The sequence below is a fragment of the Streptomyces sp. SD15 genome, assembly GCF_054462255.1.
This window is the reverse complement of sequence record NZ_JBTLMO010000028.1, coordinates 1-113,002: the sequence shown is the minus strand read 5'-3', so window position 1 is coordinate 113,002 and position 113,002 is coordinate 1. Positions and strand designations below refer to the sequence as shown.

The 113,002-nt window shown below is 70.1% G+C and carries 93 protein-coding genes, 5 tRNA genes and 6 pseudogenes; 68 read left to right on the top strand and 36 right to left on the bottom strand.

Annotation, left to right across the window (positions count from 1 at the left end; translation table 11 throughout):
- The 4 genes and pseudogenes from ACX28W_RS26215 to ACX28W_RS26200 form a co-directional block, all read left to right on the top strand.
- Nucleotides 1-204 (top strand): hypothetical protein (locus ACX28W_RS26215; RefSeq protein WP_459001872.1); only part of this gene is annotated, 204 nt, incomplete at its 5' end.
- A gap of 394 nt (nt 205-598) precedes the next feature.
- Nucleotides 599-1,927 (top strand): annotated as a pseudogene (locus ACX28W_RS26210) (M1 family metallopeptidase).
- Between the two features lie 57 nt (nt 1,928-1,984).
- On the top strand, nt 1,985-2,650 hold the full coding sequence (locus ACX28W_RS26205; protein WP_459001871.1) for a trimeric intracellular cation channel family protein: 666 nt from the start codon (nt 1,985-1,987) through the stop codon (nt 2,648-2,650).
- A gap of 71 nt (nt 2,651-2,721) precedes the next feature.
- Nucleotides 2,722-3,606: a thioesterase family protein gene (locus ACX28W_RS26200; RefSeq protein WP_459001869.1), complete on the top strand. Its 885-nt coding sequence runs from the start codon at nt 2,722-2,724 to the stop codon at nt 3,604-3,606.
- 242 nt (nt 3,607-3,848) lie between these two features.
- Here ACX28W_RS26200 and ACX28W_RS26195 read toward each other — a convergent pair whose 3' ends face one another.
- Nucleotides 3,849-4,475, bottom strand: a complete 627-nt coding sequence (locus ACX28W_RS26195) for a TetR family transcriptional regulator (RefSeq protein ID WP_459001868.1) — start codon at nt 4,473-4,475, stop codon at nt 3,849-3,851.
- A gap of 145 nt (nt 4,476-4,620) precedes the next feature.
- On the opposite strand from ACX28W_RS26195, the gene ACX28W_RS26190 reads away from it, so the two are divergent.
- Genes ACX28W_RS26190 through ACX28W_RS26180 form a run of 3 tightly spaced genes read left to right on the top strand, consistent with a single transcriptional unit; the run spans nt 4,621 to nt 6,300 of the window.
- Nucleotides 4,621-4,788: a hypothetical protein gene (locus tag ACX28W_RS26190; RefSeq protein ID WP_362081242.1), complete on the top strand. Its 168-nt coding sequence runs from the start codon at nt 4,621-4,623 to the stop codon at nt 4,786-4,788.
- 21 nt (nt 4,789-4,809) lie between these two features.
- Nucleotides 4,810-5,076: a DUF4190 domain-containing protein gene (locus ACX28W_RS26185; RefSeq protein WP_362081239.1), complete on the top strand. Its 267-nt coding sequence runs from the start codon at nt 4,810-4,812 to the stop codon at nt 5,074-5,076.
- Nucleotides 5,077-5,130: 54 nt separating this feature from the next.
- Nucleotides 5,131-6,300, top strand: a complete 1,170-nt coding sequence (locus ACX28W_RS26180) for a cysteine desulfurase family protein (RefSeq protein WP_459001866.1) — start codon at nt 5,131-5,133, stop codon at nt 6,298-6,300.
- A gap of 65 nt (nt 6,301-6,365) precedes the next feature.
- On the opposite strand, the gene ACX28W_RS26175 is transcribed toward ACX28W_RS26180, so the two are convergent.
- Nucleotides 6,366-7,070, bottom strand: coding sequence for an N-acetylmuramoyl-L-alanine amidase (locus ACX28W_RS26175; protein ID WP_459001864.1), 705 nt, complete (start codon nt 7,068-7,070; stop codon nt 6,366-6,368).
- Between the two features lie 134 nt (nt 7,071-7,204).
- Here ACX28W_RS26175 and mnmA point away from each other — a divergent pair, with 134 nt between their 5' ends.
- A complete protein-coding gene (mnmA, locus tag ACX28W_RS26170) occupies nt 7,205-8,332 on the top strand; it encodes a tRNA 2-thiouridine(34) synthase MnmA (protein WP_459001863.1) in 1,128 nt (375 codons plus the stop codon).
- 80 nt (nt 8,333-8,412) lie between these two features.
- On the opposite strand, the gene ACX28W_RS26165 is transcribed toward mnmA, so the two are convergent.
- Nucleotides 8,413-8,736, bottom strand: coding sequence for a DUF427 domain-containing protein (locus ACX28W_RS26165; RefSeq protein WP_362081224.1), 324 nt, complete (start codon nt 8,734-8,736; stop codon nt 8,413-8,415).
- Between the two features lie 50 nt (nt 8,737-8,786).
- On the opposite strand from ACX28W_RS26165, the gene ACX28W_RS26160 reads away from it, so the two are divergent.
- The 14 genes from ACX28W_RS26160 (at nt 8,787) to ACX28W_RS26095 (ending at nt 24,998) form a co-directional block, all read left to right on the top strand.
- Nucleotides 8,787-9,326 carry an LOG family protein gene (locus ACX28W_RS26160; protein WP_459001861.1) on the top strand — a complete coding sequence of 180 codons (540 nt, stop codon included), beginning with the start codon at nt 8,787-8,789 and terminating at the stop codon, nt 9,324-9,326.
- Between the two features lie 7 nt (nt 9,327-9,333).
- Nucleotides 9,334-10,032, top strand: a complete 699-nt coding sequence (locus ACX28W_RS26155; protein WP_459001859.1) for an SDR family oxidoreductase — start codon at nt 9,334-9,336, stop codon at nt 10,030-10,032.
- Nucleotides 10,033-10,203: 171 nt separating this feature from the next.
- Complete coding sequence (locus ACX28W_RS26150; RefSeq protein ID WP_459001858.1) at nt 10,204-11,211, top strand: methionine synthase; 1,008 nt, start codon at nt 10,204-10,206, stop codon at nt 11,209-11,211.
- A gap of 15 nt (nt 11,212-11,226) precedes the next feature.
- On the top strand, nt 11,227-13,422 hold the full coding sequence (gene ligA, locus ACX28W_RS26145) for an NAD-dependent DNA ligase LigA (RefSeq protein ID WP_459001856.1): 2,196 nt from the start codon (nt 11,227-11,229) through the stop codon (nt 13,420-13,422).
- Nucleotides 13,423-13,682: 260 nt separating this feature from the next.
- On the top strand, nt 13,683-15,920 hold the full coding sequence (locus ACX28W_RS26140) for a putative bifunctional diguanylate cyclase/phosphodiesterase (RefSeq protein ID WP_459001855.1): 2,238 nt from the start codon (nt 13,683-13,685) through the stop codon (nt 15,918-15,920).
- A 336-nt stretch (nt 15,921-16,256) separates the two neighbouring features.
- The gene (gene gatC, locus ACX28W_RS26135; RefSeq protein WP_459001853.1) at nt 16,257-16,553 is read left to right on the top strand and encodes an Asp-tRNA(Asn)/Glu-tRNA(Gln) amidotransferase subunit GatC; all 297 of its coding nucleotides are present in this window, start codon (nt 16,257-16,259) and stop codon (nt 16,551-16,553) included.
- 5 nt (nt 16,554-16,558) lie between these two features.
- A complete protein-coding gene (gene gatA / locus ACX28W_RS26130; RefSeq protein WP_459001852.1) occupies nt 16,559-18,064 on the top strand; it encodes an Asp-tRNA(Asn)/Glu-tRNA(Gln) amidotransferase subunit GatA in 1,506 nt (501 codons plus the stop codon).
- Nucleotides 18,061-18,300, top strand: a complete 240-nt coding sequence (locus ACX28W_RS26125) for a hypothetical protein (RefSeq protein ID WP_362087118.1) — start codon at nt 18,061-18,063, stop codon at nt 18,298-18,300. Before gatA ends, ACX28W_RS26125 begins: the two co-directional genes overlap by 4 nt.
- Before the next feature lie 16 nt (nt 18,301-18,316).
- The gene (gatB, locus tag ACX28W_RS26120; protein WP_459001850.1) at nt 18,317-19,834 is read left to right on the top strand and encodes an Asp-tRNA(Asn)/Glu-tRNA(Gln) amidotransferase subunit GatB; all 1,518 of its coding nucleotides are present in this window, start codon (nt 18,317-18,319) and stop codon (nt 19,832-19,834) included.
- A gap of 97 nt (nt 19,835-19,931) precedes the next feature.
- Nucleotides 19,932-20,507 carry a GNAT family N-acetyltransferase gene (locus ACX28W_RS26115; RefSeq protein ID WP_459001849.1) on the top strand — a complete coding sequence of 192 codons (576 nt, stop codon included), beginning with the start codon at nt 19,932-19,934 and terminating at the stop codon, nt 20,505-20,507.
- 35 nt (nt 20,508-20,542) lie between these two features.
- The gene (locus ACX28W_RS26110; RefSeq protein WP_459001847.1) at nt 20,543-21,139 is read left to right on the top strand and encodes a hypothetical protein; all 597 of its coding nucleotides are present in this window, start codon (nt 20,543-20,545) and stop codon (nt 21,137-21,139) included.
- 174 nt (nt 21,140-21,313) lie between these two features.
- Complete coding sequence (locus tag ACX28W_RS26105; protein WP_459001845.1) at nt 21,314-21,511, top strand: hypothetical protein; 198 nt, start codon at nt 21,314-21,316, stop codon at nt 21,509-21,511.
- Nucleotides 21,512-21,685: 174 nt separating this feature from the next.
- On the top strand, nt 21,686-24,739 hold the full coding sequence (locus ACX28W_RS26100) for a helix-turn-helix transcriptional regulator (protein ID WP_459001843.1): 3,054 nt from the start codon (nt 21,686-21,688) through the stop codon (nt 24,737-24,739).
- Nucleotides 24,740-24,788: 49 nt separating this feature from the next.
- Nucleotides 24,789-24,998 (top strand): DUF6191 domain-containing protein, encoded by a 210-nt coding sequence (locus tag ACX28W_RS26095; protein WP_459001874.1) that lies wholly within the window; start codon nt 24,789-24,791, stop codon nt 24,996-24,998.
- 8 nt (nt 24,999-25,006) lie between these two features.
- Here ACX28W_RS26095 and ACX28W_RS26090 read toward each other — a convergent pair whose 3' ends face one another.
- Both ACX28W_RS26090 and ACX28W_RS26085 read right to left on the bottom strand, forming a co-directional pair.
- Nucleotides 25,007-26,176, bottom strand: a complete 1,170-nt coding sequence (locus ACX28W_RS26090; RefSeq protein WP_459001841.1) for a PQQ-dependent sugar dehydrogenase — start codon at nt 26,174-26,176, stop codon at nt 25,007-25,009.
- Between the two features lie 107 nt (nt 26,177-26,283).
- Nucleotides 26,284-27,300 carry an aldo/keto reductase gene (locus ACX28W_RS26085; protein WP_459001839.1) on the bottom strand — a complete coding sequence of 339 codons (1,017 nt, stop codon included), beginning with the start codon at nt 27,298-27,300 and terminating at the stop codon, nt 26,284-26,286.
- A gap of 76 nt (nt 27,301-27,376) precedes the next feature.
- On the opposite strand from ACX28W_RS26085, the gene ACX28W_RS26080 reads away from it, so the two are divergent.
- The 6 genes from ACX28W_RS26080 to serA all read left to right on the top strand — a co-directional run bounded on the left by ACX28W_RS26080 (nt 27,377) and on the right by serA (nt 37,322).
- Entirely contained in the window at nt 27,377-28,318 is a 942-nt protein-coding gene (locus tag ACX28W_RS26080) for a 2-hydroxyacid dehydrogenase (protein WP_459001837.1), read from the top strand.
- Between the two features lie 449 nt (nt 28,319-28,767).
- Nucleotides 28,768-31,659, top strand: a complete 2,892-nt coding sequence (locus ACX28W_RS26075) for a putative bifunctional diguanylate cyclase/phosphodiesterase (protein ID WP_459001873.1) — start codon at nt 28,768-28,770, stop codon at nt 31,657-31,659.
- A 226-nt stretch (nt 31,660-31,885) separates the two neighbouring features.
- Entirely contained in the window at nt 31,886-33,742 is a 1,857-nt protein-coding gene (locus ACX28W_RS26070) for an acetolactate synthase large subunit (protein ID WP_459001836.1), read from the top strand.
- 20 nt (nt 33,743-33,762) lie between these two features.
- A complete protein-coding gene (gene ilvN, locus ACX28W_RS26065) occupies nt 33,763-34,293 on the top strand; it encodes an acetolactate synthase small subunit (protein WP_362087090.1) in 531 nt (176 codons plus the stop codon).
- Nucleotides 34,294-34,463: 170 nt separating this feature from the next.
- Nucleotides 34,464-35,465, top strand: a complete 1,002-nt coding sequence (ilvC, locus tag ACX28W_RS26060) for a ketol-acid reductoisomerase (protein WP_459001834.1) — start codon at nt 34,464-34,466, stop codon at nt 35,463-35,465.
- A gap of 267 nt (nt 35,466-35,732) precedes the next feature.
- Nucleotides 35,733-37,322: a phosphoglycerate dehydrogenase gene (serA, locus tag ACX28W_RS26055; protein WP_459001833.1), complete on the top strand. Its 1,590-nt coding sequence runs from the start codon at nt 35,733-35,735 to the stop codon at nt 37,320-37,322.
- A 57-nt stretch (nt 37,323-37,379) separates the two neighbouring features.
- Here the strand turns inward: serA and ACX28W_RS26050 are convergent.
- Both ACX28W_RS26050 and ACX28W_RS26045 read right to left on the bottom strand, forming a co-directional pair.
- A pseudogene (locus ACX28W_RS26050) lies at nt 37,380-40,376 on the bottom strand (ATP-binding protein); the annotation flags it as partial.
- A gap of 78 nt (nt 40,377-40,454) precedes the next feature.
- A complete protein-coding gene (locus ACX28W_RS26045) occupies nt 40,455-41,990 on the bottom strand; it encodes an MFS transporter (RefSeq protein ID WP_459001831.1) in 1,536 nt (511 codons plus the stop codon).
- Between the two features lie 110 nt (nt 41,991-42,100).
- Between ACX28W_RS26045 and ACX28W_RS26040 the strand changes: the two genes are divergently transcribed.
- The 3 genes from ACX28W_RS26040 (at nt 42,101) to helR (ending at nt 46,805) form a co-directional block, all read left to right on the top strand.
- On the top strand, nt 42,101-42,748 hold the full coding sequence (locus tag ACX28W_RS26040; protein WP_459001829.1) for a TetR/AcrR family transcriptional regulator: 648 nt from the start codon (nt 42,101-42,103) through the stop codon (nt 42,746-42,748).
- A 522-nt stretch (nt 42,749-43,270) separates the two neighbouring features.
- Complete coding sequence (locus tag ACX28W_RS26035; RefSeq protein ID WP_459001827.1) at nt 43,271-44,512, top strand: glycosyltransferase; 1,242 nt, start codon at nt 43,271-43,273, stop codon at nt 44,510-44,512.
- A gap of 112 nt (nt 44,513-44,624) precedes the next feature.
- On the top strand, nt 44,625-46,805 hold the full coding sequence (gene helR, locus ACX28W_RS26030; protein ID WP_459001826.1) for an RNA polymerase recycling motor ATPase HelR: 2,181 nt from the start codon (nt 44,625-44,627) through the stop codon (nt 46,803-46,805).
- A 117-nt stretch (nt 46,806-46,922) separates the two neighbouring features.
- Here helR and ACX28W_RS26025 read toward each other — a convergent pair whose 3' ends face one another.
- A complete protein-coding gene (locus tag ACX28W_RS26025; protein WP_459001824.1) occupies nt 46,923-48,182 on the bottom strand; it encodes a PucR family transcriptional regulator in 1,260 nt (419 codons plus the stop codon).
- A gap of 164 nt (nt 48,183-48,346) precedes the next feature.
- Here ACX28W_RS26025 and ACX28W_RS26020 point away from each other — a divergent pair, with 164 nt between their 5' ends.
- The 5 genes and pseudogenes from ACX28W_RS26020 to ACX28W_RS26000 form a co-directional block, all read left to right on the top strand.
- Complete coding sequence (locus tag ACX28W_RS26020; protein WP_459001822.1) at nt 48,347-49,273, top strand: proline dehydrogenase family protein; 927 nt, start codon at nt 48,347-48,349, stop codon at nt 49,271-49,273.
- Between the two features lie 36 nt (nt 49,274-49,309).
- Nucleotides 49,310-50,941, top strand: coding sequence for an L-glutamate gamma-semialdehyde dehydrogenase (pruA, locus tag ACX28W_RS26015; RefSeq protein WP_459001820.1), 1,632 nt, complete (start codon nt 49,310-49,312; stop codon nt 50,939-50,941).
- A 94-nt stretch (nt 50,942-51,035) separates the two neighbouring features.
- A complete protein-coding gene (locus ACX28W_RS26010; protein ID WP_459001819.1) occupies nt 51,036-51,911 on the top strand; it encodes an alpha/beta fold hydrolase in 876 nt (291 codons plus the stop codon).
- 4 nt (nt 51,912-51,915) lie between these two features.
- Nucleotides 51,916-52,413 (top strand): annotated as a pseudogene (locus ACX28W_RS26005) (GNAT family N-acetyltransferase); the annotation flags it as partial.
- Nucleotides 52,406-52,540, top strand: a pseudogene (locus ACX28W_RS26000) (LysR family transcriptional regulator); the annotation flags it as partial. The pseudogenes ACX28W_RS26005 and ACX28W_RS26000, both read left to right, overlap by 8 nt.
- 42 nt (nt 52,541-52,582) lie before the next feature.
- Here ACX28W_RS26000 and ACX28W_RS25995 read toward each other — a convergent pair.
- Together ACX28W_RS25995 and ACX28W_RS25990 are read right to left on the bottom strand one after the other, a co-directional pair.
- Nucleotides 52,583-52,882, bottom strand: coding sequence for a hypothetical protein (locus tag ACX28W_RS25995; RefSeq protein WP_459001818.1), 300 nt, complete (start codon nt 52,880-52,882; stop codon nt 52,583-52,585).
- Nucleotides 52,883-52,985: 103 nt separating this feature from the next.
- A complete protein-coding gene (locus ACX28W_RS25990; protein ID WP_459001816.1) occupies nt 52,986-53,477 on the bottom strand; it encodes an alpha/beta fold hydrolase in 492 nt (163 codons plus the stop codon).
- A 409-nt stretch (nt 53,478-53,886) separates the two neighbouring features.
- Here ACX28W_RS25990 and ACX28W_RS25985 point away from each other — a divergent pair, with 409 nt between their 5' ends.
- Nucleotides 53,887-54,015: a hypothetical protein gene (locus ACX28W_RS25985; RefSeq protein WP_362082034.1), complete on the top strand. Its 129-nt coding sequence runs from the start codon at nt 53,887-53,889 to the stop codon at nt 54,013-54,015.
- 68 nt (nt 54,016-54,083) lie between these two features.
- Here ACX28W_RS25985 and ACX28W_RS25980 read toward each other — a convergent pair whose 3' ends face one another.
- On the bottom strand, nt 54,084-55,673 hold the full coding sequence (locus ACX28W_RS25980; protein WP_459001814.1) for a purple acid phosphatase family protein: 1,590 nt from the start codon (nt 55,671-55,673) through the stop codon (nt 54,084-54,086).
- 142 nt (nt 55,674-55,815) lie between these two features.
- Between ACX28W_RS25980 and ACX28W_RS25975 the strand changes: the two genes are divergently transcribed.
- The 6 genes from ACX28W_RS25975 to cimA all read left to right on the top strand — a co-directional run bounded on the left by ACX28W_RS25975 (nt 55,816) and on the right by cimA (nt 62,657).
- Complete coding sequence (locus ACX28W_RS25975) at nt 55,816-56,859, top strand: 3-isopropylmalate dehydrogenase (RefSeq protein ID WP_459001812.1); 1,044 nt, start codon at nt 55,816-55,818, stop codon at nt 56,857-56,859.
- A 264-nt stretch (nt 56,860-57,123) separates the two neighbouring features.
- A complete protein-coding gene (locus tag ACX28W_RS25970) occupies nt 57,124-58,230 on the top strand; it encodes a branched-chain amino acid aminotransferase (protein WP_459001810.1) in 1,107 nt (368 codons plus the stop codon).
- Nucleotides 58,231-58,397: 167 nt separating this feature from the next.
- Nucleotides 58,398-58,649: a hypothetical protein gene (locus tag ACX28W_RS25965; RefSeq protein WP_459001808.1), complete on the top strand. Its 252-nt coding sequence runs from the start codon at nt 58,398-58,400 to the stop codon at nt 58,647-58,649.
- 260 nt (nt 58,650-58,909) lie between these two features.
- Nucleotides 58,910-59,377 (top strand): hypothetical protein, encoded by a 468-nt coding sequence (locus ACX28W_RS25960; RefSeq protein ID WP_459001807.1) that lies wholly within the window; start codon nt 58,910-58,912, stop codon nt 59,375-59,377.
- A 63-nt stretch (nt 59,378-59,440) separates the two neighbouring features.
- Nucleotides 59,441-60,769: an MFS transporter gene (locus tag ACX28W_RS25955; protein ID WP_459001806.1), complete on the top strand. Its 1,329-nt coding sequence runs from the start codon at nt 59,441-59,443 to the stop codon at nt 60,767-60,769.
- A gap of 283 nt (nt 60,770-61,052) precedes the next feature.
- On the top strand, nt 61,053-62,657 hold the full coding sequence (gene cimA / locus ACX28W_RS25950) for a citramalate synthase (protein WP_459001805.1): 1,605 nt from the start codon (nt 61,053-61,055) through the stop codon (nt 62,655-62,657).
- A gap of 111 nt (nt 62,658-62,768) precedes the next feature.
- Here the strand turns inward: cimA and ACX28W_RS25945 are convergent, their stop codons facing one another.
- Entirely contained in the window at nt 62,769-64,664 is a 1,896-nt protein-coding gene (locus ACX28W_RS25945; protein WP_459001803.1) for a ricin-type beta-trefoil lectin domain protein, read from the bottom strand.
- A gap of 309 nt (nt 64,665-64,973) precedes the next feature.
- Between ACX28W_RS25945 and ACX28W_RS25940 the strand changes: the two genes are divergently transcribed.
- Nucleotides 64,974-67,994: a glycoside hydrolase family 3 protein gene (locus ACX28W_RS25940; protein ID WP_459001801.1), complete on the top strand. Its 3,021-nt coding sequence runs from the start codon at nt 64,974-64,976 to the stop codon at nt 67,992-67,994.
- Nucleotides 67,995-68,103: 109 nt separating this feature from the next.
- Nucleotides 68,104-69,498, top strand: a complete 1,395-nt coding sequence (locus ACX28W_RS25935; RefSeq protein WP_459001800.1) for a hypothetical protein — start codon at nt 68,104-68,106, stop codon at nt 69,496-69,498.
- Between the two features lie 23 nt (nt 69,499-69,521).
- Here the strand turns inward: ACX28W_RS25935 and ACX28W_RS25930 are convergent, their stop codons facing one another.
- The 5 genes and pseudogenes from ACX28W_RS25930 to ACX28W_RS25910 all read right to left on the bottom strand — a co-directional run bounded on the left by ACX28W_RS25930 (nt 69,522) and on the right by ACX28W_RS25910 (nt 72,033).
- Nucleotides 69,522-69,728, bottom strand: a complete 207-nt coding sequence (locus tag ACX28W_RS25930; RefSeq protein WP_459001799.1) for a hypothetical protein — start codon at nt 69,726-69,728, stop codon at nt 69,522-69,524.
- Nucleotides 69,725-69,850 carry a hypothetical protein gene (locus ACX28W_RS25925; RefSeq protein ID WP_459001797.1) on the bottom strand — a complete coding sequence of 42 codons (126 nt, stop codon included), beginning with the start codon at nt 69,848-69,850 and terminating at the stop codon, nt 69,725-69,727. Before ACX28W_RS25925 ends, ACX28W_RS25930 begins: the two co-directional genes overlap by 4 nt.
- A gap of 216 nt (nt 69,851-70,066) precedes the next feature.
- Nucleotides 70,067-70,849, bottom strand: a complete 783-nt coding sequence (locus ACX28W_RS25920) for a S1 family peptidase (protein WP_459001796.1) — start codon at nt 70,847-70,849, stop codon at nt 70,067-70,069.
- Nucleotides 70,850-71,032: 183 nt separating this feature from the next.
- Nucleotides 71,033-71,155: pseudogene (locus tag ACX28W_RS25915) on the bottom strand (LuxR C-terminal-related transcriptional regulator); the annotation flags it as partial.
- Nucleotides 71,156-71,529: 374 nt separating this feature from the next.
- Entirely contained in the window at nt 71,530-72,033 is a 504-nt protein-coding gene (locus ACX28W_RS25910; protein WP_459001794.1) for an N-acetyltransferase, read from the bottom strand.
- Nucleotides 72,034-72,649: 616 nt separating this feature from the next.
- Between ACX28W_RS25910 and ACX28W_RS25905 the strand changes: the two genes are divergently transcribed.
- The gene (locus tag ACX28W_RS25905; protein WP_459001793.1) at nt 72,650-72,874 is read left to right on the top strand and encodes a hypothetical protein; all 225 of its coding nucleotides are present in this window, start codon (nt 72,650-72,652) and stop codon (nt 72,872-72,874) included.
- Nucleotides 72,875-72,925: 51 nt separating this feature from the next.
- On the top strand, nt 72,926-73,507 hold the full coding sequence (locus ACX28W_RS25900) for a YdeI/OmpD-associated family protein (RefSeq protein WP_459001792.1): 582 nt from the start codon (nt 72,926-72,928) through the stop codon (nt 73,505-73,507).
- A 274-nt stretch (nt 73,508-73,781) separates the two neighbouring features.
- Here the strand turns inward: ACX28W_RS25900 and ACX28W_RS25895 are convergent, their stop codons facing one another.
- Nucleotides 73,782-74,393: a YceI family protein gene (locus ACX28W_RS25895; protein WP_459001791.1), complete on the bottom strand. Its 612-nt coding sequence runs from the start codon at nt 74,391-74,393 to the stop codon at nt 73,782-73,784.
- Between the two features lie 445 nt (nt 74,394-74,838).
- On the opposite strand from ACX28W_RS25895, the gene ACX28W_RS25890 reads away from it, so the two are divergent.
- Nucleotides 74,839-76,428 (top strand): acyl-CoA carboxylase subunit beta, encoded by a 1,590-nt coding sequence (locus tag ACX28W_RS25890; RefSeq protein WP_459001790.1) that lies wholly within the window; start codon nt 74,839-74,841, stop codon nt 76,426-76,428.
- Nucleotides 76,429-76,485: 57 nt separating this feature from the next.
- Nucleotides 76,486-76,680: an acyl-CoA carboxylase subunit epsilon gene (locus ACX28W_RS25885; RefSeq protein ID WP_067370986.1), complete on the top strand. Its 195-nt coding sequence runs from the start codon at nt 76,486-76,488 to the stop codon at nt 76,678-76,680.
- Between the two features lie 167 nt (nt 76,681-76,847).
- Here ACX28W_RS25885 and ACX28W_RS25880 read toward each other — a convergent pair whose 3' ends face one another.
- From ACX28W_RS25880 to ACX28W_RS25845, 8 genes are all read right to left on the bottom strand, one after another.
- A complete protein-coding gene (locus ACX28W_RS25880) occupies nt 76,848-77,429 on the bottom strand; it encodes a GTP-binding protein (protein WP_030793786.1) in 582 nt (193 codons plus the stop codon).
- Nucleotides 77,410-78,006 (bottom strand): DUF742 domain-containing protein, encoded by a 597-nt coding sequence (locus tag ACX28W_RS25875; RefSeq protein WP_459001788.1) that lies wholly within the window; start codon nt 78,004-78,006, stop codon nt 77,410-77,412. The genes ACX28W_RS25880 and ACX28W_RS25875 overlap by 20 nt, the downstream gene beginning before the upstream one ends.
- A 94-nt stretch (nt 78,007-78,100) precedes the next feature.
- On the bottom strand, nt 78,101-78,514 hold the full coding sequence (locus ACX28W_RS25870) for a roadblock/LC7 domain-containing protein (RefSeq protein WP_005479603.1): 414 nt from the start codon (nt 78,512-78,514) through the stop codon (nt 78,101-78,103).
- Between the two features lie 10 nt (nt 78,515-78,524).
- Nucleotides 78,525-81,725, bottom strand: a complete 3,201-nt coding sequence (locus tag ACX28W_RS25865; protein ID WP_459001787.1) for a sensor histidine kinase — start codon at nt 81,723-81,725, stop codon at nt 78,525-78,527.
- Between the two features lie 350 nt (nt 81,726-82,075).
- Complete coding sequence (locus ACX28W_RS25860) at nt 82,076-82,651, bottom strand: GTP-binding protein (protein ID WP_054235412.1); 576 nt, start codon at nt 82,649-82,651, stop codon at nt 82,076-82,078.
- Nucleotides 82,632-83,030: a DUF742 domain-containing protein gene (locus ACX28W_RS25855; protein WP_059131717.1), complete on the bottom strand. Its 399-nt coding sequence runs from the start codon at nt 83,028-83,030 to the stop codon at nt 82,632-82,634. The genes ACX28W_RS25860 and ACX28W_RS25855 overlap by 20 nt, the downstream gene beginning before the upstream one ends.
- Nucleotides 83,031-83,144: 114 nt before the next feature.
- Nucleotides 83,145-83,558, bottom strand: coding sequence for a roadblock/LC7 domain-containing protein (locus tag ACX28W_RS25850; RefSeq protein WP_010984127.1), 414 nt, complete (start codon nt 83,556-83,558; stop codon nt 83,145-83,147).
- Between the two features lie 9 nt (nt 83,559-83,567).
- A complete protein-coding gene (locus tag ACX28W_RS25845) occupies nt 83,568-87,392 on the bottom strand; it encodes a sensor histidine kinase (RefSeq protein WP_459001785.1) in 3,825 nt (1,274 codons plus the stop codon).
- A gap of 599 nt (nt 87,393-87,991) precedes the next feature.
- Here ACX28W_RS25845 and ACX28W_RS25840 point away from each other — a divergent pair.
- The 9 genes from ACX28W_RS25840 to ACX28W_RS25800 all read left to right on the top strand — a co-directional run bounded on the left by ACX28W_RS25840 (nt 87,992) and on the right by ACX28W_RS25800 (nt 92,011).
- Nucleotides 87,992-88,180, top strand: coding sequence for a hypothetical protein (locus ACX28W_RS25840; protein ID WP_459001783.1), 189 nt, complete (start codon nt 87,992-87,994; stop codon nt 88,178-88,180).
- A gap of 142 nt (nt 88,181-88,322) precedes the next feature.
- Nucleotides 88,323-89,111: a fumarylacetoacetate hydrolase family protein gene (locus ACX28W_RS25835; protein ID WP_459001781.1), complete on the top strand. Its 789-nt coding sequence runs from the start codon at nt 88,323-88,325 to the stop codon at nt 89,109-89,111.
- Nucleotides 89,104-90,612 (top strand): glutamate--tRNA ligase, encoded by a 1,509-nt coding sequence (gene gltX / locus ACX28W_RS25830; RefSeq protein ID WP_459001780.1) that lies wholly within the window; start codon nt 89,104-89,106, stop codon nt 90,610-90,612. The genes ACX28W_RS25835 and gltX overlap by 8 nt, the downstream gene beginning before the upstream one ends.
- Nucleotides 90,613-90,680: 68 nt before the next feature.
- Nucleotides 90,681-91,412, top strand: coding sequence for an HAD family hydrolase (locus ACX28W_RS25825; RefSeq protein WP_459001778.1), 732 nt, complete (start codon nt 90,681-90,683; stop codon nt 91,410-91,412).
- Between the two features lie 91 nt (nt 91,413-91,503).
- Nucleotides 91,504-91,575, top strand: a tRNA-Gln gene (locus tag ACX28W_RS25820).
- Nucleotides 91,576-91,617: 42 nt separating this feature from the next.
- Nucleotides 91,618-91,690, top strand: a tRNA-Glu gene (locus ACX28W_RS25815).
- 62 nt (nt 91,691-91,752) lie between these two features.
- Nucleotides 91,753-91,825 (top strand) — tRNA-Glu (locus ACX28W_RS25810).
- Between the two features lie 21 nt (nt 91,826-91,846).
- Nucleotides 91,847-91,918 (top strand) — tRNA-Gln (locus tag ACX28W_RS25805).
- A 20-nt stretch (nt 91,919-91,938) separates the two neighbouring features.
- Nucleotides 91,939-92,011 (top strand) — tRNA-Glu (locus tag ACX28W_RS25800).
- A gap of 49 nt (nt 92,012-92,060) precedes the next feature.
- Here ACX28W_RS25800 and ACX28W_RS25795 read toward each other — a convergent pair.
- Nucleotides 92,061-92,705, bottom strand: a complete 645-nt coding sequence (locus ACX28W_RS25795; protein WP_459001776.1) for a MerR family transcriptional regulator — start codon at nt 92,703-92,705, stop codon at nt 92,061-92,063.
- A gap of 107 nt (nt 92,706-92,812) precedes the next feature.
- Between ACX28W_RS25795 and ACX28W_RS25790 the strand changes: the two genes are divergently transcribed.
- Nucleotides 92,813-93,346 (top strand): DUF4188 domain-containing protein, encoded by a 534-nt coding sequence (locus ACX28W_RS25790; protein WP_459001774.1) that lies wholly within the window; start codon nt 92,813-92,815, stop codon nt 93,344-93,346.
- A 104-nt stretch (nt 93,347-93,450) separates the two neighbouring features.
- On the opposite strand, the gene ndgR is transcribed toward ACX28W_RS25790, so the two are convergent.
- Nucleotides 93,451-94,167 (bottom strand): IclR family transcriptional regulator NdgR, encoded by a 717-nt coding sequence (ndgR, locus tag ACX28W_RS25785; protein WP_028806673.1) that lies wholly within the window; start codon nt 94,165-94,167, stop codon nt 93,451-93,453.
- 190 nt (nt 94,168-94,357) lie between these two features.
- On the opposite strand from ndgR, the gene leuC reads away from it, so the two are divergent.
- From leuC to ACX28W_RS25765, 4 genes are all read left to right on the top strand, one after another.
- Complete coding sequence (gene leuC / locus ACX28W_RS25780; RefSeq protein ID WP_362070659.1) at nt 94,358-95,791, top strand: 3-isopropylmalate dehydratase large subunit; 1,434 nt, start codon at nt 94,358-94,360, stop codon at nt 95,789-95,791.
- Between the two features lie 6 nt (nt 95,792-95,797).
- Nucleotides 95,798-96,391 (top strand): 3-isopropylmalate dehydratase small subunit, encoded by a 594-nt coding sequence (gene leuD, locus ACX28W_RS25775; RefSeq protein ID WP_459001772.1) that lies wholly within the window; start codon nt 95,798-95,800, stop codon nt 96,389-96,391.
- Between the two features lie 254 nt (nt 96,392-96,645).
- The gene (locus ACX28W_RS25770) at nt 96,646-96,876 is read left to right on the top strand and encodes an SCO5555 family protein (protein WP_459001770.1); all 231 of its coding nucleotides are present in this window, start codon (nt 96,646-96,648) and stop codon (nt 96,874-96,876) included.
- 138 nt (nt 96,877-97,014) lie between these two features.
- Nucleotides 97,015-97,647: an HU family DNA-binding protein gene (locus ACX28W_RS25765; protein WP_459001769.1), complete on the top strand. Its 633-nt coding sequence runs from the start codon at nt 97,015-97,017 to the stop codon at nt 97,645-97,647.
- A 151-nt stretch (nt 97,648-97,798) separates the two neighbouring features.
- Here the strand turns inward: ACX28W_RS25765 and ACX28W_RS25760 are convergent, their stop codons facing one another.
- Together ACX28W_RS25760 and cofC are read right to left on the bottom strand one after the other, a co-directional pair.
- A complete protein-coding gene (locus tag ACX28W_RS25760; protein ID WP_362070667.1) occupies nt 97,799-98,002 on the bottom strand; it encodes a hypothetical protein in 204 nt (67 codons plus the stop codon).
- Nucleotides 98,003-98,151: 149 nt separating this feature from the next.
- Nucleotides 98,152-98,799, bottom strand: coding sequence for a 2-phospho-L-lactate guanylyltransferase (cofC, locus tag ACX28W_RS25755; protein WP_459001767.1), 648 nt, complete (start codon nt 98,797-98,799; stop codon nt 98,152-98,154).
- Nucleotides 98,800-98,944: 145 nt separating this feature from the next.
- On the opposite strand from cofC, the gene ACX28W_RS25750 reads away from it, so the two are divergent.
- From ACX28W_RS25750 to ACX28W_RS25740, 3 genes are all read left to right on the top strand, one after another.
- Nucleotides 98,945-99,781, top strand: a complete 837-nt coding sequence (locus ACX28W_RS25750) for a lysophospholipid acyltransferase family protein (protein WP_459001766.1) — start codon at nt 98,945-98,947, stop codon at nt 99,779-99,781.
- Entirely contained in the window at nt 99,778-100,788 is a 1,011-nt protein-coding gene (locus tag ACX28W_RS25745; RefSeq protein ID WP_459001765.1) for an NAD(P)H-dependent glycerol-3-phosphate dehydrogenase, read from the top strand. Before ACX28W_RS25750 ends, ACX28W_RS25745 begins: the two co-directional genes overlap by 4 nt.
- 122 nt (nt 100,789-100,910) lie before the next feature.
- Complete coding sequence (locus ACX28W_RS25740) at nt 100,911-102,068, top strand: D-alanine--D-alanine ligase family protein (RefSeq protein WP_459001763.1); 1,158 nt, start codon at nt 100,911-100,913, stop codon at nt 102,066-102,068.
- A 46-nt stretch (nt 102,069-102,114) separates the two neighbouring features.
- Here ACX28W_RS25740 and ACX28W_RS25735 read toward each other — a convergent pair whose 3' ends face one another.
- Both ACX28W_RS25735 and ACX28W_RS25730 read right to left on the bottom strand, forming a co-directional pair.
- The gene (locus ACX28W_RS25735; protein ID WP_459001762.1) at nt 102,115-102,609 is read right to left on the bottom strand and encodes a DUF3515 domain-containing protein; all 495 of its coding nucleotides are present in this window, start codon (nt 102,607-102,609) and stop codon (nt 102,115-102,117) included.
- A 20-nt stretch (nt 102,610-102,629) separates the two neighbouring features.
- On the bottom strand, nt 102,630-102,863 hold the full coding sequence (locus ACX28W_RS25730; RefSeq protein ID WP_028802415.1) for an Lrp/AsnC family transcriptional regulator: 234 nt from the start codon (nt 102,861-102,863) through the stop codon (nt 102,630-102,632).
- 230 nt (nt 102,864-103,093) lie between these two features.
- Here ACX28W_RS25730 and ACX28W_RS25725 point away from each other — a divergent pair, with 230 nt between their 5' ends.
- Nucleotides 103,094-104,059 (top strand): thiamine-phosphate kinase, encoded by a 966-nt coding sequence (locus ACX28W_RS25725; RefSeq protein WP_459001761.1) that lies wholly within the window; start codon nt 103,094-103,096, stop codon nt 104,057-104,059.
- 20 nt (nt 104,060-104,079) lie between these two features.
- On the opposite strand, the gene ACX28W_RS25720 is transcribed toward ACX28W_RS25725, so the two are convergent.
- The 3 genes from ACX28W_RS25720 to rpmB all read right to left on the bottom strand — a co-directional run bounded on the left by ACX28W_RS25720 (nt 104,080) and on the right by rpmB (nt 108,823).
- Entirely contained in the window at nt 104,080-105,288 is a 1,209-nt protein-coding gene (locus ACX28W_RS25720) for an FAD-dependent monooxygenase (RefSeq protein ID WP_459001760.1), read from the bottom strand.
- Nucleotides 105,289-105,330: 42 nt separating this feature from the next.
- A complete protein-coding gene (locus tag ACX28W_RS25715) occupies nt 105,331-108,486 on the bottom strand; it encodes a BTAD domain-containing putative transcriptional regulator (RefSeq protein WP_459001758.1) in 3,156 nt (1,051 codons plus the stop codon).
- Nucleotides 108,487-108,637: 151 nt separating this feature from the next.
- Nucleotides 108,638-108,823 carry a 50S ribosomal protein L28 gene (gene rpmB / locus ACX28W_RS25710; RefSeq protein WP_003993230.1) on the bottom strand — a complete coding sequence of 62 codons (186 nt, stop codon included), beginning with the start codon at nt 108,821-108,823 and terminating at the stop codon, nt 108,638-108,640.
- Nucleotides 108,824-109,084: 261 nt separating this feature from the next.
- Here rpmB and ACX28W_RS25705 point away from each other — a divergent pair, with 261 nt between their 5' ends.
- Nucleotides 109,085-110,839: a DAK2 domain-containing protein gene (locus ACX28W_RS25705; protein ID WP_459001754.1), complete on the top strand. Its 1,755-nt coding sequence runs from the start codon at nt 109,085-109,087 to the stop codon at nt 110,837-110,839.
- Nucleotides 110,840-111,076: 237 nt separating this feature from the next.
- Here ACX28W_RS25705 and ACX28W_RS25700 read toward each other — a convergent pair.
- Nucleotides 111,077-113,002: pseudogene (locus ACX28W_RS25700) on the bottom strand (tetratricopeptide repeat protein); the annotation flags it as partial.

Sequence of the window (113,002 nt, the reverse complement as noted above, 5' to 3'; positions counted from 1 at the left end):
GCCGAAGCCGAAGCCGAAGCCGAAGCCGAAGCCGAAGCCGAAGCCGAAGCCGAAGCCGAAGCCGAAGCCGAAGCCGACGCGCCCGCCGAAGACGCAGGGTCCGCCGAGGCGGACGAGTCCGCGCCCGTCGAGGCGTCCGCCCCCGTCACGCCCGCCGCCAAGGCGCCCGCGGAAGCCGATGGTCAGGAGTCAACTGACAAGTAGGCCATGACGATTGGGCAAGTCATGAACATGCCCGAACGGGAGAGTGCAGAGTCTCGCGTGTCCAGCTGATCAGGACCGATCAGAACACGTTCGAAAGGGACGCTCATGGCACTCTCCCGTTCGGCACGTTTAGGGCCTGTCCGGCGGATCAGGTCGGAGGGAAGTGGCGGTGCCTTGTCGGCGCAGGTGAGCGGGGTGTGGTGCGTCGAGCTGCAAGGCGGAGGAGGGCGTCGACGCGATGGGGGTCCCCCCTGTTCGAGCGAAGCCGAGAACTTGGGGGAGTCGGCAACCGACGACAACGCCGCAGATCGGCGTGCCGGACCCCGCGTCTCCGGCATGATCCGCCGGACAGGCCCTAGGGGCCCTCGCGACCGCGGCGGCCTCCTTCCTCGTCATCGCCGCCTCCTCCGCCCCGACCCCGGGCGCCGACGGCATCGGCGACTCCTACTTCCCCCAGCTCGGCAACGGCGGCTTCGACGCCCGCCACTATGACCTGGACGTGGCGTACCACCCGGACACCGACCGCCTCGACGGCCGTACGACGATCACGGCCCGCGTCACCCAGTCCCTCTCCTCCTTCGATCTCGACCTCCAGCAGCTGGAGGTCACCCGGGTCGAAGTGAACGGCAGACGCGCCGGCTTCACGCGCGAGGGCGACGAGATCCGCGTCACCCCGCACGGCACGCTGCCGAAGGGGCGGACCTTCACGGTGACCGTCACGTACGGCGGCGTCCCCGAACCCCTCGGCGGCCTCATCGTCTTCGGCTCGAACTACGGCTGGATGAAGACCCCCGACGGCGTCTTCGTCGCCTGCGAGCCGAACGCCGCCTCCACCTGGTTCCCGTCCAGCGACCACCCCGACGACAAGGCGACGTACGACATCCGGATCAAGGCACCGAAGGGCCTGACCGGTGTCTCCAACGGTCGCCTCGTCTCGACGTACGACAAGGGCGGCCAGACCGTCACTCACTGGCGCGAGAGCAAGCCCATGGCGACCTATCTCGCGACCGCGACCATCGGATAGTTCGACGTGCGGACAGGGACGACCCCGGCCGGGACACCCGTCTACGTCGCCATCGACCCCGTACTCGCGGACGACAACACCGTCGACGTGTACGCCGTCACGGCCGAGGCCACCGACTACTGGTCGCAGGTCTTCGGGCCGTACCCCTTCGAGCAGACCGGCGCGATCGTCGACGACATGCCGGCGGCCGGGTTCTCGCTGGAGGTGCAGTCGAAGCCCGTGTACTCGGCCGTACGCTCCGAGTCGACGATCGTGCACGAGCTGGCCCACCAGTGGTTCGGGGACTCCGTCACGGTGGAGCGCTGGAAGGACATCTGGCTCAACGAGGGCTTCGCGACCTACGCCCAGTGGCTGTGGTCCGAGCACAAGGGCATCCGCTCGGCGCACGACTCCTTCCTGGCCGGCTACAACGCGCGGCCCGCGGACGCGCCCTTCTGGCAGACGGTCGTCGGCGACCCGCAGCGCGACACCATGTTCGCCTCGGCGGTCTACCAGCGCGGCGCGATGACGCTCCAGATGCTGCGCGAGCGCATCGGCGACACCGCGTTCTTCAAGCTGCTGCCCACCTGGACGAAGCTGCACCGCTACGGCAACGCCGACACCGCCGACTTCGTCCAGCTCGCCGAGAAGGTGTCCGGCCGGCAGCTCGACGACCTCTTCGAGACCTGGCTGTTCACCACAGGGAAACCCGCCCTGTAGGCGTTTCCAGGCCTTTCTTTGTAAGGCGCACGCCCGCTCACGGGTGAGAATGTCCAGGTGCTTCAGGAACTGTTCAGTCCCTCCGTCCAGCATCAGCTCGACCTCGTGGGGATCTTCGTCTTCGCGATCTCCGGCGCGCTGCTGGCCGTCCGCAAGAACTTCGACGTCTTCGGCATCGCCGTCCTCGCCGAGGTCACCGCCCTGGGTGGAGGGATCTTCCGGGACCTGATCATCGGGGCCGTACCGCCGGCCGCGTTCACCGACCTCGGCTACTTCAGCACCCCACTGCTCGCCGCCCTCCTCGTCTTCTTCCTGCACCCCCAGGTGGAGCGCATCCAGGGCGCGGTGAACGTCTTCGATGCGGCCGGACTCGGCCTGTTCTGCGTCGCCGGCACCATAAAGGCGTACGAGTACGGGCTCGGCCTGACCTCGTCGGCCGCCCTCGGACTGGCCACCGCGGTGGGTGGCGGAGTGCTGCGCGACGTGCTCGCCAACGAGGTGCCCTCGCTGCTGCGCTGGGACCGCGATCTGTACGCGGTTCCGGCGATGGTCGGTGCCATCATGGTCGCGCTGTGCATCCGCTACGACGCGCTGACGACCTTCACCAGCGGCCTCGCCGCCGTCACCGCCTTCGTACTGAGACTGCTCGCGATGCGGTTCCACTGGCGAGCACCGCGCGCGTGGAACCGCCGTTCGACGGCGACGGAGGTCGAGACTCCGTAGGCGCGGAAGGCTTCACATGGCCGAAACAGCAAAAGCTACTGCTTAGTAATTTCCTGTTGTACCGTTCAGGTATGCCAGAAGCAGCTTCGATACAGGCCGCACGGACGGCCACAGGGACCGCCGTACAGGCCACCATCGGCGACAGTGAGTTCGACCGCGACACCGCGGTCACCCGGCGCGAACCCGGCGTCTACGACATCGATCTGTCGGCCGGATGGACCATCATCAGCGCCGTCAACGGCGGCTATCTGCTGGCCGTCCTCGGCCGCGCCCTCGCGGACGCTCTGCCGCACGCCGACCCGTTCACCATCTCCGCGCACTACCTGACCGCGTCCCAGCCGGGACCGGCGGTCGTCCGCACGGACGTGGTCCGCACCGGGCGGACCTTGTCGACGGGGCAGGCCTCGCTCTTCCAGTACGACGACGAAGGCCGCGAGGTCGAACGGATCCGCGTGCTCGCCTCGTACGGCGATCTCGACACCCTGCCCGACGACGTCCGCACGTCGGCCACGCCGCCCGAGTTCCCGCCCATGGAGCACTGCTTCGGGCCCGAGGGCGGACCGACCCCGGTCGACGGCAGCTCCGCCATCACCGACCGGCTGATGCTCAAGCTCGACCCGTCGACCCTGGGCTGGGCCCTCGGCGCGCCGTCCGGGAAGGGCGAGATGCGCTCCTGGTTCGGGCTCGCCGACGGTCGCGACCACGACCCTCTCTCGCTGCTCCTCGCAGTCGACGCGCTGCCGCCGACCGCCTTCGAACTCGGACTGTCCGGCTGGGTGCCGACGGTCGAGCTGACGGTGCACGTGCGGTGCCGTCCGGCGCCGGGTCCGCTGCGGGTGTCGATCAAGACGCGCAACCTCGCCGGTGGCTTCCTGGAGGAGGACGCCGAAGTCTGGGACAGCGCGGACCGGCTCGTCGCGCAGTCCCGACAGCTCGCCCGGGTGCGGCTCGGCTGAGCGATCCTCGGCCCGGCCAGGCCGCCGACCAACCGTGAACGCCGGCTCCTTCGGGGTCGGCGTTCGCCATCACGGGGTCGTACGGGGCCGGTTGAGTCGTGGGCTGGGCGAGTGATCCACAGGGAACCACGTCGTCCCCGAACAGCGGCAACTGCGGTGGGCGGCCGGGGCAGGGGCAGCAGGCCGCTCAGGGCTGATCCGGACCGCATTCCCCAGGGGTGGCGTAGTCGGTAACGGGTGCGTCACCTCAGCCAGTTGCGGCGGCCGATGCTGATCAGCCGCATCTGCCGGCTCGCCACGTGGGCCACCCGGTCCCGCTCCTCCTTGGACGCTTCCAGTGCCTCCAGGTAGAGCGAGGCCGTCATGAGCATCTGGTCGACGTACAGGCCTGCGAGCATCAGCAGATCGCCGTCGCTCCACCCCTCCGACTCGGGGTGCTTGGCCAACTCGACCTTCACCTCCGCGGTGAACCGGGCCAGTTGCTCACTGATCGCCGCCCGCACCGGCTGCACGCCGCCGTGCCGCTCGCGCGCGATGAAGCGGACGTGCGCGGGGTGCGTCTCGACGTGGTGGGCGATCAGCTGGACCGCGCGCTCGATGCGCTCGGCGCTGTCGCCGGCCGCGGACACCGTCTCGCCGATCATCGGGTGCAGGCTGCCCAGCGCCTCCTCGACCAGCGCCACGCCGAGATCCGCCGTCGAGCGGAAGTGCCGGTAGAAGGCGGTCGGGGCGACTCCGACAGCGCGGGTGACCTCGCGCAGGCCCAGGCTGCTCAGGCTCTGCTCCTCCAGCAGTTCCAACGCCGCGTCCAGGAGTGCCTGCCGGGTCTTCTGCTTCTGGGCCTGCCGGACGCCGAGAGTGTGACTCATGCCATGCAGTTAACAACTGTTCTCTGTGATTGAAAAGTCGAGGGGAGCGCTAGACTCGGGAGTCAGTGAACAAGTGTTACTACAACCGTTCACTGAGTCGTCAAGTCCCCGAAACATACGGGGAGTCACCGTCGAGAGGCATCTCATGCTGTTCCTCGTCGCCGCCCTCCTGCTGCTGGGTGTCGTCATGGGCACCGTGGCTCACGCCCCGCTGCCCGTCACCCTCGTCGCCGCCACCGTCATCGGCATCTGGCTCGCCGTCTTCGCCGTACGCGAGCGCAACGCCCGCCGGCGCGGCACTTCCACCAACTGACCGCCGGGAGCTGACCCCCTCATGGAACTCACCGCCACCCCCGCCCGTCGGACCGCCGCCCGGGACGCCGACGGTATGGCCGTCGCCTCCTTCATCCTCGGCCTCCTCGGCTTGCTGGTCCTGAACCTCTTCCTGGGCCCGATCGCCATCGTCCTCGCCTCCGTCGCCCTCCGGCGCGGCACGACCCGCCGTGGCCGCGCCTTCCTCGGTCTGGGGCTGGGCATCGCCGACCTGCTCGTACTGCTGGCGTTCATGCATTTCGACAGCACGGTGTCCTGGAACTTCTAGGCTGAGGGCCGAGGCCGAGGCCGTGGAGTGAGGGCCCGTAGAATCGGGGCCACCATGGCTTATCTCGACCACGCCGCGACCACGCCGATGCTCCCCGAGGCGGTAGAGGCACTGACCGCCCAGCTGAGCATCACGGGCAACGCCTCCTCCCTCCACGCCGCCGGCCGCAGAGCCCGGCGCACGGTCGAGGAAGCCCGCGAAACCCTCGCGGACGCCCTCGCCGCCCGCCCCAGCGAGGTCGTCTTCACCGCCGGCGGCACCGAGGCCGACAACCTCGCCGTGAAGGGCCTGTACTGGTCCCGCCGCGACGCCGACCCGGCCCGTACCCGCGTCCTCGCCAGCCCCGTGGAGCACCACGCCGTGCTCGACTCCGTCCACTGGCTCGGCGAACACGAGGGCGCCACGATCGAGTACCTCCCGGTGGACGCGTACGGCCGCGTCCACCCGGACGCCTTGCGCGAGGCCATCGCCCGCAACCCCGACGACGTCGCCCTCGCCACGGTCATGTGGGCCAACAACGAGATCGGCACGGTGCTGCCGGTCCGTGAACTGGCCGACGTCGCCGCCGAGTTCGGCATCCCGCTGCACGCCGACGCCGTCCAGGCCTTCGGCCAGGTCCCGGTCGACTTCGGTTCCTCCGGTCTCGCGGCGATGACCGTCTCGGGCCACAAGATCGGCGGGCCGTACGGCATCGGCGCGCTGCTCCTCGGCCGTGAGTACAGCCCCGTACCGGTCCTGCACGGGGGCGGGCAGGAGCGCCATGTCCGCTCCGGCACCCTCGATGTGCCCGCCATCGCGTCGTTCGCCGTCGCCGGGCGGCTCGCCGCAGAGCAGTGCGCGTGGTTCGCCCGGGAGATCGGCGCCCTGCGCGACGACCTGGTGGACGCCGTGCACGCGGCCGTGCCCGACGCGATCCTCGGCGGCGACCCCGACCGCGCGGGCCGCCTGCCCGCCAACGCGCACTTCATGTTCCCGGGCTGCGAGGGCGACTCCTTGCTGCTCCTGCTGGATGCGCAGGGCATCGAGTGCTCCACCGGCTCCGCGTGCACGGCCGGCGTCGCCCAGCCCAGCCACGTCCTGCTGGCCACCGGCACCGACCCCGACCTGGCCCGCGGCACCCTCCGCTTCTCTCTCGGCCACACCTCCACGGAGGCGGACGTCGAGGCGGTGGCGAAGGCGATCGGACCGGCGGTGGAGCGGGCGCGAACGGCGGGCCTGAGCTGACGCCGCCGCGCCCACCCGGGTCACGGGCGTGGCTCACAGCATCACGATTGGGTCACTCGAGTCGGCTACGCCCCGGCCGCGTCCGCCCGCTCCGCCGCGGTACGTGCCTGTCGTACGAGCGGTATGTACCGGTCCCAGTCCCAGTACTGCCCGGGATCCGTGTGGTCCGTGCCCGGCACCTCCACGTGGCCGATGATGTGCTCGCGGTCGACAGGGATGTCGTACCGCGCGCATATCCGGGCCGTCAGCCGCGCCGACGCCTCGTACATCGCGTCCGTGAACGACGAGGCCTCCTCGACGAAGCCTTCGTGCTCGATGCCGACGCTCCGTTCGTTGTACTCCCGGTTCCCCGCGTGGAACGCCACGTCCAGTTCGCGGATCATCTGGGCGATGTGCCCGTCCTTGCGGACGATGTAGTGCGCGGCCGCGCCGTGCCCCGGATCCTGGAAGACCTTGACGGCACTTCGGTACCCGCCCTGGGTGACATGGATGATCACCCGGTCCACCCGGTAGTCGTCGGGCCGGTCCGCGCGCCGCCAGTTCGCAGCCGACGCCGCCACCCACTGGGCGCCGCGGAAGTCGACCTCGCCCTCCTTGCGCGGTTTCTCGACACTCGGCAGCCGCCACCACAGGTGCCCGAGCTCGTCCCGCGCGAGTACGGCGGTACCCACGGCAGCCGCCGCCCCGCCGATGAGCAGAGCCCGCCGCCCGATCCGGCGGTCGCCGTCCTTGCGCCTGTGCCCCTTCGTCTCCTCCGCGGCCTCAGTCATTCATCGCTTCCGTCATTCATCGCTTCCGTCCCCCCGTCGATGTCATCCCGGATTGCTCCCCGTTGCTCCCCGTTGCGATCTTCAACGGATACTGGCGGGCTTCGGTTCCCGCGGCCCCGTACTCTGGAGGGGCTATGACTGAGATCTCGCAGCGTTCCCGCCCCCTTCGCGTCCTCGCCGCCATGTCCGGCGGTGTGGACTCCGCCGTCGCCGCCGCCCGCGCCGCGGAAGCCGGGCACGACGTGACCGGTGTACACCTCGCCCTGTCGGCGAACCCGCAATCGTTCCGGACCGGCGCGCGTGGCTGTTGCACCATCGAGGACTCACGCGACGCCCGCCGCGCCGCGGACGTCATCGGCATCCCGTTCTACGTGTGGGACCTCGCCGAGCGCTTCCGCGAGGACGTGGTCGAGGACTTCGTCGCCGAGTACGAGGCGGGGCGCACCCCGAATCCCTGTCTGCGCTGCAACGAGAAGATCAAGTTCGCGGCGCTCCTGGACAAGGCCCTGGCCCTCGGCTTCGACGCGGTCTGCACGGGCCACTACGCGAAGGTGATCGTGAACGAGGACGGTACGCGCGAGCTGCACCGCGCCTCCGACATGGCCAAGGACCAGTCGTATGTCCTCGGTGTCCTCGACGACCGTCAGCTCGCGCACGCGCTGTTCCCGCTCGGCGACACGCTCACCACGAAGGACGAGATCCGCGCCGAGGCCGAGCACCGCGGCCTCGCCGTCGCCAAGAAGCCGGACTCGCACGACATCTGCTTCATCGCCGACGGCGACACCCAGGGCTTCCTGACCAACCGCCTGGGCAAGGCGGAGGGCGACATCGTCGACGAGTCCGGGGCGGTCATCGGCACCCACGAGGGCGCGTACGGCTACACCATCGGCCAGCGCAAGGGTCTGCGCATCGGCACCCCGGCCGCCGACGGCAAGCCGCGCTACGTCCTGGACATCTCCCCGGTCGACAACACGGTGACGGTGGGCCCCGCGGCGTCCCTGGACGTGCATGGGCTGACGGCGATCAAGCCCCGCTGGTGCGGTGCCGCGCCCACCGGTGCCGGCACCTACACCGCCCAACTCCGCGCCCACGGCGGCGAGACGGAGGTGGCGGCCGAGCTGGTCGACGGCTCCCTCGAGGTCACCTTCAGGGAGCCGGTGCGCGGGGTCGCCCCCGGCCAGGCGATCGTGTTGTACGACGGCACGCGCGTGGTCGGCTCGGCGACGATCGCGACGACCACGCGCGCGACGGCGTCCGTCTGATTGGTCCTCCCTGTCCTACTGGTCGGTCCTATCTGTCCTTCTGGTTGGTCCTTCCGGTCCTACCGGTCCTACTGGTTCGTTTACGACACCTCCACCTCGTAGAAGCAGAGGTGGTCCTTGATCCGGGCCACGTCCGGCTTGGGCTCGGGGTACGCCCAGACCAGGTCGGGAGCGTCGGGAAGTGACCAGTAGGACGCGTCGCCCTTGAACGGGCAGTGCGTGTGGGTGTCGGAAGGCGTCAGCAGGTCCAGGCGGACGTCCTCCGGAGGCAGGTAGTAGCGCACCGGAAGGCCGGTCTCGCGCAGGAGCAGCGGACGGTCGCTCTCCGCCAAGACCTGGTCGCCGTGCACGACGCGTACGCGCTGGGTGCCTTGCTCGATGGTGATCGTGTGTCCTTCAGCCATATCTGGACAGCACGCGGGGGCCCCGGGTTCTTCCCTCGTACCGTAGGCGCATGAATATCTGCGTCTTCCTCTCCGCCGCCGACCTCGACGACCGCTACACGCGGCCCGCACGGGAGTTCGCCGAACTCCTCGGCAAAGGCGGCCACACGCTGGTGTGGGGCGGCTCCGACGTCGGTCTCATGAAGGTGGTCGCCGACGGTGTGCAGGAGGCGGGCGGGCGGCTGCTGGGCGTCTCCGTGGACTTCCTGGCGGCCAAGGCGCGGGTGGGCGCCGACGAGATGGTGATCGCCGGGGACCTCGCCGAGCGGAAGGCTCTGCTCCTGGAGAAGGCCGACGCCGTCGTGATCATGGTGGGTGGCACCGGAACGCTCGACGAGGCGACCGAGATCCTGGAGCTGAAGAAGCACGGGAAGACCGAGAAGCCGGTGGTGCTGCTCAACACGGCGGGCTTCTACGACGGCCTGAAGGAGCAGTTCCGCCGTATGGAGGCCGAAGGCTTCCTGCCGCGCCCGCTCACCGACCTGGTGTTCTTCGCCGAGGAGCCGGTGGGCGCGTTGGCCTACCTGGAGGAGTCGTTCGGGACCCGGTGATGCAAGCATGGCGTCCATGGCTACACATGTGATCACCGGGGCGGGCTCCGGCATCGGCGCCGCCGTCGCCCGCCGCCTGCACGCGCGCGGGGACGAACTCGTGCTGCACGCGCGCGACGCGGGCCGCGCGAAGGAGCTCGCGGGAGAGTACCCGGGGGCGAAGACCCTCGTCGGCGACCTCGCGGACCCCGACAAGCTCTCCTGGGCGTTCTCGCACCAGAGTCTGCCCGACCGGATCGACTCGCTCCTGCACATCGCGGGCGTGGTCGACCTCGGCCCGGTCGGAGAGCTGACCCCCAAGGCCTGGCGCCATCAGCTCAACGTCAACCTGATCGCCCCCGCCGAGCTGACCCGCCACTTTCTGCCGCAACTCCGTGTCACCCAGGGGCACGTGGTGTTCGTGAACTCCGGCGCCGGCCTCGACGCGCACGCCGACTGGTCCGCGTACGCCGCCTCCAAGCACGGCCTGAAGGCCCTCGCGGACTCCCTCCGCGAGGAGGAGCACCCGAACGGCGTCCGCGTCACCTCCGTCTACCCCGGCCGCACCGCCAGCCCCATGCAGGCCAAGGTCCACCAACAGGAGGGCAAGCCGTACGACGCCTCGAAGTGGATCGACCCGGAGTCGGTCGCGGCGACGATCCTGATGGCCCTGGACCTGCCGCGCGACGCGGAGATCAACGACGTGACGGTACGACCGGGACGCTAACGATGTTTTTCAGGCGCCGGTCGGCTGTGCGCAGCCCGTCCGGCGTTTGCGGACGAGGCCCTTCAGGCCGACGCGGGGGTCGGGGGGCGGCAGCCCCCAGGAACGGCGCCCACACCGACGCCGCCCACCGGACGACCCCACCCCCCCCGGAGGGTTACGTAGGCTTCCGGGGTGAGCGAAAACAGCGAGTTCAGGTTCGGTCCCGCGACCGGGGTCGGGTCCATGCCGGGCGGGGACGCCAGGGAGGCCGCGAAGACGGTCACCGGGTCCTTCGACGACTTCCCGTATCTGCCGGAACTGCCCGGACGCGGCCCCGGCGCCGACATGATCGGGCGGACCGCCGGGATGCTCGTCGAGCTGTTCGCGCGCGTGGAACCCAGCGGGTGGCGGCTCGGGGACCGGCCGGGGCGGGACACGAAGCGGGCCAGGTCGTGGCTGGGCGAAGACCTCGACGCCCTGGAGGAGTTCACGCAGGGGTACGAGGGGCCGCTGAAGGTGCAGGCCGTGGGGCCCTGGACGCTGGCCGCCGCGCTGGAACTGAGGAACGGCGAGGTGGCGCTCTCCGACCCCGGGGCCTGCCGGGACCTCGCCGGTTCGCTCACCGAGGGGCTGCGCACGCATCTCGAGGAGGTACGGCGCCGGGTGCCGGGCGCCCAGGTGGTGCTGCAACTCGACGAGCCGTCGCTCATCGCGGTCCTGCGCGGACAGGTCAAGTCCGCCAGCGGATACCGGACCCATCGGGCCGTCGACCGGCAACTGGTGGAGTCGACGCTGCGGGACGTCACGGGCGTGCACGCCGACGGCCCGGTCGTGGTGCACTCGTGCGCGCCCGACGTCCCGTTCGCCCTGCTGCGTCGGGCGGGCGCCGCCGCGATCTCGTTCGACTTCTCGCTGCTCACCGAACGTGACGACGAGGCGATCGGCGAGGCGGTGGAGGGCGGCACCCGGCTCTTCGCCGGTGTGGTGCCGGGCACGGACGGCCCATTGTCAGACCCTGCCGGTAGCGTCATGGGTGTCAGGACGCTGTGGCGCAGGCTGGGGCTGCATCCGGGACTTCTCGCGGAGGCGGTCACGGTCACTCCGTCGTGCGGACTCGCGGGCGCTTCCCCGGAGTACGCACGCCGGGCGCTCGCCCACTGCGCCCGGGCGGCGAAATCCCTCGCGGACAACCCAGAGTAACGGGAGGACAACACGGTGGCCGGCGACAAGGACGCACAGCCCAATTCCCTGCCCGTCGAGGCACGGGAGCAGCACGCGCAGCTCGCTGAGCAGATCGAGGAGCACCGCTTCCGGTACTACGTGAAGGACCAGCCGGTCATCAGCGACGCGGACTTCGACAAGCTCCTGCGTTCCCTGGAGGCGTTGGAGGAGCAGTACCCCGAGCTGCGCACCCCCGACTCCCCGACCCAGAAGGTGGCGGGCGCGTACGCGACCGAGTTCACCTCCGTCCAGCACCGCTCGCGCATGCTCTCGCTCGACAACGCCTTCTCCGACCTGGAGCTCGCGGCCTGGGCCGAGCGCATCGCCAAGGACGTGGGCACCTCCGACCACCACTTCCTGTGCGAGCTGAAGGTCGACGGCCTCGCGGTCAACCTCACCTACGAGCGCGGCCGCCTCACGCGCGCGGCGACCCGAGGCGACGGCCGCACGGGCGAGGACATCACTCCCAACGTCCGTACGATCACGGAGATCCCCGACCGCCTCGAGGGCGACCGCGTCCCCGACCTCGTGGAGATCCGCGGCGAGGTCTACTTCCCGATGGAGAAGTTCGAGGAGCTCAACGCCCGCCTGGTGGAGGCCGGTGACAAGCCCTTCGCCAACCCGCGCAACGCGGCGGCGGGTTCGCTGCGCCAGAAGGACCCGCGCATCACCGCGACCCGTCCGCTGCACATGGTCGTCCACGGCATCGGCGCGCTGGAGGGCTTCGAAGGCCTCGCCCGCCTGTCCCAGGCGTACGAGCTGCTGCACTCCTGGGGCCTGCCGACCACGCGGTACGCCAAGGTGGTCGACGACCTAGACGGCGTAAGGGAGTTCATCGAGTACTACGGCGAGTACCGGCACTCCGTGGAGCACGAGATCGACGGGGTCGTCGTGAAGCTCGACGAGATCCCGCTCCAGGGCCGCCTCGGCTCCACCTCGCGAGCCCCGCGCTGGGCCATCGCCTGGAAGTACGCGCCCGAGGAGGTCAACACCAAGCTCATCAACATCCGTGTGGGAGTGGGCCGCACAGGCCGCGTCACGCCGTACGCGCAGGTCGAACCGGTCACCGTCGCGGGCTCCGAGGTCGAGTTCGCCACCCTGCACAACCAGGACGTGGTGAAGGCCAAGGGCGTCCTGATCGGCGACACGGTGGTGCTGCGCAAGGCCGGTGACGTCATTCCGGAGATCCTCGGCCCGGTCGTCGACCTGCGGGACGGCACCGAGCGGGAGTTCGTGATGCCGGCCGAGTGCCCCGAGTGCGGGACGCCGCTGCGCGCCATGAAGGAGGGCGACATCGACCTGCGTTGCCCGAACGCGCGCTCGTGCCCGGCTCAGTTGCGCGAGCGGCTCTTCTACCTCGGGGGCCGCAAGGCGCTCGACATCGAGAACTTCGGATACGTGGCGGCGGCGGCCCTCACCAAGCCGCTGGAGCCCGCGGACCCGCCGCTGGCCGACGAGGGCGACCTCTTCGACCTGACCATCGAGCAGTTGCTGCCCATCAAGGCGTACGTCCTCGACCAGGACAGCGGTCTGCCCAAGCGCGACCCGAAGACGGGCGAGGAGAAGATCGCCACGGTCTTCGCCAACCAGCAGGGCGAGCCCAAGAAGAACGCCGTCGCGATGCTGGACAACATCGCCGCGGCCAAGGACCGCCCGCTCGCCCGGATCCTGACCGGTCTGTCGATCCGTCATGTCGGGCCGGTGGCGGCCGAGGCGCTGGCGCGCGAGTTCCGCTCCGTCGACCGGATCGACCAGGCCACCGAAGTGGAGCTCGCCACCACCGAGGGAGTCGGCCCGATCATCGCCGCCTCGCTCAAGGAGTGGTTCGCCGAGGACTGGCACCGGGAGATCCTGCGCAAGTGGCGGGCGGCCGGGGTCCGTATGGAGGACGAGGGGTCCGGCGAGGACGAGGGGCCGCGTCCGCTCGAAGGGCTCACCGTCGTCGTCACCGGCACGCTCGAACACCACACACGGGACGGCGCGAAGGAAGCCCTGCAGAGCCGGGGAGCGAAAGTGACCGGTTCTGTTTCGAAGAAGACATCTTTTGTGGTGGTAGGCGACAATCCTGGTTCCAAGTTCGACAAGGCGATGCAGCTGAAGGTTCCGGTGCTGAACGAGGAGGGCTTCGCGGTGCTTCTCGAACAAGGGCCGGAAGCTGCCGCGGAAGTCGCGCTTCCGACCGAGGAGTAGCGGGTGAAGGCCACCCGTTCGGCGCATATCAGATGCATACGGGTGGCCCGGTCGCATTCGGGCAACCGTCCCCGACCGCTGCCCGTAGAAGCCTTCTGCGGCCTACTGTTGAGGTATGCGCCTGCCGTGCCCAACTGCGGTTGGGGCATCCCCTGCTCTTCGAGAGTCTGGGGAAGGGTTTTCAGACGCGGTGCCGTTGGCGATTGTCGTCGGCATCGGGCTGCGTGGCGTGGGCACCGCCGGCTGTGAGAGGGACGGGAATGGAACCGACCGAGAGCGCCGCCCCGGACTCACGGCTGCGCCTGCTCCGCATGACCGGCGCGTGGATGGCCGGCCTCCGGACAGGGCGGACTTCGGAGCCTCCCGGTACCGGCGGGCCGGGCTCCGCACCACTCACCGCCCCCGCTCCGGGCGTCGGCCGACACACCGCGGAGCGCGGCCCCGGGCTGCCGGGCCACGATCCCGAACGGCACATCTCGTGGCCTGCGCTGCCCGCGGCGGTCGTCGCGGTGGCCGCACTCGTCCTCGGCACCGGTTTCTACCGGGCGTTCAGCGGCGACCACGCTCTCTTCCCGTCCGGCGCGGTCGGCTGGTCGCTGGCCCTGCTGACCGGCATCATCGTCGGCCATCTGGTCGCCCTCGGCCACGCCCGCTGGTGGGGCGGCACGGGCTCCGGCGCCGCCCTCACCCTCGCGGTCCTGCTGCTCTACGGCTGGGTGCCCGCCGGCATGGTCAGCCTCACCGTCGTCGTCCTGGTCGGCATCGCGCGCCGCAACCGCTGGCGCCAGGGGGTGTTGCACGGCGCGGTCGACATCCTCGGCATCGGCGCCGGAGCGCTGGTCCTGGCCGTGTTCGGGCGGGTGCCGTCCGTCGAGACGCCGTGGAACCCGGAGACCTGGACCTTCTACGCCGCACCCGAGGTGGTGCTGATCGCGGCCGCGTATCTCGCGGTCACCCGCGTCCTGCTCTGGTACCTGCACGCGCCGCGCGCCGGAGGCCTGCCGACCGTCGCGCGTACAGCGCTGGTCAGACAGGGGCTCGTAGCCGTCGCCCTGCTCGGTATCGCGCCGCTGATCTGCGTCGTCGCGGTCGCGCAGCCGATGCTGCTGCCGCTGTTCTCGATCCCCCTGATCGCACTCGACTCCACGCTGTGGATCGCCCGCGTACGGGCCGAGGAGCAGTTGCGCGATCCGCTGACCGGACTGCCCAACCGGCAGTGGCTGCTCGAACGCACATGGACGGCTCTGGACGATGCAGAGCGCATCGGTGCGCGTTCCGCTCTGCTGCTGATCGACATGGACCGTTTCCGTTCGGTCAATGACACGTTGGGGCATCTCGCCGGAGACCGGCTGCTCCTTCAGATAGCCGACCGGCTGCGACTGGCGCTGCCGCGCGGGGCGGAGGCCGCGCGGCTCGGCGGTGACGAGTTCGCCGTGTTACTGCCCGTCGCCGACTCCACGACGTCGGCCACACGGGTCGCCCGCAACCTCGTCGCGGCCCTGGGCTCGCCGCTGGACCTCGACGGGCTCACCCTCGTCCTGGAGGCCAGCGCCGGGCTCGCCGTCTTCCCCGACCACGCGCTCGACGCGGAGGGGCTGTTGCGGCGCGCGGACGTGGCGATGTACCAGGCGAAGCGGGACCGTACGGGGGTGGAGGTGTACGAGTCCAAGCGGGACTCGAACACGCCGGACCGGCTCGGTCTGCTGGGCGATCTGCGCCGCGCCCTCGACGCGCACGAGGTGCAGCTGCACTACCAGCCGAAGGTCCGCTTCGACGGACAGGTGGCCGGGCTCGAGGCACTGGTCCGCTGGGTGCATCCCGAGCGGGGGAAGGTGCCGCCGGACGAGTTCATCGCGATCGCCGAGTCGTCCGGGCTGATGCCGCACCTCACCGAGTACGTGCTGGAGACGGCGCTCGGGCAGGTGGCGCGGTGGCGGGCGCAGGGGCTGCATGTGCCGGTCGCGGTGAACGTGTCCCCGCGTGATGTGCACACCCCCGGTTTCGCGGGAGCGGTCGCCGCGCGGCTCGCCCGGCACGGGGTCCCTGCGGGGTCGCTTCAGCTGGAGATAACGGAACACGTGCTGCTGGAGGATCCGCAGCGGGCCGCGGACACGCTGGCCGGGCTGACCGGACATGGCGTGAAGATGTCCCTCGACGACTTCGGCACGGGGTACTCGTCGCTCGTCCATCTGCGCCGGCTGCCGGTCAGTGAGCTGAAGATCGACCGGTCCTTCGTGGCGCGGCTCGCGGTGGACAACGAGGACGCGGAGATCGTGCGCTGCACGGTCGATCTGGCCCACTCCCTGGGGTTGCTGGTCGTGGCCGAGGGGGTCGAGGACGACGAGACGTGGGAGCGGTTGCGGGATCTGGGCTGCGACGCGGTCCAGGGGTGGCTGGTCGCCGCCGCGATGCCGCCCGAGGAGACCACGGCGTGGCTGCGGGCGCGGGGGTCGCGGGGCTGGCAGCGGCCGCGTGCCGCGTTGCCGGCCGCGGAGTAGTCTCCCACCCGCGCACCACCCGGGACGGTCACCCGACAAGCGGAACCCTCCCGCGGGGCTCGCCGCCGCAGGCTTCCGCCCGTCCGCGGTCCGATGCCCAGTAGTGGACGGGGCCGGCAGCGCCCCGCCCGGGGCGCGGGGAACTGCGTGACCGGATATCCACGGTCCGCGGTCGCTCCGACTGCCGGAACGCCCGCGAGCGACCCGCACCTGGTCGGCGAACTGTCACTGGTGGTGCGGGTGGGAAAGGGCCCCGGAGTAAACCCGGGCGCAGGCACCGCCCCCGGCCCCCTAGGATTGGGCCAAACCACACACACTCACCCAGAGGATCGCTGCATGCCTGGCATCACGCGCGAGGAGGTCGCCCACCTCGCACGGCTGGCGCGTCTGGAGCTGAAGGCCGAAGAGCTCGACCACTTCGCCGGCCAGCTCGACGACATCATCGGCGCGGTCGCCCGCGTCAGCGAGGTCGCCGACCAAGACGTACCGCCGACCTCTCATCCGCTGCCGCTGACGAACGTCATGCGCGCGGACGAGGTCCGTCCGTCGCTCACCCCCGAGCAGGCGCTCTCCGGCGCCCCGGCCCAGGACCAGCAGCGTTTCAAGGTGCCGCAGATCCTGGGGGAGGACTAATCACCATGACGGACACCAACGTCAACATCATCAAGCTCACCGCCGCAGAGATCGCGCAGAAGATCGCGGCGGGCGAGCTCACGGCCGTGCAGGTCACCGAGGCCCACCTCGCCCGTGTCGAGGCCGTCGACGAGAAGGTGCACGCCTTCCTGCACGTCGACCGCGAGGGCGCCCTCGCCCAGGCCCGTGCCGTCGACGAGAAGCGGGCCAAGGGCGAGAAGCTCGGTCCGCTCGCCGGCGTGCCCCTCGCGCTCAAGGACATCTTCACCACGGAGGGGATCCCGACCACCGTCGGCTCGAAGATCCTCGAGGGGTGGATCCCGCCGTACGACGCGACCCTCACCAAGAAGCTGAAGGCCGCCGACGTCGTCATCCTCGGCAAGACCAACATGGACGAGTTCGCCATGGGGTCCTCCACCGAGAACAGCGCGTACGGGCCCACCGGCAACCCCTGGGACCTCACCCGCATCCCCGGCGGTTCCGGCGGTGGCTCCAGCGCCGCCCTCGCCTCCTTCCAGTCGCCCCTCGCGATCGGCACGGACACCGGCGGTTCCATCCGCCAGCCGGCCGCCGTCACCGGCACGGTCGGCGTCAAGCCGACCTACGGCGCGGTCTCCCGCTACGGCATGGTGGCCTTCTCGTCCTCCCTCGACCAGGGCGGCCCCTGCGCCCGTACGGTCCTGGACGCGGCCCTCCTGCACGAGGTCATCGCCGGGCACGATCCGCTCGACTCGACATCCATCGACGCCCCGGTCCCGCCGGTCGTCGAGGCCGCCCGCAACGGCAGCGTTGCGGGTATGCGCGTCGGCGTCGTCAAGCAGTTCCGCGGCGAGGGCTACCAGGCCGGTGTCGTGCAGCGCTTCGACGAGGCCGTCGCCGTCCTCAAGGAGCTGGGCGCCGAGATCGTCGAGCTGGACTGCCCGTCCTTCGACCTGGCGCTGGCCGCGTACTACCTGATCGCGCCGTCCGAGTGTTCGTCGAACCTCGCCCGCTTCGACGCCATGCGCTACGGCCTGCGCGTCGGCGACGACGGCACGAAGTCCGCCGAGGAGGTCACCTCCCTCACCCGTGAGGCGGGCTTCGGCCCCGAGGTCAAGCGCCGCATCATGCTCGGCACGTACGCACTGTCGAGTGGCTACTACGACGCGTACTACGGCAGCGCCCAGAAGGTCCGTACGCTCATCACCCGCGACTTCGAGAAGTCGTTCGAGCAGGTGGATGTGATCGTCTCGCCGACCACGCCCACCACCGCCTTCCCGATCGGCGAGCGCGCCGACGACCCGATGGCGATGTACCTCGCGGACCTGTGCACCATCCCGACCAACCTCGCGGGCAACGCCGCCATGTCGCTGCCCTGCGGTCTCGCCCCGGAGGACAACCTCCCGGTCGGTCTGCAGATCATCGCCCCCGCGATGAAGGACGAGAGGCTTTACAAGGTCGGCGCCGCCGTCGAGGCCGCCTTCGTGGAAAAGTGGGGCCACCCGCTGCTCGAGGAGGCTCCGTCGCTGTGAGCGCACTGACCAAGGCCAAGGGCTTCAAGAAGTCCAAGTCCGGCACGTACCTGTCCATCGCGACCACCGCGTTCGGTGCCGTCGGCGTCGCCAAGCAGGCCAGGAAGGCCCGCTCGGAGCACGACACGCTGCGCCTCATCGACGCGGCCGTGTCCGCCGCCGCCATCGTCACCGGCCTCGCCATCCTCTACCGGGAGCTCAAGCGCCTGGGCGACGACGACGTCCTGCTGGGCTGAGAGGGAAGTTTTCACCGTGACCACCACGACCGACGAGCTGGTGTCGTACGAGGACGCCCTGGCGACGTACGACCCCGTCATGGGCCTCGAAGTCCATGTCGAACTCGGCACCAAGACCAAGATGTTCTGCGGGTGTTCCACCGAGCTGGGCTCCGAGCCCAACGCGCAGACCTGCCCCACCTGCCTCGGCATGCCCGGCTCGCTGCCCGTCGTCAACGCGACCGGCGTCGAGTCCGCCATCAAGATCGGCCTCGCGCTGCACTGCGAGATCGCCGAGTGGTGCCGCTTCGCCCGGAAGAACTACTTCTATCCGGACATGCCGAAGAACTTCCAGACCTCCCAGTACGACGAGCCGATCGCCTTCAACGGCTACCTCGACGTGCAGCTGGAGGACGGCGAGGTCTTCCGCGTGGAGATCGAGCGCGCCCACATGGAGGAGGACACCGGCAAGTCCACCCACGTGGGCGGCGCCACCGGCCGCATCCACGGCGCGACGTACTCCCTCCTGGACTACAACCGCGCGGGCATCCCCCTCATCGAGATCGTCACCAAGCCGATCGAGGGTGCGGGCGAGCGTGCTCCCGAGGTCGCCAAGGCGTACGTCGCCGAGCTGCGCGAGCTCATCAAGGCGCTCGGTGTGTCGGAGGCCCGCATGGAGATGGGCCAGATGCGCTGCGACGTGAACCTGTCGCTGCGTCCGCACGGCCGCGAGAAGTTCGGCACGCGCTCCGAGACGAAGAACGTCAACTCGCTGCGCTCCGTGGAGCGTGCCGCCCGCTTCGAGATCCAGCGGCACGCCGCGGTCCTCAACAGCGGCGGCACGATCATCCAGGAGACCCGTCACTTCCACGAGGACACGGGGTCGACGACCTCGGGCCGCGTGAAGGAGGAGGCCGAGGACTACCGGTACTTCCCGGAGCCCGACCTCGTCCCCGTCGCCCCGTCCCGCGAGTGGGTCGAGGAGCTGCGCGCGGGCCTGCCCGAGCAGCCGCTCGCCCGTCGCAACCGGCTGCGCGAGGACTGGGGCGTCAACGCCCACGACATGCAGTCGATCCTGAACGCCGGTGCCATCGACCCGATCGTCGCCACGATCGAGGCCGGCGCGGACGCCGCGTCCGCCCGCAAGTGGTGGATGGGCGAACTGGCCCGCAGCGCCAACGAGTCGGGCAAGGCCCTGGACGGCCTGCCCATCACCCCGGCGCAGGTCGCCCGGGTGGCGCAGCTCGTCGCTGCCGGAGACCTGAACGACAAGCTCGCCCGTCAGGTCATCGAGGGCGTCCTCGCGGGCGAGGGCACCCCCGACGAGGTTGTCGAGAAGCGCGGTCTGAAGGTCGTCTCGGACGAGGGCGCGCTCACCGCGGCCGTCGACGAGGCCATCGCCGGCAACCCGGGCGTCGCGGACAAGATCCGCGGCGGCAAGGTGGCCGCGGCCGGCGCCCTGGTCGGCGCGGTCATGAAGGCCACCCGTGGTCAGGCCGACGCGGCCCGCGTCAAGGAACTGATCCTGGAGAAGCTGGGCGTCAGCGAGGGCTGAGTACCCGTAAGTACCCACCTAGGGGGATGCATCGAAGCCGATGCATCCCCCTAACAGCGCCTGCGGGCGGACGTACGGGAGAAGGAGCGGCGACGGGATGTACGCGATATCCCTGGGTGACGACAGCGCGGAACTGCGGCCCCTGGAGCCCTGGCATGCCGAGGAGTTCCTCGCGCATCTGGAGCGCGGGCGTGACTTCATCGGTCAGTACATCCCCTTCGGGTCCCAGTCCACGGACGTGCCGTCCGCGCGGGCGCACCTCCAGCGGTACGCCGACATGCGCGCCGCCGACACCGGGTCCCTGCACGGCCTGTGGCTGGACGGGAAGCTCGTGGGCGGGGTGCTCTTCCTGAACTTCGACGCGGAACAGGGCAACTGCGAGGTCGGGTGCTGGCTGGAACCCGCCGCCGCCGGGCGCGGTCTGGTCACGCGCGCGATGAGGCTGCTCATCGACTGGGCGGTCGAGGAGCGGGGGATCCACCGGGTGGAGTGGGTCGCCGCCGCGGGGAACGTGCCGAGCCTCAACGTGGCCAGGCGGCTCGGGATGAGCCAGGACGGGGTGCTGCGGGAGAAGCAGCCCTACAGGGGCGTACGGCACGACTTGGAGGTGTGGTCCGTACTCGCGCCCGAGTGGCGGGCGGCACGCGCGCGTGACGCTCACAACGATCATTAAGAGACTTCTCAGACTGCGTCCGTACGGTGCGAGGCATGGGAACCAAGACAGTTGACGAAGCCGTGGACGCGAACGGCACCGAGGCGAAGAGCGACAAGGAAACCGTGAACGTCACCAAGACCGACGAGACTCCGGACGCCGAGGTCGTCGACGAGCAGGACGCCGTCGAGGACGAGGACGACGACCTGGAGGCCGAGGACCTCGAGGGCGATGACACCCCCGAGGTCGAGAAGGACGCCTCCGGCGTCGGCCTGGGCGCCGCAGCCGTCGTCTCCGCCGGACTCGGCATCGTGTCGCTCACCGGCAGCTGGGTCGCCACCGTGGCCGCCGCGCGCGAGACCCTCGTGGGCCAGTTGGAGACCTCGTCGACCGCGAGCGTCGCCACGCAGGTCAAGGAGGTCTACGGCGACGCGTGGGCGACCACCGCGCTCGTCGGCGGCCTCTTCGCGCTGCTCGCGCTGCTCGTCGGCGTCTTCGTCCTGGTCCGGCCCGCCTTCGGAGCCCCCGGCAAGCCGCAGGCCGCCTGGATCAAGTCGGTCGCCTGGGCGGGTGTCTCGCTCGGCGTCATCGGCCTGGTGCTCGCGGTCGCCAAGTACTCCGACATCCTGCTCGGACTGCCGTCCACCAGCTGAATCTCCGTACCTCTGAGGGGCCTTAGAGCCGTCGTAAGTCACTTACGGCGGGTCTAAGGCCCTTCGCGTGCGCAAGATGCGGAACTCTCCCGATGTGCCACACCCCCCTTGGAGACGAAGGTTGAGGCATCGCAAGAAGCGAGGCCGAAACCGAATCTTCACGAGGGGTACGAGATGTTCGAGTACGAGCTCCACCAGATCCGGTCCACAGAGCTGATCCGAGAGGCCCAGAACGACCGGCTGGCGCGGGAGGCCCTCCGCGCCCGTCGTGCCGCCCGCCGCGCCGCCGCGCGCGAGTCCGGCCGGAACGACACGGAGGGGCAGGCGGATAGCCGCCGCCCCCGCCGGCACCGGTTCGCCCGCGCGGCGTGAGCGGTGAGGCACGGGCGGAACGCTGAGGCACGGGCGGACGGCGGGGCACCGGTGGAGGCTGGGGCACAGGTGGACGGCGGGGTGGTGAAGGGCCGCACGGCGGTCGGCCGTCCACAGCCGGGGGCGCCCGTCGCCCTCCCGATAATCGGTGCCGCAGTGTCGGACCCCTGTGCGATGCTCGGGCCTGTGGAGACCAGGTCCGTCAGCCCGGTGTTCGTCGGCCGCATCGACGAACTGGGAGTACTGCGCGAAGCGCTCTCCCGCGCCGCCGCGGGAGAGCCGCAAGCGTTGCTGCTCGGCGGCGAGGCCGGGGTCGGAAAGACGCGCCTGCTCGAGGAGTTCGCCCTCGCGGTCGACCGCGAGGGCGCCGTCTTCGCCTGTGGCGGCTGCGTCGAGATCGGCGCCGACGGACTGCCCTTCGCCCCCTTCTCCACGGCCCTGCGCGCCCTGCGCCGCAGGCTCCCGGACGAGCTCGCCGCCGCTGCCGCCGGGCAGGAGGAGGAACTGGCCCGGCTGCTGCCCGAGTTGGGCGAGTCCACCCCGGGTCGGCGATTCGACGAGGAGGGCATGGCCCGGCTGTTCGAACTCACCGCCCGCCTCCTGGAGCGCGTCGCCGCGGACCGTACGGTCGTCATCGCCCTGGAGGACCTGCACTGGGCCGACGCCTCCACCCGCCACCTGCTCGCCTACCTCTTCCGCACCCTGCGCAGCGGCCGCCTCGTCGTCGTCGCCACCTACCGCGCCGACGACATCCACCGCCGCCACCCGCTGCGCCCCCTGCTCGCCGAACTCGACCGCCTCCGCACGGTCCGCCGCATCGAACTCGCCCGCTTCAACCGCGCCGAGGTCGGCCGCCAGATCGCCGGAATCCTCGCCCACGAACCGGATCCGGCCCAGGTCGACGACATCTTCGAACGCTCCGACGGCAACGCCTTCTTCGTCGAGGAACTCGCCGTCGCCGCCCACCAGGGCTGCCGTACGGGGCTCACGGACTCCCTCCGCGACCTGCTCCTCGTACGCGTCGAAGGCCTCCCCGAGAGCGCCCAGCGGGTCGCCCGGATCGTCGCCGAGGGCGGCTCGGTCGTCGAGTACCGACTGCTCGCCGCGGTCGCGCGACTGGCCGAGGACGACCTCATCGAGGCGCTGCGCGCCGCCGTCGGCACCCACATCCTGCTCGCCTCGCCCGGCGGCGACGGCTACCGCTTCCGCCACTCCCTGGTCCGCGAGGCCGTCAGCGACGACCTGCTGCCCGGCGAGCGCTCCCGCTTCAACCGCCGCTACGCCGAAGCCCTGGAGGCCGACCCGACGCTCGTACCGGCCGACGAGCGTGCCACCCGGCTGGCCAGCTACTGGTACCACGCGCACGACGCGGCCAAGGCCCTGCCTGCCGTCCTCGACGCCTCCGCGGAGGCCCGCTGCCGGCACGCCCACTCCGAGCAACTGAGGCTCCTGGAGCGGGCCATGGAGCTGTGGGACGTCGCCCCCGACGCCGTACGGGCCGAGCTGCGCCCCGTCGACTACGTGGAGGTGTTCCCTCCTTGTGGCGGTGACCCCGGCACCACACCCCTGCGCTACCTCGACCTGATGGCCGAGGCCGCCGTCGCGGGCCGGCTGTGCGGGGAGCGCGAGCGCGCCCTGAAGATCACCAAGCGCGCCCTGCACCTCTTGGAGGACGAGCACGATCCCCTGCGCGCCGCCTGGTTCTGGACCCAGCGCTCCCGTCTGGTCCAGACGCAGGCCCGCGGCGACGGCTGGAAGGAACTCGCCACCGCCCAGGACCTGGTACGCGGCCTGCCGCCGTCGGAGGTACACGCCGAGGTGCTGTCGGCGGTCGCCAACTGGTGCATGCTGCACGAGCCGGGCCCCGGCGCCCTCTCGGCCGCCGAGCGCGCCGTGGAGTACGCGCGCATGGTCGGCGCCCGCGACATCGAGCTGCACGCCCGGCTCACCCTCGGCGGCCTCATGGTCGACTCGGGTGACGTCGAGGCAGGGCTCGCGGAGATGTACGAGGTGAAAGAGCGGGTGGCCCGGCACGGTGCCTCCCTCGTCGTGGGCCGTGTCCACATCAACCTGCCGTCCAACCTGGAGTCGGTCGGCCGCTCCCGCGAGGCCGTCCCGATCCTGCGGGAAGGCGTCGAACTCGCCCGGAAGACCGGCCTGTTGGACACCGAGGCCTGGGTGTGGGGCAATCTCGCGGAGTCGCTCCACGCGCTCGGCCAGTGGGACGAGGCCGTCGAGGCGGCGGGGAACGCGCTGGGCGTGGGGCTCAGCGGCAAGCCATCCGGCAGCGGCGCCATGCGTCTGGCGGATTTCGCACTTGCCCGCGGCGACCTCGCCGAGGCAGGCCGCAGGCTCGCCGCCGCCCGCGACCACTTCGGCACGCACGACCCGATGCCGCAGCATTCGCTGCCGCTGGCGCGCACGGTGATGGCCATCGCCGCCTGCGAGGGCCGCCTCCTCGACGCCCGCGCCGCCCTGGAGCAGGCCCTCGACGCGGGCTTCCCACCCGGCACCCAGCGCTACGCCTGGCCCCTGCTGCTCACCGCCGCCACCGCGGAGGCCGACGCCCGCGGACTGCCCCTCGCCGAAGCGGGCCGCGCCGAGACCGTGGAACACCTCCGCAAGGCCGCCAAGTCCCTGGCCACCGGAGCGCCCGTCTGGCTCGCCCACGAACAGTGGGTGCGCGCAGAACTCCGGCGAGCCGAGGGCATGGCCGACCCGCACGAGTGGTCCGAGGCGGTCACCGCCTTCGAAGCGCTGGAGCGCCCCTACGACCTCGCCCGCGTCCGCCTCCGCCTCGCCGAGGCCCTGCTGACCGCCGGCACGGACGAGAACGACCGCGCCCGCGCCACCGAACTTCTGCGGCTGGCCCGAGCGGCGGCCGACCACCTCGGCGCGCGCCCCCTCGCCGACGCCGTCGCGCTGCTCGCCCAGCGCGCCCGGCTCGCCCTGGGCCACGCCCCCGAACCGTCCGCCCTGACCCCTGCCGACCCGGCGGCGGCCCTGGGCCTCACCAGCCGCGAGCGCGACGTCCTGCGCCTCGTCGCCGCCGGCCGCAGCAACCGCCAGATCGCCGAGGAACTGTTCATCTCCCCGAAGACCGCCAGCGTCCACGTGTCGAACATCCTGTCCAAGCTGGACGTCTCGGGCCGGGGCGAGGCGGCGGCACTGGCGCATCGGCTGCGGCTGTTCCCCCCGGAAACCCCCGTGTCCAGGACGGCGAGCTGAGGCATACGCTGGACGGGACCCGGGGGCCGAGGGAGGCGCCGTGTTCAACATGTTCGAGGAGCTCTTCGCACCAGGCCGCAAGCACACCAATGACGAACGCAGACGGCTGGAACTGACCCGCGTGGACCTGAACGACGGAGACCCGGGCCGGGGCCCCATCGACCTGTCGTCGGGCAAGGTGGTCGTTCGGCTGCCCAACCAGGACCACGAGCAGGACCAGGACCAGGGGGACCCGGCGGAGGCGCCCGCCCAGGACTGAGGGCCGATCTACTTCACCTCCAGCTCCAGAATCCTGTCGTCCCCCTCTCCGGGGCTGCCGCGGCCGTCCGTCTCGCTCGTGACCAGCCAGAGCTTGTCGCCGCCCGCGGAGACCACGGTGCGCAGACGGCCGTACTCGCCCTTGAGGAAGGCCTGCGGGGTGGCGGAAGCCTCGGTGCCCTTCAGGGGGATGCGCCACAGACGCTCGCCCTTGAGGCCCGCCATCCAGATGGAGCCCTCGGCATAGGCGATGCCGCTCGGGGAGGCGTCGTCCGTGCCCCACTGGGCGACCGGGTTCTGGTACTCGGCGTCGTCGCTCTTGCCCTCGACCACCGGCCAGCCGTAATTGCCGCCGGGCTTGATCTGATTCAGCTCGTCCCAGGTGTCCTGGCCGAACTCGGCGGCCCACAGACGCTGTTTGTCGTCCCAGGCGAGGCCCTGGACATTGCGATGCCCGTACGAGTAGACGACCGAGTCGTCGAAGGGGTTGCCCGGCGCCGGATCGCCGTCCGGCGTCATCCGCAGGATCTTGCCGCCCAGTGACTTCTTGTCCTGCGCCAGGCCCGGGTCACCCGTTTCACCCGCGCCCGCGTACAGCATCTTGTCCGGGCCGAACGCGATCCGGCCGCCGTTGTGGATCACTCCCTTGGGGATGCCCTTGAAGATCGTGTCCGGCGCGCCGAGCTGCTCGCCGGACGGCTTCTTCTCGTCGTACAGCATGCGGACGATGCGGTTGTCCGACGCCGTCGTGAAGTACGCGTAGATCATGTGGTCCGAGGCGAACGTGGGGGAGAGGGCGATACCCAGGAGGCCGCCCTCTCCCGCGGGGGCCACCCCTGGCACCTCGCCCAGCTCCGTCTTCTTGCCGGTCTCCTCGTCGACCCGGGTGATCGTCGCCTCGTCGCGGGAGGAGACGAGCAGGTCGCCGTCGGGCAGCGGGGCGAGGCCCCAGGGCGACTCCAGGTCCTCGGTGACCGTCCGTACGACCTTCACCGAGCCCTTGGCCGGCGGGGTCTCCTCGGCGGCCGACTGCGAGGACGACGCCCCCGTACTCTTACTCCCGATGCTCGGGAAGGCGCTCCCGACGTCGGACTCTCCCCCGCCGTCGGAGGAACAGCCGGCCGTCACCAGCAGCGTGGCCGCGGCCAACACCGCTGTTACTACTCGACGTTGCACCATCAGGGTCCCTTCGACGCGGCGGTCCTACTGTTCATACACCGCTCGCGCCCCAGGGGTTCCCGATCAATGAACCTCACATCGGCGAAGCCGGGATCACCGACGCGCTTTCAGTCCCAGGACCCCTGTGCCCCCGGCAACCCCGCCACCTCCGCCAGATCCTCCGCCGTCAGCCGCAGCGCGGCCGCCCCCGCGTTCTGGGTGACCCACCGCTCCCGCTTGGCCCCCGGCACGGGGACCACATGCCGACCCTGGGCCAGCACCCAGGCCAGCGCCACCTGCGCGGGCGTGACCTCGTCCCCGTGGTCCCCGCCGCCCCCGTGCCGCCGGGCGATCCGCCGTAGCCCGGCGACGATGGGCTGGTTCGCGGCCATCATCTCGGCCGTGAAACGGGGGTGGCGGGCGCGTACGTCGTCGGGCTCGAAGCCCTCGCCGGGGGTCAGCGTGCCGGTCAGGAAGCCGTTGCCCAGCGGCATCGCCGCCAGAAAACCGACCCCGCGCGCCGCGCACCACGGCAGCAGTGCGGCCAGCGCCTCCGTCGACCACACCGACAGCTCCGCCTGCACGGCACTCACCGGGAACACCTGCTGCACCCGCTCCAGCTGCCGGATCGTTCCGTCATGCAGTCGCGCCCCCGAGCGGCGGGCGGAACGAGCACCCACCGCGCACAACCCGAGCGATCGCACCTTTCCGGCCGAGACGAGTTCGGCCATCGCGCCCCACGTCTCCTCGACCGGAATCTCAGGGTCCGCACGGTGCAGCTGATAGAGGTCGATCACGTCCGTCTGAAGGCGGCGCAGTGAGGCGTCGCACGCACGTTTCACATAGCCGGGGCGCCCGTTGGCCACGATGTGCTGCTCGCCCACCAGCAGGCCCACCTTGGTCGACACGAAGGCCTCGGAGCGCCGCTCCTTCAGCACCCTCCCCACCAGCAGCTCATTGGTGAAGGGGCCGTACATGTCGGCCGTGTCGAGCAGCGTCGAACCCCGGTCGAGCGCCGCGTGCACCGCCCGCAGCGACTCCTCGCCCCGCTGCCGCGAACCGGTGTACGCCCAGCTCATCGGCATGCACCCGAGCCCGACCGCCCCCACCTCGAGCGCCGCCGCGCCGATCGTCCTGCGCTCCACCTGGCCGTAACCCTCCCTCTCCTGGCACCCCAACCTAACCTCTGCGCGTCCCCGTGCCTGGCATAGCCTCCTGACCATGACTTCCGATGTGTGGCTCCCGATTCACGCCGACGAGATCGAGGGCCTGCCCGAAGGCCTCAACTACCGTTTCTGGGACGGCGACCAGGAGTTTCCCGCGGATCCCGCCGACTGCGAGTTCTATGTCGTGCCCTATATGAAGCCGCCCGCCGTCTCGCAGCGGCCGATGGCCGACATGACATCGCTGCGGGTCGTGCAGACGCTCTCCGCCGGGGTCGACCACGTCCAGCCGAGCCTGCGGTCCCTGCGCCCGGGCGTGCAGCTGTGCAACGCCCGCGGCGTGCACGAGGCGAGCACCGGCGAGCTCGCCCTCGCCCTGATCCTCGCCTCGCTGCGGGGCATCCCCGACTTCGTACGGGCGCAGGACAAGGGGGAGTGGCGGTCCGGGTTCCATCAGGCGCTGGCCGACAAATCCGTACTGATCGTGGGATACGGGTCGATCGGGTCCGCAATCGAAGACCGGCTCGCGCCTTTTGAGCTCGCGCGGGTGGCGCGCGTCGCGCGCTCTGAGCGCACCACGGCGCGCGGTCCGGTGCATCCGCTCACGGAACTGCCCGCCCTGCTCCCCGAGGCCGACATCGTGGTGCTGTCCACGCCCCTCACCGACAGCACGCGTGGCCTGGTGAACGCCGACTTCCTGTCCCGGATGAAGGACGGCGCGCTCCTCGTGAACGTCGCGCGCGGGCAGGTCGTCGACACCTTGGCGCTCCTCGCCGAGCTGGAGCGTGGGCGGATCACCGCGGCCCTCGACGTCACCGATCCCGAACCGCTGCCCCAGGGACACCCCTTGTGGCAGGCGCCCGGCGTGCTCATCAGCCCCCACGTAGGCGGCCCCACCTCCGCGTTCCTGCCGCGCGCCAAGCGGCTTCTGGTCGCTCAGTTGAATCGTTTCGTGAACCGGGAGCCGCTGGGCAACGTGGTCCTTACGACGGGCGCGTAACCGAATTCGGGCACCCTCCGCAGTCCGCCGAATGCGGGCGGTGTCCGCATCTCCGCTGACCGTCACGGAGCGTAGAGAGGCTATGTCCCTGAGTGACGAGACTGGTGTATCGTCCCGACAGGGGCTGCGCCGCGCACCGTTCGGCGCCGGGGATGGACATTCGGACTGCGAGGGGGGCGACGGGCGATGCACGGCCTATGGACCAACGATCCGACGCGGCAGGGCCGCCGACGACCCTGGCGCGCTGCCACGCGCAGATGCGGCCACAGCGGTCATGGCGGTCATGGCGGTCATGGTGGTCATCATCACCGCAGGCAAAGCGGCCGCAGGACGCATGCGCACCCAGCGCACACGGACCAGCGGGACCCCGCGGCGCGGACCGGGTGGGCCCGGTGAGCTCGCCCCGGGCGCTGCTGACCCGTCGGCCGGTGCCCGGAGGCGGGACGGGAATGGTCTCGCAACTCGTGCTGGCCCTGGTGTGCGCGGCATACGCCGTCGGTTCCGCGCTCGGCTGGGGCTCCGCGACCCTCGCACTGATCATGGGCGACTTCGGGCTGAGCGCCGCTGCGGGCACCGCCGCGGTCTCCTGCTTCGTCTGTGCCCGCAGCCGCCGCAGTCGCTTTCGGCCCGCATGGCTGCTGTTCGCGCTCTCCTCCGCGATGGCCTCACTGGGCAATCTGGTCTGGGGGTGGTACGAGGTCGTGCTCCACCGCGAGGTCCCGAGCCCCAGTTACGCCGATCTCTTCTTCCTCTGTTTCGCTCCGCCCGCCATCGTAGGACTACTCGTGCTCGCCAAGAGGCCCGTGACCAAGGCCGGTTGGGTCTGTCTGGCGCTCGACGCCTGGCTGATCGGCGGTTCGTTGCTCACGCTGTCCTGGAGCCTGGCGCTTGCGCAGGCGGCGCAGTTCGGCGGGCCGAGCGTCGCGCACACCGCGCTCTCCCTGGCGTACCCCCTGCTGGACATCGCTCTGGTCAGCATGGTGCTGGCGCTGCACTTCCGGCGCTCGTCGCTGAACCGCTCCGCGGTGAACACGGCCATCGGCGCACTCGCCCTGACCGTGATGTGCGACGCCCTGTTCACCTCGCCGCTCATGCACAACAACTACCGCTCGGGGCAGCTCCTCGACGCGGGCTGGTTCGCCGGCTCGCTGCTCCTCGCGTACGCCCCCTGGGTCGGCCCCCGGATCGGACAGCCGGACGACGACGGGCACGCGCGCGTGGTGCACGAGCACATCCCGGGACAGCGGCACAGGGGCCGACCGGACGGGCACGTGCTCCCGCAGCCAGGCGGCCAGCACCGATATCCGGCCACCCGCCCGATCGCCGGATCGCTGGCCGCGCTCACGCCCTATCTGGCCGCGGCCGTCTGCACGCTGGGGATTCTCTACAACGTCCTCAACGGCCACCGTGTCGACCGCGTGGTGCTCATCACCGCGGGCCTGGTCGTGCTCGCCCTCGTCGTGCGACAGGGCATCATGCTGCTCGACAACATCACCCTCACCCAGGAGCTGGCCCAGAAGGAGAACCACTTCCGCTCCCTGGTGCAGGGCTCCAGCGACGTCATCATGATCGCCGCGCCCAACGGCATCCTGAGGTACGTCAGCCCGGCCGCCGCCGGAGTCTACGGCCGCAACGCCGAAGAACTCGTCGGCTCCGAGCTCGCCTCACTCATCCACCCCGAGGACCTCGGCTGCGTGGTGCACGAAGTGCGACGTTTCCTGGCCGCCAGCCACATCGAGGAGCCCACCACCCGCATCGAGTGCCGCTTCAAGTCCGGCGACGGCGGCTGGCTCAATGTGGAGTCCACCGTCAACCGGCACCACGGCGGCCTCATCTTCAACAGCCGCGACGTCACCGAGCGGGTGCGTCTGCAGGCGCAGCTGCAGCACAACGCGGAGCACGATCCGCTCACCGACCTGCCCAACCGCGCGCTGTTCACCCAGCGAGTCCAGCAGGCGCTCTCCGGCCGCCGCTCCTCCGACCGGGGCGCTGCACTCCGTGGCACGGCCGTTCTCTTCATCGACCTGGATGGCTTCAAGGCCGTCAACGACACGATCGGGCACCAGGCCGGCGACGAGCTCCTCGTCCAGGCCGCCCGCAGACTCCAGGACTCGGTGCGCCAGGGCGACACCGCCGCCCGCCTGGGCGGCGACGAGTTCGCGGCGCTCATCGTCGGTGACGGCAGCCGCGACCGCACCGCGCGCGAGCAGCAGATCCTGGAGCTCGCCGACCGCCTGCGGATCAGGCTCTCGCAGCCGTATGCCATCGACGGCAATGACGTCCGGGTCGCCGCGTCCATCGGCGTCGGCTTCGCCGAGCCGGGCCTGGGCGCGGGAGAGCTGCTGCGCAACGCCGACCTCGCCATGTACCGCGCCAAGGCGGCCGGCAAGGGCCGCGTCGAGCTGTACGCGCCCCAGATGCAGCAGGACGTCGTACGCAAGGCGGAGCTGGCGACGAGGCTGCGCTCCGCCCTCCGGGACGGCGAGTTCGCGCTGCTGCACCAGCCCGTGGTCTGCCTCGAGAATGGCCGGATCACGACGGTCACCGCCCAGGCGCGCTGGCGCTCCTCCCAGGGCGTGCTCTTCACGCCCGCCGAGTTTCTGCGCGTCGCCGAGGACAGCGACAAGACCGCCGAGCTGAGCCGCTGGATGCTGGAGGAGGCCGTCGAGCAGGCCGCCGAGCGCGCCGCCGCGGGCGTCGCGGTGCCCGTCGCCGTCCGACTGAGCGCCCGGCGCCTGCTGGACCGCTCGATGCCTCTCGGCTCCGTTGAGGCCCTGCTGACCCGCTACGGCCTGCCCTCCGGTGCCCTGATCGTCGAGCTGTCCGACACCGATCCCCGGGTCTCCCCGGACGAGCTGGAGCGTCGGCTGAACGCGCTCAGGCGCCTCGGTGTCCGTATCGCCCTCGAAGGCTTCGGCAGCGGCTGTGCCGCCATCACGGCACTCAGAAGGCTCCCTATCGACATGCTGAAGCTCGACCGAAGTCTCGTCGAGGGCGTCGTCGAGTCCGCCCGGCTGCACAAGATCACCAGCGGGCTGCTGCGCATCGCCGCCGACCTGGGGCTCCAGTCCGTGGCCGAGGGCGTGGACCTTCCGGAGCAGGTCGTCGCGCTGCGCGCGATGGGCTGCACGCATGGGCAGGGCATGGCGTTCTCCGGGCCGCTCGACGAGTACCGGCTGCGCAGAGCGCTGTCTTCCGGCCACTATCCGGTGCCGCACGGGCCGGTCGAGCCTGCGTTCGCGGGCGGTGGCGCAGGGGTGTATACGAGTGGTGTGCCCGCTGTTTACGGGAGCGGAACCGCCCTCCGCTCACATAATGAGACGCCCGTCCCACCCACTTGACAGTCGGTGCGTGCCGGAGGGAGGGTCAATGCCATGCGCACCCGAATTCTCGTACTTGGAAAGCGCGTCGGCTGAAGCTGGTGGCCACCGGACGGACCCGGAACCCCCAGCGACCGCACCCGGCGCGCTCCCCTCGCTTGCCTCACGGCACGAGGGGTTTTTTGTTGCACAGGCACCAGTCGAACACCGTACAAACCTCGCAAAAACCCTCAGCATCGAGAAGAGAATGCCGATGACCGAGCAGGCCACCGGGGCCCACCATCCGCAGCCGCGGCCCCGTTCCGGAGGACAGCAGTCCGCCCCCGAGTACGTCACGGGAGCGAAGTCCCTCATCCGTTCTCTCGAGGAGGTCGGGGCCGAGACGGTATTCGGCATTCCCGGCGGTGCGATCCTTCCGGCTTACGACCCGTTGATGGACTCGACGCGTGTGCGGCACGTGCTGGTGCGGCACGAGCAGGGCGCGGGTCACGCGGCGACCGGTTACGCACAGGCCACCGGCAAGGTCGGCGTCTGCATGGCGACCAGCGGCCCCGGCGCCACCAACCTGGTGACGCCGATCGCGGACGCACACATGGACTCGGTGCCGCTCGTGGCGATCACCGGGCAGGTCGCGTCCAAGGCGATCGGCACGGACGCCTTCCAGGAGGCGGACATCGTCGGCATCACGATGCCGGTCACCAAGCACAACTTCCTGGTCACCAAGGCCGAGGACATCCCGAAGACGATCGCGGAGGCCTTCCACATCGCCTCCACCGGCCGTCCCGGCCCCGTCCTCGTCGACATCGCCAAGGACGCCCTCCAGGCGCAGACCGTCTTTCAGTGGCCGCCCGCCACCGACCTGCCCGGCTACCGCCCGGTGACCAAGCCGCACGCCAAGCAGATCCGCGAGGCCGCCAAGCTGATCACCGCCGCCAAGCGGCCCGTCCTGTACGTCGGTGGCGGCGTCCTCAAGGCGCAGGCCACCGCCGAGCTGAAGGTCCTCGCAGAACTCACCGGAGCGCCCGTCACCACCACACTGATGGCGCTCGGCGCATTCCCCGACAGCCACCAGCTGCACGTGGGAATGCCGGGCATGCACGGTGCGGTCACCGCCGTCACCGCGCTGCAGAAGGCCGACCTGATCGTCGCCCTCGGAGCCCGCTTCGACGACCGCGTCACCGGCAAGCTGGACAGCTTCGCCCCGTACGCCAAGATCGTCCACGCCGACATCGACCCGGCCGAGATCGGCAAGAACCGCGCCGCGGACGTGCCGATCGTCGGGGACGCCCGCGAGGTCATCGCCGACCTGGTCCAAGCCGTGCAGAAGGAGCACAGCGAGGGTCACGTCGGCGACTACACCGCCTGGTGGAACGACCTGAACCGCTGGCGCGACGGCTACCCGCTGGGCTACGACCAGCCGACCGACGGCTCGCTCTCGCCGCAGCAGGTCATCGAGCGCATCGGCCAGCTCGCGCCGGAGGGCACGATCTTCGCCGCGGGCGTCGGCCAGCACCAGATGTGGGCCGCGCACTTCATCCAGTACGAGAAGCCCGCGACCTGGCTGAACTCCGGCGGCGCCGGAACGATGGGTTACGCGGTCCCGGCCGCGATGGGTGCCAAGGCGGGGCAGCCGGACCGCACGGTCTGGGCGGTCGACGGCGACGGCTGCTTCCAGATGACCAACCAGGAGCTCACCACCTGCGCCCTGAACAACATCCCGATCAAGGTCGCCATCATCAACAACGGCGCCCTCGGGATGGTCCGCCAATGGCAGACCCTCTTCTACAACCAGCGCTACTCCAACACCGTGCTGCACAGCGGCCCGGACGCCGACGGCAAGCAGCCGAGCGCGGGCACCCGCGTCCCGGACTTCGTGAAGCTGTCGGAGGCCATGGGCTGCTACGCGATCCGCTGCGAGTCCCCGGACCAGCTGGACAAGGTCATCGAAGAGGCGAACTCCATCAATGACCGCCCCGTCGTGGTCGACTTCATCGTCCACGAGGACGCGATGGTGTGGCCGATGGTCGCCGCCGGCACCTCGAACGACGAGATCATGGCCGCCCGGGACGTCCGCCCCGACTTCGGCGACAACGAAGACGACTGAGAGAGAGCCGAGTCAGAACCATGAGCAGCAAGCACACCCTCTCCGTCCTCGTCGAGAACAAGCCCGGTGTTCTCGCCCGGATCACCGCCCTGTTCTCCCGGCGCGGCTTCAACATCGACTCTCTTGCCGTCGGTGTCACCGAGCACCCCGAGATCTCCCGCATCACCATCGTGGTGAACGTGATCGAGGCTCTGCCGCTCGAACAGGTCACCAAGCAGCTCAACAAGCTCGTCAACGTCCTGAAGATCGTCGAGCTGGAACCCGGCTCGGCCGTTCAGCGGGAACTCGTTCTGGTGAAGGTGCGCGCCGACAACGAGACGCGCTCCCAGATCGTCGAGATCGTCCAGCTGTTCCGCGCCAAGACCGTGGACGTCTCCCCGGAGGCCGTCACCATCGAGGCCACCGGCGGCGCCGACAAGCTGGAGGCCATGCTCAAGATGCTGGAGCCGTTCGGCATCAAGGAGCTCGTCCAGTCCGGCACGATCGCGATCGGACGCGGGGCGCGTTCGATCACGGACCGGTCGCTGCGCGCGCTGGACCGATCCGCGTAAGGCTGTAAACGGTCGTACCTGAGTCCGTGAACGGTCTCTCTGAGTCCGTGAACGGCATTGAGTACGGGCGGTCGGTGATCGTCGGCCGCCCGTATGCCGAGACCCGAAAACTTCCCTCCCCCCGCCCGCCGTACGGTGGGACGCAACACCGCACACCAAGGAGAACCCCAGTGGCCGAGCTGTTCTACGACGACGACGCCGACCTGTCCATCATCCAGGGCCGCAAGGTCGCGGTCATCGGTTACGGCAGCCAGGGCCACGCCCACGCGCTGTCGCTCCGTGACTCGGGTGTCGACGTCCGGGTCGGTCTGCATGAGGGCTCCAAGTCCAAGGCGAAGGCCGAGGAGCAGGGCCTGCGCGTGGTGACCCCGTCGGAGGCCGCCGCCGAGGCCGACGTCATCATGATCCTGGTCCCGGACCCGATCCAGGCCCAGGTCTACGAGGAGTCCATCAAGGACAACCTGAAGGACGGCGACGCGCTGTTCTTCGGTCACGGCCTGAACATCCGCTTCGGCTTCATCAAGCCCCCGGCCGGCATCGACGTCTGCATGGTCGCCCCCAAGGGCCCGGGCCACCTCGTGCGCCGCCAGTACGAGGAGGGTCGCGGTGTTCCCTGCATCGCGGCCGTCGAGCAGGACGCGACCGGCAGCGCCTTCCCGCTCGCCCTGTCGTACGCGAAGGGCATCGGCGGCACCCGCGCCGGTGTCATCAAGACGACCTTCACCGAGGAGACCGAGACCGACCTGTTCGGTGAGCAGGCCGTCCTGTGTGGTGGTACGGCCGCGCTGGTCAAGGCGGGCTTCGAGACGCTGACCGAGGCCGGTTACCAGCCGGAGATCGCGTACTTCGAGTGCCTGCACGAGCTGAAGCTCATCGTCGACCTCATGTACGAGGGCGGCCTGGAGAAGATGCGCTGGTCCGTCTCCGAGACCGCCGAGTGGGGCGACTACGTCACCGGCCCGCGGATCATCACGGACGCCACCAAGGCCGAGATGAAGAAGGTCCTCGCCGAGATCCAGGACGGCACGTTCGCCCAGCAGTGGATGGACGAGTACCACGGCGGTCTGAAGAAGTACAACGAGTACAAGCAGCAGGACGCCGAGTCCCTCCTGGAGACCACCGGCAAGGAGCTCCGCAAGCTCATGTCGTGGGTCAACGACGACGAGGCGTAAGCCGTACGGCCAAGGGGCCGGAGCATCCCGCTCCGGCCCCTTCGGTCAACCCTGGGTAACACCCGTGACCGCGACGTTGTCCACCCCGGCCAGCCACGGACGGGTGATCCTTCCGCAGCGGCGTAAGACGTTCCCCGCGACGCCACTAGACTGCTGCACAACATACGCGTCAGGCCCACAGCGTCGTGCGTCTTCCACGCGGCTAGCAACCCTCCACCGCATGCGGCCGTCGGGACGGCCGTCCGCATTGGACTTGTGAGGACTCACGTGAGCTCGAAACCTGTCGTACTCATCGCTGAAGAGCTGTCGCCCGCGACCGTCGACGCCCTGGGCCCGGACTTCGAGATCCGGCAGTGCAACGGCGCGGACCGCGCCGAGCTGCTGCCCGCGATCGCGGACGTCGACGCGATCCTGATCCGTTCGGCCACCAAGGTCGACGCGGAGGCCGTTGCCGCCGCGAAGAAGCTGAAGGTCGTCGCACGAGCCGGCGTCGGCCTGGACAACGTCGACGTCGCCGCCGCCACCAAGGCCGGCGTGATGGTCGTCAACGCCCCGACCTCGAACATCGTGACCGCGGCCGAGCTGGCCTGTGGTCTGCTGCTGGCCACCGCGCGCCACATCCCGCAGGCCAACACCGCGCTCAAGAACGGCGAGTGGAAGCGCTCGAAGTACACGGGCGTCGAGCTGGCCGAGAAGACCCTCGGTGTCGTCGGCCTCGGCCGCATCGGCGCCCTGGTCGCGCAGCGCATGTCGGCGTTCGGCATGAAGGTCGTCGCCTACGACCCCTACGTCCAGCCTGCCCGGGCCGCGCAGATGGGCGTCAAGGTGCTGTCCCTCGACGAGCTGCTCGAGGTTTCCGACTTCATCACCGTGCACCTGCCCAAGACGCCCGAGACCCTCGGTCTCATCGGCGACGAGGCGCTGCACAAGGTGAAGCCGTCGGTGCGGATCGTCAACGCCGCGCGCGGCGGGATCGTCGACGAGGAGGCGCTGTACTCGGCGCTCAAGGAGGGCCGCGTCGCGGGTGCCGGCCTGGACGTGTACGCGAAGGAGCCCTGCACGGACTCCCCGCTCTTCGAGCTCGACGAGGTCGTCTGCACTCCGCACCTCGGCGCCTCCACCGACGAGGCACAGGAGAAGGCGGGCATCTCCGTCGCCCGCTCGGTGCGCCTCGCGCTCGCCGGTGAGCTGGTCCCGGACGCGGTGAACGTCCAGGGCGGCGTCATCGCCGAGGACGTCAAGCCGGGCCTGCCGCTCGCCGAGCGCCTCGGCCGCATCTTCACCGCCCTCGCCGGCGAGGTCGCCGTCCGCCTCGACGTCGAGGTGTACGGCGAGATCACCCAGCACGACGTGAAGGTGCTCGAGCTGTCCGCGTTGAAGGGTGTGTTCGAGGACGTCGTCGACGAGACGGTGTCCTACGTCAACGCCCCGCTGTTCGCCCAGGAGCGTGGCGTCGAGGTCCGCCTGACGACGAGCTCGGAGTCCCCCGACCACCGCAATGTCGTCACCGTGCGCGGCACGCTCAGCGACGGCGAGGAGGTCTCGGTCTCCGGCACGCTGGCCGGCCCCAAGCACCTGCAGAAGATCGTCGCCGTCGGCGAGTACGACGTGGACCTCGCGCTCGCCGACCACATGGTCGTGCTGCGCTACGAGGACCGTCCCGGCGTGGTCGGCACCGTCGGCCGCATCTTCGGCGAAGCGGGCATCAACATCGCCGGCATGCAGGTCGCCCGCGCGGCGGCGGGTGGCGAGGCCCTCGCGGTCCTCACCGTCGACGACACGGTCCCGCAGGGCGTCCTCACCGAGGTGTCCGAGGAGATCGGCGCAACCTCGGCGCGCTCGGTGAACCTCGTCTGACGTTCACTGTCCGACGTTCTCGGCTGAGGGCCGGGTCACCTTCGGGTGGTCCGGCCCTCAGCCGTGGGGCGACGCGCTCGTCTCCGGCTCGATCAGCCCCTCGCGATAGGCGATGGCCACGGCTTCCGTGCGGCCGGCCGCGCTCAGCTTGGCGAGGATGTTGGACACGTGGACACTCGCCGTCTTGCCGCTGATGAACAGCTCTTCGCCGATCTGCCGGTTGGTGCGGCCCCGGGCCAGCAGCCGCAGGACGTCGCTCTCGCGGGCGGTCAGGGCCGCGATGCGGTCCGAGGCGGAGGGTGAGTCGGCGAGACGGCCGCGGCGGACGACGGCGTCCACCGCCTCGCGCAGCGGTACGGCACCCAGCCGGTCGGCTGTGTCGCGAGCCGCGCGGGCCTGCTCGGCGGCCTCCTCGCGGCGGCCCGCCACCAACAGGGCCTCGGCGAGCCGCCGTCGGCAGCGCGCCAGTTCGTACGGATCGCCATAGTCGAACGCGGCGACGGCCTTTTCCCACGCGGCGACACACGCGGTGGCGTCCGGCCCGGAGTGGGCGCGCAGCCACTCCGCCTCGGCGCGGGCCAACCAGGCCAGGCTTTCCGGTCCCGGCCGGGCACCGGCCTCGCCCGATGCGGCGGTGTTCCGGGCCAGCCGCACCAGCTCGGTGGCGGTGTCCGCCCAGCGGCCGGCCCCCGGCTCGTCGCCGGTCAGGCGGAGTTCCACGGCGGCGTCCGCGACCGCCGACAGCGCGAGTGCGGCGAGCCGCACCCCGATGTCCGGCCGCTCGGTACCCGCGCCCTCTTTGAGCGCCGCGAGGATCGTGTGCACGAAACCGACGGCGGCATCGGGGTCACCGCGCAGCGCCGCGGCGTCGGTCAGCACGATGCCCGCGACCAGCGTGGCCATCCAGTCGAACGGCCCGTCGAGCAGGGCGCGGGCACGCTCGGCGGCCGTCCGCTCGCCGCGGGCCAGGGCGACGTACAGCGCGGGACCGGTCGCGAACCCGCCCGCCGACGGCAGCCGCTCGGCGTCCTCGGCGGCCGCCCGCGCGCACTCGTCCCAGCGGCCCAGGGTGTAGAGGACCAGCGACTGGATGTAGCGAAGCTCCAGGGCGTACGGCGAGGAGAACAGCCCGGAGCGGTTAGCGCGCTCCAGGCCCTCGGAGAGCCAGGTGAGGCACTCGTCCAGGTCGCCGGATTCGTAGCAGCCGATGGCGAGGCTGAACAGCGCGCGCATTTCGACGGAGAAGTTGCCCGCGCGCCGGGCCAGGTCGCGGGCCTGTAGCAGCCGCTCCCGGCCCTGGGGCGTACGCCGGTTGTGGCTTGCCAGACCGACGAGGGAAATTATCAAGTCGGCCTGGGCGTCGGGAAGTTCAAGCTCCTCGGCGGTGCGCAGCGCCCGTCGGGCGACGCGCTGGGCGTCTTCGTCGTGGCCCATGAACCGTGCGGCCATGACATGCGTGGCCGCGGCCCATACCCAGGTGTGCGACGGGGGCTCGGCCGGGATCATGGCCAGCGCCTCGCTGCTGTAGGTGTAGGCGGCCTCCAGATTGTCGACGCGCATCAGATTGCCCGCGAGGGTGTAGCGGACGCGGGCGGCGAGCTCGGAGTCGGCGCCCGAGCCGGCCCTGGCGAGCGCGGAGCGGCTGAGAGAGACCGCCCGGTGGCTCTCGCCGGCGTGCGCGGCGGCAGCGGAGGCGCGCAGGGTGAGCGTCACCGGGTCGCCGTCCTGGGGGTGGGCGGCGGGTTCGACCGTGGGCCACAGCTCGAGCGCGGTCTCCAGATGGCGCAGCTCTTCGGCGGGCGCGCCGACCCGCTGGGCGTGGTCGGCCGCTTCGAGGGAGGCCGCGAGCGCGTCCGGCAGGTCGTGGCTCTCGCGTGAGTGGTGGGCGCGCTCGGCCGCGCTCTTGGCCGGGTGGCCGTGCGCCGCGAGGAGTTTGGCGAACGCGCGGTGCAGCCGGACCCTCTCTCCGGGCAGCAGATCGGCGTAGACGGCTTCGCGGGTCAGGGCGTGCCGGAAGGAATACGTGGCGTCCGCGCCGGGGACCAGCAACTGCCGTCCGACGGCCTCGCGCAGCGCCGACTCCAGCTCGTCCTGAGGCAGTTGTACGGCGTCCCGCAGCAGGTCGTGCTCGACGCGGCGCCCGGCGACCGCGGCCGTGCGCAGCACCTGCTGGGCGGTGTCGGACAACTGCTCGATCCGGATGAGGAGTACGTCGGCCAGACCGGTCGGCAGCGCGGGCGCCGCCGCCTCGATTTCACCGGGCAGGGCGGCGAGCAGCTCCTCCGCGTAGAAGGCGTTGCCCTCGGCGCGGTCGACGATGCGGCGGACGGTGGTGTCGGAGAGGGCGGTGGAGAGGGCGTTGGCCCGCAAGGCGCGCACCAGGCGGGCGACTTCGGCGTCCGCCATGGGGCGCAACTCGAGTCGGTCCACCGAGGGCAGCCGGACCAGCTCGGCCAGCAACGGGCGCAGGGGGTGGCGGCGGTGCAGGTCGTCCGCGCGGTACGAGGCGAAGATCGCCAGGCGGTGCGCGGGGGCACCGCCGGCGGGACTTTGCAGGACGCCACGGCTGAGGAGGAAGCGCAGGAGGTCGCGGGAGGACTGGTCCGCCCAGTGGAGGTCTTCGAGGACCAGGAGGAGCGGGGTGATGGCGGCGACGTCGGTCAGCAGGCCCGCCACGCCCTCGAAGAGCCGCAGGCGACTGCCCGTGTCCGCCGTGCCGTCGGTGCCGGTGCCGAGCAGTCGGTCGACCGCCGGGTGCGCCGCGAGCGCGGCCGCGAACCGCTCGTCCGCGGCGAGCGCGCCGAGGATCTCCGTGAACGGCAGGTAGGGCAGGCCCACATCGCCGAGGTCCACGCAGTGGCCCGCGACCACCGTCATGCCGGTGCGGGTGGCGTGGGCCGCGGCCTCCGACAGGACGCGGGTCTTGCCGACCCCGGCGTCTCCTGAGATCACCACGGCGCGGGGGGCGCCCTCGCGGGCGCGGTTCAGCACGCCGGTGAGCCGGGCGAGTTCGTCGTCCCGGCCGATGAACGGCGTACCGAAGGTCTGTGACACGGAACCATCCTGGCACGCGGCAGTGACAGCGCGCCGTTGCGTTGTGCGTCCCGCGGGATGGTCGCCCCCGCCCCGAGCTCAGGACCCACCTCCGGCCTCACGCCCCGCAGGGACCCGCGTCGCCGAAGCCAGCACCGCCGCCCCCAGCAACAGCACCGCCCCCGCGATCGCCGCCGCGTGCATCCCGCTGGTGAAGGCCTCACGGGCGGCCCGCACCAGCGCCGCGCCCGCGTCGCCCGGCAGTTGGTGAGCCACCGCAAGCGCACCCCCCAGGGTCTCGTGGGCCGCGGCCGGGGCACCGGACGGAATCTCGTGGCGGTAGACCGCGGTGCCGATGGAGCCGAGGACCGCCATACCGAGGGCGCCGCCGAACTCCGCGCCGGTCTCCAACAGCGAGGAGGCGGCGCCCGCGTTGCCCACGGGGACGGCGCTCAGCGCCAGATCCATCATCAGGGACATCACGGTGACGATTCCGGCGGCCAGGACACCGGCACCGGCGAGCGACAGCCACAGCGAGTCCGTGCCGGTGAGGGTGAGCAGACCGTAGCCGCAGGCGGCGAGGACGAAACCGCCGGAGACGACGTGGGCGCGGTGCACGCCCTTCTGCACCAACTGCGCGGCGACCGGCGCGGCGACGCCGACCAGGACCGTTGGGAGCAGCGCCCACAGTGCGGCCTCCATGGAGCTCTTGCCGAGCACCGACTGCAGGTACTGGGTGGTGAAGTACGCCGAACCCATCATCCCGAACGAGGAGATGAGGTTGAGCACGACGGCGGGCGCGAAGCCGCGGCCCTGGAACAACCGGGGGGAGATCAAGGGTGATTCGGCGGTGCGCTGGCGGTGGACGAAGAGGGCGGTGAAGACGAGGCCGACGACGACCGAGGCGACGTACTCGAACTTCCAGCCCTCGGACGGGATCTCCTTCACGCCGTAGATGAGGGGCAGCACGGCGGCCATGGACAGCGGCACGCTCAGCAGGTCGAAACGGCCCGGCTCCGGGTTCTTGGACTCGGGGAGCAGGATCGGGCCGAGGACCAGCAGCAGCACCATCGCGGGCAGGTTGACCAGGAAGACCGAGCCCCACCAGTAGTACTCGACCAGGACACCGCTCATCACCGAACCGAGCGCGATGCCACCGGTCATGACGCCCGACCAGATGCCGATCGCCTTCGCGCGCTGCCCGGGGTCCGTGAACATCGTGCGGATGATCGCCATCGTCGAAGGCATCAGAGTCGCGCCGCCGACACCGAGGAGCGCGCGGGCCGCGATCAGGGTCTCGGCGCTGTTGGCGTACGCGGCGACGAGGGACGCCGCGCCGAAGGCGGCGGCGCCGGACAGGAGGAGCTTGCGGCGGCCGATGCGGTCGCCGAGCGAGCCCATCGTCATCAGCAGGCCGGCGAGCACGAACGCGTAGATGTCGAAGATCCACAGCTGCTGGGTGCCGCTCGGCTCCAGGTCCGCGCTGATCGAGGGGATCGCGAAGTAGAGGACCGAGACGTCCATCGAGACCAGGAGCAGCGGAAGCATCAGGACGCCGAGGGCGGTCCATTCGCGGCGGCCGGCGAGGGCGCCGGGTGCGGGAGCGGTGCTCGGCGTGTTCGTCGAGTTCGTCATGACGGGGACTGTACGCACGTATTAAACGAGCGTACAGAACGATTGTGTAAAACGCTCGTCTGTGACGTTCGTCTAGGACGGTTGTCTGTCCCGGAGGTACGCTGGCCCGCATGGGACACCGTGAGGATCTGCTCGAAGGCGCCAAGCGCTGCCTGCTGGAGAAGGGGTTCGTGCGCACGACCGCGCGCGACATCGTGAAGGAGTCCGGGACGAACCTGGCGTCCATCGGCTACCACTACGGATCGAAGGACGCGCTGCTGACGCAGGCCTTCGTGGAGCTGATGCAGGAGTGGGGGGAGAAGTTCGGCTCCCATGCGGCGTACGAGGACACGCCCGGCGGTTCCGTGGAGCGGTTCCACGGCGTGTGGACGCGGATGCTGGAGTCCTTCGAGGACTTCCGGCCCGTGTGGGCGGCCAGCATGGAGGTCGCCACGCAGGGGGACCGGGTGCCCGAACTGCGGGAGCTGATGGCGAAGGCGCAGACCGAGGGGCGGTCCGGGCTCGTCGCGATGCTCACGGGCCTGGATGAGGAGACGCTCGACGAGCGGACCGTCCAGTCGCTCGGCGGCTTCTATCAGGCGTTGCTGAACGGTCTGATGGTGCAGTGGCTCTTCGACCCGGCGAGCGCGTCCACGGCGGACGACCTCACGGAGGGGCTGCGACGGGTGATCGACGCGGCCGCGAAGACGAAGACGCATGCGGCGACGAAGGCGAAGGCGAAGGCGAAGGCGACGACGAAGACGAAGCCGAAGGGCTGAGGCGTCGTCACGCGGGTAAGAGTCGGCCGTCCCGCATCTCGATCGCACGGTCGGCGAAGTGCCGTACCACTACCCGGTGGTGACAGATGAACAGACAGGCGAGCGCCCCAGGTCCTCCTGGAGGTCGGCCGACAGGTTCAGGGCGCCGGCCCGAAAGGACGGGGCGAGCGCCGAGCCCGGTTCGTCGAGGGCCAGGTGGCCGTCAGGCCGTCCCGCGCTTCGCTCCAGCGAGTCAGCCGGGTCCGACAGGGCCTGACGATCCGACTCCTGCTGCTTCACCGCGCAAGAAACGTAATGCCTATAGCCCCAGGGAAGATCCTTCTGGGCCGGTGGTACCGCCGTACGCGGCGGGCCGTGCTTCGCGAAGGGTTTGTCCGTCCAGAGCGGACGAGGGAGGGAAAGAGGAGTACCCACTCCTTTCCACTCTTAACTTATAGCGCACTGGGGGGCTTGCGGCAAGGCCCGGGTCGTACCGCAGAATCGCCGACCGAAGCCAGAATCTGCGGGAGTGGGAGTCACGACATGCGTGTGTTGTTGTCGACGTACGGGTCGCGCGGGGATGTCCAACCGATGGCGGGACTCGCGGTGCAGTTGCGGGCACTCGGCGCGGAGGTGCGGGTGTGCGCGCCGGCGGACGAGGAGTTCGCGAAGCTGCTGGCCGGTGTCGGTGTGGAGCTGGTGCCGGCCGCCGAGCCGGTGCGCACGCTGGTGACCGGGACGGCTCCGAAGACGCCGGAGGGCCTGCCCCAGCGTGCTGCCGCGCTGGTCGTCGCGCAGTACGAGGCGGTCGCCGCCGCGGCCGAGGGATGTGACGCGGTGGTGGCGACCGGCCTGGTCCCGGCGGTGGCCGGGGCGCAGTCGGTGGCCGAGGAACTGGGCATCCCCTTCGTGTACGTGGCCTACTTCCCGACCATGCTGCCGTCGCCGCACCACGCGCCGCACGCGCTGCCGGGCCGGCCGTTCCCGCCGGACATGACTGACAACCGGGCGCGGTGGGACTGGAACGCCGAGAGCTTCAACGTGCTGTACGGCCCGGGGCTCAACGCTCATCGGGTGTCGATCGGCCGGCCACCGGTGGACGACGTCCGCAGCCATGTCTACACCGACCGGCCGTGGCTGGCGGCGGACCCGATCCTGGGGCCGTGGCCGGAGCCGGCGGATCTCGACGTCGTACAGACCGGCGCGTGGCTCCTGCCGGACGAACGCCCGCTGTCGGCCGAGTTGGAGGCGTTCCTGGAGGCCGACGCACCGCCGGTGTACGTGGGCTTCGGCAGCATGCCCATGCGCGACTCGAAGGATGTCGCCCAGGTGGCCATCGAGGCGGTGCGCGCGCAGGGCCGTCGCGCAGTCGTCGGGCGCGGCTGGGCCGATCTGGGCCTGATCGACGACCGGGGCGACTGCTTCGCCGTCGGCGAGGTCAACCAGCAGGCGTTGTTCGGCCGGGTGGCCGCCGTCGTGCACCACGGCGGCGCGGGCACGACGACGACGGCCGCCCGGGCCGGCGCGCCTCAGGTGGTGGTACCTCAGATCGTGGACCAGCCGTACTGGGCCGGCCGGGTGGCCGAGTTGGGTATCGGCGCGGCACATGACGGTCCGACTCCGACCTTCGAGTCCCTGTCGGCCGCGCTCAAAACGGCCCTGACCCCCGAGACCCGCGCACGCGCGAGGGCCGTGGCCGGCACGGTCCGCACCGACGGGGCGGCGGTGGCCGCGAAGCTGCTGCTCGACGCCGTCGGCCGGAAAAGGCCGCACCTGCCCGCGTGAACCACGCGGGATCGTCGAGCCAGGACCCAGAACACCGAGAACCTGCAAACGCCGGTCCAGGCGCCTTGCCGCGCGCAATGGCCGCGAGCGACCTCAGATCGGAGCCAATGACGTGAACCCCCTGACCACCAGGGCGTTTGACCTTCCCGACCACCTTTCCCCCAAGGCCGATCCGACGCTGATCGCCGGCGACGAGCAGCACTTCGCGGCCCTCGCGGAGTGCCTCGAGCAGTCGATCGCCGAGGTGTCCGACCGACTTGATGCCGAGCGCAGGGCGCCCGGCGGCATGGGCCGGCAGGCGATGGACCGGGACATGGAGGTCCACCGGCTGACCGCTCGCCTGCGCGCACTGCGTCGCTTCGGTCTGGACCTGTGCCTCGGACACATGGTCAGCGCGGACAACCCAGAGCCCGTGTACGTCGGACGACTTGGCCTGACGGACAGCACGGGTCGTCGGCTGCTGCTCGACTGGCGCTCCCCCGCGGCCGAGCCCTTCTTCGGAGCCACCCACGCCAACCCGATGGGTCTGGCAAGCCGCCGCAGGTATCGCTGGACCCGCGGCCGGATCAGCGACTACTGGGACGAGGTGTTCACCTCGGACGGGTTCGCCGGGCACGCCGCGCTCGACGACCAGTCCGCCTTCATCGCCAGCCTGGGCAGCAACCGGTCGCCCCGGATGCGAGACGTTCTCGGCACCATCCAGGCCGACCAGGACGCCATCATCCGCGCGGGATCCCGAGGCGCTCTCGTCGTCGACGGCGGTCCGGGTACGGGCAAGACCGTCGTCGCTCTGCACCGCTCCGCCTACCTCCTCTACTCCGACCCTCGCCTCGGTCACCGCCGGGGCGGCGTGCTGTTCGTCGGTCCGCACCGGCCCTACCTGGCCTACGTCGCCGACGTCCTCCCCAGCCTCGGAGAGGAGGGCGTGCAGACCTGCACCCTGCGGGACCTCGTCGCCGAGGGAGCCGCGGCAGCGATCGAGACCGACCCGGACGTGGCCCTCCTGAAGTCGTCCGCGAACCTGGTGAAGGCGATCGAACCGGCCGTCAGGTTCTACGAGGAGCCGCCCACCAAGGGGATGACGGTCACGACCCACTGGTCCGACATCTGGCTGAGCGCCGACGACTGGGCCGTGGCGTTCGAAGCGGCACCCGGAGTTCCGCACAACGAGGCGCGCGACCAGATCTGGGCGGAGCTGCTCACCATCCTGGTCGACAAGCACGACGGCGACGTCTCGCCCGACCTGCTCCGGAGGTCGCTGTCGCAGGACAGGGAGCTGCTCACGGCCTTCAACCGCGCGTGGCCGCTGCTCGAAGCGGCCGACCTCGTCGGAGACCTGTGGTCGGTACCCGCCTACCTGCGGATGTGCGCTCCCTGGCTCAGCCCCGACGACGTACGGAAGCTGCAGCGCGCGGACGCCCAGGCCTGGACGGTGTCCGACCTGCCGCTCCTGGACGCGGCACGGCAGCGGCTCGGCGACCCGGAGGCGGCGCGGCGCAAGCGTCGGCACGAGGCCATCCTCGCCGCCCAGCGCGAGCGCACGGCGCAAGTCGTCGACAACTTGATCGAGGCCGCAGCCGACTCCGGCGCCGACGGTGACGACGGCGAAGGCCTGGTGACGATGCTGCGCGGCGAGGACGCCCAGGTCAGTCTGGTCGACGAATCCGAACTGCCCACCGTCGAACCGGACCTGCTCGCCGGCCCGTTCGCGCACATCGTCGTGGACGAGGCTCAGGAACTGACCGACGCGGAGTGGCAGATGTTGCTGCTCCGGTGCCCGTCCCGGAGCTTCACCATCGTCGGGGATCGCGCCCAGGCCCGGCACGGGTTCACGGAGTCGTGGCAGGAACGGCTCGAGCGGGTCGGGCTCGACCGGATCAACCTGGCCTCCCTGAGCATCAACTACCGGACGCCGGGAGAAATCATGGCGGAAGCCGAGCCGGTCATCCGGGCCGTGCTCCCGGACGCCAACGTGCCGACCTCCATCCGCAGCACCGACGTCCCCGTCGTCCACGGATCCGCTTCGGATCTGAGCTCGATCCTCGACACCTGGCTCGCCGCACATGCCGACGGGATCGCCTGTGTCATCGGCGCTGGAGACATCGAAGACGGCACGTTCCGGACGACGTTCCGCGTCCGGTCGCTGACCCCGGAGCTGTCGAAGGGGCTCGAGTTCGACCTGGTCGTCCTCATCGACCCGGAGGCGTTCGGCGAGGGCATCGAAGGAGCGGTCGACCGCTATGTCGCGATGACCCGGGCGACCCAGCAACTCGTCATCCTCACGAGCTCCTGACGTCGGCCGGACGAACGCCCCTCCCGGCCGAGTCGGTGGCGTTCGTGCTGACAACCGCCTCCATTCCTCTTTACCAACCGCCTTCATTGCCAACGGAGTTGCGGCCCCTGGAGCGGGCTACAGCCGCGCCCCCTTCAACGCCATGTGCAGCAGCAGTCGATCCTCGCCGTCGTCCAGGTCGAGGCCTGTCAGCTGCTCGACGCGGGACAGGCGGTAGTAGAGGGTCTGCCGGTGGATGCCCAACTCGGCCGCCGCGCGTCCCGCTTGGCCCGCGCAGTCGAGGAACACCTCGGCCGTGCGGGCGAGTTCGTGGTGGGCGGGGGAGAGGAGGGCGCGGACGGCGGGGTCGTGGGCGGCCTCCGGGGGGAGGGCGGTGAGGAGGCGGTACGGGCCGATCGACGACCACGGGGCGACCGGGCCGAGGCGGGGCTCGGCCAGGACCGCGCGGGCGGCGGCGGACGCCTCCTGCCATGCGGCACCCAGTTCGCCGAGCCCCACCCGGGCCTCGGCGACCCCGGCGGCCGTCTTCCCCCTTCGCGAACCCTCCTCGGCCCGTACCCCCGGGCGCCCGCCCCCGCCACCGCGCTCTCCCTCAGCCTCCCGCACGAACCGCAGAGCAGCTGTCAGCGCCGGAGTCGGCACCTCCGTCGAACGCAGCCGCACGAGGAGGGCCAGGCTCTGGCCGGTAGCCCCCCACGGCACCGTGCACAGGGCGGTGGCGCCCGGCACCGTACGGACGGACGGGGCCTCGTCGGGGTCGGCCGAGGGCCAGGGGGCGACGCACACCAGTGCGTGCAGGCCGTCCCCACGCGGACCGAGAGCCGTACGCAGTTCGGCGACCGCCATGTCGCGCTGCCAGCCGCGCTCCGCGATGAGGACGGCGCGCAGCTCACGGGTGAGGTCCGCGCCGGCCTGGGCCTCGTCGGCGAGCAGGGCGCCGATGCGGGAGGTGACCTCCATGGCGGCGGACAGCTGAGCCTCGGAAGGGCCGGGATCGTCGTCGAGGAGCCAGATGTAGCCGAGGACGACACCCCGATGGCGTACGGGGAGACAGATCCGTCCCCGGTACACCCCCGCCTCCGGGGTCGGCGGGATGCGGACCGGGCCCATGGCGCGGGTGATGCCGAAGCCCTCGAACCAGGTGCGGACCGCCGTGGTGGAGCGGCGCGTGAGGATCGAGCGGGTGCGCACGGGGTCGAGGGCGGACGGGTCGAGCTCGCCCTCGCTGTCGTACGCGCCGAAGGCGATCAGCTCGAAGTCGCGGCTCTCCAGCGTCGCGGGCATACCGAGGAGCGCCGAGATCTCGTCGACCAGCTCTTGGTAGCCACCCCTGTACTCGCCTCTGTATTCGCCCGTCACTCGGGCATTCTCCCGCATTTCCGCCCTGCCTTCATACAAATGTCTGAGATCTGGGGCACGAATGCGTGACAGCTGTAGATGGCCGACGATCGGAGGGATCCTTAGGTTTCACGGTGGTTCTCCGTGCCGTACCCGAATCGTCGGGATGCGGCCTTCTGTTCGCCTTGTTGTGGAGGTGCCCCGTGCTGGGTCCCGTGATTCTCGCCGCGTCGCGCAGCGACCGGATGCGCCGCTTCGTGTCGGCGGCTCCCGGCACCAAGCAGGTGGTCGCCCGCTTCATCGCCGGTGAGAGCGTCGACCAGGTCATTCCGGTCGTCCAGGACGCCGCCGCCAAGGGGCTCGAAGTCACCCTCGACGTCGTCGGCGAGGACATCACCACCCGCGAGCAGGCCTTCGCCGCCCGCGACGCCTACCTGGAGCTCATCGAGCACCTGAAGGCGCTGGACCTCGGCACCAAGGCCGAGATGTCCATCAAGCTGTCGATGTTCGGGCAGGCGCTGGAGGGCGGGCACGAGCTGGCCCTCGCCAACGTCCGCCCGGTCGTCGAGGCCGCCGCCGCGATCGGTACGACGGTCACGCTGGACGCCGAGGACCACACCACCCTCGACTCGATGTTCGCCATCCACGAGGAGTTGCGGAAGGACTTCCCGGGGACCGGCTGCGTGATCCAGGCCTACCTGTACCGCACCGAGGCCGACGCCCGCCGGCTCGCCGCGAACGGCAGCCGCGTACGCCTCGTGAAGGGCGCCTACAAGGAGCCCGCCGAGGTCGCCTACCAGGACAAGGCCGAGATCGACAAGGCGTACGTCCGTGTCCTGCGCGTGCTGATGGAGGGCGAGGGGTACCCGATGATCGGGTCCCACGATCCGCGGCTCATCTCCATCGCGCAGGAGCTGGCCCGGCGCGCCGGGCGCAAGCTGGACGAGTACGAGTTCCAGATGCTGTACGGCATCCGCAGCGAGGAGCACCTGCGCCTCGCCGCCGAGGGCCACCGCATGCGCGTCTACACCGCCTACGGCACCGATTGGTACGGCTACTTCATGCGCCGCCTCGCGGAGAAGCCGGCCAACCTGCTCTTCTTCGCCCGCTCGATCCTCACCAAGGGCTGAGCCCGAACCACCGCTCACTAAGGAGTTACGGACACCATGGACGCTGTGACCCAGGTCCCCACCCCCGTCAACGAGCCGGTGCACGGCTACGCCCCCGGCTCGCCGGAGCGCGCCCGCCTGGAGGTCAAGCTCAAGGAGCTGGCCGAGAACCCGATCGACCTGCCGATGACCATCGGCGGCGAGAAGCGGATGGGCGGCGGCGAGCCGTTCCAGGTCGTGCAGCCGCACAACCACAAGGCCGTGCTCGGCACGTATCGCAACGCGACCCAGCAGGACGCCCAGGACGCGATCGACGCCGCCCTCGCCGCCGCGCCCGCCTGGCGCGCGATGTCCTTCGACGACCGCGCCGCGATCATCCTGCGCGCGGCCGAGCTGCTGGCCGGCCCCTGGCGCGAGACCCTCGCGGCCTCCACCATGCTCGGCCAGTCGAAGACCGCCCAGCAGGCCGAGATCGACTGTCCCTGCGAGCTGGTCGACTTCTGGCGCTTCAATGTCGCCTACGCCCGGCAGATCCTCGCCGAGCAGCCCCCGGCCAACTCCCCGGGCGTCTGGAACCGTCTCGACCACCGCCCGCTCGAGGGCTTCGTCTACGCGATCACGCCGTTCAACTTCACGGCCATCGCCGGCAACCTGCCCACCGCCCCCGCCCTCATGGGCAACGTGGTGGTCTGGAAGCCGTCCCCGACGCAGACCCACGCCGCCGTCCTGCTGATGCAGCTCCTGCAGGAGGCCGGTCTCCCCAAGGGCGTCATCAACCTCGTCACCGGTGACGGCATCGAGGTCTCCGAGGTCGCCCTGGAGCACCGGGACCTCGCGGGCATCCACTTCACCGGCTCGACGAAGACCTTCCAGTACCTGTGGAAGACGGTCGGCAACAACATCGCGAAGTACCGCTCGTACCCGCGCCTGGTCGGCGAGACGGGCGGCAAGGACTTCCTGGTCGCCCACCCGTCGGCGGACCCCGCGATCCTCAAGACCGCCCTCACCCGCGGCGCCTTCGAGTACCAGGGCCAGAAGTGCTCCGCGACCTCCCGCGCGTACATCCCCGCCTCCATCTGGAACTCCGGCTTCAAGGAGGAGTTCGCGGCCGAGGTCGACTACCTGACCATGGGTGACGTCACCGACCTGTCGAACTTCGTCGGCGCGGTCATCGACGAGCGCGCGTTCGCCAAGAACAAGGCGGCCATCGACCGCGCCCAGGCGGACCCGACCTGCACGATCGTCGCGGGTGGCTCGTACGACAACTCGGTCGGCTACTTCGTGCGCCCGACCGTCGTCGAGTGCTCCGACCCGGAGAACGAGGTCTTCAAGACGGAGTACTTCGGTCCGTTCCTCGCCGTGCACGTCTACGAGGACGAGACGTACGACGAGATGCTGACCCAGATGGAGTCGGCCTCGGACTACGCGCTGACGGGCTCGGTCATCGCGGGCGACCGCGCGGCGGCGGCGTACACGATGGACAAGCTCCGCTACGCGGCCGGCAACTTCTACATCAACGACAAGTCGACCGGCGCCGTCGTCGGCCAGCAGCCCTTCGGCGGCGGCCGGGCGTCGGGCACGAACGACAAGGCGGGCGCCCCGCAGAACCTGATGCGCTGGACCCTGACCCGCGCCATCAAGGAGACCCTGGTCCCGCCGACCGACTACACGTACCCGCACATGGGCTGACACCCACGCGGTACCCAAAACCGCCGCCCCCGCTCCGGAACCCCCCTCCGGAACGGGGGCGGTATCCATGTGCCGCCCGGGCAGACTTACGTCCATGACCTGGACGCGGAGCGGAACGGTCGCCGTGACGGCCGACGACGGGGTGCGGCTGTGGGCGAGCCGGTCGGGGCGGGGCGCGCCGCTGGTGCTGTGCCACGGCGGGCCCGGACTGTGGGACATGTTCGAGGACGTGGCCGGACTGCTGGCGGACCGGGCCCTGGTGCATCGCTGGGACCAGCGTGGCTGCGGACGGTCGCAGCGGTGCGCCGGGCCGTGGACGAGTGAGCGGTTCGTGGCCGATCTGGACGCCGTGCGGCGGCACTTCGGGCTGGAGCGGATGACCCTGCTCGGCCACTCCTGGGGCGCGCAGCTGGCGCTGAGCTACGCGCTGGCACACCCGGAGCGGGTCGACGCGCTGGTCTACGTGAGCGGTACGGGCATCGGGCCGGACTCCGCCTGGTGGGGCGCGTTCGACGAGAACTTCCGTGCCCGGCTCGGCGAACGTCCCGAACGGCTGGCCCGGTGGCGCGAGTTGAGTGACCGTCGGCACCTGTCCGAGGCGGAGGAGCGGGAGAGCGCCGTACTGCGGTGGTCGGCCGAGTTCGTCGACGGCGAGCGGGACCTGGAGCACGCCGAGCGCATGGCCGAGCCCTGGTTCGGGGTCAACGGCGACTGCAGCAGGGGCCTCAACGCCGAGCGGCGGAGGTGGTGGGGCACACCGGAGCTGTACGCCGCCTGCCAGGCGGTCGACGTCCCCGTGGTCGTCGTCGACGGTGCGCGGGACCTCCGTCCCCGCTCGGCGGTGGACTCGCTGGAGCAGGCCCTGCCGCGGGTACGGCGGGTGATCCTTCCGGACGCCGGACACATGCCGTGGGTCGAGGATCCGGAGGGGTTCCGGGAGGCGGTCATGGGGGGTGTTGTGAGTGGCTGAGCCGATGACCCTCCGACTGCGGACCGCCCACACCGCGGATCTCGCCCCCACCGAACTCCGCGCCGTTCGCTCCCTCCTGGACGACGCCTTCGACGGGGGCTTCGGCGACGAGGACTGGGATCACGGCCTCGGCGGCATCCACGCCCTTGTGCACGACGAGAAGGGACTCGCGGGCCATGGCAGCGTGATCCAGCGGCGCGTCCTGCACCGCGGACGCTCGCTGCGGGTCGGATACGTGGAGGCCGTGGGCGTGCGGTCCGATGCGCGCCGGAGGGGCGTGGGCGGTCAGGTCATGGCGGCCCTGGAGCGGGTGGTCGACGGCGCGTACGCCCTCGGCGCGCTCTCCGCGAGCGACGCGGGCGCCCCCCTCTACGCCGCCCGCGGCTGGCAGGTCTGGCCCGGCCGGATCTGCGCGCTCGGCCCGTCCGGCGTCGTGCGTCTGCCGGACGAGGAGGGCACGACCTTCGTACGCCCCGCGTCGGCCGGCCCTGTCGACCCGGCGTACCGATCTCGGACCGGAACGCCCGACCCGTTCCGTCGGTTACGTCACCACACCCGAACTGGCGACGACGGTCGCGGTCCGGGTGCTGATCAGGGAACTGAGGGCGCTGCGTCCGCGACGGGCGTGACCGGATCGACTCGAGCGCAGCGGCTTCTGTCAACCGGCACCTTCAGTGCCACGAGGTAGTCGTCCATGGCGCCGCGCGTGCAGTCACTGCGGCCGTAGACGCTGTGTCCCGCACCCTCGTCCGGATCTTGGGGGCCTTGGTGATGCGCAGGCGGTGCTGCGGGTTGTTCACCTCGTCCGGCCGGCCGACACATCCGGCCAACGCGGCGTGGACGCGGGGAGAGCCGCGCATGTGCGGCGCGGCTCGCAGTTCGGCCTCGGTCAGGCGGGCGCATTCCTGGTGGTCCCGCGCCCGGAAGCGCCAGTCCTGGCAGAAGACCGCGTGGAACGGTTCCGGGGTCACCTGCGGATCGGTGTCCGCAGCCACGGGTGACGACGCCGGCGCGGCTGAGACTGGATTCTTTCGCGGTCCCTCCGGCCCGAACTGAGGTTGCTGCGCGTCGAGTTCAGCCACGTACGTGGCCAGACTTCGCCAGTCCGGGCCGTAGTACGCCTTGAAGGCGACGAGGGTGATCGCGTTCGCGGTGAGGGCCTGGTCCGGCTGCTCGGGATCTTGTATCTCGCCCCGGTCGGCCCGGGCGAGCAGACCGTTCCCCTACGGCGGTGACGTCCCGGCCGTGCAGAGCACACGAGGGCGACCGGTCGCACCACCGCACGAACTCGTGGAACGAGTCCTCTGCGGTGGCCGCGGAGGAGACCAGGAAGTCCCGGGTGCCGAGGCTGTGGTCGATGTTCGCGGTGAGAGCCATGGCGCGGATCCGGTCGCCGTGCAGCTCCGCGTACTGCTCGCCGATCAACGTGCCGTAGGAGTGGCCGAAATAGTTGATCTTCCGACGATCGCCGTCAGCGAGACCCGGCCGGAGCGGTTGCGCGATGCCAACGCCCTCTTCGCCACCTCCCACCTCCCACCGACTGGCCGCGGGGCTGGGCGTGGCCATCGCCGTGATCGCGCTGCGCGGGGGTGCGGCACTGACGGACGCGCCGCGCTCGGCGTTCGCGGTGCTCGGTGCGCTCTGTCTGCTTCCGACGCTGGGAGCCCTGCGGCTGCACCTCGCGGCGGGCGACGCCGTCCGGACCGTAGCCCCAGGTCAGAGGCGTGTGACCCAATCCACCGTCTCAGATAGTAGGAAGTCCGACTAACTGTGGAGACAGATGCCCCGTCCTCGCTTAGCTTTGTAGGAGCCGAACGTCTCGCTCGACCAAGCGAATGGCGGTCGTGAGCCGGAGCCCTTGGCAGGCAACCCCTGCGGCACCGCGCTTCCCGCCCCTTCCGGCGTCTCGTAAAAGCCCTCACCGCACTTCCGGCCGCCCTTCTGGGGCCTCCCGGAGGCAAGGAGTCGATTCATCATGGCCGAGACGACCGTCCGCCGAGTCCGCCGTGTTTCCCGTACGAGCGAGTCCGACCGCAAGAACGCCGCCGCCGCGCTCCAGCGCGCCCTCGACCGCAGGGACAACGGCGGTGAGACGGGCCACTGAGGATCACTGGCCCGTCAGTTCGTCACCACATACCGGGAGCCGCACCCGCACGAGGTGCGACGCGGGGTTCACGCCCCGCGTCGCACCTCGAAGTAGTCGATGCGCCTGCCGCTCTGCGCGAGCGCCGACACCTTGAGCCGGGGAGCAGTGCCCGCCTCCGCCTCCACCGAGAGGAAGGAGTACCCGGTGTAGCGCACCCGCGACCACTCCACGGTGTCCTTCTTCTGCTGCTGTGACTTCGTCCAGTGGAAGGTGTCCACGGACTCGCGGTCGGCGACCTTCCCCTCGTAGCTGTCCTTGACCCCGGCGGGGAAGCTGTACAGGCTCTTGCCCGCCCCGCCCGCCGTGACGTACACGATCCCGTCCCGCGTCGGATCAGTCGACGCGCCGATCGGCACCGGCCTGCCCACCTTGCCGCCCTTGATGGCGTCGGTCCGTTCGTACACGTGGTTGTGCCCGTTGATCACCAGGTCCACCTGGTGCTTGGTGAACAGCGGCAGCCAGGCGTCCCGTACGCCCCCGTCGGAGGCGTGGGTCGACGTCGAGTACGTGCAGTGGTGGAAGAAGACCACGACGAAGTCGACCGACTTGCGCAGTTCCCCGAGCCGCCTGTCGAGCCAGGCCGTCTGTCTGCCACCCGTGTAGCCCTTGTTGGCAGGGATCTCGTACGACACGTCGTTCGCGTCCAGCGCCACGATCCCGACATTGCCGTACGTGAAGGAGTAGACGCCCGGCGCGTCGCGTGCGTCGAAGCCGTTGCCGGGGAGGGTCCAGCGGGCCGACTGGCCCCCGTACCCGTTCGGCGAGTACCACGCCTCCATGTCGTGATTGCCGGTCGTCACCATCCACGGCACCGACTTCGCCACCGACTCGGTCTGCTTGAGGAACCGGTCCCAGTCGGAGGGGTCGTAGCCGTCCGACTTCTTGCCCTGGCCGTTGACGTCCGCGTAGCAGATGTCACCCGCGTGCAGATGGAACGACGGGTGCCGACCGAGGATCGTACGGTCGTTGGCGAGCGCGTCGGCAGTGACGCCCTGGTCGCCGAAGGCGGTGAACACGAACTTCTCGGGCGGCCGGGCGGGCGCCGTGCGGAAGGAGCCGATGGTGGAGTGCCGCTCCCGGGACGCGGGGTCGAAACCGTCGTGGCCGACGCCGTAGTAGTACGTCGTTCCGGGGCGCAGGCCGTCCAGCGCCGCGTGCAGGTAGTACTGGTCGAGGGCGATTCGTACGCCCTTCAGCCCCGGCGTGTGCAGGTCGCGGACCTCGGCCTCGATCTTCCGGCTCAGTCCCCAGGGTGTCAGGCCCACGCGCACGTACGGCTTCTTGACCGCGAAGGGGACCTGCCAGGAGATGCGCATCTGGGTCTTCGGGTCGGCGCCGAAGGCGAGATGGCGGCCGAAGGGCGCGACGACCGAGCCGTGCACCTGCCCGGTGGCGGGGCGCGCCGATGCCGATGTCGATGGCGCGGCGGAGGTGCGCGTCGCCGTACCCGATGCCGATGCCGATGAGCAGCCGGCCAGGAGCCCGCCGCCCGCGAACGCGCCCGCCGTCACCAGCGCGCGGCGGCGCGTGAGTTTCGTCCGCAGATACTCGTGCTGCTCCGCCATGCTCATCCGGCGTGCGAGCTGCTCGGGAATACCGACGTCAGGGGTGTCCATGGCTGGGAACTTCCCAGCAAGTCCCAACGCCCGCCATACATACGGGTGAACGCAAGTCGACGAATCCCCCCCGCGACACTCGGCCCCGTCCGTATGGCGGACGCCTCGTGTCATTCCATGGGACTGGGAGTACGGTGCCTTCATGTCTCGCAGCATCAATCTCGCAGTGATCCCCGGTGACGGCATCGGCCAGGAGGTCGTGGCCCAGGGTCTGAAGGTCCTCTCCGCCGTCCTCCCGCAGGATGTGAAGCTGGAGACCAAGGAGTTCGACTTCGGCGCCAAGCGCTACCACGCCACCGGTGAGACCCTCACCGACGCGGACGCCGAGGCCCTCAAGCAGCACGACGCGATCCTGCTCGGCGCGATCGGTGACCCGTCGGTCCCCTCCGGCGTCCTGGAGCGCGGCTTCCTGCTGAAGCTCCGCTTCCTCTTCGACCACCACGTCAACCTGCGTCCGTCGAAGCTCCTCCCGGGTGTCGCCACCCCGCTCGCCGGGCAGCCGGAGATCGACTTCGTCGTGGTCCGTGAGGGCACCGAGGGCCCGTACACCGGCAACGGCGGCACCATCCGCAAGGGCACCCCGCACGAGGTCGCCACCGAGGTCTCCGTGAACACGGCCTTCGGTGTCGAGCGCGTCGTCCGGGACGCCTTCGCCCGCGCCCAGGCCCGCCCGCGCAAGAAGCTGACGCTGGTCCACAAGAACAACGTGCTGACCTTCGCGGGTCACCTGTGGACGAACGTCTTCAACAAGGTGGCCGTGGAGTTCCCCGAGGTCACCACCGACTACATCCACGTCGACGCCGCGACGATCTACCTCGTCACGGACCCCGGGCGCTTCGACGTGATCGTCACCGACAACCTCTTCGGCGACATCATCACCGACCTCGCCGCGGCCGTCTCCGGCGGCATCGGCGTCGCGGCCTCCGGCAACATCAACCCGAGCGGCGAGTTCCCCTCGATGTTCGAGCCCGTGCACGGCTCGGCGCCCGACATCGCGGGCCAGGGCAAGGCCGACCCCAGCGCCACCGTGCTGTCCGTCGCCCTCCTGCTGCGCCACCTCGGCTACGAGGCCGAGGCCGTCCGCATCGAGAACGCCGTCTCCGCCGACCTCGCGGAGCGCGTCGGGCAGCCCGCCCGCAGCACCGACGAAATCGGCGACGCGCTCGCCGTACGAGTAGCCGGCTGACCCCGCGCCACTCACGTTTCGTAGTAGCCGCCGGGTCGCATCCGCACCCGGCGGCTTTTGCTATGCCCTCGCCGGGTGCCACCATCAAACCCCTGGGCAATCCGAAGGGCCGCATTCGCACTGTTTTCATCCACGGTTCTCCACGCGCGATAATCGAACGCGGAGCCGCGGAATGAGGGAATGCACGGGCGTCCTGGCACTGGCCACTGACAGTACGGACGTGAGCGCGGCCCGTCACACACAACCGGTGAAGGACAACCATTCATGACGACGCCCACGATCGAGCTCAAGCCCTCTTCGCAGCCCCGTTCGACTGCGGAGCGCGAGGCGATCCTCGCCAACCCCGGCTTCGGCCGCTACTTCACCGACCACATGGTGACGATCAAGTGGACCGAGGGCCGCGGCTGGCACGACGGCCAGCTCGTTCCGTACGGCCCGCTCTCCCTCGACCCGGCGAACATGACCCTGCACTACGCGCAGGAGATCTTCGAGGGCCTCAAGGCGTACCGCCAGCCCGACGGCTCCGTCGCCACCTTCCGCCCGGACAAGAACGCCAAGCGCTTCCAGGCCTCCGCACGGCGGCTCGGCATGCCGGAACTGCCGGTGGAAACGTTCATCGAGGCCTGTGACGTCCTGGTGCGGCAGGACCAGGCCTGGGTCCCGGCCCACGGCGGCGAGGCGTCCCTCTACCTCCGCCCGTTCATGATCGCGACCGAGGTCGGCCTGGGCGTGAAGCCCGCCAACGAGTACCTGTTCCTGGTCATCGCGTCCCCCGCCGGCGCGTACTTCCCGGGCGGCGTGAAGCCGGTGTCGATCTGGCTCTCCGAGGACCACGTCCGCGCCGTCCCCGGCGGCATGGGCGACGCCAAGACGGGCGGCAACTACGCGGCCTCCCTCCTCGCCCAGGCCGAGGCCGCCGAGAAGGGCTGCGCCCAGGTCTGCTACCTCGACGCGGTCGAGCACAAGTGGGTCGAGGAACTGGGCGGCATGAACCTGTACTTCGTGTACGGCGCCGAAGCCAATGAAAAGCCGGTGATCATCACGCCCTCCCTCACCGGCTCCATCCTCGAAGGCGTCACCCGCGACTCCCTCCTCACCGTCGCCCGCGACCTCGGCTACGCGTCCGAGGAGGGCCGCGTCTCCATCGACCAGTGGCAGCGCGACGCGGAGAACGGCACCCTGACGGAGGTCTTCGCCTGCGGCACGGCCGCGGTGATCACCCCGGTCGGCACGGTCAAGCGCACCAGCACGCAATGGCAGCAGAGCGGCGGCGAACCCGGCCCGGTCACGCTGAAGCTGCGCGAGGCGCTTCTCGACATCCAGCGGGGCGTCGGCGAGGACAAGCACGGCTGGATGCATCCGCTGGGCTGACGTGAAGCTGGGCTGACGTGCACGAGACGGGGTCCGCGCCGGGCGAACCGGGGCGGACCCCGTCGTTCCCCCCGTCCGGGTCCATGCGAGTCGGCCCCGCCGTTTCCCTGCTCAGGCCCACGCCCGCGGGGGATCGTGAAGCTGCCTGCCACTGGGGGACGACGGGGGTGGTACGGGACGGAGGCACTCGACGAAGCGGCGGCTCGACGCCCAGCGGGCGCAGCTACGCGGATGACCAGTCGGCCCTCCACCTGCGTGACCTGCGCACCGGAGCGGACCGGGTCGTCGCCGGTGCCGATGTGGCGGCGACCGGAGGATCGGTGAGCGACGAGAGGATCGTCTTCTCCTCCGCCGCGTCGGATCTCGTCCCCGGGGACACGAACGGCGTCGCCGATGTGTTCGTACGACGCGTTCGCTGATCCCCGGGGCGGTGGCGCGAGCCGCGTACACCGTCAGGTCACCAGTACGAACGGTCACCCGATCGGGTACTCCCGTGGCAACCGCTGCTCGAGGCCGTACGTCTACGACCGTGTGACCGGCGAGACCCGGCGGTTTTGGCCCGCACCGCCGTCCGCGGCCAGGCGCCGGCGGGAGTTCACACGTGAACACCCACGATCCGCCCACCGGCCGCGCATGAGCCGTACGCGATACACGCCAAGAGATCCACGGGGGAACCATCTTGTACACCAGCACACGTGCCGCGCTCGCCGCCGCTCTCGTCGCCGCGGTCACGGCCACGGCAGCCCTGACCGGAGCGGCGGCGAGCGCCGTACCCCGGGCCGCGCACACCGAGCCCGTCAGCGTCACACCCGCAGGGAAGGCGGGCAACGCCTCGTCGTCGGCGGCCGTGATCAGCCGCGACGGCCGGTACACGGCCTTCGCCTCGACCGCGTCGGACCTGGTACGCGGCGATACGGACAACGTCTCCAACGTGTTCGTACGCGACCTGCGCACCGGCGACGTGAAGACCGGAACGACGGTGCTGGTGACCCCGGACACGACGGGCGGCACAGCTTCGGCCGAGGTGGCGCCCGGCGCGGTCGCGGCCGACGCGCGCCGGATCGCCTTCACCACGAGTGATGCCACGCTCATCACGGGGGGCGACGCGAACGACGCCCAGGACGTCTTCGTACGCAAACTGTCGTGAACGCAATGAACGAAACTCGAGGCACCCTTGTGGTGACCGTGCGCAACGGGCACGTTACGGCTCATGGGACGAGAGCACTGGAAGAAGATCTGGGTCGGCTCGGCCGGCAACATGGTGGAGTGGTTCGACTGGTTCGTGTACGCGAGCTTCGCGACGTACTTCGCCGGGGCGTTCTTCCCGGACGGGAACCCCACCGCACAGCTCATGAACACCGCGGGCATCTTCGCGGTCGGCTTCTTCATGCGCCCGGTCGGCGGCTGGCTGCTCGGCCGGGTCGCCGACCGTAGAGGCCGCAAGACCGCGCTGACGCTGACCGTCACCCTGATGTCGCTGTCGGCCGTCCTCATCGCCTTCGCGCCGACCTACGCGGTGGCGGGCTACGGCGGCGCGGTCGTCCTCCTCATCGCACGCCTGTTGCAAGGGCTGTCGGTGGGTGGCGAGTACGCGGCCAGCGCGACCTACCTCACCGAGGCCTCCGACCCGAAGCGGCGCGGCCTCGCGTCCAGCTTCCAGTACGTGTCGATGACGGTGGGTCAGATCCTCGGCCTCGGTCTGCTGATCATCCTCCAGCGCACCCTGTCGGACGGCGCCCTGCACAGCTGGGGCTGGCGCATCCCCTTCGTGGTGGGCGCGCTCGGCGCCGCGGTCGTCTTCTATCTGCGGCGCACGATGCTGGAGACGGAGGTGTACGAGGAGGCCGCGTCCGGCGGGGAGACGGCGTCCGGCGCGGAGCGGGGCACAGTGCGCGCGCTGTGGCAGTACCGGCGCGAGGCCTTCCTGGTCATCGCGCTCACGATGGGCGGCACGGTCGCGTACTACACGTACACCACGTATCTGACGAAGTACCTGTCGAACTCGGCGGGCCTGCCGAAGGAGACCGCGACCCTCGTCTCCTTCTCCGCGCTGATCGTCTTCGCCTGTCTGCAGCCGCTCGCCGGCCACCTCTCCGACCGCATCGGCCGCCGCCCGCTGCTGATCACCTTCGCGGTCGGCTCGACCTTCCTGACAGTCCCGATCATGACGATGCTGAAGCACGTGGGAGGCTTCTGGCCCGCGTTGGGACTGGCTCTGCTGGCCCTGGTCGTGGTCACGGGCTACACCTCGATCAACGCCTGCGTGAAGGCCGAGCTCTTCCCGACCGGCGTCCGTGCCCTCGGCGTCGCCCTCCCGTACGCCATCGCCAACGCCCTCTTCGGCGGCACGGCCGAATACGTCGCCCTGTGGTTCAAGGACGCGGGCGTCGAGTCCGGCTTCTACTGGTACGTGGCGGGTTGCGCGGCGGTGTCGCTGGTGGTGTACGTCGGTATGCGCGAGACGCGCGACCTGGACCTGAACCGGGTCGGGCAGGGCCACAAGCCGACCTCGGAGCCCGAGGCGCGGCTCGCATCCTGAGACGATATGGGCCCGGGGGTGGAGCTTGTGCCAGACTGCCCCCGTGCTCTCGTTCGCCACGATTATTGGCAGCAGGCGCGCCGGTCCGCAGTGACCGCCACGTACCACCACGTACGGGCGGGCACCGTCATCCTCGACCCGCGCGCAGACCTCTCGCACCCGCGAGAGGTTTTTCGTTTTCCTGGCCCACCGCAAGCCGGGAAGGGAGCGCGAGGGATCATTGGGGGATGGTGGAGCCGGTCATTCCGGTACAGACCGAGATCCAACACAGGAGCCAGAGACCATGACCGAAACCAGCGAGCTCGACGATTCGTTCCACGTCTTCGACACGACCCTGCGCGACGGTGCGCAGCGTGAGGGCATCAACCTCACCGTGGCGGACAAGCTGGCCATCGCACGGCACCTGGACGACTTCGGGGTGGGCTTCATCGAGGGCGGCTGGCCGGGCGCCAACCCGCGCGACACCGAGTTCTTCGCCCGCGCCCAGCAGGAGATCGACTTCAAGCACGCCCAGTTGGTGGCGTTCGGCGCGACCCGCCGGGCCGGGGGCAAGGCGAGCGAGGACCCGCAGGTCAAGGCGCTGCTGGACTCCGGCGCCCAGGTGATCACCCTGGTGGCCAAGTCCCATGACCGCCATGTCGAGCTGGCCCTGCGCACCACCCTCGACGAGAACCTCGAGATGGTCCGCGACACCGTCTCGTACCTGCGTTCGCAGGGCCGCCGCGTGTTCGTCGACTGCGAGCACTTCTTCGACGGCTACCGGGCGAACCCGGAGTACGCGAAGGCCGTCGTACGGGCCGCCTCCGACGCGGGCGCCGACGTCGTCATCCTGTGCGACACCAACGGCGGCATGCTCCCGGCCCAGGTCCAGGCGGTCGTCGGCACGGTCCTCGCGGACACCGGTGCCCGGCTCGGCATGCACGCCCAGGACGACACGGGCTGCGCGGTCGCGAACACCCTGGCGGCGGTGGACGCGGGCGCGACCCACGTCCAGTGCACGGCGAACGGCTACGGCGAGCGGGTCGGCAACTCGAACCTCTTCCCGGTCGTGGCGGCCCTGGAACTGAAGTACGGCAAGAAGGTCCTGCCCGACGGCTCCCTGCGCGAGATGACGAGGATCTCGCACGCGATCGCCGAGGTGGTGAACCTGACCCCCTCCACGCACCAGCCGTACGTCGGTGTCTCGGCCTTCGCGCACAAGGCCGGTCTGCACGCCTCCGCGATCAAGGTCGACCCGGACCTCTACCAGCACATCGACCCCGAGCGGGTCGGCAACACCATGCGGATGCTGGTCTCCGACATGGCGGGCCGCGCGTCGATCGAGCTCAAGGGCAAGGAGCTCGGCGTCGACATCAGCGGTGATCGCGAGCTGGTGGGCCGGGTCGTGGAGCGCGTCAAGGAACGCGAGCTGAAGGGCTACACGTACGAGGCAGCGGACGCCAGCTTCGAGCTGCTGCTCCGCGAGGAGGCCGAGGGCCGGGCCCGCACGTACTTCCAGGTGGAGTCCTGGCGGGCGATCGTCGAGGACCGTCCCGACGGAACCCACGCCAACGAGGCCACGGTCAAGCTCTACGCCAAGGGCGAGCGCATCGTCGCGACGGCGGAGGGCAACGGCCCGGTGAACGCCCTCGACCGTGCCCTGCGCGTCGCCCTGGAGAAGATCTACCCCCAGCTCGCCAAGCTGGAGCTGGTGGACTACAAGGTCCGCATCCTGGAGGGCAAGCACGGCACCCAGTCCACGACCCGCGTGCTGATCTCCACCTCGGACGGCGCCGGCGAATGGTCCACGGTCGGCGTCGCGGAGAACGTGATCGCCGCGTCCTGGCAGGCCCTGGAGGACGCGTACACGTACGGTCTGCTGCGGGCGGGGGTCGAGCCGGCCGAGTGATTTTCAGCCCCTCCGGCGTTTGAGGAGCGGGGTCTGGGGCGGAGCCCCAGGAACAAGGGACGGGTAGGGGCGGAGGGGGCGAAAAAATCCCCCCACCCCCGCCCGCACCCCTTACTGAAGATGCCACTTCTGGTTGGCAGCCCCCGTGCAGCTCCAGATCTGCGCCCGAGCCCCGTTCGCCGACGAATTCCCGGTCACATCAAGGCACTTGTTCGCCGCGGTATTGACGACATCCCCGGTGGCGGAGTTGTACGACCACCGCTGAGCCCCCGTCCCGTTGCAGTCGTAGAGCTGAAGCTGCGCACCGTCAGCGGTGGACGCCGAGGTGACGTCAAGGCACTTCCCGAGGGCCTGAACCGACCCGTCGGCCTTGACCGTCCAGTTCTGCGCGGTCGAGCCGTTGCAGTCGTAGAGCTGCACGGCGGTCCCGTTGGCCGACGAACCACCCGCCACATCAAGGCACTTGCCTGCCAGCCCCACAAAGGCCCCGCTCTGGTCGCCGCCACCGGCCTGCGTCCCGGACCAGGTAAAGGTCGCCGAGGTCTTGCCGGGAAGCGAGTAGGTCGCGTGCTGCGAGCCCCAGTTGATCGTCACCGTCTTCGCGGTGGACGCGTCGTTGTACGCGATCAGCGCCTTCGACCCGTCCGGGTTCCGCCACGCGACATTCGGCACGGACGTGCTCGCAGTGGAGGCGATGCGCTGAGCGCCCGGCTTCACGAACTTCGTGAGGTGCCCCATCGTGTAGTACTCGATGGTGTAGTCGACCTGCCCGCTCTGCGCATCACCGTTGTGGACGGTGACGAGACCGGTGCAGGTGCCGCAGCCACCGTTGTGCGGCCCCATGTTCTGGTCCACGGCCAGCGACCACTTCGTCACCGACTTCGCCCAGTTCCGGGTGTAGTCGACGATGTTGAGCATGTCCTCGCGCTGCTGGTTGGCGATCCAGGTGCCACCGGAGTGCTCGGTTCCGAAGGCGTCAAGCGTGGGGTACTGGTTGTGGACGCTGGTCTGCTTGGTGACGTCACCGCCGTAGCCGTGCCACGCGACCCCGCCGAAGTTCGGGTGCGTACGGACCGCCGCGTCGTCGACCGTCGAGGCGGCGTACGAGTCGTACACGTCCCAGTTCCAGTCATGGGCGAGGACCTTGGTCGACAGCCCCGCCGCCTGGAGCTTCGGCAGCAGCTCGCTCTTGGTGAAGTAGGCGAGACCGGAAGCGTTCCAGCTCATCGACGGGTACCCGGAGCAGCACGTCGGCTCGTTCTGCACGGTGACATACGAGACGGGCACGCCCTGAGCCTGGTACGCCTGCAGGTACTTCACGAAGTACGAGGCATAGGCCCCGTAGTTCTCCGCCTTCAGCCAGCCGCCGTTGAGCGACCCGCTGTCCTTCATCCAGGCCGGCGCCGTCCACGGCGAGGCCATCACGGTCAGTGCGGGATTGAGCTGGCGCGCCTGCTTGGTCAGCGGCACGACGTCGGCCAGGTCGTGTGCGATGGAGAACTGGGCGAGGGTCGGGTCCGTCTGGCCGGCCGGCACGTCGTCGTACGAGTACCCGTACCGCGCGAGGTCCGACGCGCCCATCGGATTGCGTACGAACGACAGCCCGATCCCGTCCGTCGGTGAGAACAGTTTCGTCATCGCGGCGTTGCGGGCGGCCGGTGTCAGCGCCCCGCTGCTGTTCATCAGCCAGGCGGCGGTGTCGGTGAAGGAGGCGCCGCCGCCGGTGAACGTCTGGTACCGGGTGTTCTCGTCCACGGTGATGTTGTCGCCGGTTCCGCCACTGCCCGCCTGGAAGGCGAAGGGAGTTTGCGGCTGCAATCCGCGTACGACATGGCGGCCGCCGGTGTCGTCCGTCGTGGTCAGGTAGGCGGTGACCTGTTCGCCCGCCGCGTGCGCGGGAACGCTGCCGACGGCGCCGAGTCCGGCCGTCGTCAACAGCCCGGCGACGAGCAGCCGGGCCGCTCGGCCGGTTCTCTTCAGGGATCTTGCCGTGCTCGTGGGGCTCATGGGTGCGCGGCCCTTCTGGAGGTGGGGGATGGGCGTGCGAGGCGTGAGTAAATGACGGCCGCGGACGCGCGTCAAGGGGTTGCGCGTTCAGAGACTGAAGGGACAACGGCCCTGATACGGCCGTCAATTGCCCGTGTACCGGTTCTGACGTGAGGTCTTGACGGTTTGCCGGGACGCCAGTTAACTCACGGCGTGATCTAAGTCGTAAGAGTACTAAAGGGCACTGACGACTACTCAAGAACGCTGAAGACGATTTACAACAGGAACCAAGAGGAACCAAGAGGATCAACGAGAGTCGAGGGAAGGTCCATGCGAAGAACCGCCCTGCTCGTGTCCGCCGCCTTGCTCACCGGGCTGCTGCCCCTGGCCTCCGCGTCGGCCGCCGCCGGAGCCGACGACCCGCCTCCTGTCCCCGTCGACGCCTTCGAGGGTGAGGTCCCGTTCGCGAATCCGCCCGCCGAAGGCATCTTCACGTGGGGCGGCGACACCGACGATCCGCCCCAACTGGCCCTGACCGACCGCGCCGACGCCCCCGAAGGCGCCAAGGTCCTCGCCGGCGCCTACGACATCAGCGGCTACGGCGGCTTCAGTCACGACTTCGCCTCCGGTCAGCCGGCCCACGACTGGTCCGCGCACAAGGGCATCCGCTTCTGGTGGGACGGCCAGAGCAACGGCAAGAAGATCCCCTTCGAGATCAAGGACGGCGGCGCGAACGGCGGCGCCTCCGAGCTGTGGACGACGTCCTTCACGGACGACTTCACCGGCTGGAAACAGATCGAGATCCCCTTCACCGACTTCGCCTATCGCACGGACTATCAGCCCGTGGGCGGCATCGACCAGATCCTCGGCCTCACGGAGATGTGGGGCTACTCCGTCACGCTTCCCGTCGGCCTCAAGGGCCAGTTCGCCATCGACGACGTGGAGCTGTACGGCACCGCCGACCCGGCGCTGCGCGCGAGCGTCATCACCGACTCCGCGGTCTACCCGGTCAAGGAGGGCGGCAAGGCCGACGTCAAGGTCTCCGTCGCCACCACCGGCGCCGTCCCGCTCGACGAGCCGGTGACCGTCGCGTACGAGACGGCCGGCGGCACCGCAGACTCCGGCAAGGACTACAAACCCGTCAAGGGCTCGATCACCTTCCCGGCGGGCACGGCCTCCGGCACCTCGCGCACCGTCTCCGTGACCACCCTCAAGGACAGGTCCGGGGAGTCCGCCGAAACGATCCCCCTGAAGCTGACGGTCACGGGAGCCAAGGCCCCGGTCGAGACCCCGCAGGTCGTCGTCGACGCCCACGGACTCCCGTACCTGGACCCGAAGTTGTCGGTGAAGAAGCGCGTCGCCGACCTCGTCTCCCGGCTGTCCCTGGAGGAGAAGGCCGGTCAGATGACCCAGGCCGAGCGGGGCGCGATCACCTCGCAGGGCGACATCGCGACGTACGCCCTCGGTTCGCTCCTCTCCGGCGGCGGCTCGACCCCCACGCCCAACACCCCCGAGGCGTGGGCGAAGATGATCGACTCCTTCCAGCTCCGGGCGCAGGCGACGCGGTTCCAGATCCCGCTGATCTACGGCGTGGACGCGGTGCACGGTCACAACAACCTCGTCGGCGCGACGGTCATGCCGCACAACATCGGCATCGGCGCCACCCGTGATCCCCAGCTCGCCCAGGAGACCGGCGCGGTGACCGCCGCCGAGGTCCGCGCCACCGGCATCCCATGGGACTTCGCGCCCTGCCTGTGCGTGACCCGCGACGAACGCTGGGGCCGCAGTTACGAGTCCTTCGGCGAGGACCCGGCCCTCGTCGAGTCCATGGAAACGATCATCCAGGGCCTCCAAGGCCGCGCGAACGGCAAGGACCTGAGCGACAGCGACAAGGTGCTCGCCACCGCCAAGCACTTCGTCGGCGACGGCGGCACCGAGTACGGCTCGTCCACCTCGGGCTCGTACACCATCGACCAGGGCATCACCAAGGTCACCCAGCAGGAGCTGGAGGCCGTGCACCTCGCGCCGTACCAGGACGCCGTGGACCGCGGCGTAGGCTCGGTCATGCCTTCGTACTCATCGCTCGACATCCTCGGCGACGACGCGGGCCCGGTGAAGATGCACGCCAACGCGGCGCTCATCAACGGGGTGTTGAAGGACGAGATGGACTTCGACGGCTTCGTCATCAGCGACTGGGCGGGCATCGACCAGATCCCCGGCGACTACGCCTCCGACGTCCGTACATCCATCAACGCGGGCCTCGACATGATCATGGTCCCGTACGCGTACAAGGACTTCCGCACGACGTTGATCGACGAGGTCCAGGCCGGGCGGATCAGCGAGGAGCGCGTGGACGACGCCGTAGCGCGCATCCTCACGCAGAAGTTCAAGCTCGGCCTCTTCGAGCAGCCGTACGCCGACACCAGCGGCGCGTCCGACATCGGCTCGCCCGAACACCGGGCCGTGGCCCGCGAGGCGGCGGCCGAGTCGCAGGTCCTCCTCAAGAACGCGGGCGGCGTACTGCCTCTCAAGAAGTCCCAGAAGGTGTACGTCGCCGGGTCCAACGCCGATGACATCGGCAACCAGACCGGCGGCTGGACCATCACCTGGCAGGGCTCGTCCGGAAAGATCACCGACGGCACGACGATCCTGGAGGGGATGCGGCGCGCGGGCGGTGACGTCACCTACTCGAAGGACGCCTCGGCGCCCACCGGCGGTTACGACGTGGGTGTGGTCGTCGTCGGCGAGACCCCGTACGCCGAGGGCGTCGGCGATGTCGGCAATGGCAATGATCTGGTGCTGACCGCCGCCGACAAGGCCGCCGTGGACAAGGTGTGCGGCGCCATGAAGTGCGCGGTGCTGATCGTGTCCGGGCGCCCGCAGCTCATCGGGGACCGGCTCGGCGACATCGACGCGCTCGTCGCCTCCTGGCTGCCGGGCACCGAGGGCGACGGCGTGGCGGACGTGCTGTACGGCAAGCGGGCCTTCACCGGTCAGCTCCCCGTCACCTGGCCCAAGTCGGAGGCCCAGCTGCCGATCAACGTCGGCGACGCGTCGTACGATCCGCAGTTCCCGTACGGCTGGGGGCTGACGACGCTGACGAAGGTGCCGGAGGGCGGGAGCGCCACCCTCAAGGCGCTCGGGATCGCGGCCGCCGTGGCCGAGAGGACCGGCGCGGAGGAGGCAGGCCGCGCGCTCGTCAGCAAGGCGCGGCTGATCGTGCAGCAGAGGGTGGGCCAGAACCTCACGGCGGCGTCGGCGAAGCCCTTCGCCGACGCGGACCATCTGCTGCTGACGGGCCGGTACGGAGCGGCGGTGGAGAAGCTCACGGCGGCTTATCGGGCGGCCTGAGACAGCGGATCCGGTGGGTGTGCGTGCGCGGCCTGCACACCCACCGGTTTACCTGCACATCGACCCGTTTAAATGACCGCTTTAGGATATTTTCGGGTATTTTCGAGTTATGAAGGTCGCCGGACGGAACCGATGGCTGTCGTGGCTGCTGGCCGCGCTGCTGCTCGCCGCCCTGGCCGCTGCGGCCGTGCTGTCGGCCGGCTCCCCGCGCGCCTCGGCTGCCATGGGCCTTCCCGCGGCCACGAGCCTCCCCGCGGCCACGAGCGTCTCCGAGATCGCCGACGCCCTCCGCGAGAGCCCCGTCTACGTCGACCCGGCCGCGTCCGGGCAGCTGTCGAAGGCCGATGCCGACGACCTCGCGAAGAAGATCGAGGACGCGGACAAGCCGCTCTTCGTGGCGGTGCTGCCCGCGGACTTCCCGACGGAGAACCTCTTCAACGACCTGCGCACCGCCACCGGCATCACGGGCCTGTACGCGGTCCGCCTCGGCGACCGCTTCGACGCGAAGGCCGACGCCTCCGTCCTGCCGCGCACCGCCGTGCAGAACCTCGTCACCAGCGTGCAGGGCGAGGCCGTGGCCACCCAGCTCGACGACTTCACCGAGCGCGCCCTCACCAACATGGGCGGCTCGGCGCCCACCGGCTGGGACTCCGGCGACAGCGGGAGCGGGGTCTCCTCCACCGGGCTGATCACCGTCGGCGCGCTGCTCGTGGCCAGTAGCGCCGGCGCGTACACGCTCGTACGCCGCACCCGGCGCCGTAAGGAGGAGGAGCAGCGGGCGGCGCTGGAGAAGCTGCGGGTCGTGGTCGACGAGGACATCACCGCCTTCGGCGAGGAGCTGGACCGTCTCGACTTCCAGCCGGGAGAGCCGGGCGCGGACGACGCGATGCGCGCGGACTACGAGCACGCGCTGGACGGCTACGAGAAGGCGAAGAGGTACATGGCTCAGGCGCAGAAACCGGAGGATGTGCGCGCCGTCACCGAGGCCCTGGAGGACGGCCGCTTCTCGCTCGCCCAGCTTGCCGCCCGCCGCGAGGCCAGGCCGCTGCCCGAGCGCCGGGCGCCCTGCTTCTTCGACCCCCGGCACGGTCCGTCGGTCGCCGACGCGACGTGGACGCCGTCGGGCGGCGCATCCCGCGAGGTTCCGGTCTGCGCGGCCGATCAGGCCCGGCTGGCCGACGGCCACGACCCCATGATCCGCGAGGTGGACACCGACTCCGGCCGCCGCCCGTACTGGGACGCGGGCCCGGCCTACGGCCCCTGGGCGGGCGGCTACTTCGGCGGCGGCATCCTGCCCGGCCTGCTGATCGGCACGATGCTCGGCGGCATGATGGCCACCCCGACGTACGCGTCCGACTACGGCTCCGGATACGGCGACTTCGGCGCCGGCGGATACGAGGGCGGCGACGTCTCCGGCGCGGACTTCGACCCCGGCGACTACGGCGGCGGAGGGGGCGGGGGAGGGGACTTCGGGGGCGGCGGGGACTTCGGCGGAGGTTTCTAGCGGTTGCCTCTGGAGGGCGTTCCTCAGGTGTGCAGACGGCTGAGGTATGCGATCACTACGGTTAGCGGGGTAGTCCCAGCTCGCCCACCCAGCCCGGCCTGGAAGCGGGAGTCGGCCTCGAGCTTGGCCATCAGCTCGGCCACGCGCCGTCGGTAGGTGCGCAGCGAGACGTCGAGCCGCTCGGCCGCCGATTCGTCGGTGCGTCCCGAACCGAGGGCTTTGAGGATCACGCGGCTGTCGGCATCGAGGTGGGGACGTCGCTGCGCAGATAGGTGTCGAGATCGACGGAGTTGTCCAAGATTGCCTGGAACAGCGAGAGGACGCCGTCGACCACGTTCTGCGACGTCGTCACGGTGTACTCACGGCCGGTGGGGGTCTCCCTCTCAGTGACGAGGACCTGTCCGACCTGCCAGGCTGACCGGGTCGGCTCCGGAAGTCGGCTTGGCCGTCATGCCCGCTGCCGCCGCGCGGGACGGGCACGGGCACGGGCCCGGCGCTTGGCAGCACCGGGCCCGTGGACGTCGTACGGCGTGGTACGAGGTCATGCGAGGTTTCTACGAGGCGGAAGTCAGAGAGAGGCCGCCGCCGAGGCGATCGCGGAGGCGAAGGTGGAGACCTCCGAGTACACGCCGGGGGCGTTGGGCCGGGCGCAGCCGATGCCCCAGCTGACTATGCCGACCTGGATCCAGGCGTTGGCGGAGTCCCTGCGGAACATGGGGCCGCCGGAGTCGCCCTGGCAGGTGTCGACCCCGCCCGCCGCGTAGCCGGCGCAGATCTCGTCGCCCGCGACGAGGCCGCTGTAGCCGCTGTAGGTGCGGCAGGTCGCGTCGCTCACGAACGGCACGGTGGCCTTGAGCAGGTAGCGCTGCTGGGCGCCGCCCTCGGAGGCCGAACCCCAGCCGGCGACGGTGAAGGTGCCGGTGTTGTACTGCGTGGTGGTGGCGATCTTCAGCGTCGGCAGGTTGATCGGCGAGGCGAGCTTGATGAGCGCCCAGTCCTTGCCGTTGCCGTTGTAGCCGGGGGCCCGGTAGACGTACGTGGAACGGACCTGGACCCGGCCGGTGGTGGACTGCAGGTCCACGACACCGGCGGTGGCGGTGATGCTGGTGTTGGCGCCGGTGCCGCTCACACAGTGCGCGGCGGTGAGCACGATCTGCTGGGTGTAGAGCGCGCCGCCACAGCCCATGGAGAGCCGGACCATGAACGGGAACTCGCCCTGCGCGGCACGGGTTCCGCCGACGACCGGCGACGGGGCGGCCTGTGCGGCGGAAACGGGCTGAAGGCTGACGATCGCGAGAGCGGCCGCACCGAGGACCGCGAATCTCTTGAACGCCGTGAGGAGAGACTTCAACGTGATGCCTTCCGTGGGGGGTTTGACATACAGGTCGGGGAACCACGGGCGCTGAAATGTCGGGAGCATGCCAAATGGGCGCAAAGAATCGCCCCTTTGCTGGCATGGACTGGTCAAATTCTGTTGCTGGATTATGAGAACGCTGTGACGCCTCACACAAGGGGTGAAATCCGGCCAGGCAGTTCACGACATCCGCGGCACGACCAGCCCCGACTCGTACGCCGTGATCACGGCCTGCGTACGGTCCCGCAGCGCGAGCTTCGACAGGATGCGGCTGACGTGCGTCTTCACCGTCTCCTCGCCGACTTCACCCCCGAGGAGGGCTACCCCCTTCTCTCCCTCACTGACACCACCACCCTCCGCGTCGCCCTCGGTTCCACCCTCTGCCTGATCCTCATAGCCCTCCTGGGCCTGGGCCTGGCAGTACTGCTGCGAGACAGCGCCGCGGCGATCACCACAGGCCTGGGCCTGCTCTACGCCGCTCCTCGCCAACCTCCTGGGCTCGCCCACCTGGAAGGACCGCACCTGGGCCCCGATGCCGGCGGGCCCCGCCATCCAGGCGACGCGAAACCTGGCCCGCCTGCTCATCGGCCCATGGCCGGGGCTGGGGGTACTGGCGGCGTACGTGCCAGGGGTGTTCTTTCTCGGCGGCGCGATGTTCAGGCGGCGGGGCGCGTAGGTCACTCACCGGCGTCGGCGTCCGCCAGCCCCAGCCACTCCCGCCACGACAGATCACGCCCGATGAACCGAGGCCGCTCGAAGGGCCACGCCTCGTCGATCCACCGGGGCACGAACGAGTCCAGATCCCGCTCCAGTTCGGACCCCACGCGCTCGTCCACCACCCACCAGGAGATCTCGGCGTCGGCGCCGGCCTTCTCCGGAGGATCGATGTACACGCACCCGAACTCGCCGGTGCCCGACTCATCGAGCAAGACGTAGTTGAAAGACTCGTGAGTGGCGATCTCGGCCTCGTGCCGCTCCAGATCCTTCTGGTTCGCCTCGTAGGTCATGGTCTCGGCGGGCCACCCCCAGGCCTCACCGAAAATGGACCACAACCGCTCGCGCGACCCCATGACGACCGGATAGTCCATGGCCGCATCGGCCCCGGTGACCGGCCGCAAGTGATATCCACCCGGCAGCTCAACACGCAGCGGGTGAACGAAGTCAGCAGGCAACCAGGTCATGCCCGGAGGCTAGCGACAGGGCGGGTGCGCCGCCTCGGGTTATTCCATGGGGTCGGCCGTGGGCCACCTCCCAAGGGCATGACGCTCGCCGGCGGCATGCCACCAGCCGGGAGGAGAGGACCGGTTGGCTCCGCCGGTCGCCTGATCGGGATGCAGCCCGAGCCGCCACAACGCGTCCGCCGCCACGTACACGGTGATCCACCCCCACCAGTGCCCGTCGGGCCCACGCCCACAAGCGAGATCCCACCGAAGCTCGTCCAATACGAACGGCATCCAGTCGATCCCCCGCTCACGCAGTCAAGCGCGAACGGCCACCAAGGGGAGCGGGCGCCCCGGCACGTTCCCGTACGAGGCGATGCCGATCCAGTCGATCTGCCTGGTCTGCCTAGTCTGCGACGCGCTCAAGGAACACGCTCCAGGTCGCGGGGGAGAGGGTGAGGACGGGGCCGGAGGGCTTCGAGCAGGTATGCCGTGAGTGGGTGGCTCACTTCGCGTCGCCGGACACGTTCGGCGGCATGCCGATCGACGTCTCGTACGGCACGGTTCCGGACCAGGGAGATCGTACGAGCCATGAAATCGACGTGGTCGTGCGTGGCGCGGTGGCCAGGACAACGGCGTGCTGCTGTCGCTCGGTGAGGCCAAGTGGGACCAGGTCATGGGCCTCGGCCATCTCGAGCGGCTGCGGCATGCCGCGTCGCTGCTCGCGCAGCGTGGCGTCGATACGTCGGCCGTCCGGCTCGCCTGTTACAGCGGTGCCGGGTTTACGGACGATCTGCGGGCCGCGGCCGATCGGGACGAGGTGATTCTCGTAGATCTGGCGCGGCTGTACGAGAGTGAGTGAGCCGAGGCCTTTAGGACGGAAACTGACCTAGTACGGGAATACCGTGCCCCCATGAAGACTCTCGCCGGTGTGGACGACGCTGAATTCAGGGCCTTCGAAGACGCCGCCCAGTTGGACGCCTGGTTGGCGGCGCACCCCGGACTGCGCTCGGGGGTGTGGGTCGAGATCGCCAAGAAGGGGTCTGGTCGGACCTCGGTCACGGCGGGGGAAGTCAATGACGTGGCGCTCTGCCACGGCTGGATCACCGGTCATCGCAGAGGCCTCGACGCGTCGTACTTCCTGCAACGGATCACCCCGCGCAGGCCGGGCAGCCTCTGGTCAATGGTGAACGTACGCAGGGTCGAGGAACTGGCCGCCGCCGGGCGGATGCGGCCCGCCGGGCTCGCGGAGGTGAACGCCGCGAAGGTGGACGGGCGGTGGGAGGCGGCGTACGAGTCGCAGAAGAACGCCACCGTGCCGGACGATCTGGCGGCCGCACTCGAACGAAGCCCCCGCGCGAAGCGCTTCTTCGAGCAGCTCGGCAGGACGGATCGATACATGGCCATGGTGGGCCTGTTGAGGGCGAGGAGCGCCGAGAGCAGGGCGGCGCGACTGCGGAACGTGGTCGCCCGGCTGGAGCAGGGCAGCGCGTGACGTGATCGCGAGCCCGGTCGGGAATTACCTGTGCATTTCGGCCAATGGGCACCAATGGCCGGAGTGAAGGCCGTCGGGCCGGGGCAGGTGCGAGCGCGGCGGAGCGCCCGCCCTCCCGGTACGGGGGAGTTAGGGCCTGTCCGGCGGAACAGGTCGCAGGAAAGCAACGGCGCCTGATCAGCCCCGCGTCTGCGGCATGATCCGCCGGACAGGCCCTAAAGGGCGGGCGCGCTCGCGGTGTCGGCCAGAGGGCCGACCGGCGTGAGTCGAGGGCTCACGCGTTCTTGATCGCCGAGATGTCGAAGGTCAGCTTGATCTTGTCGGAGACGAGGAAGCCGCCGGTCTCCAGGGCCGCGTTCCAGGTGAGGCCCCACTCGGAGCGCAGGATCTCCGCCTTGCCCTCGAAGCCGACACGGTCGTTGCCGAAGGGGTCCTTCGCCGAGCCGTTGAACTCCAGGTCGATGCTGAGCGGCTTGGTGATGCCGAGGATCGACAGTTCGCCGGTGATCCGGTAGTCGTCGCCGCCCAGCGCTTCCGCCTTGGTGGAGCGGAAGGTCATCGTCGGGAACTCGTCGGTCCTGAAGAAGTCGGAGCTCTTGAGGTGGTTGTCGCGGTCCTCGGAGCGCGTGTCGACGCTGTCCATCTTGACGTTGATCGTGGCGGTGGATTTGGACGGGTCCGCACCGTCCAGGTGGAGGGTGCCCTCGAACTCCTTGAAGGTGCCCTTGACGTTCGTCACCATGGCGTGACGGGCGACGAAACCGATCGCCGAGTGCGACGGGTCGATCGTGTAGTCACCGGTGAGCGCCACGAGATCGGGGTTCACGACGGGGGGGGTCGTGGTGGCGGCGGGGGTGTCGGTGGTCTTGCGGCCGAAGATGCCCATGACGTGCTCCTGAGGGGGACGGGTCGCGGTTTCGTCCGGGGAAGCCGCGACGCGGAGTTTGTTGAACGTTCAACGAGGTCAACGAGAGTGACTCTAGACCTATTCCGTTCAAGTTTCAACATTCATCTGCCATGTGTTTTACGACGTTACGTCGTGGTTCGGTGACCCGCTTCTCGGTGCTCGTCGCCGTCGGGGGCGCCCCGCCGACTCGCGGCAGGCCGCCGATCGAGGCAATTTGTCACTCAAGGGATGGCATGTGAGACTCGCGAATGTGAGGCGGCTCTCAGTCGGCGGCTTTGTGTGACCTCTACAAGCCACATGCCCTCTGAGCAGTCAGATCGCTTGCATGCGGTCACGGTTCTGTTCAGGGGTACCAGGAAAACGGGCCGGAGACTGTACGGAGTCGACGGCCCGGTTTACTCGGTTGACTTCGTATGGTCGCTACATGACCGTTTTGGATGAGGCCGAGCCCTCTGGCGAACCCACGGACGCACGCGGGCGCGTGGCCGAGCTGCACGCGATCCGTGTGGAGGCACTGCGCGGCCCCAGCGAGAAGGCGACCGAGGCCCAGCATGCCAAGGGCAAGCTGACCGCCAGGGAGCGTATCGAGCTGCTGGTGGACCCGGGCTCCTTCCGAGAGGTCGAGCAGTTGCGGCGGCACCGGGCGACCGGGTTCGGGCTGGAGACCAAGAAGCCGTTCACGGACGGTGTGGTCACCGGCTGGGGCACGGTGGAGGGCCGGACGGTCTTCGTCTACGCGCACGACTTCCGGATCTTCGGCGGCGCGCTGGGCGAGGCGCACGCCACGAAGATCCACAAGATCATGGACATGGCCATCGCGGCCGGCGCGCCCCTGGTCTCCCTCAACGACGGCGCGGGCGCCCGCATCCAGGAGGGCGTCAGCGCCCTCGCCGGGTACGGCGGCATCTTCCAGCGCAACACCAAGGCCTCCGGGGTCATCCCGCAGATCAGCGTGATGCTCGGCCCGTGCGCGGGCGGCGCGGCGTACTCGCCCGCCCTGACGGACTTCGTGTTCATGGTCCGTGAGACCTCGCAGATGTTCATCACCGGCCCCGACGTCGTCAAGGCGGTCACCGGCGAGGAGATCACCCAGAACGGCCTCGGCGGCGCGGACGTGCACGCCGAGACCTCCGGCGTGTGCCACTTCGCGTACGACGACGAAGAGACCTGCATCGCCGAGGTGCGCTACCTCCTGTCGATGCTGCCGCAGAACAACCGCGAGAACCCGCCGCGCGTCGCCTCCGAGGACCCGGCCGACCGGCGCGGCGAGATCCTGCTGGACCTGGTCCCGGCGGACGGCAACCGCCCGTACGACATGGCGAAGGTCATCGAGGAGCTCGTCGACGACGGCGACTACCTCGAGGTCCACGAGCGCTGGGCCCGCAACATCATGTGCGTGCTGGCCCGCCTGGACGGCCAGGTGGTGGGCATCGTCGCCAACCAGCCGCAGACCCTCGCCGGCGTCCTGGACATCGAGGCCTCGGAAAAAGCTGCACGCTTTGTCCAGATGTGCGACGCTTTCAACATTCCGATCGTCACCCTCCTGGACGTCCCCGGGTTCCTCCCCGGTGTGGACCAGGAGCACGGCGGGATCATCCGGCACGGCGCGAAGCTGCTGTACGCGTACTGCAACGCGACAGTGCCGCGGATCTCGCTCATCCTCAGGAAGGCGTACGGAGGTGCCTACATCGTCATGGACAGCCAGTCCATCGGGGCCGACCTCACCTACGCCTGGCCCACCAACGAGATCGCGGTGATGGGCGCGGAGGGCGCGGCCAACGTCATCTTCCGCCGGCAGATCGCCGAGGCCGCCGACCCCGAGGCCATGCGCGTACGCATGGTCAAGGAGTACAAGGCCGAGCTCATGCACCCCTACTACGCGGCCGAACGCGGCCTGGTCGACGACGTCATCGACCCCGCCGAAACCCGCGAAGTCCTCATCCGCTCACTGGCGATGCTGCACACCAAGCACGCCGACCTGCCCTCCCGCAAGCACGGCAACCCCCCGCAGTAACCCTGCGGATCCTCCGCGGCAGTGCCGCGGAAACCTCTCTCACGGAGACTGAAACCTATGGACACCCCTGACATCCGCGTTGAGAAGGGCCACGCCGAGCCCGAGGAAGTCGCCGCCATCACGGCCATCCTCCTGGCCCGCGCCGCCGCCCAGCCGGACACCACCCCGACCCACCGCGGCCGAGCGAAGGCCGGCTGGCGTCGCCTGGAGCGGGAGCCGGGCTTCCGCGCCCCGCACAGCTGGCACGGCTAGGCTGCGCCGCTCGAGCATGAGGAAGGGCCCGCTCCATGAGGAGCGGGCCCTTTCCCTGTGCCATGAAAGGTCCCACGAAAGAAGCTTCCCCTGTCCCAGGAAAGAAAGGGGCGCCCTCTCCACCGGAATGGAGAGGGCGCCCCTTCTGCGTTCGTCGCGCGGACGCGCTAGCGCAGGCGAGCCATGAGAGCGTGCTCGACCAGCGTGATCAGCGCGCTCTTCGCGTCCGCACGGTGCCGGGCGTCCGTCGTGATGATCGGCGCGTCCGGACCGATCTGCAGCGCCTCCCGGACCTCGTCCGGGTTGTACGGCTGGTTTCCGTCGAAGCCGTTGAGGGCGATGACGAACGGCAGCCCGCTGTTCTCGAAGTAGTCGACCGCGGGGAAGCAGTCGGCGAGACGGCGGGTGTCGACCAGAACGATGGCGCCGATGGCGCCTCGGACCAGGTCGTCCCACATGAACCAGAAGCGGTCCTGGCCGGGGGTGCCGAACAGGTACAGGATCAGGTCCTGGTCCAGGGTGATACGACCGAAGTCCATGGCGACGGTGGTCGTCGTCTTGTCTCCGGTGTGCGTGAGGTCGTCGATGCCCGCGGAAGCAGACGTCATCACGGCCTCGGTGCGCAGCGGGTTGATCTCCGAGACGGCGCCGACGAACGTGGTCTTGCCCACGCCGAAGCCGCCCGCCACCACGATCTTCGCGGACGTGGTGGAGCGGGAAGGCCCTCCGCTAGAGCTTGCGAAGTCCACTGAGCACCCTTTCGAGCAAAGTCACGTCTGGCTGGCCGCCGGCGTTCTCGTCGCCGCCGGGCTGATGGATGGCGACCAGGCCCGCCTCCGCCAAGTCGGCGACGAGAATCCTGGCCACGCCGAGAGGGATCGTCAGCAGCGCCGAGATTTCGGCCACCGACTTGATCTCCCGGCAGAGGTTGCAGATCCGCTGATGTTCGGGCAACTGGCCCTGCATCTGGTGCGGTTGTGCGGTGGTGTGCACCAGCGCCTCGATGGCGAGCTGGTAGCGGGGCCTGGTGCGGCCGCCCGTCATGGCGTACGGGCGCACCAGAGGGTTGTTCGAAGACCCCGCGGGCGCCGCCTCTGGGGTGCGTCGCTGCGGTTGCACAGGCTGGATGCGCGGCGCCGACGGCTGGTCGTACGGCGTGGGACCAGGACCCTGGGGGCCCTGGGGCGCGTACGGCTGGCCACGGTGGCTGGGCGCGGAGGGGAAGTTGAACCGGTTCGGGTTCTGAGAACCGTCACCCTGGCCCTGCCCCTGGCCGGGGCCGTACGACCAGTTGCCCGAAGACGAACCGCCTGGGGGTGTTGCCACTTTCTCCTCCTCCGACTGTGCCGGGCACCCATCACTGTGGGACCGCGTTCCGAAACCTTACGGCCACGGGACGCCAAAACGCACGGTCTGTCTGCTAGTTGAGAAGGCTCCCTTGGAGCTCTGCTCGAAGGTCCGGGGTCAGGACCGTACCTGCACGGTCCACCAGAAGGGCCATCTCGTACCCGATGAGGCCGATGTCCGCTTCGGGGTGTGCAAGGACCGCGAGTGACGAACCGTCGGATACGGACATGATGAAGAGGAATCCTCGCTCCATCTCCACAACTGTCTGGTTCACACTGCCGCCCTCGAAGATGCGGGAGGCTCCCGCGGTCAACGAGGTCAGACCGGACGCGACGGCCGCGAGCTGGTCGGCGCGGTCACGGGGAAAGCCTTCGGACATCGCCAGAAGGAGTCCGTCGGCGGAGACCACCACCGTGTGGGACACCCCAGGGGTGTTGTCCACGAAGTTGGTGATCAACCAGTTCAGGTTCTGCGCCGCCTGGCTCATCGGGCTCACACTAACGCTCCTGGTTGTAGGTGCTGTCAGGCCCACCGTGATGATTCCCGGTGGCCTGGCCGTTCGTGTCACTACCTGCATTGCGCCCCTGCTGCACGCCGCGGCGCAGGTTGCTCAGCCTGCCCCGGATGTCCTCAGGAGCACGGGAGACCTGGGGGCCGCCCTGTGGGGTCGATTCCGCCGTTCCCTCGACCAGGTTGGCCTTGGGTACCCGCCGCGGCAGGCCGGAAGAGGTGACTCCACCCGCCTTGGGCTTCTTGAGCTGCTCGGCGCGCTGCCAGCGGTCGTCGTTGGACGAACGCCAGTCGTCGTTGCCCGGGGTGACCGCAGGCGTTACCTGGGACCCCTGGCCGACGGGCCGCTGGCCGTTGGTGCCGCTCGGGGTGGATCCGCGGCGCGGCAGCCCGGCGTCAGTCAGCGCGTGCGGGGCGGAAGGTGCCGGTCCCGGACGGCTGAAGCCTACGCGGTCCTGCTCACCTGCGTCAGTGGCCTGCGCGGATTCCGCTTCCGGAGCGTACTCGGACCGGTAACCGTTCTGGTAACCGTCCTGCTGCGGCCAGTCGTCCTGGTGGGACGGCTTTTCGAAGCCGGAGAAGGTGTCCTGCGCGGCGCCACGGGCCCCGGAGTGCTCCCCCTGGACCGGCTCCGCATACCCGGGCTCCGGGTAGCCGCCGTTCGACGGGAAGTACGTCTCGTCGTACGCCGCCTGCTGCGGTTCCTCGTACGCCGTCTGCTGGTCGTACGTCGCCTGCTGCTCCTCGTACGCGGGCCGGCCGTTGTCGTACCCGGGCTGTCCGTTGTCGTAGGCCTGCTGGGGCGCCTCGAAGTCGTCCTGGTACCGCGGGGCCTCGATGGCCTCCGGCTGGCCCTGTGCCTGGGCCTCCAGGGCCGCACGGCGCTCCTCGCGCATCAGCGAGCGGCCTACGGGGTCCAGTTCGCGGATGTCGTCGGGGACTTCCGTGTAGCGGCTGTCGTCGAAGCCGAGCTCGGCCGCGGTGCGCAGCGGCTGCTGGGCCTGGAAGGCCGGCTCCGGCTGGAAGGCCTGCTGCTCCGGGATGATCTGCGAGACGGTGAACTCGTCGCGCTGCAGGTGCTGTTCGCCGCCGCCACCACCGTGGGTGATCGCGTCGGGGAGCATGACCAGGGAGGTCGTACCGGCCTGCTCGCCCGAGGGGCGGAGCTGGACGCGGATGCCGTGCCGGTCGGACAGCCGGCCGACCACGAACAGGCCCATGCGCTGCGAGATCGCGGCGTCCACGGTCGGCGGGTTGGCCAGCTTGTGGTTGATGTCCGCGAAGTCCTCGGCGGTGAGGCCGATGCCCTTGTCGTGGATCTCGACCATGATGCGGCCGTCCGGGAGACGGGTCGCGGTGACGCGGACCTTGGTCTGCGGGGAGGAGAACGTGGTGGCGTTCTCCAGGAGCTCGGCGAGCAGGTGCACGAGGTCGGTCACGGCGCGGCCGTGGATCTCGGCCTCCGGGACGCCGGAGAGCTCGATGCGCTCGTACTGCTCCACCTCGGAGGAGGCGGCGCGCAGCACGTCGACCAGCGGGACCGGCTGGTCCCAGCGGCGGCCGGGCTCCTCGCCGGCGAGGACCAGGAGGTTCTCGCCGTTGCGGCGCATACGGGTCGCGAGGTGGTCCAGACGGAAGAGGTTCTCCAGCTGGTCCGGGTCGGCCTCGTTGTTCTCCAGGTCGGTGATCAGGGTCAGCTGGCCCTCGATCAGCGACTGGTTGCGGCGCGACAGGTTGGTGAAGATCGCGTTGATGTTGCCTCGCAGGAGCGCCTGCTCGGCGGCCAGTCGGACCGCCTCACGGTGGACCTGGTCGAAGGCGCGGGCGACTTCGCCGATCTCGTCCGTGGTGGTGATCGGGATGGGCGTGACACGGGTGTCGACGCGGCCCGGGTCGGTGCGCGAGAGCTGGTCGACCAGCATCGGCAGGCGCTGCTCGGCGACACTGAAGGCCGCGTTGCGCAGCTGCCGCATGGAGGTGCTCATCTGGCGTGCCATGAGCCCGGCGAGGATGAACGCGGCGAGCAGGGCGATGACGACGATGGCGCCGTTGACGTAGGCGTCGCGCTGGGCGTCGGAAGCGATGTCGCCGGCGTCGGTGACCGCTCGGTCGATGAGGTCGCTCTCGATCTCGCTGTAGCCCTCGAACTTGAGGGTGGCGGCAGCCATCCACGTAGCGGGAGTGATGCCCTTCGCGGCGAGCTCGGTGGGCGTGGCGCCACTGGCGATCGCCTGGAACATCTTGTCCATCGAGGGCGGCGCCACGAAGGTCTGGCCCGCGGCCTCGGCCTTGCTCTTGGCCTCGGCGAGCCGGCTCTTGCCCTCCGCGGTCTTCTGCTCCATCACGGTGGTGAGCCGGGTGGCGTCCTGCTCGGTTCCACCGGAGACGTACTCCTGAAGAGCGACGTTCTCCAGGTACGCGTACGAAGTGAAGGAGGTGACCTGCCGCGCGTAGTTCTGCGCGTTGGTGCTGGGCTTGACGAGCAGGTGGGTACCGATCGAGCGCTGCAGCGACTCGGCGCCCTTGGCCAGCGCGATGGCGTACACGGTACGGCCGTAGCTCGTGATGTTGCCGGTACCGAGGCCCAACTCGTTCGAGAACTCCATGAGCAGGTGCTCGACGGCGACGTAGCCCTCTTCGGTCTGCACCGGCTCCATGGACTTCGTGAACGCCGTCTTGCGGATCTGCTCGAGCTGAGGCTCGGCCTCCTCCACCAGGCTCAGTCGTCGCTCGAGCCCGTCCGTGTCCGGCATCCCGATGACTTCTTGGTGGAAGGCGTCGGCCTTCTCATCGGTGAGGGCACGAACCTTCTTGACCGTCGCGTCGTTCCGATCGCCCAGCAGCAGAGGCTCGGCGGAGACGTCGCGCTCGTTCAGCAGGGCCTCGGCGTATGCGCCGGCGGCCGCCACGATCTTCGCCACCTTCTCGGCGTCCCGGGCCTCCTGCCAGGTGTCGATCGAGCCCTTCACCTGGAAGCCGCCCATGACGAGGCCGACCAGCACGGGTATGAGCAGGATCGCGTTCAGCCTGGTGGGCACACGCCAGTTACGGGGGGACAGACTGCCGCCGCTCGGCGCGGGCGCCGGCGGGGGCTCAGGGGCAGGCACCTGTACGGGCGCCGCTCCGCGCGGCGGCGGGGTGAAGTTGCCCCGTGCCGACGGCTCGGGACCGTTCTTGCTTCGCCTCACTCGACCAACAACCTCTCGGCGTCGGCACCTACGTTGTGCCGCGGTGTGTCCAGCGCCCTTGTCTACCGGGCAGTTCAGCGCATTCCAGCACGTCAGGCGGCGCCCTTCCAAACACTCGGAACCGATGGTTCCGGGTGACGCATCCCCCAGATAAAACGGTCATAAAGAGCGAGCCCCGCCAAAAGGCGGGGCTTTTGTGAACGCTGCGGCACCGGGTGACCGCGATGCGTGTCGATGCCCGTGGAATCCAATGTCGAAACGTTATGAACACTGTGGCCGACCGTGTCAAAGGACACAGTCGGCTCCAGTGCGTCTACGACAACTGCCTTATACAACTGTCGACTTGAGTGCTACCTGAGACGTGCCATGAGAGCGTGCTCGACCAGCGTGATCAGCGCACTCTTGGCATCCGCGCGGTGCCGGGCGTCCGTCGTGATGATCGGTGCGTCCGGACCGATCTGCAGTGCCTCGCGCACCTCTTCGGGATTGTAGGGCTGGTGTCCGTCGAAGCCGTTGAGGGCGATGACGAACGGCAGCCCGGAGTTCTCGAAGTAGTCGACCGCCGGGAAGCAGTCGGCGAGGCGGCGGGTGTCCACCAGGACCACGGCACCGATGGCGCCGCGGACCAGGTCGTCCCACATGAACCAGAAGCGGTCCTGACCAGGCGTACCGAAGAGGTACAGGATCAGGTCCTGGTCGAGGGTGATGCGGCCGAAGTCCATGGCCACCGTCGTGGTGGTCTTGTCCCCGGTGTGGGTGAGGTCGTCGATGCCCGCGGACGCGGACGTCATGACGGCCTCCGTGCGCAGCGGGTTGATCTCCGAGACGGCGCCGACGAACGTGGTCTTGCCCACGCCGAAGCCACCCGCCACCACGATCTTCGCGGAGGTGGTCGTCCGACCTCCGTCAGAGCTTGCGAAGTCCACTGAGCACCCTTTCGAGCAAAGTCACGTCCGGCGCGCCGCCGTTGTTCTCATCGCCGCCAGGCTGGTGGATGGCGACGAGTCCGGCCTCCGCGAGGTCCGCGACGAGGATCCTGGCCACACCCAGCGGCATGGACAGGAGGGCCGACACCTCCGCTACCGACTTGACCTCACGGCACAGGTGGCAGATTCGCTGGTGCTCCGGGAGCAGCCCCATCAACTGCGCGGGGTCGGCCGTAGTGCTGATCAGCGCCTCGATGGCGAGTTGGTACCGCGGCCTGGTCCGGCCGCCGGTCATCGCGTACGGACGTACCAGCGGCTGGTCGCCCTCGTCCCCGTACGGCTCTGCGTACGGATCATGAGAGGCGGTGGGCGGTGTCATGAATCCTCCGGGCGGGGGACAGCAGGTTGGTCAGTCGTGCCGTCTGAATGGGGCCGGTGGGGGGATTGTGGCGGCCGGACGGTGATTTCGTGCTTTCTCTGGAACCCAGGGGGTTCAGTGGAGCAGACTTCCCTGTAGCTCGGCGCGCAGGTCCGGCGTGAGTACGGCGCCCGCGCGGTCGACGAGCAGCGCCATCTCGTAGCCGACGAGGCCGATGTCGCATTCCGGGTGGGAGAGGACCGCAAGGGACGATCCATCCGAAACGGACATGAGGAAGAGGAAACCGCGCTCCATCTCGACAACCGTCTGTGCCACCGTGCCGCCCTCGAAGATCCGGGATGCCCCGGCGGTCAGCGAGGTGAGCCCCGAGGCGACGGCCGCGAGCTGGTCGGCGCGATCGCGCGGGAAGCCTTCGGACATCGCCAGAAGGAGCCCGTCGGCGGACACGACGACGGTGTGGGACACCCCTGGGGTGTTGTCCACGAAGTTGGTGATCAACCAGTTCAGGTTCTGTGCGGCCTGGCTCATCTGACTCAACTAACGCTCCTGCTGGTGAGTGGGGCTGGGGAAGCTGCCGGTCTGGCCGGTACCGGCCTGGCGACCCTGCTGAATGCCCCGACGGAGATTGGTCAGCCGGCCGCGTACGTCATCGGGCGCACGCGAGACCTGCGGACCGCTTTGGTGCTGTTGCTGCTGTGCCGTGCCCGCGACGAGGTTGGCTCGCGGGACGCGGCGCGGCAGGCCTGAGGTCGTGACCCCACCCGCCGACGGCTGACGGACGCGTTCTGCCTGCCGGACGAGGTCGTCGTTCGGCGTGCTGCGCCAGGAGGCGGGGGCCTGTGCGGCGGCCGGCCGGTGCTGAGGGGCTGCGGGGGTCTGCGGCTGTTGCTGCGGAGCCTGCGAGCCGTTGTTGTGGACGCCGTTCTGGGCGCCGTTCTGCGGGCCGTTCTGAGCGCCGTGCTGGGAACCGTTCGCCTGACCGTGGAACCAGTTGGTCTCCAGCGTGTCGTACAGCGGCGTACGTCCGTCACCCGGGCCGGTCGCCGGCGGCAGCGCCTCGGGCTGCTGCGGACGCGCGGGCCGCTGCGGGGCCTGCGGCTGCTGGAACTGGCCGGTGGACGACGGGTCCTGGCGGTTGCCGTAGCCGGGCGTCGCGAACTGGCCGGTGGACGAGGGGTCCTGACCGTTGCCGTAACCCGGCCGTGCGAACTGGCCCGTGGACGACGGGTCCTGGGAGTTGCCGTAGCCGGGCGTGGCGAACTGGCCGGTGGACGAGGGGTCCTGGCCGTTGCCGTAACCGGGGGTGGCGAACTGGCCCGTGGTGGACGGGTTCTGGCCGGCCGGAGCCGTGCTCCCGGAGCCGAAGACGTCCGGACGGACGAACTGACCCGAGTTCTGCCCGGCGTTCTGCGGCGCGTTCGCGCCGGGGCGCGGGGCGTCGAAGTCGGGGCGGGCGAACTCCGAGGTGGCAGCGGCGGAGGCCGGAGCACCGGGGCCCTGACGGTTGTCGATGCGCGGCATCTCCGAGGTCGCCCCCGGGCCCTGCCGGTCGTCGATCCGCGGCATGCGCGAGGTGGCGTCGGGCTCCTCGTGACCGCGCGGGGTGTCGAGGGACGCGCGCGGCACGGGCGGCTGTGCGTTCTCGTCGCTCCAGCTCGGCCTGGACTGCTGCTGGCTGCCACCGGGCAGCTCGGCACGCGGACCACCGCGCCCCGGGAGCTGCGGCCTGCGGCGGCCACCGCCCTTGTTGCCCGACGGCTGCGGCTGCTGCGGAGGTGCGGCCGCGGGGGCGCTGTCACTGAAGTCGAAGCCGCCGTGGCGGGCGCCGGGTCCGTCGCCGAAGCTCTGGGGCGCACCGGGTCCGCCGGACTGGAGGCCCTGCGGGGCGTTCGGCGCGCTCTGCCCGAAGGCACCCGCACCGGCACCGGCCGGCCTGCCCTGCTGCGGATTGCCCGGACCCTGCGGCCCACGCGCTCCACCCGGCGCACCCGGGCGACCGCCCTGGTTGCCGCCGGGCAGCGCGGCCCGCGGACCCTGCCCCGCACCGACCTGCCCGCGCTGCGGCGGGGCACCGAGGAGACCGCCACCTGCGGCGGGAGCACCCGCCCCGAGGGACGGACCGCCACCCTGGCCACCACCGCGGCGGGCCGCGGCGAGTCCGGCCGAGGCCTGCGCGGCGGCCGGACCGCCGGAGGCGGGAGCGCCCTGGCCCGGCTTGCCCGGGGCCTTCTTGCCGCCCTGGGCGACATCGACGGGGAGCATGACGAGCGCGGTGGTGCCACCCGAGTCGGACGGACGCAGCTGGATGCGGATGCCGTGGCGCTGCGACAGACGACCGACCACGAAGAGGCCCATGCGCCGGGAGACGGAGACATCCACGGTGGGCGGCGAGGCGAGCCGCTCGTTGATCGCGGCGAGGTCCTCGGGGGACAGGCCGATACCGGTGTCGTGGATCTCGATCAGCACGCGGCCGTCGGGCAGCGCGTGACCGGTGACCTTGACCTTGGTCTGCGGGGAGGAGAACGAGGTGGCGTTCTCGAGGAGCTCGGCGAGCAGGTGTACGAGGTCGTTGACGACCCGGCCCGCGACCTGGGTCGCGGGGACCGAGGCCAGCTCGATGCGCTCGTACTGCTCCACCTCGGAGGCGGCGGCGCGGAGCACGTCGACCAGCGGGACCGGGCGGGTCCAGCGGCGGCCGGGCTCTTCACCGGCGAGAACGAGGAGGTTCTCACCGTTACGACGCATGCGGGTCGCGAGGTGGTCGAGCTTGAACAGGGAGGACAGCTGGTCCGGGTCGGCCTCGCGGGACTCCAGTTCGGAGATGAGCGAGAGCTGGCGCTGGATCAGACCTTGGGAGCGGCGCGAGAGGTTGGTGAACATCGCGTTGACGTTGCCCCGCAGCAGGGCCTGCTCGGCGGCGAGGCGGACGGCCTCGCGGTGCACGTCGTCGAAGGCCGCGGCCACCTGGCCGATCTCGTCCCGGGAGTGCACACCGACGGACTCGACGGAGGTGTCGACGTCCTGCGGGTCGGACTCGGAGAGCTGCTTGACCAGCTCGGGCAGACGGTCCTGGGCGACCTTGGTCGCGGTGTCCTGCAGCCGGCGCAGCGAGCGGATCATGGACCGGGCCACGACGAAGGCGCCCACGAGCGAGACGCCGAGGACCAGCAGGATCAGCGCACCGGAGATGATCGCTTCGCGCTGCGACTCGTTGCGCAGCTCACGGGCCTTCTGCTCCATCTGGTTGAGCAGCGTCAGCTCGATCTTCGACATCTGCTCGATCTTGGCGGAGTCGTCGTCGACCCAGTCCTTGTACGAGCGCTTGTCCTGGGTGCCCAGACCGCCCTTCGAGTCCAGTACGCGCTTGGCGTACTGGTCGGCGGACTGGATGGTCGGGTTGCCCTGGTCGATGGGCTTGGTGAGGTCTTCCGCCCCGGCGCCGTAGATGCTGGCGAAGCTGGTGCGTTCGGAGGTCTCGCTGTCCTGCGCCGACGTCGCGTACAGCCGGTCGTTCTCGGACAGCTTGCCGAAGACGTCTTTGTCCTCGGGCAGCGCGGCGGCGATGACGGCGCGCTGGATGGAGGCGTACTCCTTGGCGGAGGAGAAGGCGGACAGGGCGCGGGTGCGCGTGATCATCTCCGGGTTGCTGGTCGCCTCCGCCATGTCCTGCGAGAGGTCGATCAGCTGGGCGATGAGGCGGTGGTACCCGTCGACCGTCTGGGAGGAGTTCTGGGAGTCGCCGTAGGCACCGTTGCGGATGGTGCTGAGCTTGTTCAGCTCGCTCGCGATGGCGACGAGGCTGTCGCGGACGCCGGTGAGCTGTCCGCTCGCGCTGGCGTCGTCGACCTCCTGGGTGCCCGCGATGAACTGCTTACGGGCGTTGTCCGTCGCGTCGCGGACGCTCTTGACCGTGTAGTCGGTGGGCGTCGCGCCGTGCGCGAGCGGGCCCGCCGACTGGTCACGTTCCTTCTGGAGCGCGGCGGCGAGCTCGGTCGCCTGCTTGGTCATGTCCGTCAGCAGCTTCATGTTGTCGAGCTGCTGGATGTCGTCCATGGACTGGCTGATACGCAGTCCGCCCAGGGTGGTCGCGGCGACCACGGGGAGCGCGAGCAGCGAGACCAGACGCGTGGAGATGCGCCAGTTGCGCAGGGCTATTCGGGAGCCGGGGCCGCTGGGGCCCTTCGGCTTCGCGGTCGGTGTGGCGGGAGCTGTCGCGCCGGGGCGCGCGGAGCGCTCACCGCTGCCGCCGAGCTCTGACTGTCCCGGGTTCTGGGCGTGCTGGGGCGAGGAACCGCGCTCGGTCCCGCCTTGCGGCTCCGGCTCCGCCGAAGCGCTGCCATCCCTCTTGAAACGTCCCTGCACTAGCGTCGCAACCTCTGGACCAGGCGTCCCTCCGTGGAAGCGGCGGGACGGTGTCGGCGTCGTTCAGGGGCGCAGACGCGCCCCTTGGTGTGGTCGTGAGTGACCGGCGCTGCTTCCCCTTCCCGCCGCCACTCGGCGCTGAGTCGCGCCCCCTGCGCGCCGGTTCGTTCCCGCGGCGGTTCGAGGAATTCCAGCACAGTGCCGGATCTCCAACAAGGGCCATGGGTCAGGCTGTGATCTCGGTGACACGTTGTGAGGGGCGCGTTACGAGACGTAGAAAACGATCTAGTACATAACGGACGTATGCCTGCGAGCTGTTGGTGTGTGTGGGGTGTCCCAGTCGCGATGATCAGGAGCGGAATGATGGCTTCAGTCAAGCAATGTCCGTTTCGCCGAAGCGAGTTGGCGGCCTGAATTGACCGGTTTGCCTACCGGTGAGTGAGCAAACTCACACGGTGATCGCGAGGTCTTCACGGCTTCACCCGGGAATTGCATGTTTAGCCTGGCGCTTTACAGAGATGGCAAATCCGACAACCCGTGCCGACGTGGAGGCTCTTGAGTCCGCTCGGCGCCCGGCAAGACAGAGGTCGAGTACAACAGTGAAGACGACGATGATGTTCCGCAACATAGCCAACCCGCGACGCACCACGCTGGCGCACCTCGAGGACGCCGAGGCGCTGCGGACGCCGGAGCAGCCGGAGCACTCGGTCGACCTCCCCACCCAGACCGCCAACCCCCGGCGGACCATCCTCATGGAAGCCCCGGTCACGGCCTCCGTCGCGGAGTAGTACGCGCACAAGCCGCCGCTCGCTCACCGCGCCGGCGGACTCGCTCACCGTGCCGGTGGGGCATACGCGAAGCCCGCACCCCTCTCCGCGTTAGCCTGGAGCGTCAGACTCCAGCCAGCTCAGTGAGGGGCGCAAGGATCCCGTGCGCATCGCCAGGTTTTCCATCGACGGCAACGTCGCATTCGGCGCGGTCGAGGGCGACAAGCCGGACGAGCTCGTCCTCGACATCATCAAGGGCATCCCGTTCGCCGACTTCGAGCTCTCCGGTACGAAGGTCCCGCTCAGCAAGGTCAGGCTGCTGCCGCCGGTGCTCCCGAACAAGGTCGTGGCCTTCGGCCGCAACTACGCGGAGCACGCGAAGGAGCTCGGCAACGAGGTGCCCGACGCCCCGTTCGCCTTCTTCAAGCCGTCCACCTCGGTGATCGGCCCCGGCGACGAGATCCAGTACCCCGCCTTCTCGAACGAGCTGCACCACGAGGCAGAGCTGGCCGTCGTCATCGGCCGCATGTGCCGCGAGGTCCCGCGCGAGCGCGTCAAGGACGTCATCCTCGGCTACACCTGTGCCAATGACGTCACCGCACGCGACGTTCAAAAGCGCGAGAAGCAGTGGGCCCGGGCCAAGGGCTTCGACAGCTCCTGCCCGCTCGGCCCCTGGGTGGAGACCGACCTGGACCTCGCTGCGATTGCCGAGGGCATCACCATCCAGTGCACGGTCAACGGCCAACAGCGCCAGCTCGGCCGCACCAGCGAGATGATCCACTCCATCGAGGACCTGATCGTCAACATCACCGAGGCCATGACGCTGCTCCCCGGCGACGTGATCCTCACCGGCACCCCGGCTGGGGTCGGCCCCCTGAACGTCGGCGACGAGGTCGCCGTCACCATCGAAGGCATCGGCACTCTCACCAACAAGGTGATCAAGCGTGGCTAACGCGAACTCCCCCAAGTCCTCGACTCCGCTCGGACAGGGGGTGCCCCCACGCGTACGTTTCTGTCCGTCCCCGACCGGCAACCCCCACGTGGGCCTGGTCCGCACCGCCCTGTTCAACTGGGCGTTCGCCCGGCACAACGAAGGCACTCTGGTCTTCCGTATCGAGGACACCGACGCGGCCCGCGACTCCGAGGAGTCGTACACCCAGCTGCTCGACTCGATGCGCTGGCTGGGCTTCGACTGGGACGAGGGCCCCGAGGTCGGCGGCCCCCACGCGCCGTACCGCCAGTCGCAGCGCATGGACATCTACAAGGACATCGCACAGAAGCTCCTGGACGCGGGCCACGCGTACGACTGCTACTGCTCGACGGAGGAGCTGGACGCCCGCCGCGACGCCGCCCGCGCCGCCGGCAAGCCGTCCGGCTACGACGGCCACTGCCGCGACCTGACCGCCGAGCAGAAGGCCGCGTACGAGGCCGAGGGCCGCACCTCCATCGTCCGCTTCCGCATGCCCGACGGGGCGATCACCTTCACGGACCTGGTCCGCGGCGAGATCACGTACCTCCCGGAGAACGTGCCGGACTACGGGATCGTACGAGCCAATGGAGCACCCCTCTACACGCTCGTGAACCCGATCGACGACGCCCTGATGGAGATCACCCACGTCCTGCGCGGCGAGGACCTGCTCTCCTCCACCCCGCGCCAGATCGCCCTCTACAAGGCGCTGATCGAGCTGGGTATCGCGAAGTCGGTCCCCGCCTTCGGCCACCTCCCGTACGTGATGGGCGAGGGCAACAAGAAGCTCTCCAAGCGCGACCCGCAGGCCTCGCTCAACCTCTACAGGGAGCGCGGATTCCTCCCGGAGGGCCTGCTCAACTACCTCTCCCTCCTTGGCTGGTCGCTCTCGGCGGACCGCGACATCTTCGCCATCGACGAGATGGTCGCCGCCTTCGATGTCGCGGACGTGAACCCGAACCCGGCCCGCTTCGACCTGAAGAAGGCCGAGGCGATCAACGCCGACCACATCCGCATGCTCGACGTGAAGGACTTCACCGAGCGCTGCGCCCCCTGGCTCAAGGCCCCCTTCGCCCCGTGGGCGCCGGAGGACTTCGACGAGGCGAAGTGGCAGTTGATCGCCCCGCACGCGCAGTCCCGGATGAAGGTCCTCTCCGAGATCACGGACAACGTCGACTTCCTGTTCCTGCCGGAGCCGGCCTTCGACGAGGCGTCCTGGACGAAGGCCATGAAGGAGGGCTCGGACGCCCTCCTGCGTACGGCCCGGGAGAAGCTCGAGACGGCCGACTGGTCCTCGCCCGAGTCCCTCAAGGAGGCCGTCCTGGCCGCCGGTGAGGAGCACGGCCTCAAGCTCGGCAAGGCCCAGGCCCCGGTCCGCGTCGCCGTCACCGGCCGCACGATCGGCCTGCCGCTCTTCGAGTCCCTGGAGATCCTGGGCAAGGAGAAGACGCTGGCGCGCATCGACGCGGCACTGGCGAAGCTGTAGGTGGATGACTGAGGGGGCGGCGTCCGGTTCGGGCGCCGCCCCCTCTGTGTACGGGTTACGGTCGGACCATGACCATCAAGGCCGTGATCTGGGACGTGGACGACACCCTCTTCGACTACACCACCGCGGACCGGGACGGGATGCGCGGACACCTGGTGGCGGAGGATCTGCTCGACGGCCACGAGACCGTGCAAGAGGCCCTGGTGCGCTGGCGGGAGATCACCGACCGGCAGTGGGCGCGATTCGCGGCGGGGGAGACCGACTTCGAAGGGCAGCGACGAGACCGCGTCCGGGTCTTCCTCGGTCAGGAGCTGACCGACGCCGAGGCCGATGCGTGGTTCGAGCGCTACCTCGTGCACTACGAGGCCGCCTGGGCCCTCTTCCCGGACGTCCTGCCCGCACTGGACACCTTGGCCACCAGCCACCGGCACGGGGTGCTGTCCAATTCCAGCCTCTTCGTCCAGGACCGCAAGCTGCGCGTCCTCGGGGTGCGCGACCGCTTCGAGGCGGTCCTGTGCGCCGCCGAGCTCGGCGTCTCCAAGCCGGACGCCCAGGCCTTCCACGCGGCCTGCGAGGCCCTGGAACTCGCCCCGCACCACGTCGCGTACGTCGGCGACCACCCGGAGATCGACGGGCGCGGCGCCGCGGACGCCGGCCTGCTGTCGATCTGGATCGACCGCGACGGCGGGTACACCAGCGGTGACGCACTCGCGGGACTGCACCGCATCACGTCCCTCGCCGAACTCTCCTCGATCCTCGACACGGAAAGCCGTTTTGGAGCGCCGTCCACCTTCGGGTAATGTTCTTCCTGCGCCGCCGGAAAGCGGGCCGAAAGGTCCGGAACCGGAGGCGCAAGCTAAAACAAAAACCCCACGTGGGGTTGCGTTTCAGTGGCCTATGGTGTAATTGGCAGCACGACGGTTTCTGGTTCCGTTAGTCTAGGTTCGAGTCCTGGTAGGCCAGCTCGCAGAGCTCATCTGCAACCGCAGAGACCAACTCTGCAAGGCCCCCGTTGTGTAGCGGCCTAGCACGCCGCCCTCTCAAGGCGGTAGCGCCGGTTCGAATCCGGTCGGGGGTACAGATCCTTCTCAGGGGGACAGTCCGGGTCGCACCCGCTGACTCTCATGCAGGATCGCTAGGGCCCCCGTTGTGTAGCGGCCTAGCACGCCGCCCTCTCAAGGCGGTAGCGCCGGTTCGAATCCGGTCGGGGGTACTACGTGGTCTAGACCACTATTGGGCTATGGTGTAATTGGCAACACGACGGTTTCTGGTTCCGTTGTTCTAGGTTCGAGTCCTGGTAGCCCAGCTGGATCACTTGTGATCCTCGCCCCCGTTGTGTAGCGGCCTAGCACGCCGCCCTCTCAAGGCGGTAGCGCCGGTTCGAATCCGGTCGGGGGTACGCAGTCCGATGGGCCTCCACTCCGGTGGGGGCCCATCGGCGTTCCCGCTCACTCGATGCCGTACCGCCGCGACGACTCCTCCTCCTGGGCCAGCCGATGCAGCGCCTTCAGCACCGGCTCGAAGAGGATCGCCGCCGCGACCGCCGTCTCGACCTTCTCCTCCTCCGAGGGGTGCTTCTCCACGAAGTCCAGGTCGCGGACGGCCGCCTGGTGCATCAACCGTGCGTACGGCGCCATGAGTTCGGCGTCCCAGGGATAGCCCAGCCGGATGAGCGTGGCCACCGCCGACACCAGGGAGCGGTGTACGGGGGAGAGGGTGCTCAGCTCCCGAGCGGTCTCCCAGCCCAGTCCCTCCAGCAGTCGGTCGACCTCGCGGCGCGCGGACTGTACGGCAGGGTCCTGTTCGTCCGGTTCGGGTTCCTGTGGCAGTGCCCATAGGGCCGCGCCCAGCCGGATCGTCCGGCCGAGGGAGTCGTCGTCGATGTGCCCCAGGACCTCCCGGGCCGTCGCCACCGAAACGCGGCCGACCTGGATGAGCGCGCGCACCAGGCGGAGCCGGCGCAGATGGCTCTCGTCGTACTCGGCCGTCGTGGCGCTGATCCGGCGGCCGGGCGCCAACAGCCCTTCACGCAGGTAGTACTTGATCGTCGCGATCGACACTCCGCTGCGCTCGCTCAGTTCCGTCAGCCGCATGTCTTGTGCCTTCCCATGGATAAGAGCACTATCTAAGCATCGCCCAGTTGGATAGTGCTCTATCCAACTGGGGATTCAGCATGGGGATTCATCAAGGGGGAGTCGTCATGTTCGCCAAGCCCGTCGCCGGCCGTGCCACCGCCGCAGCCGAAGGGGACGTGGTCGTCCTGTTGATCGGCATGCGCATCAACCACTTCTGGGCGGTGCACCACTGGGTGCCCGCGCTCCTGGCGATGCCGCGCATGCTCCGTGAACTGGCCAGGGACAAGAGCCGCGGGCTGCTCGGCCACATCCTGCTGACGGCCTCACCGAGGACGTACTACGTCGTCCAGTACTGGGAGTCCAAAGAGCAGCTGTACGCGTACGCGGCGGCGCCCGACATGTTCCACCACAAGGTGTGGGCGATCATCAACCGCAAGGAACGCGCGGGGAAGGCGCGGCAGCACGTGGGGATCTGGCACGAGGCGTACATCGTGCCGGAGGGGTCGTACGAGTCGATCTACGCGGACATGCCGCCCTTCGGGCTCGGCGCGGCGCATGGCGTACTGCCCATCGAGCGGCGGGGACGGCGGGCGGCCGAACGGTTCGCGCATCGCGCGTCCGGGACCGGTGAGGCCGAGGCGCAGGAGTCCAAGGCGTAGAAGTCCAGGGCATGGAGGCCCGAGGTGGGGGAGTCCGAGGGTGGGGGGAGCCCGAGGTGAAGGGGGGCCTGCCGCGGCGTTGAGGCGGGCCCACCCGGCGTGGGTCAGCCCGTGCGGCGCAGGGCCTCGGAAAGGCGGCCGGCGGCGTCGATGACCGCCTGGGCGTGCATACGGCCCGGGTGGCGGGTCAGGCGCTCGATCGGTCCGGAGACCGAGACGGCGGCCACGACACGGTTCGAGGGGCCGCGAACCGGCGCGGAGACCGACGCGACGCCCGGCTCGCGCTCGCCGATCGACTGGGCCCAGCCCCGGCGACGTACGCCCGAGAGCGCTGTGGCCGTGAAGCGGGCGCCCTGCAGGCCCCGGTGCAGGCGCTCGGGCTCCTCCCAGGCCATCAGGATCTGGGCCGAGGAACCCGCTTTCATCGTGAGTGTGGAACCGACCGGGACCGTGTCCCTGAGGCCCGACAGGCGCTCGGCCGCGGCGACGCAGATGCGCATGTCGCCCTGGCGGCGGTAGAGCTGCGCGCTCTCGCCCGTGATGTCGCGCAGGTGCGTGAGCACCGGGCCCGCTGTCGCGAGGAGGCGGTCCTCACCCGCAGCCGCGGCCAGCTCGGCCAGCCGGGGACCGAGAATGAAGCGGCCCTGCATGTCGCGCGCCACCATGCGGTGGTGTTCAAGTGCCACGGCGAGACGATGTGCCGTGGGTCGTGCCAGTCCGGTCGCCGCGACCAGGCCCGCGAGGGTGGCCGGACCGGACTCCAGAGCGCTCAGGACAAGGGCTGCCTTGTCCAGAACGCCGACGCCGCTACTGTTGTCCATGCAACGATACTCGCGTCTCACTCTGTGAAACGCAAGTTCAATTTTCGGTGGAACGCGCCACTCTGGTAGACACAGCGGCCCGCGGACCAACGGGCCCGGCGGCAGGCGTCCGGTACTAGGGGTACGAGCGCCGCCGCCCCGGAAATCTCTAGTTGGGCCGGCGCCACACAGGCCGGCCGGAGGGAAAGCGATGGGTAGGACACTCGCGGAGAAGGTCTGGGACGACCACGTCGTCCGGCGCGCCGAGGGCGAGCCCGACCTCCTCTTCATCGATCTGCACCTGCTGCACGAGGTGACCAGCCCGCAGGCCTTCGACGGCCTCCGTCAGGCGGGGCGTCCCGTGCGCCGCCTCGACCTCACCATCGCCACCGAGGATCACAACACCCCGACCCTCGACATCGACAAGCCCATCGCGGACCCGGTCTCCCGGGCCCAGCTGGAGACGCTGCGCAAGAACTGCGCCGAGTTCGGTGTGCGCCTGCACTCGCTGGGCGATGTCGAGCAGGGCGTCGTCCACGTCGTGGGACCGCAGCTGGGCCTGACCCAGCCCGGCACCACCGTCGTGTGCGGTGACTCCCACACCTCCACGCACGGCGCCTTCGGCGCGCTGGCGTTCGGTATCGGCACCTCGCAGGTCGAGCATGTGCTGGCCACCCAGACGCTGCCGCTGGCCCGCCCCAAGACCATGGCCATCACGATCGACGGCGAACTGCCCGACGGCGTCACCGCCAAGGACCTGATCCTGGCGATCATCGCCAAGATCGGTACCGGCGGCGGCCAGGGCTACATCCTGGAATACCGCGGCTCCGCCATCGAGAAGCTCTCGATGGAAGCCCGGATGACCATCTGCAACATGTCGATCGAGGCCGGCGCCCGCGCGGGCATGATCGCCCCCGACGAGACCACCTTCGAGTACCTCAAGGGCCGTGCGCACGCCCCCGAGGGCGAGGACTGGGACGCCGCGGTCGCCTACTGGTCGACGCTGAAGTCGGACGCGGACGCGGAATTCGATGCGGAGGTCGTCATCGACGCCGCCTCGCTCTCCCCGTTCGTCACCTGGGGGACCAACCCCGGCCAGGGCGCGCCGCTTTCGGCGTCCGTCCCCGACCCGGCTTCGTACGAAGACGCTTCGGAGCGCCTGGCCGCCGAAAAGGCCCTGGAATACATGGGGTTGACCGCCGGAGAGCCGCTGCGCGACATCAAGGTCGACACCGTCTTCGTAGGTTCGTGCACCAACGGCCGCATCGAGGACCTGCGCGCCGCCGCCGCGATCGTCGAGGGCCGCAAAGTCGCCGACGGCGTACGGATGCTGGTCGTCCCCGGCTCCGCGCGGGTCGGTCTGCAGGCCGTCTCCGAGGGCCTGGACGTGGTCTTCAAGGAGGCCGGCGCCGAATGGCGGCACGCGGGCTGCTCGATGTGTCTGGGCATGAACCCCGACCAGCTGGCCCCCGGTGAGCGCTCCGCGTCCACCTCCAACCGCAACTTCGAGGGCAGGCAGGGCAAGGGAGGCCGTACGCACCTGGTGTCGCCGCAGGTCGCCGCCGCCACCGCCGTGCTGGGCCACCTGGCCTCCCCGGCCGACCTGTCCGACTCGTCTGCCGCCCGTACGCCCGCTGGAGTCTGAGAAGTCATGGAAGCATTCACCACGCACACCGGCCGGGCCGTTCCGCTGCGCCGCAGCAACGTCGACACCGACCAGATCATCCCCGCCCACTGGCTCAAGAAGGTCACCAGGGACGGTTTCGAGGACGGGCTGTTCGAGGCCTGGCGCAAGGATCCCGAGTTCGTGCTCAACCGGCCGGAGCGGCAAGGCGCCACGGTCCTGGTCGCCGGTCCCGACTTCGGTACGGGCTCCTCGCGCGAGCACGCCGTCTGGGCGCTGCAGAACTACGGATTCAAGACCGTCATCTCGTCCCGCTTCGCGGACATCTTCCGTGGCAACTCGCTGAAGAACGGCCTGCTCACAGTGGTTCTGGAGCAGAAGATCGTGGACGCGCTGCAGGAGCTCACCGAGAAGGACCCGCAGGCCGAGATCACGGTTGACCTGCAGGCCCGCGAGGTGCGCGCCGAGGGTATCACCGCCGCCTTTGAGCTCGACGAGAACGCCCGCTGGCGGCTGCTGAACGGCCTGGACGACATCTCCATCACCCTCCAGAACGAGGGCGACATCGCGACGTACGAGACCAAGCGGCCGTCGCACAAGCCGAAGACGCTCCAGGTCTGACGCACGGCTGATTTCAGCCAACGCAACACGCCTCTGTACCCCCAATCGTGGACGGTTGGGGGTACAGCTGTGTCTGCCCGCGGAGGGCACCGCGGAGCTGCCCTGGAGGGCCCCAACTCCCCTGTCTACAAGGGCGATTGCTTGGGTACGCGCACCTTGGTGCCGGGGCGTGCGGAGGCGCTCAGGACCCCCTCCGGGTACGGCAGTTACCCCCTGCGCAGGCGACAACTCGCCCCAGATGGCACAATCTGTGCATGGAACACGACGGCCAACTCGAGCTCTATACGGCAGTCGCGGCCCAACTCAAGGAAGCGCACACAAGAGTGCGTGCACTGCAAGTCCCGGAGGGCGTACGGATGGCGCTGACCCGGAAGCTGCTGGTCATTACGGCCGTGGCCAAGCACGATCTCGCCGATGCGACAAGGCGGCTGGAGCGGTTCACCTTCGACCTCGACGAGGGCCGATTCCTCGAAGAGGAACGCTGAGGAACTCCACAACAGCCCGAGTTCGTTGCGGCACAAGGGTGATTAGCCCGTTTCGTGTTTGATTTGCGGTATATATCTGCCTAACGTGCGAAAAAGCTTGAACGCATTCGTTCGGGCAATGTCTCCGAAGGGGAAGACGTGAACAAGGCGCAGCTCGTAGAAGCGATTGCCGACAAGGTCGGCGGGCGTCAGCAGGCCGCCGACGCGGTCGACGCGGTACTGGACGCCATCGTCCGTGCGGTCGTCGGCGGGGACCGGGTCTCGGTCACCGGCTTCGGTTCCTTCGAGAAGGTGGACCGTCCCGCTCGTTACGCCCGCAACCCGCAGACAGGTGAGCGTGTTCGGGTCAAGAAGACCTCGGTGCCGCGCTTCCGTGCGGGCCAGGGCTTCAAGGACCTGGTGAGTGGCTCGAAGAAGCTCCCGCGTGGTGGCGAGGTCGCGGTCAAGAAGGCGCCCAAGGGCAGCCTGACCGGCGGCGCCGCGGCCACGGTCAAGAAGGCCGCGGCCAAGAAGGCCACCACCGCCAAGAAGGCGGCGGCCAAGAAGACCACGGCGAAGAAGGCGGTAGCGAAGAAGACCACCGCCGCCGCGAAGAAGACCACGGCCAAGAAGACGACCGCCAAGAAGACCACGGCGACCGCCAAGAAGGCCACGGCCAAGACCACCGCCAAGAAGGCGACGGCCAAGAAGGCCCCGGCGAAGAAGGCCCCCGCCAAGAAGTCGACGGCGCGCAAGACCACCGCCAAGAAGGCCACCACCGCCCGCCAGTAACAGGGCGCAAGGTAACTCACGCGCCGGGCCGGGCTCCCATGGGGAGCCCGGCCCGCGGCGTGTTCGGGAACGGGTTCAGGAACGGGTCCGGGAACGGGACCGGGTTCAGGGGCTGGTTCAGGAAGGGGTTCAGGAACCCTTCCAGGGGGGGTCAGAAGGTCTGGAGCGTCACCAGGGTGATCCGGCGTGCGTCGCCGTCCCCCTCGGTCTCGATGCGCACGCGCTGCCCCGGGCGCAGCAGGCGCAGCCCCCCGGCGTCGAACGCCGGCCCGTCGAAGGGCACCGGGGTGCCGTCGTCGAGCAGCACCTGGCCGCTGTGGGTCTCGGGGTCGTACGTGTACGCGGTCGCCTGCATGCCGAAAGCCTACGGCCGCACGCCCTGGGGCGGCACAGGGGCTGCCCGCCCGTGAGCCGTGAGCCGGGGCGGGCGCCGCGGATCAGCGGGAGGGGCGCCGGGATCCGGTTTCGAGGGGCCGCGAGCACGTCGGTGGGCGGCGCCCCGAGTCAGCCGCCGGGCTGGCCCGGGATCAGCAGATTCGCCGCCACCGCGGCTGTGCGCGGGCCCACGCCCAGTGCGAGCGCCGTTCGCAGGTCGTCGCCGGTGTCCACGTCCTGACGTACGGAATCCACCGCTTCGAGGCGGAGTTCCACGGCGCCCGAGGCGCGATGACGGGCGCGGGAATCGGTACCGAAAGCGGGGAGCAATTCCTGGTCGGGGGAAGCTGTCAGCAGGGTCGTTCCGATTGCGGCCGCATCGGCGAGAAAAGCGCGCGGGAATTCCGCGGCCGCCTCGAGTACCCGGGCCAATTCAACGGGCCGCAACGCGGGCAGATCGGCGTTCAGGGCCGCCACGGCGCATTCGGGACTGTAGGAGCGTACGACCCCCGCCACGTGCGCCAGCGCGGAGTTCAGGCCCCCTCCGGGCTCGTCCGGGACGATCCGCGCGCCCAGCGCGGCCAGCTCCCGTCCGGCCAGGGCGTCGTCCGTGACTACCGCCACATTTCGGACCGCCGAGCAGGCCAGCGCGGCCGCCACGGTGTCCTGTGCGAACGCGAGGGCGAGGCTGGGACGCACTACGTCGCCTGCGGTGTCCGACAGCCTGCTCTTGGCTCGCGCCAGGGGTTTGAGGGGTACCACCAAGGTCCACAGCACGAGCGCTCCGTTCCTCCCTTGTCGCGCCCATTGTGACCCGGCAGCCCTGGAGGCCCGGACGTCGGGGCGTACGGTGTTCTCGACAGACAGACGGCCTGGGGCGACACTTGTGCGGCCCCCCAGGCCCTAAGAGGAAGGTGTCCGCGTGCCCCGCCGCAGAATCGGCTTCTGGTACCGCTTTGCAGCGGTCCTCTGCAAACCGCCACTGGTGGTTCTGATCAAGCGGGACTGGCGCGGAATGGAGAACATTCCGGTCGAGGGCGGATTTATCACCGCGGTGAACCACAATTCGCATGTGGATCCGTTCGCGTATGCGCACTATCAGTACAACACCGGGCGTGTTCCGCGATTTCTGGCGAAGGCCGGGCTTTTCCGGAAGGGATTCGTGGGGGCCGCGATGCGCGGCACAGGACAGATCCCCGTCTATCGCGAGAGCACCGACGCGCTGAGCGCCTTCCGGGCCGCGATCGACGCTGTGGAGCGCGGTGAATGCGTCGCTTTCTACCCCGAGGGCACCCTCACCCGCGACCCCGACGGCTGGCCGATGACCGGCAAGACCGGTGCCGCACGGGTCGCTCTGCAGACCAAGTGCCCGGTGATCCCGGTCGCCCAGTGGGGCGCCAACGAACTGCTGCCGCCGTACGCCAAGAAGCCCAACCTCCTTCCGCGCAAGACCCACTACGTGCTCGCGGGCCCCCCGGTCGACCTGTCGCGCTTCTACGACAAGGAGATGAGCCCGGACCTCCTGAAGGAGGCCACCGAGGTCATCATGGCCGCCGTCACCGCGCAGCTTGAGCACATCCGCGGCGAGAAGGCGCCCGAAACGCCCTACGACCCGCGCCAGGTGCGGATCGAGCAGCGCAGGCGCACCGCGGCTTACGAAAAGGCACAGGTGCAGGCACAGGCGCAGGCACAGGTGCAGGCCCAAGCAAAGGCACCCGCACAGCGAAAAGCACAGCAGGAAGAGGGGCAGGGCACGTGAGCAAGCCGGTCAAGGCGGCCGTCTTCGGGACCGGATCGTGGGGTACGGCCTTCGGCATGGTGCTCGCCGACGCGGGATGCGAGGTCACCCTGTGTGCGCGTCGTGCCGAACTCGCCGAAGCGGTCAACTCCACGCGGACGAACCCGGACTACCTGCCGGGCGTCGAACTCCCCGAGAACCTGCGGGCCACCACGGACGCCGCCGCGGCCGCGCGCGACGCCGACTTCACCGTGCTCGCCGTGCCCTCGCAGACGTTGCGCGGCAACCTCGCCGAGTGGACGCCGTTGCTCGCGCCCGACACGATCCTCGTCTCCCTCATGAAGGGCGTCGAACTCGGCTCCGCGATGCGGATGAGCGAGGTGATCGAGGACGTCGCCAAGGTGGGCGCGGACCGCATCGCCGTGGTCACCGGCCCCAACCTCGCCCGTGAGATCGCCGCCCGGATGCCGGCCGCAGGCGTCGTCGCGTGCACCTCCGAAGCGGTCGCCCAGCGACTCCAGGCCGCCTGCCACACCCCGTACTTCCGCCCGTACACCAACACCGACGTGGTGGGCTGTGAACTCGGCGGCGCGGTCAAGAACGTGATCGGTCTCGCCGTGGGCATCGCGGACGGTATGGGGCTCGGCGACAACGCCAAGGGCTCGTTGATCACGCGCGGACTCGCCGAGACCACCCGGCTCGGCCTCGTGATGGGCGCCGATCCGCTGACCTTCTCCGGACTCGCGGGCCTGGGTGACCTGGTGGCGACCTGCTCCTCGCCCCTCTCGCGCAACCACACCTTCGGCACCAACCTCGGCAAGGGCATGACCCTCCAGGAGACCATCGCGGTCACCAAGCAGACTGCCGAGGGCGTCAAGTCCTGTGAGTCCGTGCTGGATCTGGCGCGCCGGCACGGCGTCGACATGCCCATCACGGAGACGGTCGTCGGCATCGTCCACGACAGCAAGCCGCCGGTCGTCGCGCTCAAGGAACTGATGGCGCGCAGCGCCAAGCCCGAGCGCCGCTGAACTTCGGGTGGACGACGGAACACTCAGGTGGACGACGCTCCGCAACGGCTCGTACGACGCTGAGCAACGACCGCCGTGGGGCGCTGACTCAGCGCCGTACCAACGGGTACTCTCAACCCGATATGAGCACCGAGAACCTCCCCCAGAGCCCTGAGCAGCCGCCTCGCAAGCCGCGCGTGGCCGTCGTCTTCGGCGGCCGCAGCTCCGAACACGGGATCTCCACTGTCACGGCCGGCGCCGTCCTGCGCGCCATCGACAGGACCAAGTACGACGTCCTGCCGATCGGCATCACCCAGGACGGCCGTTGGGCGCTCACCGCCGACGAACCGGAGCGGATGGCCATCATCGACCGGCGGCAGCCCAGCGTGGAGCAGCTCGCCGAGTCGAACGAGGGCGGCGTGGTCCTGTCCGTCGACCCGGCCAACCGCGAGGTCGTCTACAGCGAGCCGGGCTCCGTTCCCAAGGCTCTCGGCGAGGTCGACGTCGTCTTCCCCGTGCTGCACGGCCCGTACGGCGAGGACGGCACCCTCCAGGGCCTCCTGGAGCTCTCCGGAGTCCCGTACGTCGGTTCTGGCGTGCTCGCCTCGGCGGTCGGCCAGGACAAGGAGTACATGAAGCGGGTGTTCACCTCCTTCGGGCTGCCCGTCGGCCCGTACGTGGTGATCCGGCCCCGTGAGTGGGAGCGCGACGAGTCCGCCGCCCGCAAGAAGATCATCGACTTCGCGGGTGAACACGGCTGGCCGTTGTTCATCAAGCCCGCGCGCGCGGGTTCCTCGATCGGCATCACCAAGGTCGACTCCCTCGAAGGCCTCGACGAGGCGATCGAGGAGGCCCAGCGCCACGACCCGAAGATCATCGTGGAGGCGCTGCTGCGCGGCCGCGAGATCGAGTGCGGGGTGCTGGAGTTCGAGGAGGGCCCGCGCGCGAGCGTGCCCGCCGAGATCCCGCCCGTGCAGTCGCACGCCTACTACGACTTCGAGGCGAAGTACATCGACTCGGCACCCGGCCTGGTGCCGGCCCCGCTGACCCCCGAGCAGACCGCCGAGGTCCAGCGGCTCGCGGTCGAGGCGTTCGAGGCAGCTTCCTGCGAGGGCCTGGTGCGCGCGGACTTCTTCCTCACCGAGGACGGGGAGTTCGTGATCAACGAGATCAACACCATGCCCGGCTTCACGCCCATCTCCATGTACCCGAAGATGTGGGAGGCGAGCGGCGTGGGCTACCAGGAATTGGTGGACCGCCTGGTGCAGGCGGCGCTGCACCGCTCGACGGGGCTGCGCTAGAACGGCTGGTGCGGGGGCCGCGACAGCGCTCCTGTACGTCTGTACGTCAGTCGGCGATTCCTTCGGGGATCGCCTTCTTGATGGGCGCGGCCAGATCGACGAGCGCGCCCGAGCCGTCCTGCTGGACCCACTTGGACGGCACGTTGACCTCGACGTACGCGCGGCGCAGACTGCTGGTGAAGACGTACGACCCGTCGTCCTGCTTCTCCATCAGCCAGCCGATGCCGTTCACCTCGCCGCTGAGCGCGTTCTGGTTGCTCATCGCGGCGGGCCGTTCGACACCGCAGCGCAGTATGATCGCCGGGCTTCCCCAGCCCGCGGTCAGCGCGGACCGGGGCTCGGGATCGTCCCGGTCGAGGCCGTCAATTTTCGTCGGCAGCGCCTTGTCCAGGTTCTGACACAGCTTGGCGACCTTCGCGTCCGGGCTGGGAACCGCGGCCGAGGCGTCGTCGTCTGCCGAGGAGCAGCTCGTGACGGTGATCAACAGGGCGAGAACGGGCAGCCCGAAGAGAGCGGTGCGCCGGTGACGGGAGAAGTCCACCGGCCAAGGGTAGACGGGGGCTACAGGTGAACGACCGGGCAGGTCAGGGTGCGGGTGATGCCGTCCACTTGCTGGACCTTCGCGACCACCATGCGGCCGAGTTCATCAACCGTGTCGGCCTGGGCCCGCACGATCACGTCGTACGGTCCTGTCACGTCCTCGGCCTGGATCACCCCCGGGATCTTGCTGATCGTCTCGGCGACGGTCGACGCTTTGCCGACCTCCGTCTGGATCAGGATGTACGCCTGTACCACGGAACCTCCAGGGCGGCCACGAGGATCATGTGGGGAAAAGGAACGCCACGGTATCGCGTCGCCGCTCGCCGCGGGGAGACCCGCGGTGGCTGGGGCTTGCGCGCCGGGGTGCGCGGACTGCACAAGTTGACGGTCAACTCGACCGTACCGAGTACACAGACGGCTCGCGACCGCACCGAGGACGGCTCGCGTACCGTGGCGCAGACAGGGATAGAAGGGGCAGTACGACTATGAAGGGCACCGTGGGCGAGTTGGGGGAGTTCGGGCTCATCAAGGAGCTCACCTCGCGTCTCACCACCACCCCGGCGGTCCGGATCGGCCCCGGCGACGACGCCGCGGTGGTCGCCGCGCCCGATCGCAGGGTCGTCGCGAGCACCGACATCCTCCTGGAGGGGCGGCATTTCCGCCGTGACTGGTCCACGGCGTACGACGTCGGACGCAAGGCGGCCGCGCAGAACCTCGCGGACATCGCCGCGATGGGCGCCGTACCGACCGCGCTGCTGCTCGGCCTGGTCGTCCCGGCCGAACTCCCGGCCACCTGGCCCTCCGAGCTGATGGACGGGCTGCGCGACGAGTGTCAGGTCGCGGGCGCGGCCGTGGTCGGCGGCGATGTCGTACGCGGCGACACCATCATGGTCTCGATCACCGCGCTCGGCGATCTGCGCGGCCACGAGCCGGTGACCCGGGGCGGGGCACAGCCCGGCGACGTGGTCGCCGTGACGGGCTGGCTGGGCTGGTCCGCGGCCGGGCACGCGGTGCTCTCCCGGGGCTTCCGCTCGCCGCGCGCCTTCGTGGAGGCCCACCGGCGCCCCGAACCGCCGTACCACGCGGGTCCCGCGGCTGCCGGGCTCGGGGCGACGGCGATGTGCGACGTGAGTGATGGGCTGATCGCCGATCTGGGGCACATTGCTGAGGCCAGCAAGGTACGCATCGACGTCCGCTCGGGCGCGATCGACATCCCGTCCCAGATGAACGACATCGGCCAGGCCGTCGGAGTCGACCCGATCCAATGGGTGCTCACCGGCGGCGAGGACCACGCGATCGTGGCGACCTTCCCGCCGGACGTGAAGCTGCCCGCGCGCTGGAAGGTGATCGGCGAGGTCCTCAACCCGTCTGCCCTGCCGCAGGTCACGGTGGACAGCGCACCCTGGACCAGTAAGGGGGGTTGGGACCACTTCGGGGACATCGAGTCGTGAACAGGTGAGTACCTGAGCGTTCAGACGGGATACTCGCGGAGCTTGATACCGGTGGCCGCCTTCTCCGTCAGCTTCTTGAAGAAGCCGGCCAGGAGGCGAGAGCTCAGCAGCCGGTACACACGGTCGCGACTGCGGATCCTCCGCTCGGTCGGCGGGGCGAAGAACGGCCCCGCGTTGCCGGAGATCTTCTGGCAGCCCTTGGCGAAGTCCCGGATGCGCGTCTCGTATTCGGCGAACGCGGTGCGATGGTCGCCGTTCGCGAGAGCCAGTTCGCCGGCCAGGACGTACGCGCCGACGATCGCGACGCCGGTGCCCATGCCGCCCATCGTGGCGCCGTAGCCCGCGTCTCCGATCAGCACCACGCGCCCCTGGGTGAGCCGGTCGACGTGGATCTGGGCGATGGCGTCGAAGTACAGGTCGTCGGCCCGCTCCAGGGCCTTGAGGACCCGCGGTGCCTCCCAGCCCGTCCCGGCGAACCGCTCGGTGAGGATCCGCTTCTGTGCGGCGACGTCATGGCGGTCGAACGCCAGCTGCTCGGACCGGAAGACGAGCAGCGCGCCCGCCCGGTCCGGGTCGCCGTCGTAGTTGCCGATGACGACCGCGCGGCCCGGTTCGCTGTAGAGGTGTGCGGTGCGGTCGAGGCCCAGGTCGTTGGGGACGCCGAAGGCCGCCACGTAGTGGTCCAGGAAACGCAGGTGGCGGGACTCGTCCCCGAAGGCGAGGCGCCGGGTGCGGGAATGGAGTCCATCGGCGCCCACGACCAGGTCGAAGCGGCGGGGCGCTCCGCGCTCGAAGGTCACGTCGACTCCGCCCGGGGTCTCGGTGAGCGTGGCGATCGAGTCGCCGAAGACGTACTCCACGCTGTCCTTGGTGCGCTCGTACATGATCTGCGCCAGCTCGCCGCGGAAGATCTCCACATCGCCGCTCATCATCTCGGCCGGCAGATCGACGCGCGGGGCGCCGTCCGCGTCGACGACGGTCTGCCGGCCCATGCGGGTCTGGCGGGCGTGGATCTCGTCCCAGATGTCCATGGCGGTCAGGACGGTCCGGTGGACGTGCCCCCGGAAGTCGACCGCGAACCCGCCCGGGCGCAGATCGGGGGCCTTCTCGACGACGGTGACGCGTGCGCCGTAGCGGGCGAGGTTGAGGGCGACGGCGGGGCCCGCGACGCTGGCGCCGGAGACGAGGACGTCGAGGTGGGCGAGCTTGTGGGTGGCGTTGGTTGTCATGGGAAGGAGCCTCGCGGGAGGCGCTGACCGAGCTCCTACCGTTCACTGACGGTGTTCCCTGGCCGTCGGTAAGCCCATGTCCTCCTCGTCGGCGAGCGGCGTGTTCCCGTCGGCGAGTGCCGCCGCACCGAGAATTCTCCCCTGCTCAAAGGCCTTTTCGTACGCTTCGGGGGACAGCCTTTCGCGGATGTCCCGCTCCGTGCGTACGGCTTCGGGGTCGCCCTGGAGCGGCGCTCCGCGCAGGCCGGTGCCGGCGCCCAGGAGGACGGCGGCGCGCTCGGGGGAGTCGGCCAGGGCCGCCAACGCTTCGGCGGCTTCGGCGAGTTCGAGGACTCCGGGGCTCTCGGTGGCGAGGGTGGCGGCCTGCCGCACCCAGTCGTGTGCCTCGCCCATGCGGCTCTCGGCGGCGGCCGTGCGGCCCAGGCCGATGAGGTTACGTACGGTCTCACCGACGCTGAACCAGTTGGCGGCGCACGCCGCCAGGGCGTTTTCGTAGTGCACACGCGCGTGAGCGGTGTCTCCCGCGAGCCGGGCGGCATCGCCCAGGCCCCGCCGGGCGCCCGCCACCTTGTCGGGGAGGCCGACGGCGCGGGCAAGGCCCAGGGCCTGAGCGAAGTGGGCAGCCGCCGCTGCCGGTTCGCCCTGGTGCAGGAGCACGGTCGCCCGGGTGCGCAGCAGGTCCGAGGTCTCCTCGGGGGCGGCCAGCTCCCTGACGTACGACAGTCCTTCGTCGATCAGTTCGAGAGCGCCCCGATGTTCCCCGCGCCAGTCGGCGAACATGCCCAACGGTTCGAGGCAGTTGGCCATGCCCCAGCGGTCTCCGGTCGTGCGGAAGCCCGCCAGCGCCCGTGCGAACGCTTCCTCGGCCGCCGCCGGACGCCCCGCGAACTGCTCCTGATAGCCGAGGCCGACATCAACGAGCGCCCGGCCCCAGTCGTCGTCCCCGACCTGGGCCCGCACCCGCTCGTTGGCGACGGGCTGCGGTCCGCCCGCCACCGACCACAGCACGACGGTGAACGGCAGCCGCAGCGGGCCGCGCAGCGCTGCCATCAGGGACTCCACGCGGGCCAGACGTTCCTGGTCGGCCGGATCGTCGCCCTCCTCGGAGATCGCGTTGATCACGCACAGGACGTACTCCTCCGCCAGGCCCGCCGGCGGTTCCTCACCCGTGGCCGTCAGCAGCTCCCGGGCCGACCGTATGTGCGCGCCGTACAGGCCGCGCAGGCGCCAGAACCAGGAGAGCTCCGCCATCAGCCGCAGGGCGTTCTCCCGGTCGGTGCGCACGAGATGGCGCAGGGCGGCGTCCAGGTTGTCGTGCTCCACGGTCAGCCGGCCCAGCCAGGGAACTTGGTCGCCGCCCCGCAGAAACGGCTCCGCACGTTCGGCCAGACGCAGGAAGTACGTGGCGTGAGCGGTCCGAAGCCGCTCCTGCTCGCCCACCCGCACCAGGTGCTCGGCGGCGAACGCCCGGATGGTCTGCAGCATCCGGTATCGTCCCTCGGCCACCTCCAGGAACGACTTCTCCGCGAGCGAGGCCAGCAGATCCTCCGGGTACGGCGTCCCGCACACCGCCTCGACCGCCTCCGACGTCGCGCCCCCGGAAAACACGGTCAACCGTCGCGCCAGCTCCCGCTCCTCCTCGTCCAGCAGCTCCCAGCTCCACTCCACGACGGCACGGAGGGTGCGATGCCGTGGCGCCTTGGTGCGGTCACCCCGGGACAGCAGCCGGAAGCGGTCGTCCTCGACGGGCTCGGGCATGTGCCCCGGCGAGTGTCCAGGCATGGGCCCAGACGTGTGCTCGGTCACGTGCTCGGTGAGGCGGTCGGCCAGCTCGTCCGGGGTCAGGGTCCGCAGCCGCGCCGCCGCCAGCTCGATGGCCAGGGGCAGCCCGTCCAGCGTGGCGCAGATGTCCGCCACGCGCGCGTGCCCCTCGAATCCCGGGCGCACGGCGGCCGCCCGGTCCAGGAACAGCCGCGCGGCCGGTTCCGGCGGCAGCGGCGGCACCGGGCACAGCACCTCGCCGGTGATCCCCAGTGACTCGCGGCTGGTGGCGAGGATCCGTACCCCCGGGCAGGCTCCTAGGAGCAGTCCGGCGATCCGGGCCACGCCCTCGACCAGGTGCTCGCAGTTGTCGAGGACCAGCAGCAGCTCGCGGTCCTCCAGGGCGGCGAGGAGCCGCTCCGTGGTGTCTGCCGACGGGATGCGGAGGCCTTCGCGCAGGCCGAGGGCGGCGAGGAGGGCGTGGGGGAGCTGGGAAGGGTCGGTGACGGGGGCGAGCTCGACGAGGTACACGCTTGCGCAAGCGTGTACGCGGGCCTGGGCGGCTTCGATCGCCAGGCGGGTCTTCCCCGCGCCGCCCGGCCCGGCGAGCGTGACCAGCCGTTCTTGGGCGAGCAGCGCGCCGATCCGTGCGAGTTCGGCATCGCGGCCGATGAAGTGGGTCAGTTGGGCCGGCAGGCGCCTGGGAGCGGGACCCGTGCCCTGGAGCAGCTCCAGGTGGAGGGCGGACAGTTCGGGCGAGGGATCGGCGCCCAGCTCGGCCGCGAGGATGCGCCGCGCCTCCTCGTACACCGTCAGGGCCTCCGCGGGCCGCCCATCCGCGTGCAGGGCCCGCATCAGCTGTCCGTACAGCCGCTCGCTCAGCGGATGCGCGGTGAGCAGCTCGCGCAGCTCCGGTACCAGTTCGGGGCCGCCGCCGAGCGCGAGTTCCGCATCGACACGGTCCTGTACGGCGGCGAGCCTGAGCTCCTCGAGGCGGGAGACCTGGGCATGCGCGTCGGGGAGGTCGGCGAGTGCCGGGCCGCGCCACAGGGCGAGCGCCTCCCGGAGCACGGCTGCGGCCCCGGTGTGGTCGCCCTGGGTGAGGGCCGCGTGGCCCTCACGGGACAGCCGCTCGAAGCGGTGGGCGTCGACGGCATCGGGGGAGACGGCGAGGCGGTAGCCGGTGGGGCCGGCCTCGATCTCCGTGTGGGGGCCGAGCCGCTTGCGTAGTCGGGACACCTGGGACTGGAGGGCGTTGACGGCCCCGGCCGGCGGCGCGGCGCCGTACAGGCAGTCGGTCAGTCGCTCCGTGGAGATGGTGCGGCCCGCCTGGAGGAGGAGCAGCGTGAGCAGGGCACGGGGGCGGGGACCGCCGGGGTCCACGGGGCTGCCGTCCTCGGTACGGATGTCGAGGGGGCCCAGGATGCCGAAGCGCATTCGACAGATTCTGGCAGGTCGCACGCGCGCGAACGAACAAAAAACCGGCCCACCGTGAGGTGGACCGGCTTTCTGTAAGCGAACCAGCAGTGGCCGCGCGCGATGGGGGTCCCCCCTGCTCAAGCGGAGCCGAGAGCTTGGGGGAGTAGCGTCAGCGCGAGACCTTGCCGGCCTTGATGCACGAGGTGCAAGCGTTCACGCGCTTCGGCGTCCCGCCGACCACGGTACGGACGCGCTGGATGTTGGGGTTCCAGCGACGGGACGTACGGCGGTGCGAGTGCGAGATGTTGTTGCCGAAGCCCGGCCCCTTGCCGCAGACGTCGCAGTTGGCAGCCACGGGTCACTCCAAAGACTTCAGATGCACTTACGGTGGATCCCGGCATGCCGGGATCAAGATCTAGGATCTGAGTGGCGGTGCCAGGGGGAAGGCCCGATCGGATCGGGCAACTGGAGCAGCATACAACGACTGCGTCCAGAGCACGAAACTACCATGGCTGCCCCCCGGGCCTGCCTCGCGTCCTCCTCAGGGCCCCCTACCGACGGTAACCCGTCCTGGGTCTACGCTGCGTCCCACGTCCAGCAGCTCAAGGAGGCACAGGTGCCGCAGGTGCCGCAGACATTGGACGCATCCGCGGTGCGCACCTGGTGCGGTCTCGCGCTGGAGGCGCTGGGGCGGGCGCGCGAGGAGATCGACGCGATCAACGTCTATCCGGTGGCCGACGGGGACACCGGGACGAATCTGTATCTGACGGTGGAGTCGGCGGTCGCCGCGGTCGAGGCGGTTTTCGAGGGCCACGACGCCGTGTCCACCACGGCTGACGACCCCTTCTCCACCTCCGCGGAGGTGGGGCGGCCCGCCCTCGCCGATGCGATACGGGCGATGGCGCACGGGGCACTGATCGGAGCCCGGGGGAACTCCGGGACGATCCTCGCGCAGCTGCTGCGCGGCATGGCGCAGGTACTCGCCGCCGACGGTGAGACGGCTCACATGGACGGACAGGGTCTCCGTCTCGCCCTCCAGCAGGCCGCCGACTCCGCACGCGAGGCCGTCGCGCACCCCGTCGAGGGCACGGTCCTCACGGTCGCCTCGGCCGCCGCCGAAGCGGCCACCGGCACCGAGGGCGACTGCGGCACGGTCGCCCGCGCCGCGTACGAGGGAGCGCGGGCGGCCCTCGCCGCGACCCCTGGACAGCTGGCCGTCCTGAAGCGTGCCGGTGTCGTCGACGCGGGCGGGCGGGGGCTGGTGGCGGTGCTCGCGGCGCTGGTCGAGACGTTCACGGGGGAGGCGCCCGGGGTGGTTCCGAGCGCGGGGTCGGTCTCCGGTGCGGTGTTCGATACGGCTTCTGGTGCGGTTCCCGGGGAGGTCCACGCGCGCGGGGACGCCGACGGGAACGACGTCTGTGCGGAAGGCGGGCCGGGCGAGGGCGGGCCCACCTTCGAGGTCATCTACCTGTTGGAGGCGCAGGACGCGGCCGTGGCACGGTTGCGGGACCGGCTCGACCGGCTGGGGGACTCACTCGTCGTGGTCGGCGGGGACGGGCTGTGGAACGTCCATGTGCATGTGGACGACGCGGGTGCCGCCGTGGAGGCGGGTGTCGAGGCCGGGCGGCCGTACCGGATCAGGATCACGCACTTCGGGCTCGGTGACGCCCACACCGCGGGCGCGGTGGGACGGCCGCCACGGGAGCGGGCGCAGCGGGCCGTGGTGGCGGTCGTGCCCGGTGAAGGGCTGGCCGGGCTGTACACCGAGGCCGGCGCGACCACCGTGCTCGCGCGGCCCGGGGAGCCGCCCGCCAGCGGGGAGCTCGTCGAGGCCGTACGGCGTGCCCACGCGCGCGAAGTGGTGCTCTTGCCCAACGACGCCGAGCTGCGTCACACCGCGGCGGCCGCCGCCGAACAGGCCCGTACGGAAGGTGTGCGGGTCGCGCTGATCCCGACCCGCTCCGCGGTTCAGGGCATCGCCGCGCTGGCCGTTCACGAGCCCGACCGTCGCTTCGACGAGGATGTCGTCGCCATGACCTCGGCGGCGGGTGCCACCCGCTACGCCGAAGTCGCCGTCGCCGAGCGTCAGTCCTGGACCATGGCGGGCATCTGCCAGGCCGGCGACGTCCTCGGTCTCATCGACGGCGATGTCGCCGTGATCGGCTCCGACATCACCGCCACCGCCGAAACCGTCCTCGACCGTATGCTCGCCGCCGGCGGTGAAATGGTCACCCTCGTCCTGGGCGACGAGGCTCCCGACACCATTGCCGCGCATCTTGAATCGCGGGTCCGGGAGTCGTACTTGGCGGTGGACACGGTGGTGTATCGGGGCGGGCGGCAAGGGGCGCTGCTGTTGATCGGCGTGGAGTAGCGGTCGCGCCGCGTTTCCTCGCCCCCGCCGCCCCTACCCGTCCCTTCTCTGGGGGCTGCCGCCCCCAGACCCCCGCTTCGGCCTGAACGGCCTCGTCCTCAAACGCCGGACGGGCTGAAAGATGGCGGCCCGGCGCTGAAAACCTTCAAGCCCCGGCCGGGGTATCCATCCCATCCGGCGCTCGAGGACGAGCCCTTCGGGCGAAGTGTAGGGGCGGCGGGGGCGAAAACCCGCCCGTCAGCGCGACGGGTGCTTCTCCAAACGGCCCAGCAGATTCCCCGCTTCCGCCCGCCGAGCCGCCGCGGTCTCCCCCTCCACCCCGGCATACGCGGAAAGCACGGCACGCGCGCGTGCGGACGCCGCCGCGGGCAGCCGCAGGTCGGCCTCCGTCCACCCCGCGGCGAGCTCGGCGCCCGTACGTGCGTCGAGGGCATCGTCTCCGAGAGGGAGGAACGCCGAGACGGCCTGTGTGAAGTGGGTCAAGGCCTCCTCGAGGAGGCCCCGCACCGCAGCCTCCTCCGCGTCGTCGGGGACGCAACGCGCGACGAGGTCACCGAACTGCCGGTGGGTGTCACCGAGTTCGGCGACAAGGCGGTGACGCGCCTCCTCAAGCCCCTCACCTACACCCTCGCTCGCGCTCTCGCCCTCCGTGAGAAGCGCCCCCTCGCACTCCCGCACCGCCACCGACATCAACTCCCGCGCCGCGTCCAGCCCCGCATCCGTACGCACCGCCGCCCAGGCCCGCGCCCGTAGCGACCGGATCAGACCGTGGACGTTGCCCACGGCACGCCACAGGTCGCCGGCGCGGACGTACGCCTGGTCCGCCTGGGCGGGCAGCCCGGCGTGGCCGAGCGCCTCGGCGGCGAGGTGGGCGAGCATCGCGTGGTCACGTTGCTCGGGCCAGTGCCGGGCGATGTCCGCGGCCTGCAACCAGCGCTCGGCGGCCTCGCGATGTTCGCCGAGCTCGGTGAGACAGTCGCCGAGCCACCACTGCGTCTGCACGATCGCACCGTCGCCGTGCATGTCGGTGGTCAGATCGGGCAGCGCCGACTCCAGGATCTCCGCAGCCTCGGCCCAACGCCCCTGACGGAGCAGGAAACCGCCGAGTTGGTGCCGGGCCCAGGCGCCGAGCGTGGCGCTCTCGCCCGCCTCGTCGGCCCAGTGCGCCGCCTCCAGGGCGTGTTCCGAGGCAAGCCCGAACTGTCCGGTGGCGCCGAGGACCTCGGCGAGCTGCAGGTGCAACTGCGCGTGCCCCATCGGCTCCAGGTGGGGCCCGCCGTGCTCCAGCGCCGCGCGCGCGGCCCGCTCGGCCTCCGCCGCGTCGCCGAGGTGCCGGGCGATCCCGGCGAGCCGGGACTCGTACTCCACGGCGTACCACGGCAGCCCGGCCGCCACGAACGACTCCGCGGCCCGCGCGAGCAGTTCGGCGGCGGCCTCGACGTCCCCGACGTGCGCCGCGAGCTCACCGAGCATCGCCTGCGCCTCCGCGGCCCGGGAGGCCATGCGCACGTCCGCGACGTGCGGCTCGGCGAGAACCAGCAGCTCGCGTGCGGCCTCCTCGGCGGCGGCCAGGACGTCGCCGTCGTCCGTCTCCGTCGACGCCGCCGGCCCCGGCTCGTCCGAGCCCTCCCCCTCCTGTACCTGATGCATCAAGATCCGCGCCCGCCCCACCAGCACGGACGCCGTCTGGGACACCCCCGTCCCGCCGTCCGCGCGGAGCGCCAGCACCTCCTCGTACAGCTCCGAGACGGCCGCCAGCGCCTCCTCCGTCCCGCCGGTGAGGGCGAGCACGTACGCGGCGCGGGCGCGGGCCGCGAGCGCCTCGCCGGGGTCGCCCGCCTCGGCGTACAGCTCGGCCGCCCGATGGAAGAGTTCGATGCCCTCGGGACCGCGGTCCATCGCCTCGTGGTCGGCGATCTCCGCGCGGTCGCGGACGTCCAGTTCCTGGCCCTGGGCGGCGTGCGAGACCGCCGCCCAGGCCGCGACGGCCTCCGGGCTGCGGAACTCCGACAGCCGCCGGGCCTCAGCGAGCAACTCGGCCAGGTCAGGCCCGGCGGCCGACTCCACGACGCCGCCCGATCGTCCCGCCGAAGCCGAAGCCGAAGCCGAAGCCGAAGCCGAAGCCGAAGCCGAAGCCGAAGCCGAAGCCGAAGCCGAAGCCGA

Excerpts from the sequence above, each read along its gene's own strand:
- ACX28W_RS26040 (WP_459001829.1), top strand. The coding sequence starts at position 42,101 with ATGGGACACCGTGAGGATCTGCTCGAAGGCGCCAAGCGCTGCCTGCTG.
- ilvN (WP_362087090.1), top strand. The coding sequence starts at position 33,763 with ATGAGCAGCAAGCACACCCTCTCCGTCCTCGTCGAGAACAAGCCCGGT.
- ACX28W_RS26140 (WP_459001855.1), top strand. The coding sequence starts at position 13,683 with ATGGAACCGACCGAGAGCGCCGCCCCGGACTCACGGCTGCGCCTGCTC.
- pruA (WP_459001820.1), top strand. The coding sequence starts at position 49,310 with ATGGACGCTGTGACCCAGGTCCCCACCCCCGTCAACGAGCCGGTGCAC.
- ACX28W_RS25935 (WP_459001800.1), top strand. The coding sequence starts at position 68,104 with ATGAAGGTCGCCGGACGGAACCGATGGCTGTCGTGGCTGCTGGCCGCG.
- ACX28W_RS26090 (WP_459001841.1), bottom strand. The coding sequence starts at position 26,176 with ATGGTGCAACGTCGAGTAGTAACAGCGGTGTTGGCCGCGGCCACGCTG.
- ACX28W_RS26080 (WP_459001837.1), top strand. The coding sequence starts at position 27,377 with ATGACTTCCGATGTGTGGCTCCCGATTCACGCCGACGAGATCGAGGGC.
- ACX28W_RS25855 (WP_059131717.1), bottom strand. The coding sequence starts at position 83,030 with ATGACACCGCCCACCGCCTCTCATGATCCGTACGCAGAGCCGTACGGG.
- ACX28W_RS25945 (WP_459001803.1), bottom strand. The coding sequence starts at position 64,664 with ATGAGCCCCACGAGCACGGCAAGATCCCTGAAGAGAACCGGCCGAGCG.
- ACX28W_RS25970 (WP_459001810.1), top strand. The coding sequence starts at position 57,124 with ATGACGACGCCCACGATCGAGCTCAAGCCCTCTTCGCAGCCCCGTTCG.
- ACX28W_RS25900 (WP_459001792.1), top strand. The coding sequence starts at position 72,926 with ATGAAGACTCTCGCCGGTGTGGACGACGCTGAATTCAGGGCCTTCGAA.
- ACX28W_RS25985 (WP_362082034.1), top strand. The coding sequence starts at position 53,887 with ATGGCCGAGACGACCGTCCGCCGAGTCCGCCGTGTTTCCCGTACGAGC.
- ACX28W_RS25850 (WP_010984127.1), bottom strand. The coding sequence starts at position 83,558 with ATGAGCCAGGCCGCACAGAACCTGAACTGGTTGATCACCAACTTCGTG.
- ACX28W_RS25770 (WP_459001770.1), top strand. The coding sequence starts at position 96,646 with ATGGAACACGACGGCCAACTCGAGCTCTATACGGCAGTCGCGGCCCAA.
- ACX28W_RS26100 (WP_459001843.1), top strand. The coding sequence starts at position 21,686 with ATGCTCGGGCCTGTGGAGACCAGGTCCGTCAGCCCGGTGTTCGTCGGC.
- ACX28W_RS26110 (WP_459001847.1), top strand. The coding sequence starts at position 20,543 with ATGGGAACCAAGACAGTTGACGAAGCCGTGGACGCGAACGGCACCGAG.
- leuD (WP_459001772.1), top strand. The coding sequence starts at position 95,798 with ATGGAAGCATTCACCACGCACACCGGCCGGGCCGTTCCGCTGCGCCGC.
- ACX28W_RS25740 (WP_459001763.1), top strand. The coding sequence starts at position 100,911 with ATGAGCACCGAGAACCTCCCCCAGAGCCCTGAGCAGCCGCCTCGCAAG.
- ACX28W_RS26115 (WP_459001849.1), top strand. The coding sequence starts at position 19,932 with ATGTACGCGATATCCCTGGGTGACGACAGCGCGGAACTGCGGCCCCTG.
- ACX28W_RS26175 (WP_459001864.1), bottom strand. The coding sequence starts at position 7,070 with ATGACTGAGGCCGCGGAGGAGACGAAGGGGCACAGGCGCAAGGACGGC.
- ACX28W_RS26025 (WP_459001824.1), bottom strand. The coding sequence starts at position 48,182 with ATGCGGGAGAATGCCCGAGTGACGGGCGAATACAGAGGCGAGTACAGG.
- ACX28W_RS26195 (WP_459001868.1), bottom strand. The coding sequence starts at position 4,475 with ATGAGTCACACTCTCGGCGTCCGGCAGGCCCAGAAGCAGAAGACCCGG.
- ACX28W_RS25795 (WP_459001776.1), bottom strand. The coding sequence starts at position 92,705 with ATGCGGCTGACGGAACTGAGCGAGCGCAGCGGAGTGTCGATCGCGACG.
- ACX28W_RS26155 (WP_459001859.1), top strand. The coding sequence starts at position 9,334 with ATGGCGTCCATGGCTACACATGTGATCACCGGGGCGGGCTCCGGCATC.
- gatC (WP_459001853.1), top strand. The coding sequence starts at position 16,257 with ATGCCTGGCATCACGCGCGAGGAGGTCGCCCACCTCGCACGGCTGGCG.
- ACX28W_RS25955 (WP_459001806.1), top strand. The coding sequence starts at position 59,441 with ATGGGACGAGAGCACTGGAAGAAGATCTGGGTCGGCTCGGCCGGCAAC.
- ACX28W_RS25940 (WP_459001801.1), top strand. The coding sequence starts at position 64,974 with ATGCGAAGAACCGCCCTGCTCGTGTCCGCCGCCTTGCTCACCGGGCTG.
- ACX28W_RS25715 (WP_459001758.1), bottom strand. The coding sequence starts at position 108,486 with ATGCGCTTCGGCATCCTGGGCCCCCTCGACATCCGTACCGAGGACGGC.
- ACX28W_RS26095 (WP_459001874.1), top strand. The coding sequence starts at position 24,789 with ATGTTCGAGGAGCTCTTCGCACCAGGCCGCAAGCACACCAATGACGAA.
- ACX28W_RS25790 (WP_459001774.1), top strand. The coding sequence starts at position 92,813 with ATGTTCGCCAAGCCCGTCGCCGGCCGTGCCACCGCCGCAGCCGAAGGG.
- mnmA (WP_459001863.1), top strand. The coding sequence starts at position 7,205 with ATGACTGAGATCTCGCAGCGTTCCCGCCCCCTTCGCGTCCTCGCCGCC.
- ACX28W_RS26160 (WP_459001861.1), top strand. The coding sequence starts at position 8,787 with ATGAATATCTGCGTCTTCCTCTCCGCCGCCGACCTCGACGACCGCTAC.
- ACX28W_RS26075 (WP_459001873.1), top strand. The coding sequence starts at position 28,768 with ATGGTCTCGCAACTCGTGCTGGCCCTGGTGTGCGCGGCATACGCCGTC.
- ACX28W_RS26180 (WP_459001866.1), top strand. The coding sequence starts at position 5,131 with ATGGCTTATCTCGACCACGCCGCGACCACGCCGATGCTCCCCGAGGCG.
- ACX28W_RS26010 (WP_459001819.1), top strand. The coding sequence starts at position 51,036 with ATGACCTGGACGCGGAGCGGAACGGTCGCCGTGACGGCCGACGACGGG.
- ACX28W_RS25990 (WP_459001816.1), bottom strand. The coding sequence starts at position 53,477 with ATGGCCACGCCCAGCCCCGCGGCCAGTCGGTGGGAGGTGGGAGGTGGC.
- ACX28W_RS26070 (WP_459001836.1), top strand. The coding sequence starts at position 31,886 with ATGCCGATGACCGAGCAGGCCACCGGGGCCCACCATCCGCAGCCGCGG.
- ACX28W_RS26200 (WP_459001869.1), top strand. The coding sequence starts at position 2,722 with ATGCCAGAAGCAGCTTCGATACAGGCCGCACGGACGGCCACAGGGACC.
- ACX28W_RS25910 (WP_459001794.1), bottom strand. The coding sequence starts at position 72,033 with ATGACCTGGTTGCCTGCTGACTTCGTTCACCCGCTGCGTGTTGAGCTG.
- ACX28W_RS26035 (WP_459001827.1), top strand. The coding sequence starts at position 43,271 with ATGCGTGTGTTGTTGTCGACGTACGGGTCGCGCGGGGATGTCCAACCG.
- cimA (WP_459001805.1), top strand. The coding sequence starts at position 61,053 with ATGACCGAAACCAGCGAGCTCGACGATTCGTTCCACGTCTTCGACACG.
- ndgR (WP_028806673.1), bottom strand. The coding sequence starts at position 94,167 with ATGGACAACAGTAGCGGCGTCGGCGTTCTGGACAAGGCAGCCCTTGTC.
- ACX28W_RS25895 (WP_459001791.1), bottom strand. The coding sequence starts at position 74,393 with ATGGGCATCTTCGGCCGCAAGACCACCGACACCCCCGCCGCCACCACG.
- ACX28W_RS26045 (WP_459001831.1), bottom strand. The coding sequence starts at position 41,990 with ATGACGAACTCGACGAACACGCCGAGCACCGCTCCCGCACCCGGCGCC.
- ACX28W_RS25885 (WP_067370986.1), top strand. The coding sequence starts at position 76,486 with ATGGACACCCCTGACATCCGCGTTGAGAAGGGCCACGCCGAGCCCGAG.
- ACX28W_RS25980 (WP_459001814.1), bottom strand. The coding sequence starts at position 55,673 with ATGGACACCCCTGACGTCGGTATTCCCGAGCAGCTCGCACGCCGGATG.
- ACX28W_RS25975 (WP_459001812.1), top strand. The coding sequence starts at position 55,816 with ATGTCTCGCAGCATCAATCTCGCAGTGATCCCCGGTGACGGCATCGGC.
- ACX28W_RS25870 (WP_005479603.1), bottom strand. The coding sequence starts at position 78,514 with ATGAGCCAGGCGGCGCAGAACCTGAACTGGTTGATCACCAACTTCGTG.
- ACX28W_RS26165 (WP_362081224.1), bottom strand. The coding sequence starts at position 8,736 with ATGGCTGAAGGACACACGATCACCATCGAGCAAGGCACCCAGCGCGTA.
- ACX28W_RS25825 (WP_459001778.1), top strand. The coding sequence starts at position 90,681 with ATGACCATCAAGGCCGTGATCTGGGACGTGGACGACACCCTCTTCGAC.
- gatA (WP_459001852.1), top strand. The coding sequence starts at position 16,559 with ATGACGGACACCAACGTCAACATCATCAAGCTCACCGCCGCAGAGATC.
- ACX28W_RS25890 (WP_459001790.1), top strand. The coding sequence starts at position 74,839 with ATGACCGTTTTGGATGAGGCCGAGCCCTCTGGCGAACCCACGGACGCA.
- leuC (WP_362070659.1), top strand. The coding sequence starts at position 94,358 with ATGGGTAGGACACTCGCGGAGAAGGTCTGGGACGACCACGTCGTCCGG.
- ACX28W_RS26185 (WP_362081239.1), top strand. The coding sequence starts at position 4,810 with ATGGAACTCACCGCCACCCCCGCCCGTCGGACCGCCGCCCGGGACGCC.
- ACX28W_RS25760 (WP_362070667.1), bottom strand. The coding sequence starts at position 98,002 with ATGCAGGCGACCGCGTACACGTACGACCCCGAGACCCACAGCGGCCAG.
- ACX28W_RS26190 (WP_362081242.1), top strand. The coding sequence starts at position 4,621 with ATGCTGTTCCTCGTCGCCGCCCTCCTGCTGCTGGGTGTCGTCATGGGC.
- ACX28W_RS26105 (WP_459001845.1), top strand. The coding sequence starts at position 21,314 with ATGTTCGAGTACGAGCTCCACCAGATCCGGTCCACAGAGCTGATCCGA.
- ACX28W_RS25725 (WP_459001761.1), top strand. The coding sequence starts at position 103,094 with ATGAAGGGCACCGTGGGCGAGTTGGGGGAGTTCGGGCTCATCAAGGAG.
- ACX28W_RS25720 (WP_459001760.1), bottom strand. The coding sequence starts at position 105,288 with ATGACAACCAACGCCACCCACAAGCTCGCCCACCTCGACGTCCTCGTC.